At 51.6% G+C, this 115343-nt stretch carries 98 protein-coding genes, 1 tRNA gene and 1 other annotated feature (1 of these 100 running past the window's edge); of the genes, 24 read left to right on the top strand and 75 right to left on the bottom strand.

Annotated elements, in window-relative coordinates; all coding sequences use genetic code 11:
• From DWY25_RS02570 to DWY25_RS02490, 17 genes are all read right to left on the bottom strand, one after another.
• Positions 1-70 carry the beginning of a tyrosine-protein phosphatase gene (locus DWY25_RS02570; RefSeq protein ID WP_117893266.1) on the bottom strand. 677 nt of this gene lie to the left of the window's left edge, so 70 of the gene's 747 nt are visible here — the first part of the coding sequence; its start codon is at positions 68-70; the stop codon falls past the left edge of the window.
• The gene (locus tag DWY25_RS02565) at positions 67-822 is read right to left on the bottom strand and encodes a CpsD/CapB family tyrosine-protein kinase (protein WP_117893262.1); all 756 of its coding nucleotides are present in this window, start codon (positions 820-822) and stop codon (positions 67-69) included. The genes DWY25_RS02570 and DWY25_RS02565 overlap by 4 nt, the downstream gene beginning before the upstream one ends.
• On the bottom strand, positions 822-1529 hold the full coding sequence (locus DWY25_RS02560; RefSeq protein ID WP_117893259.1) for a YveK family protein: 708 nt from the start codon (positions 1527-1529) through the stop codon (positions 822-824). The genes DWY25_RS02565 and DWY25_RS02560 overlap by 1 nt, the downstream gene beginning before the upstream one ends.
• A 50-nt stretch (positions 1530-1579) precedes the next feature.
• Positions 1580-2623: an LCP family protein gene (locus DWY25_RS02555; RefSeq protein ID WP_244925910.1), complete on the bottom strand. Its 1044-nt coding sequence runs from the start codon at positions 2621-2623 to the stop codon at positions 1580-1582.
• A 547-nt stretch (positions 2624-3170) separates the two neighbouring features.
• Positions 3171-4559 (bottom strand): MATE family efflux transporter, encoded by a 1389-nt coding sequence (locus DWY25_RS02550; RefSeq protein ID WP_117893253.1) that lies wholly within the window; start codon positions 4557-4559, stop codon positions 3171-3173.
• A 116-nt stretch (positions 4560-4675) separates the two neighbouring features.
• Complete coding sequence (locus tag DWY25_RS02545; protein ID WP_117893250.1) at positions 4676-6031, bottom strand: dicarboxylate/amino acid:cation symporter; 1356 nt, start codon at positions 6029-6031, stop codon at positions 4676-4678.
• A gap of 232 nt (positions 6032-6263) precedes the next feature.
• Complete coding sequence (locus tag DWY25_RS02540) at positions 6264-6644, bottom strand: DUF6054 family protein (RefSeq protein WP_117893247.1); 381 nt, start codon at positions 6642-6644, stop codon at positions 6264-6266.
• Positions 6645-6734: 90 nt separating this feature from the next.
• On the bottom strand, positions 6735-7475 hold the full coding sequence (locus DWY25_RS02535; protein ID WP_117893245.1) for a tyrosine-protein phosphatase: 741 nt from the start codon (positions 7473-7475) through the stop codon (positions 6735-6737).
• 315 nt (positions 7476-7790) lie between these two features.
• Positions 7791-8759: a 3'-5' exoribonuclease YhaM family protein gene (locus DWY25_RS02530; RefSeq protein WP_117893243.1), complete on the bottom strand. Its 969-nt coding sequence runs from the start codon at positions 8757-8759 to the stop codon at positions 7791-7793.
• Complete coding sequence (locus tag DWY25_RS02525) at positions 8752-10737, bottom strand: glycosyltransferase (RefSeq protein ID WP_006058905.1); 1986 nt, start codon at positions 10735-10737, stop codon at positions 8752-8754. Before DWY25_RS02525 ends, DWY25_RS02530 begins: the two co-directional genes overlap by 8 nt.
• On the bottom strand, positions 10734-11783 hold the full coding sequence (locus DWY25_RS02520) for a lysylphosphatidylglycerol synthase transmembrane domain-containing protein (protein ID WP_006058904.1): 1050 nt from the start codon (positions 11781-11783) through the stop codon (positions 10734-10736). Before DWY25_RS02520 ends, DWY25_RS02525 begins: the two co-directional genes overlap by 4 nt.
• A gap of 156 nt (positions 11784-11939) precedes the next feature.
• The gene (locus tag DWY25_RS02515; RefSeq protein ID WP_117893241.1) at positions 11940-12959 is read right to left on the bottom strand and encodes an LTA glycolipid anchor biosynthesis glycosyltransferase, IagA/BgsA family; all 1020 of its coding nucleotides are present in this window, start codon (positions 12957-12959) and stop codon (positions 11940-11942) included.
• A gap of 254 nt (positions 12960-13213) precedes the next feature.
• Entirely contained in the window at positions 13214-16720 is a 3507-nt protein-coding gene (nifJ, locus tag DWY25_RS02510) for a pyruvate:ferredoxin (flavodoxin) oxidoreductase (RefSeq protein WP_117893239.1), read from the bottom strand.
• Positions 16721-16926: 206 nt separating this feature from the next.
• Positions 16927-18330, bottom strand: coding sequence for an MATE family efflux transporter (locus tag DWY25_RS02505; RefSeq protein ID WP_006058900.1), 1404 nt, complete (start codon positions 18328-18330; stop codon positions 16927-16929).
• Positions 18331-18546: 216 nt separating this feature from the next.
• Entirely contained in the window at positions 18547-19575 is a 1029-nt protein-coding gene (locus DWY25_RS02500) for a M42 family metallopeptidase (RefSeq protein ID WP_117893646.1), read from the bottom strand.
• A 28-nt stretch (positions 19576-19603) separates the two neighbouring features.
• Entirely contained in the window at positions 19604-20113 is a 510-nt protein-coding gene (gene pyrR, locus DWY25_RS02495) for a bifunctional pyr operon transcriptional regulator/uracil phosphoribosyltransferase PyrR (protein WP_006058898.1), read from the bottom strand.
• 18 nt (positions 20114-20131) lie between these two features.
• Positions 20132-21349 carry a class I SAM-dependent rRNA methyltransferase gene (locus DWY25_RS02490; protein ID WP_117893237.1) on the bottom strand — a complete coding sequence of 406 codons (1218 nt, stop codon included), beginning with the start codon at positions 21347-21349 and terminating at the stop codon, positions 20132-20134.
• 207 nt (positions 21350-21556) lie between these two features.
• Between DWY25_RS02490 and DWY25_RS02485 the strand changes: the two genes are divergently transcribed.
• Positions 21557-22003 carry a sporulation initiation factor Spo0A C-terminal domain-containing protein gene (locus tag DWY25_RS02485; RefSeq protein WP_117893235.1) on the top strand — a complete coding sequence of 149 codons (447 nt, stop codon included), beginning with the start codon at positions 21557-21559 and terminating at the stop codon, positions 22001-22003.
• A 242-nt stretch (positions 22004-22245) separates the two neighbouring features.
• Here the strand turns inward: DWY25_RS02485 and murD are convergent, their stop codons facing one another.
• From murD to DWY25_RS02430, 11 genes are all read right to left on the bottom strand, one after another.
• On the bottom strand, positions 22246-23562 hold the full coding sequence (murD, locus tag DWY25_RS02480; protein ID WP_117893233.1) for a UDP-N-acetylmuramoyl-L-alanine--D-glutamate ligase: 1317 nt from the start codon (positions 23560-23562) through the stop codon (positions 22246-22248).
• A 1-nt stretch (position 23563) separates the two neighbouring features.
• Positions 23564-24526 (bottom strand): phospho-N-acetylmuramoyl-pentapeptide-transferase, encoded by a 963-nt coding sequence (mraY, locus tag DWY25_RS02475; protein ID WP_117893230.1) that lies wholly within the window; start codon positions 24524-24526, stop codon positions 23564-23566.
• A 17-nt stretch (positions 24527-24543) separates the two neighbouring features.
• On the bottom strand, positions 24544-25983 hold the full coding sequence (locus DWY25_RS02470; RefSeq protein ID WP_117893227.1) for a UDP-N-acetylmuramoyl-L-alanyl-D-glutamate--2,6-diaminopimelate ligase: 1440 nt from the start codon (positions 25981-25983) through the stop codon (positions 24544-24546).
• The gene (locus tag DWY25_RS02465) at positions 25934-27850 is read right to left on the bottom strand and encodes a penicillin-binding transpeptidase domain-containing protein (RefSeq protein WP_117893224.1); all 1917 of its coding nucleotides are present in this window, start codon (positions 27848-27850) and stop codon (positions 25934-25936) included. Before DWY25_RS02465 ends, DWY25_RS02470 begins: the two co-directional genes overlap by 50 nt.
• A gap of 78 nt (positions 27851-27928) precedes the next feature.
• Positions 27929-30112, bottom strand: coding sequence for a penicillin-binding protein (locus tag DWY25_RS02460; protein WP_117893221.1), 2184 nt, complete (start codon positions 30110-30112; stop codon positions 27929-27931).
• Positions 30113-30117: 5 nt separating this feature from the next.
• Complete coding sequence (locus tag DWY25_RS02455; protein WP_006058889.1) at positions 30118-30420, bottom strand: hypothetical protein; 303 nt, start codon at positions 30418-30420, stop codon at positions 30118-30120.
• A gap of 4 nt (positions 30421-30424) precedes the next feature.
• The gene (rsmH, locus tag DWY25_RS02450) at positions 30425-31363 is read right to left on the bottom strand and encodes a 16S rRNA (cytosine(1402)-N(4))-methyltransferase RsmH (protein WP_117893218.1); all 939 of its coding nucleotides are present in this window, start codon (positions 31361-31363) and stop codon (positions 30425-30427) included.
• The gene (gene mraZ / locus DWY25_RS02445; RefSeq protein ID WP_006058887.1) at positions 31360-31791 is read right to left on the bottom strand and encodes a division/cell wall cluster transcriptional repressor MraZ; all 432 of its coding nucleotides are present in this window, start codon (positions 31789-31791) and stop codon (positions 31360-31362) included. The genes rsmH and mraZ overlap by 4 nt, the downstream gene beginning before the upstream one ends.
• Positions 31792-32062: 271 nt before the next feature.
• Positions 32063-32218, bottom strand: a complete 156-nt coding sequence (gene rpmF, locus DWY25_RS02440; RefSeq protein WP_006058885.1) for a 50S ribosomal protein L32 — start codon at positions 32216-32218, stop codon at positions 32063-32065.
• 13 nt (positions 32219-32231) lie between these two features.
• A complete protein-coding gene (locus DWY25_RS02435; RefSeq protein ID WP_117893215.1) occupies positions 32232-32735 on the bottom strand; it encodes a YceD family protein in 504 nt (167 codons plus the stop codon).
• 177 nt (positions 32736-32912) lie between these two features.
• Positions 32913-33845, bottom strand: a complete 933-nt coding sequence (locus tag DWY25_RS02430; RefSeq protein ID WP_117893212.1) for an alpha/beta hydrolase — start codon at positions 33843-33845, stop codon at positions 32913-32915.
• Between the two features lie 159 nt (positions 33846-34004).
• Between DWY25_RS02430 and DWY25_RS02425 the strand changes: the two genes are divergently transcribed.
• A complete protein-coding gene (locus DWY25_RS02425) occupies positions 34005-35117 on the top strand; it encodes a tRNA(Met) cytidine acetate ligase (RefSeq protein WP_117893208.1) in 1113 nt (370 codons plus the stop codon).
• A gap of 254 nt (positions 35118-35371) precedes the next feature.
• On the opposite strand, the gene DWY25_RS02420 is transcribed toward DWY25_RS02425, so the two are convergent.
• Both DWY25_RS02420 and tagD read right to left on the bottom strand, forming a co-directional pair.
• Positions 35372-35776, bottom strand: coding sequence for a DUF6287 domain-containing protein (locus DWY25_RS02420; protein ID WP_117893205.1), 405 nt, complete (start codon positions 35774-35776; stop codon positions 35372-35374).
• 58 nt (positions 35777-35834) lie between these two features.
• Positions 35835-36227, bottom strand: a complete 393-nt coding sequence (tagD, locus tag DWY25_RS02415) for a glycerol-3-phosphate cytidylyltransferase (protein ID WP_006058879.1) — start codon at positions 36225-36227, stop codon at positions 35835-35837.
• Between the two features lie 185 nt (positions 36228-36412).
• Between tagD and DWY25_RS02410 the strand changes: the two genes are divergently transcribed.
• Positions 36413-37180, top strand: a complete 768-nt coding sequence (locus tag DWY25_RS02410; protein ID WP_117893202.1) for an SDR family NAD(P)-dependent oxidoreductase — start codon at positions 36413-36415, stop codon at positions 37178-37180.
• Positions 37181-37268: 88 nt separating this feature from the next.
• On the opposite strand, the gene DWY25_RS02405 is transcribed toward DWY25_RS02410, so the two are convergent.
• The 9 genes from DWY25_RS02405 to parE all read right to left on the bottom strand — a co-directional run bounded on the left by DWY25_RS02405 (position 37269) and on the right by parE (position 50499).
• Positions 37269-37991, bottom strand: coding sequence for a YebC/PmpR family DNA-binding transcriptional regulator (locus tag DWY25_RS02405; RefSeq protein ID WP_006058878.1), 723 nt, complete (start codon positions 37989-37991; stop codon positions 37269-37271).
• 83 nt (positions 37992-38074) lie between these two features.
• Positions 38075-38944 carry a PHP domain-containing protein gene (locus DWY25_RS02400; protein WP_117893199.1) on the bottom strand — a complete coding sequence of 290 codons (870 nt, stop codon included), beginning with the start codon at positions 38942-38944 and terminating at the stop codon, positions 38075-38077.
• A gap of 112 nt (positions 38945-39056) precedes the next feature.
• A complete protein-coding gene (locus DWY25_RS02395; protein WP_117893196.1) occupies positions 39057-40781 on the bottom strand; it encodes a M56 family metallopeptidase in 1725 nt (574 codons plus the stop codon).
• Positions 40782-40928: 147 nt separating this feature from the next.
• A complete protein-coding gene (locus tag DWY25_RS02390) occupies positions 40929-42656 on the bottom strand; it encodes a M56 family metallopeptidase (protein ID WP_117893193.1) in 1728 nt (575 codons plus the stop codon).
• Positions 42643-43014 (bottom strand): BlaI/MecI/CopY family transcriptional regulator, encoded by a 372-nt coding sequence (locus tag DWY25_RS02385; RefSeq protein ID WP_181981654.1) that lies wholly within the window; start codon positions 43012-43014, stop codon positions 42643-42645. The genes DWY25_RS02390 and DWY25_RS02385 overlap by 14 nt, the downstream gene beginning before the upstream one ends.
• Before the next feature lie 110 nt (positions 43015-43124).
• The gene (locus tag DWY25_RS02380; RefSeq protein ID WP_117893187.1) at positions 43125-44081 is read right to left on the bottom strand and encodes an NAD-dependent epimerase/dehydratase family protein; all 957 of its coding nucleotides are present in this window, start codon (positions 44079-44081) and stop codon (positions 43125-43127) included.
• A 461-nt stretch (positions 44082-44542) separates the two neighbouring features.
• Positions 44543-45190: a hypothetical protein gene (locus DWY25_RS02375; RefSeq protein WP_117893184.1), complete on the bottom strand. Its 648-nt coding sequence runs from the start codon at positions 45188-45190 to the stop codon at positions 44543-44545.
• An 840-nt stretch (positions 45191-46030) separates the two neighbouring features.
• A complete protein-coding gene (parC, locus tag DWY25_RS02370) occupies positions 46031-48580 on the bottom strand; it encodes a DNA topoisomerase IV subunit A (protein ID WP_117893181.1) in 2550 nt (849 codons plus the stop codon).
• 2 nt (positions 48581-48582) lie between these two features.
• Positions 48583-50499: a DNA topoisomerase IV subunit B gene (gene parE, locus DWY25_RS02365; RefSeq protein WP_117893177.1), complete on the bottom strand. Its 1917-nt coding sequence runs from the start codon at positions 50497-50499 to the stop codon at positions 48583-48585.
• A 195-nt stretch (positions 50500-50694) separates the two neighbouring features.
• Here parE and plsY point away from each other — a divergent pair, with 195 nt between their 5' ends.
• A complete protein-coding gene (plsY, locus tag DWY25_RS02360; protein WP_117893174.1) occupies positions 50695-51300 on the top strand; it encodes a glycerol-3-phosphate 1-O-acyltransferase PlsY in 606 nt (201 codons plus the stop codon).
• Positions 51301-51374: 74 nt separating this feature from the next.
• On the opposite strand, the gene DWY25_RS02355 is transcribed toward plsY, so the two are convergent.
• The 6 genes from DWY25_RS02355 to DWY25_RS02335 all read right to left on the bottom strand — a co-directional run bounded on the left by DWY25_RS02355 (position 51375) and on the right by DWY25_RS02335 (position 55300).
• On the bottom strand, positions 51375-51785 hold the full coding sequence (locus tag DWY25_RS02355; protein WP_117893172.1) for a hypothetical protein: 411 nt from the start codon (positions 51783-51785) through the stop codon (positions 51375-51377).
• Between the two features lie 106 nt (positions 51786-51891).
• Positions 51892-52605: a biosynthetic peptidoglycan transglycosylase gene (locus tag DWY25_RS02350; RefSeq protein ID WP_117893169.1), complete on the bottom strand. Its 714-nt coding sequence runs from the start codon at positions 52603-52605 to the stop codon at positions 51892-51894.
• Positions 52606-52761: 156 nt separating this feature from the next.
• The gene (locus tag DWY25_RS02345) at positions 52762-52977 is read right to left on the bottom strand and encodes a YneF family protein (RefSeq protein WP_117893166.1); all 216 of its coding nucleotides are present in this window, start codon (positions 52975-52977) and stop codon (positions 52762-52764) included.
• A 57-nt stretch (positions 52978-53034) separates the two neighbouring features.
• Positions 53035-53379, bottom strand: a complete 345-nt coding sequence (locus DWY25_RS02340; protein WP_117893163.1) for a hypothetical protein — start codon at positions 53377-53379, stop codon at positions 53035-53037.
• A 345-nt stretch (positions 53380-53724) separates the two neighbouring features.
• On the bottom strand, positions 53725-53886 hold the full coding sequence (locus tag DWY25_RS17670; RefSeq protein ID WP_159432770.1) for a hypothetical protein: 162 nt from the start codon (positions 53884-53886) through the stop codon (positions 53725-53727).
• A 103-nt stretch (positions 53887-53989) separates the two neighbouring features.
• On the bottom strand, positions 53990-55300 hold the full coding sequence (locus DWY25_RS02335) for a hypothetical protein (RefSeq protein WP_117893160.1): 1311 nt from the start codon (positions 55298-55300) through the stop codon (positions 53990-53992).
• 557 nt (positions 55301-55857) lie between these two features.
• Here DWY25_RS02335 and DWY25_RS02330 point away from each other — a divergent pair.
• Positions 55858-56391, top strand: coding sequence for a sigma factor (locus DWY25_RS02330; RefSeq protein ID WP_117893157.1), 534 nt, complete (start codon positions 55858-55860; stop codon positions 56389-56391).
• Positions 56392-56597: 206 nt separating this feature from the next.
• Here DWY25_RS02330 and DWY25_RS02325 read toward each other — a convergent pair whose 3' ends face one another.
• A complete protein-coding gene (locus DWY25_RS02325) occupies positions 56598-57827 on the bottom strand; it encodes an ATP-binding protein (RefSeq protein ID WP_117893154.1) in 1230 nt (409 codons plus the stop codon).
• A gap of 744 nt (positions 57828-58571) precedes the next feature.
• Here DWY25_RS02325 and sigK point away from each other — a divergent pair.
• The 3 genes from sigK to nagZ are packed head-to-tail and all read left to right on the top strand — an operon-like array spanning position 58572 to position 61761.
• Positions 58572-59276: an RNA polymerase sporulation sigma factor SigK gene (gene sigK / locus DWY25_RS02320; protein ID WP_006058837.1), complete on the top strand. Its 705-nt coding sequence runs from the start codon at positions 58572-58574 to the stop codon at positions 59274-59276.
• Positions 59277-59329: 53 nt separating this feature from the next.
• Positions 59330-59989 carry an HAD family hydrolase gene (locus DWY25_RS02315; RefSeq protein ID WP_117893151.1) on the top strand — a complete coding sequence of 220 codons (660 nt, stop codon included), beginning with the start codon at positions 59330-59332 and terminating at the stop codon, positions 59987-59989.
• Positions 59986-61761 (top strand): beta-N-acetylhexosaminidase, encoded by a 1776-nt coding sequence (gene nagZ, locus DWY25_RS02310; RefSeq protein WP_117893148.1) that lies wholly within the window; start codon positions 59986-59988, stop codon positions 61759-61761. Before DWY25_RS02315 ends, nagZ begins: the two co-directional genes overlap by 4 nt.
• A gap of 98 nt (positions 61762-61859) precedes the next feature.
• Here nagZ and DWY25_RS02305 read toward each other — a convergent pair whose 3' ends face one another.
• From DWY25_RS02305 to DWY25_RS02235, 14 genes are all read right to left on the bottom strand, one after another.
• Complete coding sequence (locus tag DWY25_RS02305) at positions 61860-62393, bottom strand: GNAT family acetyltransferase (RefSeq protein ID WP_117893145.1); 534 nt, start codon at positions 62391-62393, stop codon at positions 61860-61862.
• A complete protein-coding gene (locus DWY25_RS02300) occupies positions 62386-63507 on the bottom strand; it encodes an AAA family ATPase (protein WP_039864239.1) in 1122 nt (373 codons plus the stop codon). Before DWY25_RS02300 ends, DWY25_RS02305 begins: the two co-directional genes overlap by 8 nt.
• A gap of 372 nt (positions 63508-63879) precedes the next feature.
• On the bottom strand, positions 63880-64230 hold the full coding sequence (locus DWY25_RS02295) for an ATP-binding protein (protein WP_244925909.1): 351 nt from the start codon (positions 64228-64230) through the stop codon (positions 63880-63882).
• 257 nt (positions 64231-64487) lie between these two features.
• The gene (gene pyrE / locus DWY25_RS02290; protein WP_117893142.1) at positions 64488-65126 is read right to left on the bottom strand and encodes an orotate phosphoribosyltransferase; all 639 of its coding nucleotides are present in this window, start codon (positions 65124-65126) and stop codon (positions 64488-64490) included.
• 2 nt (positions 65127-65128) lie between these two features.
• Positions 65129-65836 carry an orotidine-5'-phosphate decarboxylase gene (gene pyrF / locus DWY25_RS02285; protein WP_006058830.1) on the bottom strand — a complete coding sequence of 236 codons (708 nt, stop codon included), beginning with the start codon at positions 65834-65836 and terminating at the stop codon, positions 65129-65131.
• On the bottom strand, positions 65833-66750 hold the full coding sequence (locus DWY25_RS02280) for a dihydroorotate dehydrogenase (protein ID WP_117893139.1): 918 nt from the start codon (positions 66748-66750) through the stop codon (positions 65833-65835). Before DWY25_RS02280 ends, pyrF begins: the two co-directional genes overlap by 4 nt.
• Complete coding sequence (locus DWY25_RS02275) at positions 66735-67490, bottom strand: dihydroorotate dehydrogenase electron transfer subunit (protein ID WP_117893136.1); 756 nt, start codon at positions 67488-67490, stop codon at positions 66735-66737. The genes DWY25_RS02280 and DWY25_RS02275 overlap by 16 nt, the downstream gene beginning before the upstream one ends.
• 9 nt (positions 67491-67499) lie before the next feature.
• Positions 67500-70679: a carbamoyl-phosphate synthase large subunit gene (gene carB / locus DWY25_RS02270; RefSeq protein ID WP_117893133.1), complete on the bottom strand. Its 3180-nt coding sequence runs from the start codon at positions 70677-70679 to the stop codon at positions 67500-67502.
• A 1-nt stretch (position 70680) separates the two neighbouring features.
• Positions 70681-71766, bottom strand: coding sequence for a glutamine-hydrolyzing carbamoyl-phosphate synthase small subunit (gene carA / locus DWY25_RS02265; RefSeq protein WP_117893131.1), 1086 nt, complete (start codon positions 71764-71766; stop codon positions 70681-70683).
• Between the two features lie 3 nt (positions 71767-71769).
• Positions 71770-73056: a dihydroorotase gene (locus DWY25_RS02260; protein WP_117893128.1), complete on the bottom strand. Its 1287-nt coding sequence runs from the start codon at positions 73054-73056 to the stop codon at positions 71770-71772.
• Positions 73057-73932 (bottom strand): aspartate carbamoyltransferase catalytic subunit, encoded by an 876-nt coding sequence (locus DWY25_RS02255; protein WP_117893125.1) that lies wholly within the window; start codon positions 73930-73932, stop codon positions 73057-73059. It lies immediately after the preceding gene.
• Positions 73933-74376: 444 nt separating this feature from the next.
• Positions 74377-74592: a hypothetical protein gene (locus DWY25_RS02245; protein WP_006058817.1), complete on the bottom strand. Its 216-nt coding sequence runs from the start codon at positions 74590-74592 to the stop codon at positions 74377-74379.
• Positions 74593-74673: 81 nt separating this feature from the next.
• Positions 74674-75639, bottom strand: a complete 966-nt coding sequence (locus tag DWY25_RS02240; RefSeq protein WP_117893122.1) for a helix-turn-helix domain-containing protein — start codon at positions 75637-75639, stop codon at positions 74674-74676.
• Positions 75640-75730: 91 nt separating this feature from the next.
• Complete coding sequence (locus DWY25_RS02235) at positions 75731-76678, bottom strand: amidohydrolase family protein (protein WP_117893119.1); 948 nt, start codon at positions 76676-76678, stop codon at positions 75731-75733.
• 295 nt (positions 76679-76973) lie between these two features.
• Here DWY25_RS02235 and DWY25_RS02230 point away from each other — a divergent pair, with 295 nt between their 5' ends.
• From DWY25_RS02230 to DWY25_RS02205, 6 genes are read left to right on the top strand one after another with little or no spacing between them, the layout of a single operon-like run.
• Complete coding sequence (locus DWY25_RS02230) at positions 76974-84245, top strand: non-ribosomal peptide synthetase (RefSeq protein WP_181981653.1); 7272 nt, start codon at positions 76974-76976, stop codon at positions 84243-84245.
• Positions 84242-86119, top strand: a complete 1878-nt coding sequence (locus DWY25_RS02225; RefSeq protein WP_117893112.1) for a histidine kinase N-terminal 7TM domain-containing protein — start codon at positions 84242-84244, stop codon at positions 86117-86119. The genes DWY25_RS02230 and DWY25_RS02225 overlap by 4 nt, the downstream gene beginning before the upstream one ends.
• Positions 86119-87654 carry an HD domain-containing response regulator gene (locus DWY25_RS02220; RefSeq protein ID WP_117893109.1) on the top strand — a complete coding sequence of 512 codons (1536 nt, stop codon included), beginning with the start codon at positions 86119-86121 and terminating at the stop codon, positions 87652-87654. The genes DWY25_RS02225 and DWY25_RS02220 overlap by 1 nt, the downstream gene beginning before the upstream one ends.
• Before the next feature lie 15 nt (positions 87655-87669).
• A complete protein-coding gene (locus tag DWY25_RS02215) occupies positions 87670-89331 on the top strand; it encodes an AMP-binding protein (protein WP_117893106.1) in 1662 nt (553 codons plus the stop codon).
• Positions 89332-89339: 8 nt separating this feature from the next.
• Positions 89340-89567 carry an acyl carrier protein gene (locus tag DWY25_RS02210; RefSeq protein ID WP_117893103.1) on the top strand — a complete coding sequence of 76 codons (228 nt, stop codon included), beginning with the start codon at positions 89340-89342 and terminating at the stop codon, positions 89565-89567.
• Entirely contained in the window at positions 89560-90120 is a 561-nt protein-coding gene (locus tag DWY25_RS02205; RefSeq protein ID WP_117893100.1) for a 4'-phosphopantetheinyl transferase family protein, read from the top strand. The genes DWY25_RS02210 and DWY25_RS02205 overlap by 8 nt, the downstream gene beginning before the upstream one ends.
• On the opposite strand, the gene DWY25_RS02200 is transcribed toward DWY25_RS02205, so the two are convergent.
• The 5 genes from DWY25_RS02200 to DWY25_RS02180 all read right to left on the bottom strand — a co-directional run bounded on the left by DWY25_RS02200 (position 90105) and on the right by DWY25_RS02180 (position 94826).
• Positions 90105-90767: an amino acid ABC transporter ATP-binding protein gene (locus DWY25_RS02200; RefSeq protein ID WP_006058807.1), complete on the bottom strand. Its 663-nt coding sequence runs from the start codon at positions 90765-90767 to the stop codon at positions 90105-90107. The genes DWY25_RS02205 and DWY25_RS02200 overlap by 16 nt on opposite strands.
• A gap of 11 nt (positions 90768-90778) precedes the next feature.
• Positions 90779-91411, bottom strand: a complete 633-nt coding sequence (locus DWY25_RS02195) for an amino acid ABC transporter permease (RefSeq protein WP_117893097.1) — start codon at positions 91409-91411, stop codon at positions 90779-90781.
• Between the two features lie 2 nt (positions 91412-91413).
• Positions 91414-92211: an amino acid ABC transporter substrate-binding protein gene (locus tag DWY25_RS02190; RefSeq protein ID WP_039864225.1), complete on the bottom strand. Its 798-nt coding sequence runs from the start codon at positions 92209-92211 to the stop codon at positions 91414-91416.
• A gap of 107 nt (positions 92212-92318) precedes the next feature.
• Positions 92319-92577: a binding site (T-box leader), on the bottom strand.
• Positions 92578-92666: 89 nt separating this feature from the next.
• Positions 92667-93536 (bottom strand): SDR family NAD(P)-dependent oxidoreductase, encoded by an 870-nt coding sequence (locus tag DWY25_RS02185; RefSeq protein WP_181981652.1) that lies wholly within the window; start codon positions 93534-93536, stop codon positions 92667-92669.
• Positions 93537-93725: 189 nt separating this feature from the next.
• A complete protein-coding gene (locus DWY25_RS02180; RefSeq protein WP_117893092.1) occupies positions 93726-94826 on the bottom strand; it encodes a M20 metallopeptidase family protein in 1101 nt (366 codons plus the stop codon).
• Positions 94827-94945: 119 nt separating this feature from the next.
• Here DWY25_RS02180 and DWY25_RS02175 point away from each other — a divergent pair, with 119 nt between their 5' ends.
• The 5 genes from DWY25_RS02175 to DWY25_RS02155 all read left to right on the top strand — a co-directional run bounded on the left by DWY25_RS02175 (position 94946) and on the right by DWY25_RS02155 (position 100571).
• A complete protein-coding gene (locus tag DWY25_RS02175; RefSeq protein ID WP_117893089.1) occupies positions 94946-96538 on the top strand; it encodes an NAD(P)/FAD-dependent oxidoreductase in 1593 nt (530 codons plus the stop codon).
• Complete coding sequence (locus tag DWY25_RS02170) at positions 96535-97305, top strand: threonine/serine exporter family protein (RefSeq protein WP_117893086.1); 771 nt, start codon at positions 96535-96537, stop codon at positions 97303-97305. The genes DWY25_RS02175 and DWY25_RS02170 overlap by 4 nt, the downstream gene beginning before the upstream one ends.
• Entirely contained in the window at positions 97299-97721 is a 423-nt protein-coding gene (locus DWY25_RS02165; protein ID WP_117893083.1) for a threonine/serine exporter family protein, read from the top strand. The genes DWY25_RS02170 and DWY25_RS02165 overlap by 7 nt, the downstream gene beginning before the upstream one ends.
• 259 nt (positions 97722-97980) lie before the next feature.
• A complete protein-coding gene (locus tag DWY25_RS02160; protein WP_117893080.1) occupies positions 97981-99249 on the top strand; it encodes a glycosyltransferase family 2 protein in 1269 nt (422 codons plus the stop codon).
• Between the two features lie 176 nt (positions 99250-99425).
• Complete coding sequence (locus tag DWY25_RS02155) at positions 99426-100571, top strand: S1C family serine protease (RefSeq protein ID WP_117893077.1); 1146 nt, start codon at positions 99426-99428, stop codon at positions 100569-100571.
• A 180-nt stretch (positions 100572-100751) separates the two neighbouring features.
• Here DWY25_RS02155 and fusA read toward each other — a convergent pair whose 3' ends face one another.
• Positions 100752-102824: an elongation factor G gene (gene fusA / locus DWY25_RS02150; protein ID WP_006058796.1), complete on the bottom strand. Its 2073-nt coding sequence runs from the start codon at positions 102822-102824 to the stop codon at positions 100752-100754.
• A gap of 11 nt (positions 102825-102835) precedes the next feature.
• Positions 102836-103504 carry an ankyrin repeat domain-containing protein gene (locus tag DWY25_RS02145; RefSeq protein WP_006058795.1) on the bottom strand — a complete coding sequence of 223 codons (669 nt, stop codon included), beginning with the start codon at positions 103502-103504 and terminating at the stop codon, positions 102836-102838.
• A gap of 598 nt (positions 103505-104102) precedes the next feature.
• Here DWY25_RS02145 and DWY25_RS02140 point away from each other — a divergent pair.
• A complete protein-coding gene (locus DWY25_RS02140; RefSeq protein WP_039864224.1) occupies positions 104103-104852 on the top strand; it encodes a sugar isomerase domain-containing protein in 750 nt (249 codons plus the stop codon).
• A gap of 98 nt (positions 104853-104950) precedes the next feature.
• On the opposite strand, the gene DWY25_RS02135 is transcribed toward DWY25_RS02140, so the two are convergent.
• Both DWY25_RS02135 and DWY25_RS17825 read right to left on the bottom strand, forming a co-directional pair.
• Positions 104951-106096 (bottom strand): MalY/PatB family protein, encoded by a 1146-nt coding sequence (locus tag DWY25_RS02135; protein WP_117893073.1) that lies wholly within the window; start codon positions 106094-106096, stop codon positions 104951-104953.
• Between the two features lie 109 nt (positions 106097-106205).
• Positions 106206-106886: a peptidoglycan-binding domain-containing protein gene (locus DWY25_RS17825; protein WP_220412908.1), complete on the bottom strand. Its 681-nt coding sequence runs from the start codon at positions 106884-106886 to the stop codon at positions 106206-106208.
• 138 nt (positions 106887-107024) lie between these two features.
• Between DWY25_RS17825 and DWY25_RS02125 the strand changes: the two genes are divergently transcribed.
• Positions 107025-107519 carry a peptidoglycan-binding domain-containing protein gene (locus DWY25_RS02125; protein ID WP_039864222.1) on the top strand — a complete coding sequence of 165 codons (495 nt, stop codon included), beginning with the start codon at positions 107025-107027 and terminating at the stop codon, positions 107517-107519.
• Positions 107520-107588: 69 nt separating this feature from the next.
• Here the strand turns inward: DWY25_RS02125 and DWY25_RS02120 are convergent, their stop codons facing one another.
• From DWY25_RS02120 to DWY25_RS02095, 6 genes are all read right to left on the bottom strand, one after another.
• Positions 107589-108092 carry a hypothetical protein gene (locus DWY25_RS02120; RefSeq protein ID WP_006058787.1) on the bottom strand — a complete coding sequence of 168 codons (504 nt, stop codon included), beginning with the start codon at positions 108090-108092 and terminating at the stop codon, positions 107589-107591.
• 84 nt (positions 108093-108176) lie between these two features.
• Entirely contained in the window at positions 108177-110111 is a 1935-nt protein-coding gene (locus DWY25_RS02115; RefSeq protein ID WP_117893069.1) for a sensor histidine kinase, read from the bottom strand.
• On the bottom strand, positions 110086-110781 hold the full coding sequence (locus tag DWY25_RS02110; protein WP_006058785.1) for a response regulator transcription factor: 696 nt from the start codon (positions 110779-110781) through the stop codon (positions 110086-110088). The genes DWY25_RS02115 and DWY25_RS02110 overlap by 26 nt, the downstream gene beginning before the upstream one ends.
• 82 nt (positions 110782-110863) lie before the next feature.
• On the bottom strand, positions 110864-111553 hold the full coding sequence (locus tag DWY25_RS02105; RefSeq protein ID WP_117893066.1) for a M48 family metallopeptidase: 690 nt from the start codon (positions 111551-111553) through the stop codon (positions 110864-110866).
• Positions 111554-111694: 141 nt separating this feature from the next.
• Positions 111695-112720, bottom strand: a complete 1026-nt coding sequence (locus DWY25_RS02100) for a DUF4097 family beta strand repeat-containing protein (protein WP_117893063.1) — start codon at positions 112718-112720, stop codon at positions 111695-111697.
• On the bottom strand, positions 112717-113034 hold the full coding sequence (locus DWY25_RS02095) for a PadR family transcriptional regulator (RefSeq protein WP_117893060.1): 318 nt from the start codon (positions 113032-113034) through the stop codon (positions 112717-112719). Before DWY25_RS02095 ends, DWY25_RS02100 begins: the two co-directional genes overlap by 4 nt.
• 131 nt (positions 113035-113165) lie before the next feature.
• Between DWY25_RS02095 and cpaB the strand changes: the two genes are divergently transcribed.
• The 3 genes from cpaB to DWY25_RS02080 all read left to right on the top strand — a co-directional run bounded on the left by cpaB (position 113166) and on the right by DWY25_RS02080 (position 115114).
• A complete protein-coding gene (cpaB, locus tag DWY25_RS02090) occupies positions 113166-113882 on the top strand; it encodes a Flp pilus assembly protein CpaB (protein WP_117893057.1) in 717 nt (238 codons plus the stop codon).
• A gap of 131 nt (positions 113883-114013) precedes the next feature.
• A tRNA-His gene (locus DWY25_RS02085) sits at positions 114014-114090 on the top strand.
• Positions 114091-114274: 184 nt separating this feature from the next.
• The gene (locus DWY25_RS02080) at positions 114275-115114 is read left to right on the top strand and encodes a DegV family protein (protein ID WP_117893054.1); all 840 of its coding nucleotides are present in this window, start codon (positions 114275-114277) and stop codon (positions 115112-115114) included.
• Positions 115115-115343: the final 229 nt, after the last annotated feature.

Genomic DNA, 115343 nt, shown 5'->3' with positions numbered 1-115343 from the left:
AGAGTGATTCTTCTAGGCTTTGACTTCCATCATCCACTCCTGGGATTAAATGACCATGAATATCAATCATTTCTTCTTATCACTCTTTTTTGTGATGTTTGAGAGGATTGAACTCTTCTTTTTCTTCTGTGTTGTCTTTTTTTGAGTATCACTATACCGATAGCCATAGCTGTTATAATATTTTCGCTGTACCGGCATCATCGTCATGACGATTCCAATGACATTGACTTGTGTCTGTTCTAATTGATCTTTAACTCGAAGTAATTCTTTCCGATCATTTCGATTTGAGGCACAGACTAAAATCGTACCATCGCAATACGAAGCTGCCACAATGCCATCCGTTACCAATCCAACCGGCGGGCAATCCAAAAGGATTAAGTCGTATTCTTTTTTTCTCTCCTCAATGAATTCTTTCAAGGCATTTGACTGGATAAACTCGGAAGCAAACGGGATTTTCGTTCCTGCGGTGATGACATCCACATTTTCATAAGGCTGCAGAACCACTTCTTCAAATTCTGCTTGATGGCCAATAATATCAGAAATACCCTTTTTATTCTTTAACTTCAATTTTTTATGAATCGTTGGCATTCTTAAGTCTAAATCAATGACTAAGACTTTCTTCTGTAACTGAGCGTAAACCATAGCTAAATTGAGGACACAGGTACTTTTTCCTTCCTGGGCAGTCGTTGAAATAATATTGATGATCTTCATATCCCGATCGAAGTTTCGCATCAGAATGTTAGTTCTCAAAGTTCGGTAAGCTTCAGAAGCGGGTGCATCCGGATCAATTAAAGTAATCAGTTCGTCACCGACTCTTAACATTATTCAGCACCTCCTGTTCCATGAGTCATATCTGGTATTAAACCAATAATCGGATAATCAAAAATCTGTTTCATTTCTTCTTCGGTTCGGATATTTCGGTCATTCAGCAAAATATATAAAACAATACAGCCATCAATGACACACCCCAGTAAGAATCCGATCAGAGTATTTTTAATGTTCGACGGACTGGATTTCTTCTCTGGAATCTTTGCGGAATTTAAAACGGTCACATTTTCAATATTCATAATAGAATAGATCTTATCTCGAAATACATCCACAATCTCATTTGCAATTACTGCGGCTTCTTTGGGATCCTTTGACGTTACCGCAATCGTGATGACTTCCGTATCTTTCACTGAGCTGATTTTAACGATCTTCTGATATCCTTCTGTATCCAGGTCTTCTAATTTCAGATTTCGAATCACTTCATCACTGATTGCTTCACTCTTCAAAATCTCGCTGTAGGTATTCACCAGCTTTTGTGATGTCTGAAGGTCATTGTAACTGATCTGTTGGCTGTCCGGATTGGATTTCTGGACAATGATCAGCTTTGCTTCCGCCGTATATTTTTTTGGTATCAGAAACAGCGTGATCAAAGCTGCCACAATGGAAGCGGCCAGGATGATCAGCGCAAAAGGTTTGAAATGCTTTTTAATGATTTCAAACACCCGCGACAGATCAATTTCAATTTCGTCGTTTTCGTACATTCTCTTCTCTCCCCTTATTTCTTCTTTATTTCCAATTAAAAAGATCCCATTCAGGATCCAAATTCTCTTTGTATATTTTGTTCAAGTTGAACAATCGTTGAACTTGGCTGATAATCTTTATCCTCATAGATATTCCAATGTAATTCTTTTGCCAATTCCTCATAGTTTTCCATCATATAGATTGGACTGAATCCATTGTATTCGATTACCATTTCGATCGAGTCCATTCCTTTTGATGGAATTTGAAACTGATCCAGATGCTTCAAATCAAAACTCAATAAAGAACTGACATAATTCTTAATTTCATTGTTCGTCAGATTCGTTTCTATATAAGGAAGCATTTCATTGACGATATCCATTAATTCAATTAAATTCTTTTTACTGAGTTTCTCAATAATCTTTAAGATAACTTCATTCTGACGATCCATCCGGTGAAAGTCATCGTCTGTACTTCTTACACGACAATAATCTAAAGCCTGCTTTCCTTTCAGATGAAAAACATTTCCATCTCGAGTTGCACCGGCATCAATAACTCGTTGAGCTAACAGTCCGTCAGGTAGTGTGATATCAATCCCGTCCACTAAGTCAACTAACGTTTCTAAAGCTTCGAAACTAAACCCGACATACTGTGTAATATCCAAATCAAAGTTATAATTCAACATCTTGACAGCCAATTCAGGACCTCCACGCCAATGGGCATGGTTAAGTTTGTCATAATCGTTGTAAGGTTCAGGTATCCAGATTAACGTATCGCGCTGTAATGAAGTAATCTTGATCTTTTTAGCATCAAAATCCAATGAAATAATCTTTGTGGCATCGGATCGTTCCATCTCGTAATTATTCCATTGGGCAATTTCTTTATTGTCGGCACCAAATAAAGCGATATTTACAATATGATGATTCTTCACTTGGTCTAAAACTTCCTGATTGATCATCGCGTCTTCATCTGTCAGTTTTCGAGATCGAATTGTTTTATTTAATAATGAATCAATATAGAGATTTCCGCTCAGGATTAATCCTAAAATTAATGCAATGAGAACCCCTGCAATTAATAATAATGTCTTTGTTTTATTCCTTTGTTTCTTTCGTTTCAATTTGTCACATCCTTTGTTAGAAAACAAAAAAAGGTATGCTTCGCCGACCCAGACATTAAAAAATGGGTTCGTGAAAAGCATACCTATGAAACCCTTCCCCAAGGTGCCCCTTGCAGCCATTGAGGAAGAATAACTTTCTTTTTCATTTCAGTTCCGTTTTTTCCAATAAAAAAGCAAAAAACTTGTAGCGCTTTTTTGCGGATGATTGAACTAACGCAAACCTAATTTCACATTTGTAAGAAAACCTACACATTTTGTGACAGTGGTTTTTAAGGTAATTAATGGAAATAATTGCCCTATCCTCTTACATTAGACATTATAAAAGCAGATCAGATGATTGTCAATCAAAGTGTAGGTAAAGTTCCAGTTTTGACACCTAAAATGTAATGAATTACGTATTTTCTGTCCTGAACGTTCGTTAAAAATTATAAAAAATCGAAGAATTTTTACCTTCGATTTTTTAATTTATACAGTTTTATAACTCAAGAAAATCTAACTGGGCTTACATCCTAACGAATCTTATAAACTGTTTAAAAGAATAAACAAATTAATTTTGAAGCCCTTTCCTCTCTTCTTTTTTCAACCTGCGCTTTAGCCATCCGCCCTGCAGATAATACAGCACAAACAGAATTGAAGTCAGACTCCACGTCAACGGATAGCTGAACAAAACATTCTCAATCGTAGGATTCAGCGGTACGGCGATCCAGATCCAGACGACGCGCAATACACATACCCCCATGCAGGTCATGATCATCGGGATCACGGAATCTCCCGTGCCGCGCACCGCCCCGGACAGCACTTCAATACACACATAAGTAAAATAATAAGGAGCCAGATACAACAACATCTGCATCCCCACCTCAATCACCGACGCGTCCTGCGTAAACAGATGATAGATCCAGCGGCTGGTCACCATCAGGATCCCACTCATTCCCAATGCCGTGCCAAATGCCATCGCCAGGCACACCTTGACGCTCTTGTGAATCCGGTCAATTTTACGCGCACCGAAGTTCTGCCCAACAAACGTCGTAATCGCCACGCCGAAAGCGCCCATGATCATCCAGAAGATCCCGTCGATCTTCCCATACGCCGTATACGCCGCAATCGTGTCCGTGCCAAACGTATTCACGCTGGCCTGAATCACAATATTCGATACCGAATACATGACCGACTGCAACCCTGCCGGGATCCCGATCACAACGATTTCCTTCAACAATTCACCATGCAGCCGAATTCGCTTGCGGATCAGCCGGTAACGGTCATCCTCAGCCTGAGACAAGCTCAGATAGACAAGTCCGCCGCTGATAAACTGCGCCAGGCAGGTAGCCGCCGCCGCGCCGAAGACGCCCCATTGGAAGACCAGGACAAAAAGCAGATCCAAAACCACATTAGCCAGGCAGCAGACAATCAGAAAGTACATCGGCCGCTTGGAATCCCCGACGGCCCGCAGAATACCGGACCCGACATTGTACAACAAATTCGGAATCAAGCCGATGAAGTAGACGATCATATAAATCAATGAATAATTCATGATGTTCTCCGGCGTTCCCATCGCCCTTAACGCCACCGGTGCGCCGAAGATCCCGATCACCATCATGATCGCCCCGCCGATCAACGACATCGCCACCGCCGTATGCACGGCATCGCTCGACTGTTCCACCTTCCGCGCGCCGTAATACTGCGAAATGATGACCGTCGCTCCCGAAGACAAGCCGACAAAGAAACCGACCAGCAAATTGATCAAAGTCCCCGTCGCGCCCCCAACTGCCGCCAGCGCCTCCTTACCGACAAACTGGCCGACGATAATCGCGTCGACCGTGTTGTATAACTGCTGGAAGAACGTGCCCAGCATAATCGGAAAGAAAAACAGCAGCAGCTGTTTCCAAATAACCCCTTCCGTAATCTCATTAACCGTTGGATGTTGATGCTTCCTCATCAGTGATGCTCCCCCTTGAACTGAATACTAGAATAGCACTGAAATTCCTGTTTGTCACGGACAAATATGAAAAAACCAGAAGCTATTTTCAGCTTCTGGCAAACTTGGCTTAAACCCTAATTTTGTTCAGCATTGTACTGTTTTTCGTCCAGCATTTTCTCGCTCCGGGCAACGATGACCGACGTTGCGGCATCCCCCACGACATTCAGCGAAGTGACCAGCATTTCAATCGGCCGGTTGATCGCCAGGATCAGCGAATACGCCAGTAACGCCGCGTCATTGGTATAACCCATCCCTGTCAAAATCGTGAACAGGATGACCGCTCCCGCCCCCGGAGCCGCCGGCGTACCGATCGAAGCGATCAGCGCCAGGATCGCAATGATCGCGATGCTGGAAACCGTCACGGAATAGCCGGAGGAAGCCGCGACGAAGATTGCGGCAATGACCTGCATGATCGCCGTTCCATCCATGTTGACCGTCATGCCTAGCGGCAGCGTAAACGATGCGATTTCATCGCTGACGCCCAGTTCCTCGGTTACCGTCTTGCGGTTCAGCGGCAGCGTTGCCGCACTGGAGGACGTGGAGAAGCCAAACACCGCGACCTTCGCAATCTTCTTAACGAACGGAATCGGATTGATCCGGCCCAAGACCGCCACAAAGACCGCGTAGCCGACGATCAGGAAGGCCAGCAGAAGCAGCACCGTCGTCACGACATAGGCCAGCGCCGGCTTCAAATGATCGATACCGTAAATCGCAAACGTCCGGGTCAAAAGAACGAAGATTGCCAGCGGACCAAATTTATTGATGACATAGCTTAAGCAAACCGTGATGATATCACTGATCTCCTGCAGCAGCTTCTTTAAAACGGTTACCTTGGAACCTAAGGCGTTGATGCCCAACCCCGTCGCTACCGCTAAGAACACTACCGCCAGCACCTGCCCGTTGGTTGAGAACGCACTGGTCATGTTGTTCGGAACGATTGACAACAAGATTGACAGCGGATTGCTTCCGCTGGAACCGGTCGAGACATTCAAGCCGTTGACCTCCACCGCGTTGAAAGCTCCGGTCGCGTAAACGGTAAGACCGACCGCTCCGGCGATCACCAGCGCTACCGCCGTCGTCAGTAAGAATGCCCCCAGCGTCTTGCTGGAAATCCGTCCCAGCTTGCGCGTATCGGTGATCTGGCAGATCGCCAAAGCGATCGAACAGAAAATCATCGGTACGATGATGACCTGCAGCGCGTTGACAAACAGCTGACCGACGATGTAGAACAAACCGATTGCGTTCTTGCCGGCCTCCGCCGTAATATCCTGGAATAATAGATTGTTGATGGCCGCCCAGGTCTGGGTCTGGCCCGAGGTCAAGAGATTTTCACGAAGCATCAGCATGGCCAGGCCGCAGATCAGCCCCAGAACCATCGCAATTGCCATTTTGACGGCAAGATGATTACCTTTTTTTTCTGTTTTTTTCATACAGTTCCCCTTTCATAAAAATACTCCTGACCCTTTAAGATCAGGAGTAAATGAACAGGCGAAACGTATTCATCTTCCTTGAGCAGCCTCACGGGACTCTCTTAAAGGATCACTTCAAAAAGTATACTCATAAATGAAGCCTCTGTCAATAATCAAAAACAGCTTATTTCCGGAGCGGCTTTCGCCTTAGCGTATCCTACTTCTTTAGGATGGATCTTTTCTCAGAAATGATTTACGGACGAACGCCGGCCGCATCCGGGATCCGCTTGAAAGCATACGAAAGCAAAAGTTTTTCCACCTTTTCCAAATAGTTTTCATAGTTGCCCCAGCTGACATTGAACGGTCCGTAGCCGCCAGCCATAACCGCGACATAAGCCGTAATCTCCCTTTCTCGAATAAACAAGGTGATTGTCACACCCGTTGCCGAATTTGTCCGCGCGTAATAACGCTCAGCGGTGATGATCTGCACCTCGGCATCGCCTGCCCGCTGCCGATAAACAACAACGTCCCTGCTGAAAGTTTTGACCTGGCTGGCGAAGGTTTCCGCAAACGTAGCCTCCGGTTGTCCTTCAAAACGATAGAGCTGATCGATGATATTTTCATTCATATTCATTTCCCTGTTCCTTTCATTGAGATTCCAGCCTTGGTTGTTCTCCTTCCACGCCGGTTACATTGCCCTATTCCTTTCCTGATGATTTTCACTTCAACGATGGATCAGTGCTTCTCCCGTAATCAGCCGCCGCCCGTTTTCATGACAGAGCCGCAGCGCGGTATCCCGGTCAGTCCGTCGTTCAATCTCGGCCTGAACATCGCTCAGCTTAATCACCCGCTTGCCCCAGCAATGATGCGCGTCAGTGCCGACGGCGTCGCAATAACCTTCCTCTACCATCCGCCAGGCCAGCGCGCATTGTTCCTTATCGTCGTTGAGGATCAGCGAAGTCCGGTTGACCTGAAAATCGCAGCCCATAGCCCGCCAGCGCTTCAGCATGGAGAAATCCTCCTGCACGCTCTTATATCGTTCCGGATGCGCGATGATCACCTCATAACCCGCATCCAATACCTGCTTTAACAGCTCGGTTTCGCTGCTGCCCAGCTGCACCTTCTGATACCAGGGGAATTCGATCAACAGCCGCCGCGAACCGTTCAGCGTCAACGCCCGGCCTTTGCGGATCCATTCCAACGACGCGTCGGTCAAAAAGAATTCGCAGCCCAGCGCCGTTTCAATCGGCCAGTTTTCCTCGGCGATCAACGCCTGCAGCGCCGCAAAGGGCGCCGCCAGTGTTTGCGCATCGTTTTCATATTTATAATAAGGAAGACTGTGCGGTGTACACAAGATCGCCTCAATCCCATCCTCTACCGCAATTTGCAGCATCTTCTTCGCTGTTTCCCGATCCTGCGACGCGTCGTCGACGCCCCACAATACATGGCAATGAATATCAATCATTCCGTTTTTTCCTCCTCTTTCCGCAATCGCTATCCTTATTATAATAGAGCGTGCGAAAAAGAAAAGAGAATCCCGTAGGATTCTCCTCAATCTACATTTTACAAAATGGATTCGTCAAAATAAAGTTCAGACAGATATTGGAGTTCATATTGATTCGCAAATTCATCCACAAACTTGTCCAGGCAATATCGATTTCATAGATTCCATTCGGCGATGAAGGCAAGCCGATCTCAACGTCGTTACCCGGCACCTCATCCAAGGCCAAACACTTACCTTTATCATGTCTCTGACTTTCCAAAAAAACAATCCGGGACCTCAATCCGCTTTATCTTGTCTCTCATTCTTTTTCGATTTTGGCTTGTAAAACGCCCGGTTTTCCATCGGGAACAGACGCGATGTGAAACTGCCTGGTTCCGTCTGCGCATAGGCCTTATCCAGCGTGTTCATGCGTGCGTCCAGATTGTCGATCAGATGCAGCACTTCCGCCTCCGCGACCATCGGCATGACCGGCGAACCAAATTCCAGCTGACCGTGGTGCGACAAAACCATGTGCCGCAGTAAAATCGCTTCCTCGCTCTTTTCGTAGCCCAGCTGAACGGCGACTTCCATAATCTTCGCCTGCATGATCGAGATATGCCCGATCAGCTTGCCTTCCAGCGTATATTCTGTCATGACCGGGCCGGACAGTTCCGTCAGCTTGCCCAGATCATGAACCAGCACGCCGCTGACCAACAGATCCCGGTCCAGCAGCGGATAGAGCTTGACGATCTCATTCGCCAGATCGACCATCCCGGTGACATGCACCGCCAGGCCGCCGACGAAGTTGTGATGGTTCTTCGCCGCCGCCGGATAATCGAAGAACGGCTTATCATATTCCGCGAACAATGCGCTGACAATCCCCTTATAGACCGGATTGGACAGCGAGCTGATCGCGTCCTGGATCTTCTGCTGCAACAGCTCCTTGGGAATATCCGAAGCGATAACATAATCGCTTAATTCAATACTCTGCTGATCCATCGGCGTCAGCCGGTGTACACGCAGCTGCAGCGAATTCCGGTACCGCAGCACCTCACAGCTTACCTCGCCAACCCGTCCCGGCACGCAGGCCGCCGCCTGTTCTTCCTTCACATCCCAGATCTTGCCTTCGATCGTCCCGGATTTATCCTGCAGCGTCAAAGACAGATAGGGCGAACCATTGCTCGTCACGCCCTTGGTGACCTGCACAAGCAAAAGCGGCAGCGTCAGGCTTTCCCCTTCCTTAAACTCACTGATTTTCTTATTCATCGTCCCACTCCATTTCACTTAAAATTAAATAAATATCCTCGACGTCGAAGCCCTGGGCTGAACAGTAGCGGAAAACGTAATTGCGCAGCTTGGTGCCGCTGTACTTCGACTGATACCGCTTCTTCGCTTTCGCCGCCGTCTTGCGCAGGCTCTCCAGCTCTGCCCGTTCTTCCTCGACAAAGCTCAGGTTGTCCATGACCTCGTTGATTACGTCGACCGCAAAGCCCTGAGCGATCAATTTGGATTTCATCATATTCTTCTTCATCCGCACTGATTTTTCCTTGATCGTCGGCTGCAGCTTCTGCGCCCACTTCAACGCGTTGCGGAATTCCGACTGTTCATCCTCATCGGCGAACACGGATTCGATCATTTCATACGGAATGCCCTTCTTCCGCAATGTCCGGCTGATCTTGTTTTTGCCCTGCATCAGAAGCTTCAGATTATAAACCTGATTTTTCGTATAGCGCAGGTCGTTGATCAGATCCCGTTCTTCCAGCTTCTCAACGATCTCGTTGATCTGCTTGATATCCAGCTGCGTGTTCTGCGTCAGCCAGTCGTAGATTTCCTTGCGCGTGCGGTCTTTCGCCGCGATCCGCTTCAAACAGCTCTGATACGCCTTGACCGCTTCTTCTTCGCTGATCAATTCATCCAACTCATCGCTGCTGATCAGCACATCCTTGCGCAGCCCTTTGTTGAAATACGTTTCCAGTGAAACAAGAATCCGGATTTCATCGTTGGGCGAGCAGACCTTCAGCTCAACGCAGTCGTCCTTTGGCCGGATTGATTCCAGCCGGTACATCTCGCGGTATTCCGACGCCGCGCTCTGATAGACTTCCAGCACCTTCTGATAGAAGATCCGGCTGTCGTAAACTTCAACCTGCGACTTCGCGGCGGCCTTCATCGCAGCGCGCTCCTCTGCGCTCATCGCTAAGAAAAGCTGCACTTTCTCGGCAAACTGTTCAGGTTTCTTAAACAGGAACCCGGTCTGGCCTTCCAGCACCAGATCTTCCAGCACTTCATCCGGCCGGGCAAAAACCGGCAGTTCGCTGGCTAACGCTTCGATGTAGGTCATGCCCTGCGTTTCAGTCAGCGAAGCAGAAACAAACGCGTCCGCGCAATGGTAGTAGGAAGGGATCTGATCCGCCGGCTTCTTCCCGGCAAAGGTGATCATTGAATCCAGCCCCAGTTCATGCACATGGCTCTGTAAGACTTCCTGCTCCGGTCCGCCGCCGATCACCGCAAAATGAACCGGCACCCCGGCTTCTTTTAAATAGGTAAACCCGTCGATCACAAAGTCAATGCTTTTTTCCTTCGCGATCCGGCCGACGAAAATGATCAGCGTTTCTTCCGGATTCGCCATCAGTTCTTCACGCCGCTGCCGGATCGTTTCCGCATCCGTGCGGTGGGCGTCAAAGCGCTGCAGATCCAGTCCGGTTGGAATCACGTGAATCCGCTTCTTAATCCCATAGCGCTGCAGCATTTCCTTAGTCTTCTGGGATGGGGCGATCAGTTCCGTACTCGTCTCGCCATACAGCTTGCTTAGGCTGCTGACCGCCTTCTTTGCGACCTTATCGACCGTTTCCAGATTAAACACGTTGACGTAATGCGTATAATCCTCATAGGTTGTATGATACGTCGACACCAACGGAATCTGCAGCATCTTCGCTACGATGCGGGCGAAGATCCCGACGCCGAATTCCGTATGGGCATGGATCACATCCAGCTCCATCTCGCGGATATCCTTGAGCACCGCGAAATGAATCGGACTGGTCAGCACATAGCCGTACAAGCTTTTTAATTCCACCCCCGGCAGCCGCAGCACATTGCCTTCGCGCTGGACCTGAAGCAATCCCGGATGGGTTGTGATCACGAACACATCGTGACCATTCTTTTCTAATTCCTGCTGCAGCGTCACGATAGAAGAAACGACGCCGTTGACATCAGGCAGATAGGTATCTGTAAATAATCCAATTCTCATTTCTTTTCCTCCTGCATCGGTTCGACAACGATCGCCGGCCGGCTCTTAACCCAGATAAAGGTCAGACCGCCCAGGATCAGCATAAAGTAATAAGAGGCAAACCGCCATAAAATCATCGAGCTGGTCGCGCCCAGCTTTCCGAAGATCGTTGAAAACATCAAAACATACGTAGCTTCCGTACCGCCGCTGGCGCCCGGAATCGGAATGAACGCGTTGATCATCGACACGAACGCCGATAGCGCCATGCAGTCGATAATCAGATCAAGGCTGACGTTCAAGCCCAGCGCCTGCGCGCAGAAAAACGGGATCGCGTAATACAGGCCCAGCCGTACAAAGTTGGCCAGCGTCACTCTCACAATCAGCGGCCGGTGGCCTTTCAGCTTCGCGGTTTCACTGCCGAACCGGTCGAGCTGATCCTTTAATAAAGCCAGCGCTTTTTCCGGATTTTTCACCAAATGCAGCTTGCAGCCCAGATTCAGACCCGTCGTGCTGATCCATGTGTAAACCTTCGGAAACCGGACTAGCGCCCACAGCCCAATGATCACCAGGCTGTTGACCAGAAAGCCGAGCAGGACAAGCAAAAAGAACTGCGAATAGTTGGTGTAGAAATGATGAAACCGCAGCAGGATCAAAATGAAAACCGAAGCGATCATCGTCGACTGGTACACGATAAAATCCATCCACAGCACGCTGGCCGAATCGCTTAACGGCACGCCCTGTTTCTTAAACACATACACCTGGGCAAACTGACCGCCCGAGGCGCTCGGGGTCACGCCATGGAAAAAAGAAGCCACCAGGGCGTTGACAATCCCATAATTCAGCTTGTAATGCGGATTGCTGATGCGCGTCAGCTGCGTCAGAATCCAGCCGATCACACACTGATAAAGAATCGCGATCGCAATGATCACGATCAGCCAGCCGGCGTTCACCTGCTGCAGAATCCCCATGACTTCGTTAAAATTATCCTTCAAGGTAAACCACAGCACTCCGGCTGTGAAGCCTACGATGAGCAGAATATTAATCACATAGTTTCGCGCTTTTTTCATACTTCCTCAGCCTCGTCAACTTATTATACAATGAAAAACAAGGTTACACAAGGAATAAGGCTTCCTGCTCCGCGCTCTTAAGACCGCCTTCGGTCATTCTTTTTTCTTTCTTAAGAAATCCCCGGCAAATGAAAGAAAAAGAGAGCCAGGCTCTCCTTACATCGTTGCCGGCCGGTAGTTTTCCAGCACGGTTTCATAAATGGTTTTCAGCTGCTGACCCACGCTGGCAATACTGCGTTCCTGCGCCGTCTTTTTGCCCTCATCGCAGACCGACGGCAGCCGTTTCTCAACGACGCCTTCAATCAGATCAACAAACTCGTCTACAGACTGGCCTTTATAACAGTTCACCTGATCTTTCAGCCACGGATCGAACACCCCGATATCGCGGACGATGACCTGTTGGGAAGCGGCCAGCGCTTCCAGCACGACGATGCCTTCCGTTTCCTCGTAAGATGGAAAGAAAAAAGCATTCGCTCCGGCATACGCGCCCTCGATAATCGCGCCTTTGACATAGCCTGGGAAGATCACATTGACCGGATGATCCTCGACCAGCTCGCGGATATTCTTCGGTACGGAGATCAGCGGCGTATAGCCGAACCAGATAAACTTATACTGCGGCAGACGCTTCGCCACCTCAATGAAATCCGGCAGTCCCTTGCGTTCAAAATATAAGCCGACAGACAATACGACCTTATCGGTTTCATTCAGGCTGAAATATTTGTAATACGCTTTGACCTTTTCCGGATTGTAGCTGAAGCGATCCAGGTCGATGCCGTTGGACACGGCATAAATCGGCAAGTCAATGCCATAACCTTCCAGCAAGCTCTTGGAATAGGGCGTCGGCGTAATGATCGCGTCGGCGCTGGAATAGAGCGAAACCAGGTGCTTCTTAAACAGCGGCGCAATCTGATTGGACAGCACAAACGAATTGCGGAAATCTTCTTCCGTTGAATGCGCGTGATAAATAACCGGTTTTCCTTCCCGGTGCGCTTTGGCAATCACCCCCGCGCTGGCCGGTCCGACCGTATTGATGTGCAAAATATCAAAATCATCGTTCGGATCCAGCGTGTACTCAATCCCCGCCATCGTCAGCGCCTGCTTCTGATGCTTCAGCGCCCGGCCGATCCCGGAAGTTGAGATCACCTTTTCTCCTTCAAAAAACAACAATACTTTCATGTACAATACCTCGAATCCACTATCAAGTATAATGAAAACCCTATCAATTATCAAGCCTTTCCGCGGTTTTCATCCTTAACCCTAGACATCCGGCCGACATTGTCTTATGCGTTTTCCAGCAAGCGGAACCTATTTTATCCGGATTCAGTATTTTGAAATCAAGCACCGATGAATTCACAGCTGAATTTCTCCAGCCGCTGGGACAAAAAAAGCGACCCCCAAAATGAGGGTCAGCTTTCTATGCAGGTTTCAGCTTATTCTTCCGACAGCTTGACTAAGCGTGTATAACGGCGCTGCGCATCTTTCTTTGTTCTTTCGAACATTTCGTATGCTTTTTCGCCCTTCAGCTTCGGCAGCTGGCTGTAACGGGTTTCGTTCAGCAGGAACGCCTGGAACAGATCCCAGTTCGGTTCCTTGGAATCGATCGTTAACGGATGTTCTTCGTTGCGCGGATCGAAACGGTACAGAACGGTATAGCCGCATTCAACAGCCTTAGCCTGAACTTTCTGATGGTTCGCCAGACCGCCCTTAATGCCGTGTTCAGCACATGGAGCGTAAGCGATGATCAGGGATGGTCCATCGTAGCTTTCAGCTTCCTTGAAGGCTTTCAACGTCTGAGCCCGGTTCGCGCCCATCGAAACGGAAGCGACATAGACATGGCCGTAAGCCATCGCGATCTGACCGAGGTCTTTCTTCGCGGTGCTCTTGCCGCCGGCTGCGAACTTCGCGATCGCTGCCGACTGCGAAGACTTGGAAGCCTGTCCGCCGGTGTTGGAGTAAACTTCGGTATCCAGAACCAGGACGTTAACGTTCAGGTTGTTCGCCAGGACATGATCCAATCCGCCGTAGCCGATATCATAAGCCCAGCCGTCGCCGCCGACGATCCAGATCGACTTGCCGACCAGGTCGCGTTCGTAGTCCAGCAGTTCCTTGACCGCTTCGTTAGCGGAAGCCTTGACGCCAGCGATGATTTCGTCTTTGATTTCACGCTGCGCATCGCGGTTGTTGCCCGCCGCCAGATATTTCTCGAAAGCCGCCTTCAGTTCCGGTTCAACGGAATCCAGGTTGTTTTCCATCAGCGACAGGATACGGGATTCCTTGAAGTTCTGCGCTAAAGCCATGCCGTAGCCGTATTCAGCGTTGTCTTCAAACAGAGAGTTCGCCCAGGCGACGCCGTTGCCTTCCGCATCATTGGAGAACGGAGTGGACGGGGTCGAGGAGCAGTAGATCATCGAGCAGCCGGTCGCATTGGCGATCATCATATCCTTGCCGAACAGCTGAGAAGCCAGCTTGTAGTAAGGCGTTTCGCCGCAGCCCGGGCAGGCTCCGGAAATTTCAAAGTAAGGCATTGCGAACTGCGAGCCCTTAACCGTGTCAACCGGGAAGTAGTTCGTCTTGTATTCAGTGTGCTTGAACAGGTAATCCGCCAGCGGTTCCTGACCCAGCTTTTCGTTGATGTCGACCATCTTCAGCGCCTTGTTGCCACCCTTGCCCGGACATTCAACAACGCACAGACCGCAGCCAACGCAGTTCGCCGGAGAAACCTGGATCCGATATTTCAGGTTTTCAACGCCCTTGCCCATTGCCTGGATCGTCTTGAATTCCATCGGCGCATTCGCGATTTCTTCATCAGTCAGTAAGAACGGACGGATCGTCGCATGTGGGCAGACGAACGAGCAGAATCCGCACTGGATACAGTTGTTCGGATCCCAGGTCGGAACCTGAACCGCGATCGTGCGCTTTTCCTTGAAGGAAACGCTGTTGTGGATCGTGCCGTCGAGAATATCGTACTTCATGAAGTTGGATACCGGCAGATCGTAGCCTTCCAGAGAGTTGATCGCCATGACATGGTTGTCAAAGTATTCGTCGCCGGTCAGCTTGCGTCCGGAATCATAGCTCAGTTCAGCCCATTCCGGCTTCACTTCGATTTCAACCAGACCGTTTTTGCCCTGGTCGATTGCCTTGTAGTTCAGCTGGACGATTTCGTCGCCCTTCTTGGAGTAGGACTTCTTCGCCATGTACTTCATCAGCTCAACCGCTTTTTCATACGGCATGATCTGTTCGTTCAGCGCGAAGAACGCCGACTGCAGGATCGTGTTGGTCCGGCGGCCCATGCCGATTTCCTGAGCGATCTTGGTCGCATCGATGATGTAGAACTTCGCGTTCTTCTTCGCCAGCTGCGCCAGCATGCGGTTCGGCAGGTGATCCTGCAGTTCCTCTGCGGAGAACGTCGTGTTCAGTAAGAAGGTTCCGCCGTTCTTCAGGCAGCTGACCATATCATACTTGAAGCAGTAAGCGTCTAAGCTGCAGGAAACGAAATCAGCGTTTTCGATATAATAGGTGGAACGGATCGGGGAATGACCGAAACGCAGGTGGGAGCGGGTAACGCCGCCGGCCTTCTTCGAGTCATACTGGAAATACGCCTGTGCATACTGATCGGTGTTGTCGCCGATGATTTTGATCGAGGACTTGTTCGCCGAAACGGTACCGTCAGAGCCTAAACCGAAGAACAGGCAGGACGTGTAGTCCGCGCCGACATGGAATTCCGGATCGACTTCCAGGCTCAGGTGTGTCACGTCATCGTTGATGCCGATGGTGAATTCAGCCTTCGGAGCGTCCTTCGCCAATTCGTCATAAACAGCCTTGATCTGGTTCGGCTGCGTATCGCGGGAGCTTAAGCCATAGCGGCCGCCGATGATCGTCAGATCCATGCCCTTTAACGCGTCTAAAACGTCGAGGTACAGCGGTTCGCGGGCGCCCATTTCCTTCGTGCGGTCCAGAACCGCGATCTTCTTGACCGAAGCCGGCAGCACCGCTGTCAGATACTTCACGGAGAACGGACGATACAGATGAACTTTGATCAGACCGACTTTTTCGCCGCGCTTGGTCAGCTCGTCGATCGTTTCTTTAATCGTTTCGGTCACGGAGCCCATCGCGATGATGACGCGTTCCGCATCCGGTGCGCCGTAATAAGTGAACGGTGCGTATTCGCGGCCGGTATGCTCGCTGATCTTCTTCATGTAGTCGGCAACGATATCCGGGATCGCTTCATAATGCAGGTTCTGCGCTTCGCGGCCCTGGAAATAAATGTCGTCGTTTTCCGCACCGCCGCGGGTTACCGCGTTGGTATGCGGGTTCAGCGCCTTCGCACGGAACGCTTCAACCGCGTCCATGTCGATCAGGCTCTTTAAGAACTCATAATCCATGACTTCGACTTTCTGAATTTCGTGAGAAGTTCTGAAGCCATCAAAGAAATGAAGGAACGGTACGGAACCCTTGATCGCCGCTAAATGCGCGACGCCGGCCAGATCCATTGCTTCCTGAACGGAATGGGACGCCAGCATGCAGGCGCCGGTCTGACGGCATGCGTAAATGTCGCTGTGATCGCCGAAAATGCTCAGCGCACGGGTTGCCAAAGAACGCGCTGCGACGTGGATAACGCCTGGCAGCAGTTCGCCGGCCATCTTATAGATATTTGGAATCATCAACAGTAAGCCCTGGCTTGCCGTAAATGTGGACGCCAGCGCACCGCCCTGCAGAGCGCCGTGAACCGCGCCCGCGGCACCGCCTTCAGCCTGCAGTTCCGCAACTTTGACAATCGTGTCAAAAATGTTTTTACGGCCCTGAGTAGCCCATGCGTCAACGACTTCAGCCATCGGTGAGGATGGGGTGATAGGATAGATTGCAGCTACTTCAGTGAACGCATACGCGCAATGAGCGGCAGCTGTATTGCCATCCATGGACATAAAAGTTTTTGTCATGGTTAAACCTCCTGTACTCTCTAACCGTTACCATTATAAAACAAAAGGTTTGATTTTTAAACCTCGATTTTCAACTTCTTCCTGCTTCTTTCGGATTTTTACCGGTTTTTTCCAAGCGCTTTCCTACTTGTGATTTAAACTTTACAATTTCTCTGAAAACCGGCCGTCAAAAAAGGATGGAATCCGTGAATTCCACCCGCTAATCTCTACACTTGAATCCGCGTCCACTTCGCTTCGCGGAAGCGCCAGTAGCTGACGATATACCGCGTAAACTGATCCAGGAACACCGACAGCCAGGCTCCCGCCAACCCCAGGTTAAGCGGATAGCACAGCACCCAGGTCAGAACCGGCCGCACGATGGTCACGCTGACAAACATCAGAAGCGCAACAAACTTGACGTCGCCCGCGCCGCGCAGCGAACCGACGATGATGACCTGCACGATCTGAAACAGCACGGTGACCGAAAGAATGATCAACGGCGTTTCCCCGGCCAGGATAACCGCCGCCTCGTTGGTGAACAGCGCCATCAGCTGAGCGCGGAACAGCGTGATCGAACCGGAGACGAGAATTGCCAGGATCAAGCCGATCCGCTGGGCGACCTTGCCGTAAATGATCGCCATGTCTGTGCGATTGGCGCCTAAGCTCTGCCCGACCAGCGATGTATTGGCAATCGACAGCCCGTCGCCGACGGAGAATGATATCGACATGATGTTCATGACGATCTGATGCGCGGCGAATGCGACCGTGCCCAATCCCGCCACCGCCTTGGCGTACATCAGAAAGCCGATCCGCAAAAAGATCTGTTCAACAAACGCCGACCAGCTGATGTTGTAAAGATCGCGGATCGCCGCGAGATCCGGTTTCCACGACTGCCGCTGATGCAGCTTTAAGAAGCCCTCGGTATGCGTGACGGAATACACCGCGATCAGAAACGAAACGATGTTGCCGATCGCCGTCGCGATCGCTGCGCCGGCCACCTCCAGGCGCGGGAAGAAAAACAGACCGTTGATCAAAAGCGCGTTGAACACAAGATTGACAAGATTCGCCGCGATGTTGGTGACCATCGAAATCCGCGTGTTGCCGACGCCGCGCTGAGCGGCGGTAATCGTCAGACCGATGCAGTAGAAGAAATTGCCGAACATGATAATCCTAAAATAAGTCACCGCCAGGCCCAGATAATCCGGCGTCGCCCCGGCAAACGCCAGAATCTGCGGAGCGAACAGCGCGCCGCAGAAGGAAAGCAGAAAAGAAAACCCGACGCTGAGCAGCAGCGCCTGGCGCAGATATGTATTCGCTTCCTCCTGCCGGCCTGCGCCTTTGCGGCGGGAAACGAGCACGGTAACCCCGGTGTTGAGCGCCAGGATCGTCGCCAGCACCAGAAATTTCGGCTGGTTGGTAATGCCGACCGCCGCAATCGACGCCGAGCCCAGATTGCCGACCATCATCAGGTCGACCGCCCCGATCAGCGCGATCAGCACGCTCTCGACGGCACTCGGCCAGGCGATTTGATAAGTTCGCTTATAAATTGCTTTGTTGCTTGGTATTTCGCCGCGGATCTGAGCTGGTTTGATCATCCCCTGCCAGCGGAAAAAGTTCAAGATTGCGTCCACTTATGACTCCCCCTCAATTCTATACCGAATAGTTTACCATACTTCTTTCGAAAATGCGCCTTTAGTTCTGCCCTTGATTAAGGGAAACGGACCGGCCTGTTTTCTTCAGTTCAACAAAAAAGAAACCCGCAGCGCCAAGTTTGGTATCGTCCAAAGCAGGCTGTGAGTTTCATCGTTAAAATTCAGTTTTATACTGGGATTGTTTCCGATCGACGGTTATTTTTCGATCAGGTAGGCCGCCAGCAGCGTGTAAGCTGCGCTGACCCCCTGCATGTGCGTCCGTTCCATGCCGTGGCTGGCATGCACGCCCGGGCCGATCAAAGCCCCGCGGATATCGTTGCCGCCCTTGAGCGCCGCGCCGCAGTCGCTGCCGTAAAACGGATAGATATCGACGGCATACGGCAGCTGGTGAGCCTGAGCCAGTTCGATCAGCCGGCTGGTCATCTGATAATCATACGGCCCGCCGGAGTCCTTGGCGCAGATCGACACGTCGGTCTCAGTACAGCTCAGATCCGTACCGATGCAGCCCATATCCACCGCCAGCAGCTCCGTGACATCGCCCGGAATCCACGAAGCGCCGTGGCCGACTTCCTCATAGGTGGAGAACAGGAAATAGGTTTTCTGCGGCAGCGTCACATTTTCATCCTTGAGCGCTTTCAGCAGCGTCAGAAAGATCGCGGCGGAAATCTTGTCGTCCAGAAACCGGGATTTGATGAAACCGCTCGGGGTGATCGTCGTCTTCGGGTCGATTGCGATGATATCCCCGGCCTGGATTCCCAGTTGGCGCACATCCTCTTCATTGCGGACCAGCTCGTCGATCCGCACTTCCATCGTTTCCTCCGAGCGTTCCTGACTCGAAGCTTCCTTATAAACATGCACCGCCGGGGCCGTCGACAGAATCGTGCCGGTATAGACTTTTCCCTGGCGTGTGATGATGCGGCAATATTCGCCGTCCAGCGTCGGCAGGCATGGACCGCCCAGCCGCGTAAACGCCAGCTTGCCGTCCTTTTTAATCGCGCGGACCATCAGTCCCAGCGTATCGGTATGCGCGCTCACCGCAACAACCGGCTGATCGGCCAGGCCTTCAATCTCCACAATCAAATTGCCCTTGGCATTGCGATAACAGGTATAGCCTAACGCCTGAACCTGTTCCTCGATCCAGGCGATCGCATGCTGGGTAAAGCCGGTCGGGCTGTCGATCCCCAGCAGCTGCTGAGCGTAATCCGCCAGGATTTGTTCGTTCATCTTCTTCATTGCGCTTCCTCTTTTCCTTCTAACTGATATAGACTCCGTCCTGACCATCCGTTTCGCTGACCAGCACTTTCACATCCTCATTGAGCGAGGTCGGCACGTTCTTGCCGACATAATCGGCGCGGATCGGCAGCTCGCGGTGTCCGCGGTCGACCAACACCGCCAGATGAATCGCCCGCGGCCGGCCGAAATGCATGATGCCATCCATCGCCGCACGCACTGTCCGGCCTTTATACAAGACATCGTCGACCAGAATCACGATTCTGTCCTGCACCGGCACGCCCAATACCGGCGGCTGAACCTCGCCGCGTTCAATGTCGTCGCGCCACGAAGAGATATCGAGGCTGTCGCAGGGAATATCGCATTCCTCAAACTGATCGATCATCTGTTTCAAACGCTCCGCCAGAAATTCGCCGCGGGTCTTGATGCCGACCAGCACCAGTCCTTCCACACCCTTATTTTTTTCTACGATTTCATGCGCCATGCGCACTAACGAACGCTTCATGGAACTGGCGTCCATAATTTCCTTCATGTTTGTCTTCTCCTTTCGTCACACAATCTGGAACAAATAAAATTTAAGATACCGGGTTTCCGGTACGGTCATTAAAATGGGATGATCGGGCGCCTGATGACGGACCTCGATCTGCCGCAGCTCAACCTTTGCGTTCCGCGCGGCTTCCTGCAGCATCGCCTCAAACATCGCGTCCTCCATAAAATGCGAACACGACGCCGTTGCGAACAGCCCGCCCCGCGGCAAAAGCTTCATCGCCAGCGTATTGATCTGGCAATAGCCCTGATAGGCGTTGCGGATCGTTTTGCGGGATTTGGTAAACGCCGGCGGATCGAGAATGATGTAATCGATGCCCTGCGCCTTCCACTTCGGATCCGCTAACAGATCGAAAACGTCGGCCTGCACAAACTCCATCACTGCTTCCAAACCGTTGAGCTGCGCGTTGTGTCTGGCGCTGGCTAACGCACTGGCGGAAATATCGGCGGCGATTACCCGCGCTGCCCCGGCCTTCGCCGTGTTGAGCGCGAACGATCCGGTATGCGTGCAGCAGTCCAGCACCGTCCTTCCCTTCGCCAGCCGGGCAGCTGCCTGACGGTTGTATTTCTGATCGAGGAAGAACCCTGTTTTCTGTCCCTCGCCAAAATCAACCTCGTAGCGGATTCCGTTTTCCACGATCTGCGTCGTCGTGCTCTCAGGATGCGGGAAGCCGGCCGCCCAGCCCGTGTTTTCCTTCAGCCCTTCCTTTTTGCGCAGTGCGATATCGTTGCGCTCGTAAATCCCCGCGACCGTTTGACCACGTTTTTCCATTTCTTCCCACAACAGGGCAAACAGCTGATCCTTGATCCGTTCGATGCCCAGCGACATGATCTGGCTGACCAGCACCGGACCGAAACGATCGACCGTCCAGCCCGGGAAGTGATCGGCTTCCCCGAAAATCAACCGGCAGCAGCCGAAATCCTCGCCCATGACGATCCGGCGGTAATCCAGGCTGTACCCGATCCGGCGGCGCCAGAATGCTTCGTCGAACCCGTCGTTGGCATTCTGCGAAACGATCCGCACGCGGATCAGCGACTGGGCATTATAGAACCCTGTCCCCAGATAGGTTCCCTTCTCATTGACGACGTCGCACAGCTGTCCGTCCGCCGTTTCTTTGACTTCGATGACTTCGCCGCCGTAAACCCACGGATGGCCTTCCTGCAGGCTGCGCTGCGCTTTTTTCGTCACGGTCACCGTCGGAAACTGACGTTGTTGTTTCATGTTTCATCCCTCATTTTCACAGTCTTATCTTATCTGAAAGTCTGTGAAATTACAAATATTCTTTTCCCAAATTTCCGGTTAAACCTTTGACAAGCCTACAAAAAGAGTGTAATCTGAAATGGCACCGTTTTTTATCATTTCTGCAAGCCAGACCTCTGTTTTTATTCTGATTCCAAACAAGTCAGGAGAAAAGAGGGTGCCAGGGATATGAGTTATGACTTTTTCAGCATGAATACGATTTGTGAAAACGCTGTGCTTCATCACAGACTTTTTTATTGCGTCAGCGAGTTATTCCGGGTGCCCGGAAATCACAAACGGCCGCAGTTAAGCCGGCCAGCTCAGCTGCTTCACGAATTGGGCATGCCCAGCAGTCTCTCCGGTTACCGGTTCTTGGAATTCGCGATGATCATGCTCGCGGAACAGCCGCACCTGCTCAAGAATCTGGACCGCGGATTATATCCGATGATTGCTGAGAAGTTTAACAGCACCAAAGAACGAGTTGAGAAAAACATCCGCTGCGCGATTGAGCGGGCCTGGCTGCGTGGAAATCCGACATTGATTCGTGAGATTTTCGGTTATTCCGTCAATCCGGATCAGGGCCGGCCTTCCAACGCCGAGTTCCTCTGCGCCGTCTGCGACTATTTGAACCGTTGATTCGGTTCGGATGTGGTTGGTTATGGGCAGCAAAAAAATCCGCCGTTAAAGCAATGCATCGCAAAACCTGGGCTGCGGCCCTGAGCTATTCGCGATCAAGCGCTGGACGGCGGATCTTTTTTATTTTACAGGAAATTCTAAAATCTGAACTTGGAATCGGTTTATTCGTCATTCGTTTCCGGACGCAGCGCGATGCCGCTGTCCGGCTTCGTGATTCTAAGCAGATCGCTGAGAATTTCAGTCTACTCGCCGGCTTGCCGGGCCAGCGCCAGCACCTGTTCCTTGAACTGACGGCCGCGCTGTTCATAATCGGTAAACTGATCCCAGCTGGCGCAGACTGGCGACAACAACACGATATCGCCGTCTTTCGCCAGCTGATAGGCCTGCTCGACGGCCTCCGACAGCGTTTCCACCACGATCGCATCCGGCCGCAGCGCTTTGAGCTGATCGCGCGTTTCGCCATACACGATCATCGTCGCGACCCGGTTCAGAACCGGCTTCAGACCGTCGAAGCCGGTCTTTTTATCATAGCCCCCGGCAAGCAGAATCACCGGTTTCTCAAAGGCTTTCAGGGCGACCGTCGTCGCGTCGACATTGGTCCCCTTGGAATCGTTGTAATACCGCGCCCCGCGGATTTCCGCCACGAATTCGATCCGGTGCTCAACCCCTTTGAATGCGCGGATGCCTTCGCGGATCTGATCCGCGTCTACGCCCAACTTGACCGCCATCGCCGCGGCCACCATTGCGTTCTGCAGGTTATGCCGGCCCGGCAGATGCAGATCGCTCAGCGCAAACAGCGGCTGGCCGAACAGCCAGACCTGATCCTGCTTTACGCAGACGTCGGCCGGCTGATCCAGTGAGAACGTCACCCTGCGGCACGGCAGCTCCGCGCAGCGTTTGACGATTTCCGGATCGTCGAGATTGACTAAAAACCAGTCGTCGCCGGTCTGATTTTTCCAGACGAGCATCTTGGCGTCGTAATAGGCGTCCAGCGAACCGAAATAATCCAGATGATCCGGCGTCAGATTCATGCAGACCGACACCGCCGGATGGAACTTCTCCATTGCGACCAGCTGAAAGGCCGCGACCTCCAGCGCCACATCGGTCTTCTGATCGCCCTGTTCCCGCACGATTTCTGATAACGGCACGCCGATATTGCCCGCTGTCCGGGCATTGGGACGCTTGCGTTTCAGCAGCTCGCCCAGCAGCGTCGTCGTCGTGGTTTTGCCATTGGTGCCGGTCACGGCGCCATAGGTAAACTGATCGGTAAACCACGAAGCGACCTCGATTTCATTAACAATCCTTGCTTTTTTCTCTACGAAATACTGCACGAACGGCGCATGATAAGGAATCCCCGGATTCTTGACGATCAGATCCCAGTTTTCCATCTTCAAAAATTCCGGATGTCCGTGATCCAGGACCTGAACTCCGGCTTCTTCCAGTTCGTGTTTTGCGTCGATCTGCTTCATATCGGTGATCGTGACCGCATGATGATGACTTGCCAGCAAATACGCCGCCTGCGTCCCGCTGCGGGCCGCGCCGATGATTAAAACCTTCATATTACAACACTCCAATCAGAAAGCCGGCCACTGTGCAGACCAGCTGTAAAATCCAGAACATCAGAACGACCTGCGTCTCGCGCATGCCGCCTAAAACAAAGCTGTAATGAATCGGCGTGTAGCGGAACACGCGTTTGCCGCGCAGCTTCACCGACGAGATCTGGATGATGACGCACAGCGTTTCCCAGACGAACACCCCGCCGATCACCACAACGGCGATCTCCTGCTTCAGAATCATCCCGACCGCAGCCAGCGCCCCGCCCAAAGCCAGCGAACCGGTATCGCCCATGAAGATCTTCGCCGGATGCGAATTGTATTTCAAAAAGCCCAGCAGCGATCCCATCACCGCCATGATGAACGTCGCGATCGCCAGCTTGTCCTGCTGCAGAGCGAACATCACAAACGGCGCAAAAGCCAGGAAGCTGCATCCCGCGGCCAGACCGTCCATGCCATCCGTCAGATTAACGGCGTTGGACGCGCCGGTGAACATGAAGAACACCAAAAGCATATACAGCCCGCCTAACGGAATCACCCATTCAAGAAACGGCAGGATTACATCCGTCGACGCATTCTGACGATACATGAAGAAGAACAACACCGCCAGGACCAGCTGCAAAAAGAATTTGTACCGCGGCTTAAGGCCTTCGTTGTTCTGCCGGATCACGATGATATAATCGTCCAGAAAGCCGATCAGACCGTAGCCGACATACGCCAGCATCACGATCATCGCCTGCAGGTCGCGGATCGCCCCCGGCTGCAGGAGCAGCGTTACGGCTAACGGCGTCAGCACGAACACGATGCCGCCCATCGTCGGCGTCTTCTGTTTTTGTTTGTATTCTTCTAATGAATATTCGCTGACGGTCTGGTTGTAGTTGATTTTATGTAGATAGGAGATCAGCAGCGGCATCGTCGCAAGCACGACGATCAGGCTGATTCCAAAAGCGCCGACCAGTGTTAGAAACATGTTTCTGTCCTCCCCGCTTACCCGAAATACCGCTCGATCAACAGGCGGTCGTTAGGGCAAGTCTTTGCCGTGTCCTGGATCAGGGAGGTTTCCCCGCCTTTTCCAGCGACTACTATTATATCATCAGTTTGCGCGCCGTCGAGTACAAATTTTATCGCTTCCGCCCGGTCGCGGATGATTTTCTGAGAGCCGTCGCAGCCTGCCGCAATCTGCGCCAGAATTCGATCCGGATCCTCGGTGCGCGGATTGTCGTCGCACAAGACGACCTGATCAGCGTAGGCGCAGGCAATCCGGCCCATCAGCGGGCGTTTATCCGCCTCCCGGTCCCCGCCGCAGCCAAACACCACGCTTAAGCGGGTATGCCGCCCGTCCGCCACCTTCCGCCAGTGCTTCAGCATCGCTTCCAGCGCGCTGGCAGTGTGCGCGTAATCGACGACCGCCAGCACCGGCTGCCGGCATACGATTTCCATCCGGCCTTCCGGCAACGCTGCATGATGTGCGAATTCGAGCATCGCTGCCCAGGGGATATCCAGCGCAAACCCGCAGGCCAGCGCGGCCGTCAGGTTACGCATATTGAACGCCCCGGCCAGCGGCGCTTCAACACGGTGGCCGTTGAGATCAAACGTGATCGAATCCAGCGTTTCCGCGACCGGATGAATCCGGAAATTGACGCTGTCCCGGCCATAGGTAAACACCGGCCGGTGCAGCTGTCCCAGCCAGCGCTGCGTCACCGGGTCGTCCTGATTCAAAATTGCCGTGCCTTTCTCTTTCAATTTCTCAAACAACATAAATTTCGCCCGCTGATATGCTTTTAACGTCTTGTGATAATCCAGGTGATCCTGTTTCAGATTCGTCAGCACCGCCAGATCGAACAACAGTCCGTCGACCCGGTGCATCGCCAGCGCCTGGGAGCTGACCTCCATGATCACAGTATCAATCCCCCGCCTCACCGCTTCGTCCAGCAAACGCGTTAACGTCAGCGGATCGGGCGTTGTATTCGGACTGAAGCGAATTTCATCGCCGATTACAATCCGGCCGGTGCCGATCAGACAACAACGCCGTCCAGCACCGCTTAACATGTCGTAAAGCAGCTGGGTAACCGTGCTTTTGCCATTGGTGCCGGTCACGCCGATCATCGTCAGCTTCAGCGCCGGATAATCGTAATACGCCTGCAGCAGCAGCGGATAGACCGCGCGCGGATCAGGATGCACGATCGTCCGTTCCCCCGGCTGATCGCTGAGCACGTACCCGCCGCGCGAGCGCACCGCGTCAGCCCATTGCCGTCCGTCCGTGCGGTCGCCCCGCAGCGCGACAAACAATCCGTCCCGGCCGATTTCCTGCGCCCGGTCGCTGAGTGCGGTCAATTCGGTTGTGTCTTCCGTTTCAATGCCAATCACCCGCAGCAGCTCATTCAGCCGACGCCGCCGGGCAGTAGAGCCAGACTGTGCCTTGTTCATCAATTTTCACCCCCGGACTCGGCAGCTGGTCAACGACGACATCGCCCTCGCCGATTTTAACCAGCTTCAGATTTTCGTTTTTCACCTTTTTGTATTCCTTGCCGATATAATCGCCGACCTCGATGGTCACCGGATCGGTCCACAGCTTGATCTTCGCCATCTGATCGTCGGTTCGCTTGACCTCATAGAGCGTCAGCACATCTTCCAGCACATTGCGCACGATTGGGGAAACGACGGTGCCTCCGTACTGAATGTTGGACTTCGGCGCATCCAGCGCGATATACACGACGATCTGCGGATCATTGATCGGAGCCGCGGCGATCGTCGACAGAATGTACTCGCCGCTCAGATACGCGCCGTCCTTCGCCTTCTGGGCGGTTCCGGTCTTGCCGCCGATCTTGTAGCCGTCGATATACGCGCCCTTCGCCCCGCCTAACGCCACGACGCTTTCCAGCGCGTAGCGCATCTTGAAGCTGGTGTCCTCGCTGATGACCTGGCGCACGGCGTTGGGCTTCACCTCGACGATCGGATCCTTGGTTGTCGGATGCAGGATCGCCTTAGTGATATATGGCTGGTACAGCGTCCCGCCGTTGACAATCGCGCAGAAGGCCGTGACCAGCTGGATCGCCGTGACGGAAATGCCCTGCCCGAAACCCGTCGTCGACTGTTCCAGCAACCCCCAGTCGTCGGTATTGAACAGGATGCCCTTGGCCTCGCCCGGCAGATCGACGCCGGTTTTCTGACCGAAGCCGAAGGCATCAAGATATTTACTCAGATTATCGCCGCCCAGCATCTGGGCGATGTGCACAAAGCAGGGATTGGACGAATTCTGCAGGCATTGCATATAGGTCTGCTGACCATGACCGCCGGCTTTCCACGACTTTAAGCGCGCGCCTTCGACGATCTCATAACCGCGGTCGTAATAGCCGTCGTGCTCCATATCGAACAGACCCTCCTCCAGCCCCGCGGAAAACGTCACCGTCTTAAACGTCGAACCCGGCTCGTAGCTCATCCAGACCGGCAGGTTGCGGTTGTAGACGGATTCGTCATAATCCTGGTAATGATTGGGATCAAAGTCCGGCTTCGACACCATCGCCAGAATCTCGCCGGTGTTGGGGTTCATCGCCAGCCCCCAGGCAGAATCGGGGTTGTAGCGTTCCATCGCGTTGTTCAGCTCACGCTCCAGAATACTTTGAATCCGCGTGTCGATTGTCAGCATGACATCCATTCCCTGGCCCGGCGCTTCATAGCGCTCGGAATAGATTTTCACCGGATGACCCTTCGCGTCGAATGGAATTTTCATACTTCCCTTATTCGCCTTTAGAATTTCCTCATATTGCAGCTCCAGTCCGGCCAGCCCCTGATTGTCCACGCCGGTAAAGCCGAGCACCTGCGCCAGGTAGGCGCCGTTGGGATAATAGCGCAGCGAGTCCTGCACCAAATACACGCCGGTCAGATCCAGATGGTCGATCGCCTTGGCCTGTTCGTTGGAAATCAGCCGGCCGTAAGGGACGATCCGCTGGGTCGAAACCTTGCGGGTGATCTGCTTATAGATGTTCTCTTTTTCCGTTTCCAGAATGTCCGCCAGCTGCTGGGCGGTGCTGTCGGGATCAGTGATCTGAGCCGGAACAACCATGACCGACGTCGAAGGAATATCCGTCGCCAGCACTTCGCCGTTGATGTCCAATACATTCCCGCGCAGCCCGGACACCGGGAAATCCCGCTCCCATAAATCCTGCGCTTTGGAAAACAACGTTTCCCGATCCAGAATCTGAACGTAAGCCAGCTTGCCGATGATCAAGGCAAAAATGACCGTGCCGCCGATCACGATTTTATCGATGCGTTTTTTTATCCGCGTACTCAGCATCCGATCACCTCTGTTTCATCCTATGAAAAAAGACCCGCGCTCATGCGGATCTTTCTTTGTTTGTAAAGGATGAAACGTCTATTCCTGCAGCACGACCTCGATTGCCGTCTGCTTGTTGACCAATGTCCCCGGCGGAATATTCTGGGAAACGACCTTGCCGTAGCCTTCGATCTTGACCGGCAGACCGCTGGCTTTCCAGAAACCGCTGACCTCCTTGCGCGTCCAGCCGTTCATGTCGGGCATCGTGATCTGGTAGGTATCCGTCAGCAGGAAAACCTTCTGACGCGTCACCACCATCTCGCCGGCCTGCGGGAACTGGTCGATGATCTCCTCGCCGCCGCCCAAGACGATCACATCGCATTCGCTGTCGGCCAGCTTGTTCTGCGCGTAGGTTAACGTATGATTGATCAGCGACGGCATCGTGGATTCATGAATCGGTACGATTTCCGCCGACGGCGCGCTCGGTTCGCTGACGTCCTGCTGCCCGGCAAAATTGTAGGTCATCGCGACCTTGCGCAGCACCGATTTGATCGCGTCGGATTTGACGTGTGCGTTCTTATCATAATCGGCCTGGAACGCATAATACACCAAGACCTTCGGATCCTCCGCCGGCATCGCCGCCATCAGCGAAACGATCGTCTTGCCTGTGCTGTAGCCGCCCCCGCCGACCGCCGCCAGCTGGGTGGTTCCGGTCTTGGCGATGATCGTCGTTTCCGGAATCTGATAGAACCGGGCAGTGCCGTCCTCGCGGTTGGCCGTGTCGTACATCAGCTGCTGGACCTGCTTCGAGGTTTCAACACTGATCGGAGTGCCGACAACCTGCGTCTGGCCCTGATACAGCACATTCTGATCGTCATAAGAGGAACGCACCTGGTCGATGACGTACGGCTTGACCATCGTGCCGTCGTTGAAAATCGCGGAATAGGCCTGGATCATCTGCAGCATCGTGACGGTCGAGCCCTGCCCGTAGGTCAGCGCCAGCTTGTCCGCCGGCCAGGTAAAATTCTTCACGCCGGTGCTTTCCGCAATGCCGTCGGTATCAACCAGCTTGAAAAAACCGAAACGGTCGAGATACTCCTCATAGACCGACGGTTCAATTAAATTCGTAATGATGCTCGCAGTCACGACGTTGGACGAATAGACTAAGCCCAGATCGTAAGGGATCATGCCCCAGCTTTTGCCCGACGCATTGCCAATGCAGCCGATCTTGCGGGAATCACCCTGGGAAACGCGGTACGGCTTCCGGTTGGTTGCCGCGTAACAAAACCGCGAGCTGTCCACCAGTACGCTGCCGTCATACGCCCCGCTGTCGATCGCCGCGGCATACGTGAAAACCTTCATCGTCGAGCCCGGTTCGTAAGGCATCTGCGATACATAATTGACGTAATCATCAATATTCATCGTGTTCGGATCAAACGACGGCGACTGGCCCCATGCCAGGATTTTGCCCGTTTCGACTTCCATGACCGAACCCCATACCTTTTCCGGGTTAAACTCGGCCTGCGTCTGCATGAACGCCGTTTCCAACGCTTCCTGAATCCCCTGATCCAGCGTTAAAATCACGTCGTTGCCATTCACGGCGCTCTTTTCTTCCATCTTCATGCCCGGCAGAATGTTGCCGTTTTTGTCTGCCTGATAGCGTTTATAGCCATCCTCGCCGCTCAGTGCGGCGTTCATATATTGTTCGATGCCCATCCGGCCGCTGACTTCCCCATCGTCGTCCGCCTGCGCGAAGCCGATCAGATAGGAAGCAAACGTACCTAACGGATAGGACCGCTTCGTCGTCTGCACAAATTCGATCCCGTTGAGATCCAGCGCTTCGATCGCTTCCTTGGTTTCCCGCGGCAGATTGCGGCCTTTGCTGCCAAGCTCCACCTGTTTGGCGTTCTTGGTCAGATAGCCGTAAAGCGTCGATTCCTCCATGCCTAAAATCGGCGCCAGTGCACGCGCCGTGGCCAGCGGATCGTCAACATAAGCGATCTCACCCTTGCGGCTCTGACGGTTTTTATCCAGAATAGCGATGATATTGTAAGTCACGTTGTCCTGCGCGATGATCGTTCCGTTGCGGTCTAAAATATATCCCCTTCGGGCCTGCTGAACCGTCCTGTGCACGTTGCTGGCGGAAACATAATCGGTCAGATCCGTTCCGCTGCGGGCGTGGACCTTCACGACGGCCACTAAAAAAACATTCGCCGTGACCAACCCGCTGATCAATAGAATCGTCGCCAGGATCAGCAGGATCATGCGATTGCTTTGCCGCATGAGAATTACTCTCCAGTTTTGGCGATTGTCACAATATTCCCCTGATTTTGTGTCATGCCGTCCTCGGCCGCAATGCCGGTGACGCGGTCGCGCGTGCTCAAGCTCTGGACTTCAATCTTTAACGCGTCGTTCTCAGTCTGCAGTGCCGCGATGTCGCGGGATACGCTCTGCTGACGCGCGCTCAATGAGTTATTGTAAGTTCTTAAGAATAACGAAGAAGAAACATAACAAACTGAGGCGAAAAAAAGCAGCACTGCAGCCAATCCTTCTAACCTTAGCTTCTTCTTCTTTTTCACTAACTTAGCCATGATTCTAATCCCCTATCCTTTCTAATACACGTAATTTTGCGGAATGTGAACGATTGTTTTCCGCAAGCTCCTCCTCGCCTGGCAAAATCGGCTTGCGGCTGACCAGACGGAAATCCGGCTGCCGGATCTGACTTGGCAGCAAGGGAATCCGCGGGTCGGTTTTTTCAACGCTGGACGCCTGACGGAAGGTTTCCTTCACGATCCTGTCCTCCAGCGAATGAAAGGTGATGACGGCGATCCGGCCGCCCGGTTTGACTAACGACATCGCCGCCCGCAGACCGGTTTCCAGCGATTCCAGTTCGCCGTTAACGGCGATCCGCAAAGCCTGAAACGTCTGCTTGGCCGGATGTCCCTTCTTATTGAGCACTTTCGCCGGCAGCGCCTTTTTGATCACGTCGACCAACTCGAAGGTCGTGTCGATCGGATGCAGGGCGCGGGCCCGCACGATCTGCCGGGCGATCGGACGGGAATAACTTTCCTCGCCGTATTTCCACAGCAGCGCGCTCAGTTCTTTTTCATCAAGCTCGTTGACCAGATTCCAGGCCGAGCGCGGCTGACTCTGATCCATGCGCATATCCAGACGGGCGTCGTAGCGGTAGCTGAATCCCCGTTCGCCGTCGTCAAACTGCGGCGAGGAAACGCCCAGATCCATGACCACACCGTCGACGCTCATCACGCCCCGCGCGTTCAATTCCTCGCGCATCTGCGCGAAATTGGCGCGGATCAGCGTCACGCGGTCGCCGACTTCAGCTAATCGCTGTGCGGATTCCGCCAGCGCCTGTTCGTCAAGGTCGAACGCGTAAAGATGACCGTTCTGCAAGCGGCGGGCAATTTCCAGACTGTGGCCGCCGCGGCCTAATGTGCCGTCAACATAAATGCCGTCAGATTGGCAGTTCAGGGCGTCGATGGACTCCTGAAGCAATACACTGTAATGTCTTGTCATACGAGAAACTCCGTGAGCTGTTCGGCAACATCCTCAAACGAAGCACTGGCTTCGTCATAGTAGTTATCCCAGCGTTCCTTGGCCCAGATTTCCACGTGATCGGCAACCCCGACCACGACACATTCTTTTTCAATTCCGGACTCGGTGATCAAAGCGGCAGGCAGCAGAATTCGTCCCTGGCTGTCCAGTTCGCATTCCGACGCTTTCGACGTCAGCATGTGAATGTACATCCGGGTTTCCCGCTTGGTTGAAGGCAGCCGTTTCAGCTGCTCGAACACGGCGTCCCACTGCGCCATTGTATAGGTGCGCAGACAGCCGTCCAGACCGCGGGTAACAACGAAGCGATTGCCAAGCTCATCGCGAAAGCGGGCAGGAATGATCATTCTGCCCTTGGCGTCAATGTTGTGCCGATATTCGCCCATGAACATGATCAATCACCCACAATCTACCACTTTATGCCACTTCATACCACAATTATAACACCGTCCCCGCAAATGCCAAGAATTTATTTTAATAAAACGTCATTAAGTTGTCATAATTTGTTAACCAATTTTTACCATTTGGCTTAAACACAGGCTTTTTGTCGAAATGTGTCAAAATAAATCAAGTTCTGTTTCTTAATCTAATTGAATTATTTTCAACTTATCTATAAGAATAAAAAAAGACACCGGAAACCTTTTCCGATATCTTCTTTTTGTTTTATTTGCCGTTGTAGGAACCGCAGGAGCAAACGCGATGCGGCAGCTTGTATTCTCCGCAAGCCGGGCATTTAACCAGCGTCGGAGCCGTCAGCTTAAAATGTGTTCTGCGTTTTGCCTTTCTTGTCTTCGAATTTCTTCTCTGTTGTACAGCCATGTGTCAGCACCTCCTAATCATCAAACTTGAATTCTTTCAGTTTCGCTAAACGAGGGTCAATTTCTTGTTTCTTCTGCCGGTTGTAATCTTCTTCCCTGATGACTTCCCAGCCTTCTCCCTTGGGATAGGAAATTCCGCTTTTAACAACCTTGAGCGGGACTTCGGCCAGGATCAGCTGAAAGACAACCGGGTAGAGTTCAAGTACATCCTTCTTCAGAACATGAACCTCTGCTTCCTCGCACGGAAGGAAAGAGAACACTTCGTGAGAAGAAGTCTCAAACGGCACGATGACGTCTTCCAACGACACCGCGCAGGGAACCACCATATCACCCGTGACCTTGAGATCTGCCTCGAAACGCTGCCGCGACGGATCGTAAACTCCGCTACCGGTCACCGTCACGTTCTTCAAATCCCGCAGGCGGTCGCTCGCCAAACTTTCCGGATCAAAAGTCACAGCCTCGTTAATTGTGAGTTCTTGATTCCCTTGATTGATCAGTTCAGTCTTAGACCATTTCACGCGCAGTTCACCCTATTTCGTTAACAGCCTTTATTATATGTAAAAAACCAGCCAAAGTCAATGATAACTTTTAAAGCTTAACACCGGGGTTTTTCAGGGTTGCTTAACGGGGAACCGCGGAAATGGAAACCGGATAAGATCTCTTCCGCCGGGTTCTTTACCGGCTTACCCGGCTCGTTACTGATCCGCTTGTTCCGTTCGCAGATCGGCGCAGCCGCCAATCTTGCGGGCCGTCCAGTCGAGAATCTCCGCCGCGACCTGATCCTTTTCTTTTTCATTGAGCAGTTCATGGCGCAATCCTTTGAATACCCGCATCTCGATGTCGTCATAGCCGGCTTCCCGCAGCGTTGCCGCCGAGCTTTCCAACCCCTTGCGGCCGCCGGTCACCGGATCGTCCCCGCCGGCGATAAACAGAATCGGCAGCTTCGGGTTCTTGAGATTCCAGCGCATCAGATCGTGCATATCCTGAATCCCGTAAAACATATCGTCAAACGCTGAAGCGGTAAACCGGAATCCGCACAGCGGATCGGCGATGTACGCGTCGACATTGTCCGGATTCTTGCTCAGCCAGTCTAACGGCGTGCGCGGATTGGGGATCTGCTTGTTGAACGAGCCCTGCACCAACTGATCGAGCAGCTTGCTGCGGTAATGATCGCCCTTGAGCGCGATGATGGACTTGGCGGCAATCCGGCCGGCCGAGGCGGCCGGGTTGTAGTTCGGCGCACCGCACAGGATCAGTCCGTTCAGCAGCGCGTCGTAACGTTTGACAAAGCTGCGGGCCATGATCGAACCCATGCTGTGACCAAACAGGATTACCGGCACGTCCGGATATTCCTGCTTCACCTGAATCATCAGTTCGTACAGATCGTTGACGCATTTCTGCCAGCCCTTGTGCTTGTTGAAATACCCCAGCTCCTCAGGACTGGCGGCCGATCCTCCATGTCCGCGGTGATCGCTGGTCACAACCACGAAGCCCAGCTGGGCCAGATTCTGTGCAAATTCCGCGTACCGCAGCCGGTGTTCCGCCATCCCGTGCGAAATCTGGAAGATCGCCCGCGGCTGCCCTTTCGGGCGGTATATCGTTGTCGCTATTTTTTGTTTTTCATCCATTGTTTTTGTTTCACCTCGGATTCCTAGTTTATTATAGCATAGCGTTTCTCCGGTTTGTGAGCATTTCACGAATGTTTATGATATCATAAAGGACAGCAGTGAAAAAAACCGCTGTCCGACTTCGTATAAGGAAGGTTTGGAAAGATCTGGAGGTTGTCTATGAAAGCATGTGGAATTATCGTGGAATACAATCCGTTTCATAACGGTCATCTTTATCATCTGGAACAAGCCCGCGCGATCACCGGCTGCGATGTGCTAATCGCGGTGATGTCAGGGAATTTCGTCCAGCGCGGGGAGCCGGCGATTCTGGACAAATGGAAACGGGCATCGACGGCAGTGACGCAGGGCTGCGATTTGATCCTCGAGCTGCCCTATCCCTGGGTCACGCAAAGCGCTTCGCATTTTGCCGAAGGCGCGGTGACGTTATTAAAACTGGCGCAGGTTTCTTCACTGGTCTTCGGCTCGGAAAGCAACAACCTGGAGGAACTGAAGGAAATTGCGTCGATGCCGATCAATCCGGATCATCTGAAGGAGTCGATGGCCGCCGGGCTGGCTTTCCCCAAGGCGTATGGTTTATGGGCCAAGGAGATGCTGCCCAACGATATCCTGGGCGTGGCCTATCTGAAGCAGCTGCAGGACAGTCCGATCACGCCCTATACGATCCAACGCACCGTCGGCTATCATGAAACGACGCTGCAGGGTCCGGTGGCCAGCGCCAAAGCGATCCGGCTGGCTGCTGAACAGGAATGCTTCTCCGATGAACAGACGCCGATGGCTTCCGCGCTGAAAGCCGGGCCGCGGGTCTCTCTGGCGCAGTTCTATCCTTATTTAAGAATGATGCTGACCACGATGCCGGTACGTGTACTGCAAACGTACTTCCTGTTTTCCGAAGGAATTGAAGTTCATCTGGCTCATTGCGCAGAGATTTCACCGGACTGGGACAGCTTCATCGCCGCCGCCGTGAACCGACGCTATACCCGATCGCGGATTCAGCGCACCTGTCTGCAGCTGTTGTGCCAGATTCATTGGGATGAAGTCCGCTGCCTGCCGCCGCTCGATACACTGCGTCCGCTGGCATTCAACGAAACCGGAAGACAGTATCTAAAACAGCTGCGTCAACAGGAAGTTCGCATCGCCTCCCGCTTTGCGGCTGTTCCCGAGCCTTACCGCCGGCTGGAATACCGTTCGACACAGCTGTACGCCTCGATGATGGCGGAACCTGACCGGATCGCATTGTTAAAAAAAGAAATCGGCGGACCGATCATCTTATAAAATTAATGGAACAGAATAATTCTTCCTCAATTTCAATTAAAACAGCTGGCGGCAGTAAGCTTAAAATCAAGTTTACCGCTGCCAGCTTCTTTATATCAGAAATTCGATTGTTCCTAATCTGAGTAAAAACACAAATGAATCTTTATCCTCAGAATCCTCAGTTTCACATTGATCAATCACCCGCGTCAATCTCTGATTTTTTATCCCCATTGACGCGGAATACTATAAAGTCCTATGAAATTGGTATTTCCAAGCTATCCCTGTTTATTGAAAATTTCTTCCACCGACATAGGACCCGCTTGGCCACGATAAACACGTATTTTTGTAATATCGGTTAACCCTTCATATTCCGGCACTTCCACACCGATACCATAAACTTCGATTCCATAACCAAATCCATCATCCGTTTTCACATTCAAATAATAATGTCCGTCATCGATGTCCATGACTTCCATCAGCTTTCTTTCGATGTCGTCTTCATCAAGAACGATAATCATTCCTTCTGAATTGACATATACGCCGGCAAAAGAAGAAAAATCCCCCGCCATGATTTCCTCGTGATCCAATTCCGGCTCAATCTTATTCTCTAAATTTTCTGCCTTCTTTGCGCAGCCTATCAATAACATTAACGCCAATAAACTAATCCCTATTTTTTTCATTTTGCCTCCGCAGACATAATGTAGAGCAAACACCGGTGCAGAAGTGACGATCAGCCGCTTATTTCAGCTTTTCCAGATCTTCCTTGATCTTGGTCGTAGAGATCCCTTCGGTGCGCGGCAGATAAACAACCTCGCAATACGCCTTCAGTTCATCAAATTTGCCTTCCCAGTCGTCGCCCATGACGAACAGATCGGCGTGATATTCCTGAATATCCTTTGGCTTCTGTCCCCAGTCGTTTTCCGGAATCACCAGATCGACATAGCGGATCGCTTCCAGCATCATCTTGCGTTCCTCATAGCTGTGATAGGCTTTTTTTCCTTTGATCGCGTTGAATTCATCGGTCGACAGGCCGACGATCAAATAGTCGCCCAGCTGCTTCGCTCGTTTTAATAAACGGATATGCCCCCAATGTAAAAGGTCATAAGTTCCGTAAGTAAGTATTCGCTTCATGATTCTTCATCCTTTCGTCACTTTTTCATTATACCAAAATTCTTTTATTTCGGATATCATTCTTCTGCCTTAGCCTTGTTTTCAGCTTTTCTTTCAAGCAACTTTGTGAAATTATTTAACTATTTAACTTCTTTATTGTTTCTTTCAGTGAAGAGGAATACGATAAGGGTAAAGGAGGGATTATCTTGAAAGCTTTAGAATCCAAAGTTGCGTTGATCACCGGCTGCAGCGGCGGGATCGGCCGGGAAATGGCGATTCGTTTCGCAGAAGAAGGCGCGAAGCTGGCCATCTGCGCGCGAACTCAGTCCAAATTGGAGGAAACCGCTGAAATCTGCCGCAAGAAAGGAGCTCAGGTTCTGGCGGTCGTCTGTGACATCACCGATCCCACACAGCTGGAAAATCTGGTCCGGCAGACTGCTGATCATTTCGGCCGGATCGACATTCTGATTAACAACGCGGTCAATGCCAAACCCGGCAGTCCGTTCCTCGACCAGACGGAAGCGGATCTGATGACCGTATTTGAGAGCGGCTATCTGGCAACCTGGCGTTTAATGAAGCTGTGTTATCCTTATTTAAAGGAAGCGCATGGCAAAATTATCAATTTTGCTTCACCGGCCGGATTGTTAGGCACGGAAGGCTACGCCGCCTATGCTTCTGTGAAAGAAGCGATCCGCGGGCTGACGAAAGTAACGGCGCGGGAATGGGGGAAAGACGGAATCAACATTAACTGCATCAGTCCGACGGCGATCACCCCGAAGATGCAGGCCATCATCGATTCATTCCCAGAAGCGCAGCGCAAGCCGGAAACACTCGGTTTCAAAGTCCCAGCGATCGGCAGAATCGGCACGGCGTATGCGGATTTAACCCCCATCCTCGTTTTCTTAGCCAGCGACGCCTCCGGGTATATCACCGGTCAGACAATCCGCGCTGATGGCGGCGGCACCATTTTCTAAATCCCCGCGTTCTATTAAGCAAAAACGAGATAAAGAAAGCCCTGAAGCTTGACTCAACTTCAGGGTTTCTTTTTAAACGATCGTTTTTTTATTCCGCTTCGACGTTATGGTAAACCTTCTGCACGTCGTCGCAATCATCCAGCATCGTCAACAGACGATTCCAGGATTCCTTGTCTTCTTCGCTCTCCAGCGTGACGTATTCCTGCGGCAGCATCGTGATTTCGCAAGCGTCGTATTCGACTTCCGGAATCAGAGCATCGATCGCTTCCTTCGCCTTGTGGAAATCCGTCGGATCAACCGTCACCGTCATGTTTCCGTCTTCGCTTTCGATGTCGATAACATTCACATCCGCCATGATCAGCGCATCCAACATGCCTTCTTCATCTTCATACGGGAAGTTGAACAGACCGACGTTGTCATAGCTGTGCGAAACGCAGCCCGCGACGCCCATCTTGCAATGTGCTTTGTTGAAGCAGGTCTTGACCGCGCTGACGCTGCGGTTGGTGTTGTCGGTCAGACAGTCGATAATGATCGTCGCCGCTCCCGGACCGAAACCTTCATAACGGCAGGAATCATAGTTTTCCCCGCTGCCGCCCTTTGCTTTTTCGATCGCTCTTTTGATAACATCCGCCGGAACCTGGTTTGCCTTGGCTTCGGCAATTTTCCGTTTCAGGCCCAGATTCATCTCCGGATCCGGAACGCCCGCTTTCGCTGCGATCAACAGTTCTTTGCCGTAACGAGAGTATAATTTTGACTTTGCTGCGGCTGTTTTGGCCATTGCCGCCGCACGGACCTCATGTGCACGTCCCATAGTTAATAACCACCTTCCAAAATTGACTTTATCATTATATCAAAGCACACTGTAAAAATCACGAAGAAAATTGTAAAACAGGCTTAAAAGCGGTGAATTTCCGCCTCATTTTCAAGAAACGGGATACGCCCGATCTGAATCGCCGGTTTATGATGACCGTGGAAGTCGCTGCCGCAGGTCATCCACAGTCCATGATCCAGCGCTAGCTGCCGGTAATGACGGGTTTGTTCCTCGCTGTGATAGCTGCTGTAGACCTCCATGCCCTGCACGCCGCTGTCTAATAATCGTTCCAGAATTTCATCTTTGCCTTTGAAATTAGCTCCCGGATGGGCGACGACTGCTTCCCCGCCGGTGGCATGAATCAGATCGATGATTTCCGCCGCTGTCTTCTTGCTTCCTGCGGTATAGCCCGGCTTGCCCTGGGAGAAGAAATCCCAGAAAAAGTTCACGTTCGGATTATCGCTGCGGCTGCCGCCCTCACGATAAGGATCCAGCCAATGTAAATCGTCGTATTCTTTATGACTCAGCAAATATGCGCCGATATCCTCAGGCACAAGAATGTTGTCCTTGGCCACGGCTTTCAACAGCTCATCCGGCAGATCCAGTCCCATCGCTTCGCAGAACTGATGCTTCGCTTTCCAGGTATTTTCAACGGACTGGTCATAATAATAATGGAACAATTCGTCATAACGCGGATCGGTAATATCAATCCCGTAAGCCGTCATGTGAAAGCCTACGCCTTCAAAGTCACAGTCGATCTCAATGCCTGGAATGACGCGGATGCCTTCCGCTTCACCCAAGCGCGCCGCTTCCGCGACGCTGGCAACGTTGTTGTGATCAGTAATCGCCAGGGTCTTCACGCCGTTTTCCTTTGCCATACGGATGATTTCCGCCGGTGTATAATCGGCGTCGGTGCTGACGATCGTATGGATATGATAATCCAGGGTACTCATAAAATTCCTCCTCTTACCTCTAGCTGAAGTATACCTTGAAACCGGTTTCTAAGCAACAAAAGAACCCGGAATTTTCCGGGTTTTGATTTCAAGCGTGATCTGTTTCCATCCTTTACTGGAACAAGCTTGACGGGTCCAGCGCCGTTTCATTCTGAATCAGATAGAAATGCACATGAGGCCCGGTTGCCCGCCCGGTCATGCCCATGATGCCGATCGTCTGTCCCTGCGCGACAGCATCGCCTTCCTCAACCTGGATTTCGCCCAAGTGTCCGTAGAAGCTCTGAATCCCGTCGACATGATCAAGAATGATGTAATTACCGTCGATCTGATTAAACCCGGTTGTGTTCACTGTTCCCGCCGCAATTGCCAGAATAGGCGCCTGCTTGTTATCCGGATCGGTGATATCCAGCGCCTGATGACCGGCGTAACAGCCCCAGCGGCAGGTAATTTCAGGGTTTTCAACCGGCGAAATCGCCTGAATCCGGGCTACGGCGTCAGCACCGTCCGCTACCGGATACGGCTGAAGAAGCTGATCTGAAGTCAGTTTTACAAAGATCCGGTCTTCCGGCATGAAGCAGGTCACGGATTCCGGGATTTCCCCGAATTCCAGCTGCGCCAGGGATTCTGCGCCCCTCTGCATATCGGTCAGCGTCATCGCTTCGCCTGATGCTGAAATCCATGACTCGGCCCGCACGGTGACCGGAACCTCCATACCCATTGATTCCAGCGCTTTTTTCGAGCCTTCGCACCAGACTTTGATTTCACCAGTGTTCACCAGTTCCACAGGCGTTGCTTCATTTTGAAGCAGCGTCAGCTTCATCGTCATTTCCCAGCCGGACTGGGCATCCGGTTTCAACATCATGCCGGCGCTGATCCCGGCGCAGATGACGACGATGCCTGCGGCGATGAGCCACGGCGTTCTCTTTTTATTCACAATCCATCCCATCCTTTCTTTCAAACGCTTCCGCGTTCTTTTACTGTTAAGACATTGCAGAGCGCTCTGATCGTGGTCTGCGCTGAAGGAAAGCAACAGATTTGCATAGTCGATTCGTTCTTTCTGCGGCTTGTTCTCCAGCAGCTTTTCATCGATAAAATATTCCAGATCCAGGCGCAGCTGGTTCATCATCAGACGCACCAGCGGATTAAACCAGTAGACGATCTCCAACAGCTGGATGAATCCCAGAAACCACGGATGTCCGTACTTTACATGCAGACATTCATGATCAAGCATCATTCTCCGCTGTGCTTGTGTTCGTTCTTCAAAATCTGCGCCCAAGACCAGCCGCGGCATCAAGTTGCCATAGATCGCACAGCTGTGGACGCTCATACTCTGCCGGACAGGAATCCGCAGACAACGATTGATCTCCATCTGACGCACCGCTTCTTCACGCAGATCGTGAGAACAAGGCTGTAACCCTAACCGTTTTTTCAGTTTCACCCGGGCAATGACATTTACCCCTGTCATGATGACCATTCCCAGTATCCAGAGCATCACCAGCCCCTCTCCCCAGGTCCAGTTTGACGGTGTCGGACTGTCCTGCGGCAGCGGGAGCGCATCTTGAGTTGGAGGAATGATCATCGGCGCGGCTTCAATTTGTTCCACTGTTTCCGCGAATGAATCCGCCAGCGGGATGGCCGTCAGTTTCTGATACGGGCTATGTACCGACGTCCGCTGAATGGGGATTGCCAACTGAAGAAGCAGCGGAACCCACAGCAGCAGCCGGGCCGTTTTCCCCAGCTTTCGGAAAACTTTCCGCCGCAAGGCCAACAGAATCAAAATCAGCGGACTGATCATGATCGAGATTTCAATCAGGCGTATCACGCCATGTTCCAGCATCGCTTTCCCTCCTTCCTGATTTTCTTTTTCTGGTCAAACTTTTTACCTGAATGCAAGCGGGAGCCTTTCCCGCCCCGATCTTTAACACAGATTGGCTTAACAACACAATCTTTAAGAAGCTTAGATCAAGCGGTGGAAGACAAACTGTTAGCGGCGGAACAGAATATCCGAATTGACGCGAAGGCCGTCAACCATCAGAAAGAAATGGACGTGGATATACGGAGATTTTCCAGTGGAACCTATGATTCCCACTTTTTCACCCCGCTTGACGTTCTGACCTTCTTCAACTTGGATATCGCCCAGATGAATATAATAGCTGAGCACCTCGTCGCCATGATCGATGACCAGAAATTTCCCGTTCATCGACGAATAGCTGACTTCCGTCACGACGCCATCCGCGACCGCCAACACAGCCGCCTGATCATTGTCCGGATCCGTCGCATCCGTGGCCTGATGACCTGCGTAACAGCCCCACCGGCACAGCACGATTGGATTTTCAAGCGGCGGCTGAGCGCCTTTTTGCACCGCTTTTTCCGGCAATTGCGGAGAGGGTTGGTCATGTGGCAGACCGCTGACAAGCAACGACAGCCGGGTTTCCTTACCGCTGCAGGCCAGTCCGTTCGTTTCCGGCAGCGTCCACTGAATTTCAGCTTCCGCCTGGCCGAAAGCGAGCGTTTGTAAGCTCACGGTTTTCCCATCCTGAATTAACGTAGCTGTGTCGATTCCTGCATGAATCGTCATTTCATCAAGCTGCTCCAGCGCGGATGGCTTTCCCTGGCATTGATAATGAACTTCCGGCGACTGCGCATAAACGGAGTATTCATACGCCTGCAGCCCGATCACGTCGAGGGCCACGGTGCCTTCCCGCGTCGCTAACGGCTTAGGTTTCAGCAGCATCGCTCCGCACAAACCGCACAAACAGATGACGATCAATCCCGCAATCAGCCCCGATATCCGGTTCTTCCTTAAAATCTGGCTGAGGCGTTCTTTCAGCTGCTGCTTTTCCTCGCTGCCGCTGAGTCCTTGCAGCGCTTTATGCCGCGGTCCTGCCGCCGCGTTTAAAATCATCGCGGCATAATGACAGCGAACCGGCTGCGGCTGATTTTTCAGCAGACGATCGTCGATCTGCAATTCAAGATCCTGCCGGATTTCTCTCATCATCAACCAGACCAGCGGATTAAACCAATAGAGGATCTCAACAAGCCGCAGAATCCCGCACAGCCACGGATGACCATAACGTAGATGCAGACATTCATGCCGGATCATCAGCTCCTGATCTTCCGCCGGCCAGTCTGCCCAGCGCTCGCTGATGATCAGCCGCGGAAATAGATGTCCATAGACAGCGCAGCTGGTGATTTCCGGACTTTCCAACACCGCCACATTCCGGCATCCCGCATGGGCCAGCAATTCACGAATCTGCACTGTTTTTTCATCGGCGCAACCGTGGGCCTGCAGCCGCCGGCGCAGACGAAGCTGCGAAATAAAATTCACTAAGATCAGAACCGCGATCCCGCCCAGCCAGATCTTCACCGCACTATCCATTATCAGATCGGCTTTAACGACAGGAGAGGGATCATGGAATTCCGCGGCCGTTCTCTTTTCCTCTGTCATTTCTTCCAGTGGAATTTCCTGATAGGAAGACTCGTGGGTCAACAGATTCAGCTGGACTTCGTCCGCAACCAGCTGATAAGGACTGCGCCGGGTTTGCCAGGAAACCGGAACGATCAGCTGAATGATTAACGGAAGCCACAACAACAGCCGGGCAGTTGGGCCAAGCCGGCGCAGAATATTTTTTCTCAGCAGGAAGATGAAGATAATCAGCGGACTGATCATCAACGAGATTTCCAAAAGCCGCTGCAGACTATTTTTCAGCATCGCGGATCATTTCCTTCAGTTCTTCCAGCTCGTCTTCATTCAGCTGGACTTCTTCCATAAAGTTCAGCATCATTCGGCTCATCGAACCGTTGAACAGCTTATCGGCCAGACTTTTCTGCGTCTGCCGCGTATAATCCCGGCGGCTGATCGCCGGACTGTATAGAATTTCACGCGAGCTGCGGTCAGCTGTCACGGCCTGCTTTTCCTCGCAGCGGTGGATTAACGTACGGATTGTCTTGGCATTCCAGTCCTTTTGTTTGGAAACCTCCTCGACAATCTGATTCGCGGTCAAGGGTTCCCGCAGCCACAGAACTTTGAGTACTTCTAATTCAGCATCTGTGATTTTTTCGGCGTTCATCAACGTCCCTCCCTTCAGATTACAATTGTAATACATTTATATATTACAATTGTAATCCTGTCCTGTCAAGCGAATTCATAAAAACGTCCGGCTTGTGCCGGACGCTCTGTTTATTCCTGGATTCCCATTTCTCTTAGAATTTGTTTTTCATTGGCTGCCAGCTTGGGCTTAAACACAATCTCACCGCGATGCTCGCAAAACCATTGATAGGCTCGCGTCAGGCCGGTTTCAAACGAAGTGTCTTCCGGCACAATCTGATGAATCTTCGTCACATCCAGCACGTTATCGTAATCGCGGAACGGGAAGTAATCTTTGGCCTTCCAGTTTGCGTCATGAACCGGGATGATCTTCGCCTGCGTTCCGCAGACGTCAGCGCACTGTTGAATCCACTCGCTGAAGCTCACTCCCTGCTGATCGCCGACATTGTAGACCTCAATTCCTTGTTTCAGGCACGCTAACAAAGTCGTGACGATCTTGGCTAAATCACCGGTGTAACAGAATTGAATGCGATTATCCGCGGCCGGGATCAAAATCGGCTGATTCCGCATCAGGTGATCAAAAATGAAGCTTTCCCGCTGCACATAATTATATTCCCCATACATATAGGGCGGCCGCAGAATCGACAGCGCGATGTTATGCTTTTGGCAAAATGCCGTCAGCGCGCTTTCCGCCGCGATTTTATCGGTACCATATTGTCCCCAGTATGGATTTTCTCCTAACGGCTCCGTTTCTAAAATCGGCAGCGCGCACCGGTCTACGTCATAAACTGCGCTGGAACTGATGAATATCCAGTGTTTAACCGAGCAATCCAGACTTTCGCAGCAGATCTCAATCTGCTTCTGGTTTAATCCCGATACGTCGATCACCGCGTCGAAAGTTCTGCCTTTTAACGTTTGTTTCATCGCTGCCGCGTCTTCCCGATCGCAGGTCAGCTGCGTTACCGGTCTCCCTGTCCACGGCTTACTGCCGCGGTTTAATAACGAAACCTCCCAGCCGTCTTCCAAACACTGTTCTGTAATCCGTCTGCCGATAAAATAACTGCCGCCTAAAATCAATACTTTTCGCATGAATGATCTCCTTTTTCAGGTTTATTATATCATCAGCCTGAACAATTTCCAGTTTTCCAATTGGTTCTTCCTGCATAATTATCCTATATGCAGAATAACAGAATCCCCATCGCAGCTTATTCCCGAAAAAGAGCCTTCGGCATTTTTTTCTTTATGAACAATACCCCCATCGTTATAATCATAGCCAGTCATACCCATTCTTTCAAAATGAATACTTTCACCTGTAGAACTTAAATTAAGTTTTACAAAAGGTCTATATTAGATTTTGACTAACCGCTAATATCTCTTTGAATAAGTACAGCGCTTTCTAATCCATTTTCTGTCCAATCAATTCTGTTATTCTAATTTCTGGCTCTGCCTCGTTCAAATGAGTCGCTGCTAATACGTTAATTGAATACATTCCACACACTAAAAACACGGAAAGCAGTGATAACATTAATTTTTCCTTTACAATTCATTTATTAAAAAGGATCTGAATCAATTAAACCTTTTAAAACATTTACTCTTTCATGGGTCATTGGGAAAGAAACACTAAACTCCAAAACTAATACTCTATTCTGTTTTAGAAGAAACACATAATTTCTATAATATTTCTTATTTGGATAACTGTCATAATCATAGAGTGCGTATGCTTTTTCTACATTCCATTCATCACCATCAAGTCTAATAAAGTCTTTATCCATTTCTATGTTTTTTATTTCATTAAAAGAAACACAATTCCCCTTACACTCTGATAACCATTCCTGCTCAATCTTTTTTATAGATAGCATTTCTTCTAGTAAAATTTTCTCTGCGCGGTTAACATCATTAGTATCATACAATTTTACGGTAATGAATTGATAACTATCTCCCCCTACATCCTTTGTATTAGCTACTCTTAATTCATACAGATTGATATCTTTTCTATAAATTATACGATTAACTTTTTCCGTAATCGAATTTTCATAGCCTAAACTATCCATCGTCAATATCACAGGAAAAGAGTTATTATTGACAGCGAACTTCTGTATAAACAAGCTAATTACAATGATAAGAAAGAAAATTTCACAAACCCATCCGCGACCACTAGACATCAATTTGTTTATACAACTCAAAATTTTACGGATCATTATCACTGATCCTCAATTATAAGAAATTCCCATGGCTTTAAGATTTTATACTTTTTCATAAATTTATTTCCTCCTAATATACGATTGGAACCGGAAATCATGGCAATCCGTCATGATTTGATCCGCTTGTTGTTCAAGCTGAAACTGATCTCATTTCCCATTCACTTTTCAAAAGGTGTCTCTATGCGCTGTCTTATTGGTATCAACGTCGCCAAAGCGTGTTTTGTCATGCCTTTTTCGCTGATTTCTCTTTTTGAATAAATTGCTTTAAAAATACTCTGACATTTTGTTGGCAGGCTTCTTCTAACTTCTGATACTACGATGAGATACTAAGCTTAACTAAACATCACCGGCATGATTTCTTCTCAATCTCAATATTTTATACTCATCTAATTCTATATTGAGTAGGATACTTTATTCCTACTACCTATAATACAAAAAGCGCTGCAGCATCTACCAAAAGCATCAGCGCTCATCTGTCCGCCGCCACCGTAAAAGGTAGCTCATGACGGGTGCCGCCTTTCAGCAACACCTTACACCTTTAGTATAGGCATTCCTGATGGAATTTCAACCTTTTTCTTTCCTTTCTGAGTTAATCCGTTATTATTCACTGGGAACAAGGCTGAAAAATAAACAAGAATTTATAATAAAAAGGCTCAAATCAAAACACGGCACTGCAAGCCGAAAAGAGTAAACGATATATATTGGCAAAAATGAAACGAAAGAAATTGATTTCGTCCATCCTTTGACGACGAACGTTTGTTCAAGTCTGCCGGAATTTACTGCCAGCCACAAACTTCTGCACCGCAAAAGAAAAGCCCGGCTTACGCCGGACCTTCCTTATTCTTCTTCAAACAAACTCATCATTTCAATATCGGAATGAACTTTTTCATCCGCTTCTGATTCTTCATCATAGTCTTCAAACGGAATCTCGTCTTCGCCGACCGGATGATCGACGATCCGCACTTCCTCAATCCCCTTGATCAGACCCCAGTCCTTTTTCAGTTCCAGCGGCGTGGAGAAGGTTGCTTCCCGGCTCATCATCGGCACGTCTTTCGCCTGAAGAATCTGCAGCTGCGGATCCATCAGCATCAGACTGTCATACGGCTGCACGCATTGACAGTAGGCGATATGGTAAGGGTTGGTCTTCAAGCGTTTCACAACGATTTCACCTTTGACCGGACGCCCGGTGACGTTGATGTCGCTCATCTTGATCCGTTTCATATTGCCCTTATCCGACAATACCCACAGGCTCTGACGTTCGTCGCTGTAGCTGCAGGCCGCCGCCAGCGTGTCGTCCTTCGCCAGATTCAGTGCCTTGACGCCCTGTGACTTGGTGCCGTTGGCCGGTACCAGATCCGAGGAATACCGGCTGATCCAGCCGCTGCGGCTGATCATGATCAGATCCTCGTGCGCATACACAACAAACGCCCGCATCATCTCGTCGTCTTTCTTGAGATTCATCGCGGTCATCATCTTGTTGTTGCGCTGCACCTGCCACTGACTGATCGGTGTTTTCTTGACCTGTCCGCGCCGGCTGACGGTCACAATCCAGGCGTAGCTGGAGAAGTTTTTGACAACAATCGCATTGATGATTTTATCGTCGCCGTCGATGCTGACATATTTATTCAGATGCGAGCCGACGTCCTTCCACTTCGCTTCGTCGATCTGATACACCGGCAGATGCGCGTAATTCCCTTTGCTTGTGAATAACAACAGCGTATCGAGCGTATCGACTTCCAGCTGTCCGACAAGCACGTCGCCTTCCTTCAAGCCGGTCATCGCGTTGTCGCTGGCTCCGTAGGAACGCAGCGATACCCGTTTGACATACCCATCGCGGGACGCGGTGATCATGACGCGTTCATTAGGAATCATCGCGGTCTTATCAATGACGATTTCCTCAACCTCCGCCTGAATCTCGCTGCGGCGCGGGTCGGCATATTCCTTTTTGATCTCGCGCAGTTCCTTGATCAGAACGCTCTTTAAGACGGTTTCGCTTTCCAAAATCGTTTTCAGCATTTCCATTTCGTTGACTAACTGCGCAAATTCCTCACGCAGCGCCACGATATCGGTCGACGTCAAACGATACAGCCGCAGGGTGACAATCGCTTCGGCCTGGGTTTCGCTGAAACCAAACGATTCCGTCAGATTGCGCTTGGCGTCGCCCTTATCCTTCGACTGCCGGATGACGGCGATCACCTCATCCATGATCGACACGGCTTTCATCAAACCCTCTAAGATGTGGCAGCGTTCCTCCATCTTATTATAAAGGTAGCGGCTGCGGCGCAGCACAACCTCCTCACGGTGCGCGATGAAGGCGTCCAACATCCCGATCAAGCCCATCTGAACCGGCCGTTTGTTGACGATCGACACCATATTGTAGCTGTAATAGATCTGTAAATCTGTATTCTTATAGAAATAATTCAGGATCACATTGGGATCGGCATCCTTTTTCACATCGATGACAATCCGCAGACCGGTCCGGTCCGTTTCATCACGGATATCCATGATTCCTTCAATTTCGCGGGAAAGCCGGATATCGTCCATTTTGCGGACCATCGACGATTTGATGACCTCATACGGAATTTCACGGATAATAATCTGATTGCACGTCTTGCCCGTGACAATCTCCGTGCGGGCGCGGATGACGACCCGGCCCTTGCCGGTGGTGAAGGCGTCGACAATCCCTTTTTTGCCCATGACGATGCCGCCGGTCGGAAAGTCCGGTCCCGGCAGGATTTCCATCAGTTCCTCCAGCGAACACTTGGGCCGCTGCATCCGGTAGATCGCCGCGTCGATCACTTCGCTCAGATTGTGCGGCGGGATGTTGGTCGCATAACCCGCTGCAATCCCCGTCGCCCCGTTGACCAGCAGAACCGGAAAGCGGGCCGGCAGGACGGTCGGTTCATTCTCCGTATCGTCGAAGTTCGGCGCGAACAGGACCGTGTCCTTGTCGATATCCTCCAGCAGCGTTCCGGCGATTTTCGCCAGCCGTGCTTCGGTATATCGCATCGCCGCCGCCGGGTCATCGTCGATCGAACCGTTGTTGCCATGCATATCGATCAAAGGCATGCGGATCTTCCAATCCTGCGACATCCGCACCATTGCGTCGTAGACCGAACTGTCGCCGTGGGGATGGTAATTACCAATGACCAGGCCGACGGTTTTCGCCGATTTGCGATGCTGATGATCAAACGTGTTGCCATCATGATACATCGCGTACAGAATCCTCCGCTGAACCGGCTTCAATCCGTCGCGGGCATCCGGCAGCGCACGTTCCTGAATAATGTATTTGGAGTAACGGCCAAACCGCTCGCCCATGATCTCCTCTAACGGGGAAATCACCAGGCTGGGTTCTTTTTCGGGTGCTTTATTTTCTTTCTTCTTCATCCTTATTCCACCTTAAACGTATCTTCCAGCGTAAACGCAACGTTCTGCTCGATCCAGGTGCGGCGCAGATTCGCTTTGTCGCCCATCAAAATGGAAACGTTGCGCTCCGCCTGAACCGCGTCTTCAATCGAAACCTGAATCAGCGTCCGGGATTCAGGGTCCATCGTCGTTTCCCACAGCTGGGAAGCGTTCATTTCGCCCAAACCTTTGTAGCGCTGAATCTCAACCTTGCCCCACTGCTGCTTCACCTCGTCCAGTTCCTCGTCAGTGTAGGCATAGCGCAGCTGCTTGCCCTTGGTAACCTTATATAACGGCGGCAGGGCGATGTACACCATGCCATGCTCGATCAACGGCCGCATGTAGCGGTAAAAGAACGTCAAGAGCAGCACCTGGATATGCGCGCCGTCGGTATCGGCATCGGTCATGATAATGATTTTGTTGTAATTGCTGTCGGAGTAATCGAAGCCGGAACCGATCCCCGCGCCCAGGGCATGAACGATCGTATTCAATTCTTCGTTCTTTTCAATTTCGGACAGTCCCGCCTTTTCCGTATTCAGCACCTTACCGCGCAGCGGCAGGATCGCCTGATACTTGGAATCGCGGCCCTGCTTGGCAGAACCGCCGGCGGAATCGCCTTCCACTAAAAACAATTCTTTGCGGGACGCATCCTTGGACTGCGCCGGCGCCAGCTTGCCGGAAAGCACCTTTTCACTTTTGCCGGCCTTCTTGCCCTTCCGCGCTTCTTCACGCGCTTTTCGCGCCGCCTCCCGGGCCTGGGACGCTTTCTGCATCTTCTTGATCAGCATCGTCGAAAGCTCTTTGTTTTCTTCCAGATAAAAGCTCAGTTTATCGCCGACAAGACTTTCGACCGCGCTTTTCGCTTCCGCGGTGCCCAGCTTACCTTTGGTCTGCCCTTCAAACTGAAGCAGATTTTCCGGAATCGACACCGACACGATCGACGTCAAACCTTCGCGCACGTCGCTGCCTTCAAAGTTTTTATCTTTTTCTTTTAACAAGCCGAGCTTCCGCGCATAATCGTTAAACGCCTTAGTGAACGCCGTTCTGAAGCCCATTTCATGCGTGCCCCCGTCCTTGGTGCGGACGAGGTTGACAAAGGAAACCATGCTTTCCTGGTAATCATCCGTGTACTGAAACGCGCACTGCACCTCAATGTCATTCGCCATTCCGGTAAACACCACCGGATCATGCAGCACCGTCCGATCCTCATGCAGATACTCCAAAAAAGCCTTTAAGCCATCTTCATAATGGAACGTTTCCGTCTTGCCGGAACGTTCGTCCTTCACAACCATCGTAATATTCTTCAATAGGAACGCGTTTTCCCGCGCCCGCTCGCAGATCAAGCCGGCATTGAATTCGATCGTCGAGAAGATCCGCTTGTCCGGCATAAACCGAATCTTACTGCCGGTCTTGGTGCTTTTGCCAAGTTTTTCGAGCTTGCCGACCTTCTTGCCGCCATCCTCAAAGCGCATGGAAACCATCTGACCTTCCTGGCAGACTGTCACCTCAACCCATTCGCTTAAAGCGTTGACCACTGACGCGCCGACGCCGTGCAGACCGCCGGAGGTCTTATATCCCCCTTCGGATGAAAACTTGCCGCCCGCATGCAGGACGGTAAAAATAACCTGAATCGTCGGAACGCCGCTGGCATGCATGCCGATCGGCATCCCGCGGCCCTCATCCTCAACGCAGACCGCGCCGCTTTTTTCCAGCGTGATCGTTATTTTCTTGCCGAAGCCGTTGAGCGCTTCGTCAATCGCGTTATCGACGGTTTCCCAGACCAGATGGTGCAGTCCGCGCGAATCCGTCGACCCGATATACATCCCCGGACGTTTTCTGACCGCTTCCAATCCTTCCAGGATCTGAATTGAATTCTCATCGTATTTCTGTGTTTTAGCCATGTTCTATCACGATTAGAGAAGAAAAAATCCTACTCTTTCTCCTTTCCGTTTCAGCCCGATTTTCCTGAACTTAGCCTTTCCCCGCCGCCTTCATTCCAATCTGCCATAAATTAGATTATACACAAAAACGGCTTAAAATAAAAGTTTACGCGCCCGGTTTTTATGATAAAATAGGAGCGAAGGAGTGAAGAGGAAATGATAAAAATTCTTTTTGCGGTGGTCCTGGGTTATCTTTTTGGATCGATTCCCTGGGCGTTAGTCATCGGCAAAGTCTTCTATAAAACCGACGTTCGTAATTTTGGCTCCGGCAATCTGGGCGGCACCAACGCCGGCCGCGTGCTGGGAAAGAAAGCGGGCGTCACCGTGATCATCCTGGATGGCTTGAAAGCCTTCTTCGTTGTTGGCCTGTGCGTCTTGTTTGTTCCGGAAGCCGCGGTCTATGCGGGGCTGGCCTGCTGCGCGGGACATTGCTTCCCGATCTTCGCCAATTTCAAGGGCGGCAAAGCGGTCGCGACGACGTTCGGTTATCTGCTGGCTGCCGGCCTGTTCGTGACCCATGAACCGATCCAGATGTTTGTGATTCCGTTTGTGATCTTCATGATCACCTTAAAGATCTGGAAGATGGTATCGCTGTCGTCCATCATCGGCATCGCCAGCGCGGCGCTCATCACGACGCTGACCCAGTCCGATCTCATGATCACCGTCTCGATCTGGATTCTCTGGGCGTTTGTCACTTACCGCCACAAAGCCAATATCGAACGGATTCGCAACCACGAGGAAAAGAAAATCTCCTGGATGTAACTGACGATCAATCAGAAAAAAGCTCGTTTTCATCTGAAAGCGAGTTTTTATTTTATCGTCGATTCAAATGCCTGTCATTCGCCGTTGAGCTGTTCATTCAACGCCTGGAGAATCACATCGTTCGCACCATTATAAATGATCATCAGCTGATCGTAATAATAGATATGATAATGGGTGTCCAGCACTTTTTCTTCACGGGCTTCTGCGGATCCTTCAACAATATATAAAGTCGCATCTGACGCCGCGAGCGAACCGATCTGTTCGGCGCTGATCGTTTCCAGATTCAACGTTTCATAAAAATCATAGCTCTTAAACCGATCCAGCAGATTGCTGATCGAGATTGGAAATCCATCGTTGCTGACGCTGATCTCGGCCTGGGATTTAACGGAATAATCCGTAGCTACCGCGTTTTTAGGCTGGCTGCCGCATCCTGCGCTGATCAGAAACACGCAGAAAAACAAGAAAGGCAAAACTGACCTTTTCATAGACAGAACCTCCTACCTCTTAGATTATACCGATCCCGGCTTTAAATAGATAGAGGATTAAGGAATGCTTCATGTCAATTTAAGAAAGGTGTAATAAATTATTCAGTTACATGCCTAAATAGTTGGATGACCACTCCAAAGCGGCCTGACTTTGCGCCGCGTCGATCAAGCCGACAGCCTGCATTGCTTCTAAAACCTGCTGCTGACGATGCAGCGCCAGATCTTTGCCGGAGCTGAGCTGATAACGGCTCGGCGACTGCGGCAAGCCGGCCAGTAAAGTCGCTTCAGCCAGCGTCAGCTCGGAAGGTTCTTTATCAAAATATCCGTGACTGGCCTGGGCAATGCCGTAGTGTCCGTCCCCGTAATAGATGACATTGACATAAAAGGCGAGAATCTCATCTTTGGAATAAGCCGCCTCCAGATCGTAGAGGAAGAACACCTCCGCGATTTTCCGTGTCAATGACGGTTTATGCGTAAAATACAAGTTTTTCGCCAGCTGCTGGGGAATCGTGCTGCCACCTTCCTTTACTTCACCGGAGATCAGGTTTGTCAGCAAGGCCCGCCCCAGAGAGATCACATCAATCCCCTTTCGGGTATAAAAGCGGCGGTCCTCCACTGCGACGACGGCGTTGACAAAATCCGGACTGATCTGGTCCAGCGGCGTATAATCTTCACGTTGTTTCACTGCCTCGATTTTCTCCGCTAGCGGAACTTCGGCGATCGCTTCTTTATATCGCTGATAGCCTGAAGCTGTCAGCCATCCCGCGCCGATCAAAAGCAGGACTAACAGAACAAGCACGAAACGTTTTATCACTTTCATCTTTATCACCTGACCGCATTATAACACGCAAATCCTGCCTACACCCTTACACTTTAGTCATGTTCCCGTCACCAAAATCCAATAAAAAAACTGACAGGCCCGGCGATCATATCGCCTTGCTTATCAGCTTTTTATTTCCTTCTTTCCAAGGTTCAGTTACTGTCCCATGGACTTCATAATAGCCCGGATCTGAGCTTCCGACGGCTTCCGTCCCATCTGCAGGAACATGGCGCGAATCATCTTCTCATTGACTGGAGGATGTTCCTTCAACTGCTTTTCAAAATAACGGCGCGTGAAGAAGAAACCCAGACCGCCTCCAATAAGTAATCCTAAAAGCAGAAACATGATTGAACTCAAGAATTCATTTCCCATTATTACACCACCTATCTTTGTGATTATCGTACTTATTGTATCGTTTTTCAGTCTATTTTACAAGTCTATTTCCGACAGAACCAACGTCCCCCGCAGTTGCTTCAATTCATACAGAAACGGGTATTCCGCCTTATCTGAAAGAACCAGATGCCATTGCTTTTTTTCCAGCGTGCTTGTCCGCTGCGTCAACGAGTTATAATAAGTTATTTTATCCGGCACCAGAAACATATCGTCCCGATATTGAAAGCGTGTCTTCAGCTGTTGGAAAATGACATCCGGCGCGATCAGTATCGCAGCCAGCTGAGCTTGATATTCAGAACGCCCTTCCATCCAGCCAAGAACCGACGTACTGTTTTTCATGACGGAAATAAACTCGTCGCGGATTATATATCCTTTAATCATCTTCTCACCCTGTTTAATATAACAGCTGGCCTTTAAATAAATTGTCGAACAAGAAAAACGGTGAATCCGACTCCCTATCCGATTCACCGTCGCTACTTGTGATCAGTTTTGCACCTATATAATAGACTGATCACTCACCAATTTTTATCATTTTTCTACAAGCAAGACATCAAATAAATATCGATTATGTTTTTATTCTCACTGTAGCGGTCCGGTTTATTATGTTTCTGCAACTTAGTTCATCCAACTTGTTCCGTTCTCTCGTTTTCCCGTAGAATGAAGCCCCCATTACTTCGCCATAATAAACATTGTTGTTGATTTTATGCAATTCAGTTAATTTATAGATTAACCAAACATGCAATCTGGTGCTGTGCAACCCGCTGGTTCAATGCACAATTCTGGATGTTCAACAGAGCAACCTTCTGGGTCTGTTTCTTCAGCACTCACTGGTGTACACAATACGCATAACGCTACTAAAGCTAATGCGCTTAACAATACTTTCTTCATATTTCCTCCTTTCAACGGATTTATTATATAATAAAAATTGCATTTTATATGTTTTTGTTACATTTCAAAAAGCAGAATATTTGAATCACTAAATCTTTACATATCAAGCAATTTTATGCGAAGTAAAATCGTTGAAACTATCAATATCTTTATATTTTTTCGTTATTTTTACTAATTTTGATAATTCAGACTTAAAATAGCTTAAAATACTTTCTGATCGATATTGATTTATCAATAATCTATGAATATCTGTCATGATATAATTTTGTAAGTCTTTAGCAGGAGCATTATTTATTTTCATTGAAAAATACTCATAGAAAATTTTACAAGTACTATTATCATTCGGATCTTCTAAATGGATCTGTCTGAATAATGCCGTATCTATTGGTAAATTTAGTTCTTCAAAACACTCTAAAATATGTAAGATATGAGCTGTAAACTTAGGCTTATAACTTAAGAACTTTTCAAAGTATTCCTTAGCCAACAGATAGTCTTTATCAAAATAATAATGATAACCTACATTAAAATAATTTTCTTTAAGTTTTTTTTCAGCTAATCGACCACCACACTTGGATAAGTATTCTATAGATTTATCAAAGTAATTTTTCACATTATCTTTGTTGCCGGTATGCAAAGCTAACGCTTTAGTATAATATAAAATACCTAAATAATATATGCTATTTAATTTAGTAAAATAAACGATTCCCTGCTCAGTATAGCGTAAGGCGTCTAATAATCTTTCTTTATAGATTAGCCAGAAAACTATATAAACGGTTGAAATTTGCGATCCATTTTTATAATCAATTAATTGTTCTGATATTTTCTCAGAGTAAGACATATTCATTTCTCGGAAGAAAAAATAATCAAATAATATATTTTTAAGTATTTCATCTATTTTTGAACTTAATAAAAAGCTCGTATAAAACATTCTTTCTGCAGTCGCACTATTAGGGTATTCTGCAAACAAATAATATTGTATTATGATTTTAAAAATTTCATAAATATCACCATAATAGAAATAATGTTTAGCTCTAGTAAATAAAATCTCTATTTTATGATCAATTTCCTTTATTTTTTTGATATCATATAATTCTACAGCTTCAAATAATTCATCGCTGATTAAATCAACTTGAGACATCACCCCCGGAAAGTCATCGACCTTAAAACCCAGCTTCTCAATAAAGAAAACATATAACTCGTCATCCTTGATAATCTGTCCTCGCTCTAAACGGTTTAATGTAGCTCTGGAACAAACTGGTTCACCCTCAACGATTTCATAAAAAGGATGATCCTTGGTTGCCAAGATAAATTCGTTACAGCTGAAACGTTTATCTTTAGATCCCTGATGCATTCGTTCACGATAGATCTTGATAAGACGTCCACTGTTTTCCCGCATTTTGTTATTCGCAAACATGTTCGTTCCCCCTCCAAAAATTCCGGTTATATTCTATCACAGATTATATTGAAAAATGGTAATATTTGGGAATTCTATTTATAAAATCATATCACAAATTTATCAATACAAAGCAAAATGTAAGAATTATTGAATTTATAGGACACAAAATCTCTACGATATCAAGTCCTTGGTTTTAATCGCCTGCTTTCTGTTACCTCCATCAAGAGCTTTGTAGCTACTAAATCAACTTGAGTTTCTACAGCTTTACCAGTATAAAAATCATGACGCAATAATTCCAAGATTACATATCAGAAATTACATTTTCCTTGTTGTGAATTCATTTAATAACAGTATTTTTATCAAAACCTGGTTCTAGCCCTGGCTATTTCTTGATTGCTAAAATACATACATTATCAATCCACTGTTTTTCTTTAGATTTTCATCAAATTTCGACTAAAATCGCCGGATTGAACATACGTTAATGATAACAAGTGGACACAACTATTTTAAATACTTCAGATCTTCTTCAGCTGCTTTATCGTTCCATCCGAACAACCTCCTTCCCGCAGCCTTTGATGGCGGAAGAAGAACAAAACGCCTTACAATGCATGGCGAAAGGCGACATCGAAGCGCGGGCTGATTTAATCGAACACAATCTTCGTTTAGTCGCGCACATCGTAAAGCAATTCGATATCCGTCGTAAACAAACCGAAGACCTCATCAGCATTGGCACGCTTGGTTTGATCAAAGGGATCGACACGTTCAAAGTCGATAAAGGGCATAAGCTGGCAACTTATGTTACCCTCTGTATTGTATGTTATCCTCTCACGGATGCGTTTATGGTTCCAAACCAATATCCCCAGAGCAGAAAAGAACTGAAATGGCGTATTTTGGCACAGGTATCTGAGAAGATATACATCCTTTGTTCCGCTTTTGACGGTTGTGTAAGGTATGCTCCTAGGTATATCTTGAAGATATTCCCAATGTACCGGACAGGCTCCGTTGGGCCGTTACTACATGAGACTGATACAAAAGAAAGTTGCAGCACTGATTGGTATCCGCCGTGGATGATTACAATCGTTTCTTATATAAAAGGCAGGGTAAAATAATACGAGAGTATCGGGATAATCTTGGCATGAAAAAGAAACCGTTCGCACGGATGATACATCTTGCCCCTGGAACACTTCGCATCTGGGAAAAGGATGAAAAGGTCATGTTCAAAAAATCTTGGGAGAAATATTTCAAAGCTATTATGGTATAAGAAAAGCAGGTGTTCAAGCCTTAAATGGTTTACTCACCTGCTTTTGACTGGCTGCTATGATAGCAGCCAGTCAATCAAATTTAAAGATTTGATACCTTCGTAGGATGTGATGAAGTCTCTGTCCATGGAGAGAACAATTTTTTCATAGTTATCCTTTATCATGCGAAGGGGGCGAAGTTCTCGCTCACGGGTTTCCGGAGATTGCATACTTTCTGTTACCTGAATATAAAGCTTGTCATTTGGTTTTTCAGCTACAAAATCGACTTCGATTTCTCCGACTTTTCCGATATAAACACGATAATCACGACGAAGCAATTCCAAGAATACAATGTTTTCAATAATATGTCCACGATCAGCATCCCGATAGCCGAGAAGCATATTTCGAAAACCCATATCAATGATATAGTGCTTTCCAAGAGTTTTTAAGAGCTGCTTGCCCTTTATGTCATAGCGTCCGACAGAATAGAAGATAAATGCACTACGGAGCATAGAGATATACTTGTCAACGGTTTTTCCTGCAACATTTTTACCTTTGGTCTGCTGAATATCACCTTCATTGGAAAGTACATTTCCGATGTTGTTTGGAGATGTGATGCTTCCGATATTTGAACAAAGGAAAAGCATGATTTTATGGAGCATATTTTGATCAACCTGATTATTACGCTGTAAAATATCTCTTAGGACTACCGTAGAATAAATTCCTTCCAAGGCTTGATTGCTTCTTGGCTCATTGAAATGGTACTCCTTTAGAATTGGCATACCTCCAAACTGCAAATATTTCTGGAATTTTTCCTCCATTGTGATTGCCGTTTCAAATTCATAAAAGGTCAGAAACTCTTTAAAGGACAACGGCAACATACGAATCTCTACATATCTCCCAGACAGCAAGGTAGAGAACTCTGTGGAGAGCAAATAAGCATTAGAACCGGTAATATAAATATCCACATCGAAATCAAGACGGAAAGATTCAACTGCTTTTTCCCAATGTTCGACAACTTGCAGCTCATCAAAGATGAGATATGTTTTTCCTGTTGCAGGAATAAGTGCGCTGACATAATCATAGAAGGAAAGATAGTTCGTTAGATTACGGTAACGCAAGGATTCCAAATTCATGTGAATAATGTGGGTATCGGGTACATTATTTGTGCTTAGATACTGATGGAACAAATCAAGCAGTGAGGATTTTCCGCATCTGCGGATACCTGTAACGATTTTGACAAGATCAATATCTTTATTTTGAATAAGCTGAGTTAAATATTCCGGTCGATTAATTAGGTGAGACATAACGCACCTCCTCTTTTGATTCTATTATACCTCAAAGTTAGATAAAATCTATATTTTCTGAATCGAAAGTCGAAAACTTTATAAAATATGACATTTTTTGACTTATAACATGAAAAATATCAGGAAAACAATTCTTGTTAGGCTTGCTTACCTGCTTCCTTTTTTTGCGAATGCAATGACCGCATCCAGCAATTCCACCTTTTGATCTGATGGACAATTTAGTTTTTCAATATACTGATTAACCCTGTCTGCGTGGATATCAGCTACTCGTTCTGTCAATTCACGCTTTCCCTGTTCTGTTTTAGGAGAATAGATAATTACATTGATTGGAGCACTCTTTCTTGCGATAACACGCACTCCCTCGGTATTTCAGTCTATGAGAGAGAAGTTGTCCGCTATGATCTTTTTATGGATACAAAATCTCTACGATATCAAGTCCTCGGTTTTAATCGCCTGCTTTCTGTCACCTCCATCTAAAGCTGAAAATCAACTTGAGTTTCAACAGCTTTACCAGAATAAAAACGCTAATCATGACGCAGTAATTCCAAGATTACATATCAGAAATTGCATTTTCCTTGTTGTGAATTCATTCAATAACTGTATTTTTATCAAACCTGATTCTATTTCCGGTTATCCCTTAATCGCTAAAATAAATACGTTATCGATTCACTGTTTTTCTTTATATTTTCATCAAATTTCGACTAAAATCGCCGGATTGAACATACATTGAAGAAGGTGATAACAATGTGGACACAACTATTTCAAATGCTTCAGATCTTCTTCAGCTGCTTTATCGGGTCCATCCGAACAACCTCCTTCCCGCAGCCTTTGACGGCGGAAGAAGAACAAGACGCCTTACAACGCATGGCGAAAGGCGATGTCGAAGCGCGGGCCGATTTAATCGAACACAATCTTCGTTTAGTCGCGCACATCGTAAAAAAATTCGATATCCGCCGTGAACAAACCGAAGACCTCATCAGCATCGGCACGATTGGTTTGATCAAAGGGATCGACACGTTCAAAGTCGATAAAGGGCATAAGCTGGCAACTTATGTTTCCCGCTGTATTGAAAACGAAATCCTGATGCACCTGCGCAACAACAAGCACGCTTTCCAGACACGCTCTCTGGACGATGCGATCGGCCAGGATAAAGATGGCAGCGAACTGACGTTGATCGACGTGATTCCCGCCCCGGACCAGCCCGATCCCATCGACAAATTGATGCTGGAGGAAAACAAACGCAAGCTGACTCAATTCATGGGCTTGCTCGATGAGCGCGAACACAGCATCATCGTCCGCCGTTACGGCTTGGAAGGTCATCAGGAAATGACGCAGCGGGATATCGCAAGACAGGAACACATTTCCCGCTCCTATGTATCACGAATCGAAAAACGGGCTTTCATGAAGCTCCTGCGGGCATTTATGAAAGAGAATCAGGAAAAGAAGTAGCCATTTGTTTTGAAAACCATTATAATCATCTTGAGAGATTCGAGGTGGATTAAGTGAGTATAGAATGTGTAATTTTTGACTGTGACGGCCTGATGTTCGACACTGAAAAGGTCGCCAATGAAAACTGGCGCGAAATCGCCGGTCAATATGGGATTACGCTGGACGATGAGTTTTTCTATCAGATCATCGGCTGCGGACACAAATTATTCTTAAAAGCCATGGAGAACCATCAGGATCTGGAGCCGCATCTTCCGGAAATCAGCGAAGGCCGGTTAAAAAAGATCTTTGGGATGTGTGAAAACAAGGGCAGCCTGAATAAAAAAGGATTGACGGAACTGCTGGATTATCTGGAAGAAGCCGGAATTAAGAAATGCGTCGCTTCCTCCAGTCACCGCGAGTATGTCGATACGCTCTTAGGCAGTATCGGCAAGCCGTATCGCTTCGACAGCGTCGTGTGCGGCGATGAAGTAACTCGCGGCAAGCCGGATCCGGAAATCTTTTTAACCGCCGCGCGGAAAGCGGGCGTCGCTCCGGAGAACTGTGTTGTGCTGGAAGATTCCAAGTTCGGCATCATCGCTGCGAAGCGGGCAGGCATGAAAAGCGTCTGGATCTATGACTTTGTAAAACCGGATGAAGAGATGAAGGAAGCGATCCAGGAAAGCCGCAATGATTTGCTTGAGGTGATTGATTATTTAAAGGAGCAGGCACGATGAATCGTTCCCCTGCTTTACCTTCTTCTTCATCTGTTAACGGCCGGCGGTGGACCGCAATGATCCTGTCGTTGTTGATGCTCGCAGGCTGCAGCCGTCCGGAGCCGGTGCCCAATCCGGAAATTTCGCCCAGCCCAACGCCTTCTGACAGCACGGTTTCAGAAAAACTGAATGATCAACAGCTAAAAGAACTTGTCGCAAAGATGGACGTGCAGGAGAAAGTGGGGCAGCTGGTGATCGTTTCTTTTGAAACGACAGAAGTCGATACCAAAACCGAAGCCTGGCTCAGAACCAATAAGATCGGCAACGTCATCGTGTACGCGAAAAACATCGAAAACGCTGAACAGGCGACGATGCTGACCGGTCAGCTCCAGAGCACAATCCGCGGCGCCACCCAGATTCCGGCGTTCATTGGAATTGATCAGGAAGGCGGGATGGTCAACCGGGTGCGCGAAGGCGTCACGATTTTCCCGTCCCCGATGGCCATCGCAGCCGGCCGGCAGGAGAATCTGTATTCGCTGGCCTGGTCGATGGCGGACGAGCTTTCCGGCATGGGCTTCAATATGAACTTTGCGCCGGTGCTCGACGTCAACTCCAATCCGGACAATCCGGTGATCCATCTGCGCTCGTATGGCGATGACCCGAAAGCTGTCGCCAGTTTTGCTTCGACCTGGATCAAAGGCTTGCAGGAAGGCGGCGTGGTCAGCGTAGCAAAGCATTTCCCAGGGCATGGAGATACAGGCGAAGATTCGCATTTCGCCCTGCCCACCGTCAATAAGACGTTGGATCAACTGAAAGAAACGGAATTGATTCCGTTTGAAACGGCGATCCGCAGCGGCGTCAGCGCGATTATGACTTCGCATATCCTGTTCCCGAAAATTGAAAAAGAAAAGATTCCTGCGACCTTATCCAAAACGATCATTACAGATCTGTTAAAGGATGAGTTGGGTTACAATGGAATCGTCATTAGCGACAGCCTGCAGATGGATGCGATTCAATCGCATTACGGAATGGCAGAAGCCGCGGTTCAGGCGATTCAGGCCGGCGTGGACATGTTGATTCTGGGCGATGGCAAAGTCCTGCAGCCAGACAGCGAAGACGTTCAGACGCCGGTGATCGAAGCTTTAATTGAAGCTGTCAATCAGGGAACCATCAGCGCTGAGCGGTTAGACGACGCAGTTCTTTCCATCCTGCGGATTAAAAATGATTATGGCTTGTTCGAGGATAACGGCGAATTCAATCATGCGCCGTATGAAATCGATCTGGAATCCCACCAGGTGCTCGTTCAGGAAACGACAGATCAAAGCATGACGTTGATCCGCGATGAAATTTCAGCGCTGCCGCTGCCGACAGACAGCACCTTGTTCATTTCCTTTCCTTGCGTCTATCCGCTGGAATTCGATAAAAAGAGTTTCGGCGAAGTGGCCGCGGATTCCTTATTCGGCAAGGCCGTAAATGTTCATCAGGATCCGACTCAGTCGGAAATCGACGATATTCTGCAGCGGGCCTCCGGTTACGATACACTTGTTTTGTTGGTCTACAACATGACGGATTCTCCAAATCAGAAGAATTTGCTGGATCAGCTGCTTGAAACTGAAAAACCGGTTGTCGTCATCTGTGCGGGCAGTCCCTACGATCTGCAATATCTAAACGACGCGCCGACCGTTCTTTGCACGTATGGCTATACCCCTGCCGCGGTGCAGTCAATTATCTCGGTACTCAACGGAACCTTACTTCCGGAAGGCAAACTGCCTGTGGAAATCCCTGAAAACTAAAATAAGAAAAGCTGATGATTCACAACAGGAACGAAGTTATTTTCCTGGAATGAACCGATCAGCTTTTTTCTTGTTTATTGAATCTAAACAAGTCCTATTTATTTCATTTCACGAATAAAATCAGCAAGAAATAACTCATCCCGATCATGTCGCTTCGTGCGTTTGTACTCTTTTAAATTCTCGATCAGTAAATCTATCCGACGACCATAATACTCCTCATAAAATTGTGATGAATTATCATAGCGGCGGCGCTGGAACTGAATTTCTTTTTTCGCGAAATCTTTAGGTCTTTTCCCTGATCGTTGCCATACATGGATCAAGTTCTCATTGATAATCAATAAAATTTCGAGTTCCGGTTTCGTACAAATTTTAGATATCGACCCGATCCGTGATTTCAGATGACCCGGAATTCTTAATTTATCCGTCTGCGTATCTCCGATTCTGTAAATATCAAAAGGTCCCGAATACATATTCAAGGCACTTTGAACAACTGGAGAATCTAATTGACGGGCATGATAGGGTACTAAACCGATTAAATCTTCAGTATTAAATAGTAGCCGGTTATCTCTGAGCAGTAGCTCTACAATTTTCTTTTCGTTAGGACCTTCGCAAAGCACCAAAAGTTTACTCATTCATAAGCGCTCTTTTCAGATTCATTAGCATTTCATAACTGACAGCGGTCCCAAAGTTGTCATCATAAAATTTCCGGCTTTTTAACAAATCATTTCTGACTGAATAGTCACGATACATATTCGTTAATATGATCTGTTTTTCTGACTTTGAAATCCAGATATTATCGTTGCGGCCAAACAGATCCAATAGTTCGCAATAATGTGTTGAAAAGATCAAAACTGCCCCTTTCTTATTAACAGCCTTATCTTTGAACATACTGATCAAATTCTCGACCAGTGTTTTGTGAAAATGATTTTCAATTTCATCTATGATAAAACCGCTGCCTTCCTGCAGCGCCTGAATAGCCGCTGTATACAGCGCGATTCCCTTGATCGTGCCGCTCGAAAGCATTGTCAGTAATTCCTTTGCGCTGAGGTCCATCGACCGGTCTAAATACGTCAGCCGGAAAAGTTCGCTGTTGATTTCCTCCAAATCCATGATATTATCATCAAACAAATGCAGGATATGTTTCCAATATTTTTTATTAATACCATGATTTTTATAGAAATCATAAGCAGCATGAAGCATATCATCCTGATCTTTCAAATCATCGTAGTAATATGCATAGTTCTTCCGCTCCTTTAAAATATAAAACAGAATAGAAATATTGTCCGGCAGTTCACGTTTAAGTTTGAGTTCCGTGTAAATCTCCGGTGAAAATATCAATTTTGATTTTGACTTAAAATAATCTGAAACAAAGATCCTTTCCTGGGTGAAGGACAAGTTTTTACCCAGATTGTTCTGCCTGACCAGTTCTGTTTCATAGCGAAACAGCCGATTTTCGTGATAAAACGTGATTTCCAGCTGCGTACCGCTGATTGACATCAGCTCATCCTCTAATTGGAATGAACCCAATATCCGATAAACATTCTCAATCAGTTTCAGCAGGCTTGTTTTACCAGAAGCATTTTTTCCTACGATCGCTGTCGTTGAAAAAACAAACAGTGAATCGTTGATCTGATTTAATTCGTAGGTTTTATCTTCCTCTGTTTTTCTGGCTGTGGGTACAAAATCAATATGCAACCCGTTGCTGCAGTTTTTATAGTGATTTGCTTTTATTCTTAAAATTTGCATATTAGTCATTCCCTTCCTTTAAATTATACCACACAAATAGATTTCAAACGTTTTTTTCTTTGAATCAGACAGAATGACTCTGTTTCCTGTTCAAGGCTATCTGCGAGCTGAATCAAACTTAGAATCAGACTGAATGAAATCCTGTAAATCTTATTTAGGAAAAAGCTTTTATGATCAAATTTATTATACGTTAGAATCAAAAGCAGGATCACTTCCCCGCTAATCAAAATCTTACTTCCGTAAGGCAAACTGGCCGTGGAAATTCCTGAAAACTAAAATAAGAAAAGCTGATGATTCATAACAGGAATGAAGTTATTTTCCTGGAATGAACCGATCAGCTTTTTATGTCCGTTCTTGCAAACTGTAATTTTCTTAAAATTCCTGACTTAACAGAAAATCCGCAATGGGCATTGTCTTAATTCCCTCCACATTGCCGCCTGCGAAAATATCGGTTCGTAATACATATTTCGGATAATTGTCCCGAATATCCAATAATTTTCCAAATTCACGTTTCTCTGTCTCCGCGGATCCAATCTCCTGGGCAACCTGAATATACAGCTTATTCTCCTGCTTCATGGCGACAAAATCGATTTCAGCAGTATCCAGCTTTCCAACAGTGACCTCATATCCGCGACGCAGTAATTCCAGATAAACTACATTTTCCAACATGGCTGCCGTATTGTCGGAAGAATAGCCTAATACACTGTAACGGAGTCTTTTCACAGCGGCAGATGCCTATCAGGATTTTGATAAACACATATTGATGAAAGGTATAATTCTATCAACGGACAAAGTTCTATTTATCATAAGTTCGCTTCATTCTCTTTTTATTATACTTTTAGCAATTTACGCTAGTTTTTATGGTTATAATCGCATAATATTATAAAAAATATACAAATATACGGTTATGATATTATTTTATTCAACAAAAAAAGAGCCGAATTTTACAACTCAGCCCTTTCTTTGTTTAAATATTCAATTTACAGACTCATCCAGCTGGAATCCGACGGATTCGCCCGGAACGCCTGGAGCTTCTTGACATCATCGGCGCTGATGTAGCCGGTTTCTACGGCGACTTCGATCAGCGCATCATAGTTGGACGCCGATACGTTCTTTACGTCTGCGGCCGCCAGCCGGTCAAGGCCCTTCTGCAGGCCATAGGTGAAAATCGACGCGATACCCAGGACTTCCGCGCCCGCTTCGCGCAGCACATTGACGACGTCGATGCAGCTGCCGCCGGTGGAGATCAAATCTTCGACGACGACGACCTTCGTCCCCGGCTCGCAGCGTCCCTCAATCTGATTGGTGCGGCCGTGATCCTTGGCGCTGGAACGGACGTAGCCCATCGGCAGGTTCAGAATCTGAGCGACCAGCGCGGCATGCGCGATACCGGCAGTGCTGGTGCCCATGACCGCTTCACATTCCGGATAGTGCGTTTTGATGATCTCGGCGATCGCGTGCTCCACGTCGTCGCGGACCTCCGGATAAGATAAGGTCAGGCGGTTATCGCAGTAGATCGGCGATTTGATCCCGCTGGCCCAGGTGAACGGATCATTCGGCTTTAAGAAAACCGCTTTGATGTCCAGTAAATGCTTGGCAATGTTTTTCTCTGTGCTCATGGTTATTCTCCCTCCACAAATTCTCTGACGCAGCGGCGGTAGCTGGCTACCGGATCCTTGCTGGCGGTAATCGAACGACCGACGACGATGTAGTCGGCGCCGATCTCGCGGGCCTTGGCCGGCGTCGTGACACGGACCTGATCGCCCTTGGCGTCATCCGCAAAACGGATGCCCGGCGTGACGGTAAGGAAGTTTTCACCGCAGACCTGATGCACCAGATCCGCTTCCAGCGGGCTGCATACAACCCCGGCCAGGCCGGCGATTTCCGCATTGTGTGCGTAATGCTGGACGGTTTCGGTCAGCGGATGATCGATCCACAGTTCATTCCGCATCCGGTCCTCGCTGGTGCTGGTCAGCTGCGTAACGGCGATCAGCTTCGTATGCGCGCCGACCTCGTCGATCGCTTCCTGCGCGGCTTTCATCATTTCGATCGTACCGGCGGCATGGACGTTGGTCATATCGACGTCCAGCAGCGCGATGTTGCGCATCGCTTTCTTCACGGTGTTGGGAATATCATGCAGCTTCAGATCGAGGAAAATCTTATGGCCGCGCGCCTTGATCTCACGAACCATGTCCGGACCTTCCGCATAAAACAGCTCCATGCCGATTTTCACATACGGCTTTTCCTCGGTAAACTTGTCCAGAAACGCCATCGTTTCCGCTTTGGTTGAAAAGTCGCAGGCGATCATTACATCTCGTTCTTTCATCATTGGTGAGCCCTCCCTATTATGTCACTCAATTTTTCAATGTTCAGTTCATCCATTAAGGATGGCAGCCGTTCGATAATTTCCTTGCAGACATACGGATTGCGCAGGTTCTCCGCGCCGATCTCCACCGCCGTGGCCCCGGCGTACATCATTTCGATGACGTCCTCGGCGCTGGCGATGCCGCCGATCCCGATGATCGGCAGTTTGACCGCTTCATATACCTGATACACCATCCGTAAGGCGACCGGCTTGATCGCCGGGCCGGAGAAGCCGCCCATAACGTTGGCGATGATCGGCCTGCCCGTGCGCAGATCGAAGCGCGCGCCCAATAACGTGTTGATCATCGAGATTCCGTCCGCCCCGGCCTCTTCACAAGCTTTGGCAATCGCGACGATATCGGTGACGTTCGGCGACAGCTTGATGTAGACCGGCTTGGTGGTGACCGCCTTGACCGCACGGGTGATCTCGGCCGCGGTGTCCGGACTGACGCCGAAGCTCATGCCCCCGCCATGCACATTCGGACAGCTGATGTTGACCTCCAGGATGCCGACGATGTCCTGCGCGTCCATCTTTTTCGCACATTCGACGTATTCCTCTTTGGAGAAGCCGGAAACGTTAGCGACGACTTTTTTCTGGTAGACCTGTTTCAGCTTCGGAAATTCCTCGCTGATGACCTTGTCGATGCCCGGGTTCTGTAAGCCAACGGCATTGATCATACCCCGTTCGCACTCTGCGATCCGCGGCGTCGGGTTGCCGAAGCGCGCCTCGCGGGTCGTGCCCTTGGTCGCGATCGAGCCGAGGATGTTGATGTCGTAGAAATCCGCAAACTCATAGCCGAACCCGAAAGTTCCGCTGGCCGGGATGACCGGGTTGTCCAGCTCCCAGCCGGACAGCGTGACCTTTAATCTTTCGTCCATAAGACCTCCTGACTGGAAAGCACCGGGCCTTCCTTACAGATGCGTTTCGGGCCGGAAATCGTCTCGCAGCTGCAGCCCATGCATGCGCCGAAGCCGCAGCCCATGCGTTCCTCAAAGGACAGCTGACCCGGAGCGTTTGAGGTTCTCCAGACTGCCTTCAGCATCGGCATCGGGCCGCAGGCGAAGTACGGCAGATTGGTCAGACCTTCCTGAACCATGACGTCGCTGACAAAGCCCTTGACGCCTTGGCTGCCGTCGTTGGTGCTGAGCTTGACGTCGCAGCCCAGATCCGCAAACTTCTTGATATAGAAAATATCTTTTTCCGAAGTAAAGCCGAGAATCACAACCGGCTGCTTGCCCTGCTTCAAACACGTTTTTGCCAGCCCGTAGAGCGGCGGCACGCCGACGCCCCCGCCGACCAGCAGCACCTTTTTTTCATCGAAGACTTCCGGCGTGAAGCCGTTGCCCAGACCAACCAGACATTCCAGCCGTTCGCCAGGCTGTTTTTGAGACATCTGCTTCGTACCGAAGCCGACGACCTTGTAGATGATCGTCAGGCCGTTCTCGTTCCAGTCGCAGATGCTGATCGGCCGCTTGAGATAGGCGTTGTCGATCGTGACGTTGAGAAACTGACCGGGATGGGTGATCCAGGAGGAATCCCCTTCCAGCTCCATTTCATAGACCTGGTCGGCAAGATTCCAGTTGGAGATGATCCGGTATTGTTTTATGCGCTCTCCCATAACTCCTCCTTAATTCTGATCAATCGTCGAAACGCCCATTGTGATTTCTTCCAGCACATCCAATAAGACGTTGACGGTATCCAGCGAGGTAAAGACGGTCACGTTGTTTTCCACGGCGCACCGGCGGATCTGATAGCCGTCCTTGGAGGTGCGGGAATCGTTGGAGGACAAGGTGTTGAGGATATAAGTGACGTGGCCCTTGCGGATTGAATCGAGGATTTCCTCGGAGCCTTCGGAGATTTTTTTCTTTTCGCGCGTCTTGATGCCGTGCGCTTTCAAGAGCTTGGCCGTGCCGGAGGTCGCTTCGATGTTGAAGCCCAGATCGTAGAACCGGCGAACCAGTGGAATCGCCCGGTCCTTGTCCTGATCGGCCAAGGTGACCAGCACTGTGCCGTAGTTGACGACGCGCATGTTGGAGGCCTGCAGCGACTTGTACAGCGCGCGGTTGAGGGAATCGTCGTAGCCGATCGCCTCGCCGGTCGATTTCATTTCCGGGGACAGATAGGCGTCCAGTCCGTGCAGCTTGGAGAAGCTGAATGTCGGGCTCTTGACGTAGAACCGTTTCTTTTCCGCCATGACCTCGGTCGCATAGCCCTGATCCTTTAAGCTTCTCCCCAGCATGACCTTGGTCGCGATATTGGCCATCGGCACGCCGGTCGCCTTGGATAAGAACGGCACCGAGCGCGAGGAACGCGGATTGACCTCAATGACCGACACCTCGTCGTTTTCATCGACGATGAACTGAATGTTAAACAGCCCTTCAATGCCGATCGCCAGTCCCAGCTTCACCGTGTATTCCTGAATCGTCGCCTTGACCTTATCGCTCAGGGAGTATGGCGGATAGACGCTCATCGAGTCGCCGGAGTGCACGCCGGTCGCTTCAACCAGCTGCATGATGCCCGGGATGAACACGTCTTTGCCGTCGCAGATCGCATCGACTTCAACCTCGCAGCCATGGATGTACTTATCGACTAAGACCGGCTGATCCTGATCAATCTTAACCGCACTGGTCAGGTATTCGATCAGCTCCTCATCCTGATGCACGATCTGCATCGCCCGGCCGCCCAGAACATAGCTTGGCCGCACTAAGACCGGATAGCCGATCCGGTTGGCAACCTTCAGACCGTCCTCAATGTTGGTGACAGCCTGGCCCAGCGGCTGCGGGATGCCGCATTCCGTAACGACCTTCTCAAACAGATCGCGGTTTTCCGCCTTGTCAATCGCTTCGGTACCGGTGCCGATGATCGGCACGTTCAGCTTGTTCAGCCGGTCTGCCAAATTGATCGCCGTCTGGCCGCCCAGCGACACGATGACGCCCTGCGGCTTTTCCAGGTCGATAACGTTCATGACGTCCTCGATGCACAATGGTTCAAAGTACAGCTTATCGCTGATCGAGTAGTCGGTCGAAACGGTTTCCGGGTTGTTGTTGATGACGATCGCTTCGTAGCCGGCCTGCTGGATCGCCCAGATCGCATGCACCGTGGAGTAATCAAATTCCACGCCCTGGCCGATGCGGATCGGGCCGGAGCCCAGCACCAGAATCGACGGCTTGTCGGTGACGAGGCTTTCGTTTTCCTCCTCGTAGGTGGAATAGAAGTACGGGACGTAGGCGCTGAACTCCCCGGCGCAGGTGTCGATCATCTTGTAGACCGGCCGCAGATTGTGCTCGCGGCGCCACGACACCATTTCCAGCTCGCTCTTGCCCAGAATTTTGCCCAGGTATTTATCGGAGAAGCCTAAGCGCTTGGCTTTGCGGATGTTTTCCTCGCTCGGATCGGCCTTCACCCGTTCCTCCACGGAAATGATGTGGTGGATCTTATCGAGGAAGAATGCGTCGATCTTGGTCGCGTCGTAGATCAGCATCATGTCGACCTTGCGGCGGAACAGCTCGGCAATCGCGTACAGCCGTTCGTCGGTCGGGGTCTTGATGTTTTCCAGCAGCTCCTCGGTCGTCAAAGAATCGAACTTTTCAAGGTAGATGTGATCGACGCCGATTTCCAGTGAACGCACCGCTTTCAGCAGGCTTTCCTCCATCGTCCGGCCGATGCTCATGACCTCGCCGGTCGCCTTCATCTGCGTGCTCAGCGTGTGATCGGCCTTGGCGAACTTATCGAACGGGAAGCGCGCGATCTTGGTCACGACGTAGTCGATCGTCGGCTCAAAGGAAGCCGGAGTGTTGGCAATCGGAATTTCGTCCAGCGTCAGGCCGACGGCGATCTTGCTGGAAACGCGGGCAATCGGGAATCCGGCCGCCTTGGACGCCAGCGCCGAGGACCGGGATACACGCGGGTTGACCTCGATGACGTAGTAATCAAAGGAGAACGGATCGAGCGCGAACTGCACGTTGCAGCCGCCTTCGATCTTTAATTCGCGGATCAGCGTCAGCGCGGCGTTGCGCAGCAGCTGATATTCCTTGTTGGACAGCGTCTGGCAGGGAGCGACGACCATCGAGTCGCCGGTGTGCACGCCGACCGGATCAATATTTTCCATGCTGCAGATTACGATCGCGGTATCATTGTGATCGCGCATGACTTCAAATTCAATTTCTTTATAGCCCTTGATCGACTTTTCAACTAAAACCTCGCTGACCGGGGACAGCTTGAGGGCGTTTTTGCCCAGCGCGATGACTTCATCGTCGTCGTAGGCAAAGCCGCCGCCGGTGCCGCCCAGCGTAAACGCCGGACGCAGCACGACCGGATAGCCGATCTTGTTGGCATACTCCACGACTTCCTCAATCGTGCGGGCGACATAGGATTCCAGGCATGGCTGACCGATCCGCAGGCACAGGTCCTTGAAGCGCTGGCGGTCCTCCGCCTGATCGATCGATTCAAAGTCGGTACCGAGAATCTCGCAACGGCATTCTTCCAGCACGCCTTTTTTCGCCAGCTGCATCGCCATGTTTAAGCCGGTCTGGCCGCCCAGCGTCGGCAGAATCGCGTCCGGGCGTTCCTTGCGGATGATGCGGGACACATATTCCAGCGTCAGCGGTTCCATGTAGACCTTGTCGGCAATGTTGGTATCGGTCATGATCGTCGCCGGATTGGAGTTGATCAGGATGACCTCATAGCCCTCCTCGCGCAAGGCCAGGCAGGCCTGGGTGCCGGCGTAGTCAAATTCCGCGGCCTGACCGATGACGATCGGTCCTGAGCCAATGACTAAGATTTTATGAATATCCGTTCTTTTCGGCATCTTAACGGCCCTCCTTCATAGCTTCCATGTTGTGAATGAACAACCCGAACAGGTACTTGGAATCCTCCGGTCCGGAAGCGGATTCCGGATGGTACTGGGTTGAGAAGATGCGGTCCTCGTCAATCCGCAGGCCCTCGACAGTCTGATCCAGCAGGTTGATATGCGTAATCTCGACGCGGGTCTTTTCAATTCCGTCCGTGCTGACCGCGTAGCTGTGGTTCTGGGAAGTGATCTCGACCTTGCCGGTCAACAGATTTTTCACCGGATGATTGCCGCCCCGGTGGCCGAATTTCAGCTTGTAGGTACGCAAGCCATTGGCCAGCGCGATCATCTGGTGACCCAGACAGATGCCGAAGATCGGCTTCTTGCCCTGGAGCTGACGGATCAGTTCAACGACTTCCGGCACGTTTTCCGGATCGCCCGGCCCGTTGGACAGGAAGATGCCGTCCGGATTGAGCGCCATGATCGTTTCATATGAAGTGTTGTACGGCACGATTGTGACGTTGCAGCCATAGCGGTTCAGCTCGCGGATGATGTTGTATTTGATGCCGCAGTCGATCGCGACGACATTGAAGCGCGGATTGGCGCAGCGGGAATACCATTTTTTCCTGCACGAGACGCGCGCGACCAGATCCTTTGGAGCGCTGTAGGCCGCCAGCTTTGCCATCGCTTCCTCGTGGGATACGTCTGAGTCGCAGATCAGACCGAGCATCGCGCCTTCATCGCGCAGAATCCGCGTCAATTTCCGGGTGTCCAGATGCGTCAGGCCCGGCACCTCGTTTTCTTCCAGCAGCTCGTTGAGCGTCTTGGTGTAGCGGAAGTTGCTTGGCTTGTCGTTGTATTCGCGGACGATGAAGCCCTTCGGTCCGATCTGCTTGGATTCATAGTCTTCGTCGATGATGCCGTAGTTGCCGATCAGCGGATAGGTCATAACGACGATCTGTTCGGTATAGGAGGGATCGCTGAGAATCTCCTGATAGCCGACCATCGACGTGTTGAACACCAGCTCGGCAATCACTTCTTTCTGGCTGCCGAAGCCCTTGGCTTCCAGCTCCATGCCGTTTTGTAATACGAGTTTACGATCCATTGTTTATAGCCCCTCTCTATACACGATCTGTCCGTCCGCCACCGTCATCACGCAGCGGCCCATCGCCCACCAGCCTTCAAACGGCGTGCTTTTGCCCTGGGAGACAAAGGTTTTCGGATTGATTTTTTCGCGTTGATTTAAGTTGAAGACGGCCAGATTGGCCTTTTCAAAGTTGACGATCTCGCCGCCCTCGATGCCGAAGATGTCGGCGCAGTTGTAGCTCATCAGTTCAAAGCACTTTTCCAGCGTGATCTTGCCGGTGCGGACAAGATAGGTGTAGATCAGCTCAAACGCGGTTTCAAGACCGACGATGCCCATCGCACTGCCCTGCAGACCCTTCGCTTTTTCTTCCGCGCTGTGCGGTGCGTGGTCGGTTGCGATCATGTCGATCGTGCCGTCCTGAATGCCCGCGATCAGGGCTTCCTGATCGGCCTTAGTGCGCAGCGGCGGATTCATCTTGAAGCGGCCGTCGTCGGCGCTGATGTCGTCCTCGCACAATAACAGGTGATGCGGCGTGACCTCGCAGCTGACCTGGACGCCGCGCTGTTTCGCCTGGCGGACCAGTTCGACGGATTCCTTACAGGAAATGTGGCAGATATGATATTGACAGCCGGTTTCCTCCGCCAGTCTGAGATCGCGTTCGATCTGTTGGTACTCGCTGGCGCTGCTGATGCCAATCAAGCCGAGTTCCTCCGCCTTGCGGCCCGCATGGATGCAGGCCCCCTTGGCGATCAAACTTTCATCCTCGCAATGCGCGACGATCAGGCAGTTGTTGCGCTTGGCCGCCAGCATCGCCTGGCGCATCATCGCTTCTTCCTGCACGCCCTTGCCGTCGTCGGAGAAGGCGATCACCTCCGAGGCCAGCGCGTCGAAATCGACCAGCTCGCCGACGCCCTTCTGCCCCCGGGTGATGGCGGCATAGGGAATGACCTGGATTTTTGCGTTGTAGCGGATCCGGTCCTGCTGCACCTTTAAGTGTTCGAGTGTGTCCGGCACCGGATTGAGGTTGGGCATTGCCATGATCGTCGTGTAGCCGCCCTTGGCCGCAGCTGCGGTTCCGGAAGCGATCGTTTCCTTGTATTCAAAGCCCGGCTCGCGCAGATGCACATGCGGATCGATCAGTCCCGGTGCGATCAGCAGGCTTGACGCGTCGATCACCTCGTCCACGTCCTCCGCCGTCAGATCGATCTGATCCGCAGCCGTGACCCGGCCCAGATCGTCGACCAGGACGTCCATTTTGCGGACCTTGCCGCGGTAGAGCACCTCGCCGTTCTGCATTAAAAAGCTCATTTATCGTCCCTCCATTGCGCGTTTCAGCACCGCCATGCGCACGAACACGCCGTTGTTGATCTGTTTGAAGATGCGGGATTTTCTGCATTCCACGACCTCATCGGCAATTTCTACGCCGCGGTTAAACGGCGCCGGGTGCATGATGATCGCGGTGTCCTTCATCGCTTTTACCCGCTCCAAAGTCAAACCGTAGCGCGCATGGTATTCTTCCTGGGTCAGGGACATCGCCTGTTCATGCCGTTCGTGCTGCACCCGCAGCAGCATGATCACGTCCATGTCCTTCACCGCCTGATCGAAATCGATGTAATCGTACTGCGGATCGCGGTATTCCTCCGGTCCGCTGATGAAGCATTGCATGCCTAAGCGCTGCATGACCTCGATGTTGGTATGGGCGACGCGGGAGTATTTTACGTCGCCGACAATCGCGATTTTCAGGCCGTCAAAGTGACCGAACTCCTGGCGGATCGTCATCAAATCGAGCAGCGACTGGGTTGGGTGGTCTTTCTTGCCGTCGCCGGCGTTGAGGATTGGAATGTTGATTCGGCCCTGCAGCTGCTTGTAGTATTCATCCTGCCGGTTGCGGATCACCACCGCGTCGATGCCGAAGCTCTCAAACGTTTTGACCGTATCGTAGAAGGTTTCGCCCTTCTGCATCGAAGAAGCCTGAGCGTTGAAGTTGATCACCTTCATGCCCAGTTTTTCCTCAGCGGTATTGAAGCTGTACTGGGTCCGGGTGGATGGTTCAAAAAACAGGTTGGCAACGATTTTTCCTTTCTCGCTGTCGATGAACCGGCCTTGCCGGCATTGTTCGGCAACATCGAGAAGATGCTGGATCTCGTCGACGGAAAGGGAGCTGAGTTGGAATAAGCTGTTCATCAGGAATCCTCCGTTTCTGCATAAAAAAGCCTTCAAAAACAGGCTTTTGAAGGTTACACGAAAAGTACGCAGATTCATCTTAATTTTTGTGTATGCCTTCTTAGTGTCTCTGCACTAAATTAAAGCCATGAATATTATAACCTAGTTTGTTTTTCAGCACAAGCCTTCGTTCAAGAAAGAAAAAGTAAAATGGTTTCCCTCGGATATTCTGTCAGGGTTTAATGTGTTTGTTCTTTGAGTCTTTGTTATAAACGCTTTTTTAATCCACGATATTCTTGCATCGTCGATTAAGGTCTGTAAAATTCTTACAGGCAACAACTAGTTCATTATTCTTTATTCCTAACAGCGTTTGCTGAACTTCATAGCCAAGAATTCCATAAATATAACTTTCGATATATTCGAATATCGGGACAGTCGCACCGAACTCCTCTGTCCCTGGACCTCCTAACTATATTTTTGAATCAACAGTTCTCTTTGTTCTTCTGTCAGCACTCTTTCATAAACATAATCTTTTGTCGCATTCTCCAACCACTCACTGCGGTCAAAGTAAAAATAAACATCTTCTTCCTTATCGTATTTTTCCAATTCGCTGATGATCTGGCGAATTGAAGAAGGAACCGGAAAGTCAATGACAATCTGATCATCGATCCATTTTGACATTTTCAACACCTCCGTTCAGATTCTTTATTCTTATTATACACGATTCTGGAATTTCCAGAAAGCTGAAACCCTTTCACTCGGCTAAGCCCAGCTGATCAACAGGATCAATCCCAGCAGAATTCCATCCGCCACCGCCACGCCCAGCGTATTTTTGCCGAAGCGATAGACTTCCCCACGCTCGATCAGCCGGTGCAGTTTATCCTGCTCGATCATCATCCAGACGACATTCAACAGGATATAGGGCAGAAAAAGAAGGACCTGAAATGCAGCTTTGGGGGAATTATGACCCACCCAGCCCAACATGCCGGAAAGAATCAGAATCATCGCTCCCGCCATCACCGCCGCGGCGAAGAAAATTGAAATGCGATTCCCGCTGCGGATCTTGTCGGGATAATCCGGATCCCGGTAAATCCGGTCCTTATATTTCACATTAACGAGGAGAATGGACAGGACAAAGCCTGCCAGGTACATCACAAACAAAACCATCGACAGAGATTCAGAAAGCTGCCCTTCCAACAAACAGCTCAGAATTGAAAAGCTCAGCGTATCGGTCAGAATCATCGTTGCCATCGCCGCCGTCATGTCCGCCATCACGTCCAGATCATACGGCGCATGCGGATCATAACCAGACAACAGCGAGAAATCACGGCTGCGAATGCAATAGGTAAACACCGCATAGATCGACAGCGCGATCAGCACAAAGACAAACCGAAAGCCATACCGGCTCAGCGCTTCCTTCATCGTGGACGTCGTTGCGCACAACCAAAGCAACGATCCCAAATGAGTCGCCAGAATCGCCAAAAAGAGTCGGGTTAACGGCCGTGTATCGATCGCCTGGCGTTCCAGGTGGATATCGGTCAACAGTTCGTTCATATCGATGCCGAACACCTGTCCGATCTTCTTCAGCGCGGCGACATCCGGTTCCGTCTTATTCCGCTCCCAGTTCGATATCGCCTGGCGGGTCACGCCCATGACATCCGCGAACGCCTGCTGCGTCATGTTTCTCTCCTGCCGCAGTCCAGCGATTTTTTCACCCAAAGTTTTCATTGCTCTTCACCTCATCCCGATTGTAAAGGAAACCCCGTTGATTTGTCACGCAACGTTTTCTTGCCCGACGCTTAAACCGCCGTAAAGCGAGTTATTTTAAGCCTTCCTGTCGGATTTCATTCAGTTCCTCAGCCGTTAACGTTCCCGCTTTGTACAGCCGCAGATATTCTTTCGATACGTCGCTGTCAAAGATCAGAACGTCGTCGGAGTTGATCGTAACCGGGATGCCCGCCCGCTTTAACCGTGCAATCGGATGATCCGCCAGAGAAGCGACGCGGCCCAGCAGGCGGTTGCTCGTCGGCGTAATGTTCAGTCGGACTTGTTTCTGCCTCAGAAGCTCCATGACGGCAGGATCCTGGGCGGCGGCGATCCCATGCTGGACCTCGTCGAGATCCAGGCATTCGACAGCCTGACGGACATCTTGCGCGCTTCCCCATTCGCCGACATGGGCTTTTAAGACCCAGCCGCTTTGGCGGGCGCGGCGGTAGAGGGGAATGAAATTCTCAATCGGCTGCGCTTGCTCATCACCATATAAATCCAGCGAATAAAACTCCGGCCGGTCCCAGAACGGCGCCAGTTTTTCCATCAGATAAGGAACGCCGCAATGGCGCGAGATTCCAATCTGAAAACGCAGTTCTATCTGCGGCGCGGCCGCTTCCCGGACCGCCTTCCAGCTGGCAAGCAGGTCTTCAACATCGCCATGATAAAAAGGCTTCAGCGCCCACACGTCCTCGCCGATTTCCAGCACGCTCACGCCATCTTTGACTGCCTGACGCAGCGTCGCTTCCAGCAGACGCAGACGCCCTGTCCGATCCGGAAACGGCGTATTGATCGAAACCTGGCTCCATTGATCCATCTCCGCCATGGATTTTAACGGCGCTTGAATCGCTTCGATCCGGACGCCCCAGCGCTCCGCAATCCATTCCCGGTCTCCGCCGAGCATAAAATGATTGTGCAGATCCGCCTTGGGAATCTGACGCAGCGCCGCCAGATCCCCGGCGCACAGGGCAGCCTTAAATAATGCTGATGCTTCGTTCATTGAATTTTCCTCATTTCTGATTTCAAGTGTACATGAGAATTCTGCGGCCGTCAAAAATTTCTGAGAAATCCCCAATTGTGCAGGAAAGTTGGGTTTTAGAACGGAAAAAGCAGAGATTCTGCGAAAACGAAACCATCTGAAAAAGCAAGACGGAAATTGAATCAAAAAGTCATGAACCGTGTCTTGTTTTTTGATTATTGAGCCGATATAATTCTCATAGTAAATGTTTACTTTGACATTCAAATCTAAACCTTCACCGCTTCCTGACACACTTTTAATTTTAAGGAGAACCCGGATGAAAACAACTACGCCAACGCACACCGAGGATCTGTCCTTCAGTCAACAGAACATCTGGAATCTGGAACAGGCGCTGCCGCACACGCCGATCAATCATATCTGCACGACCTTGTTTATCGACGAATACTTCGACGCTGAAGCTTTACAGCGAACGCTGAATGCCGTCCTCGAACACGACGAAACGCTGCGGACGCAGCTGACGTTAACGGAAGGCCGGCCGCGTCAGTATTTCGTTCCGTTTGTCCCCCAGTCTTTTCCCGTGCTGGATTTTTCAGCGGTAACCCAGGCAGAATTTGAAGCCTGGCAAAAGGCGGTGACCCAGACGCCGATGCCCTTATTGGATCAGCCTTTGATCCATTTTTATGGTTTTCAAACCGGAGAAACATGTGGCGGTGTGCTGATTTTAGCGCATCATCTGATTTCCGACGGCTGGGCGCAGGTGCTGCTGCACAACCGCATCGCCGCGCTGTATTGCCGCGCGCAGGCTGGCGAAAGCCTGGAAGAAGCCGAGCTGACGCCTTATTGTGAACATCTGTCTCAGGAACAGGCCTATCAGCACAGTTCCCGTTATACCCGCGATCAACAATTCTGGCAGCGGGAAACCGCGGCATGGGAAGCGCCGGAATCGCTACGAACCACGCCGCTCTATCCTCTCAGTCCGGTGGGAAAGCGGTACAGCCGCATACTTTCAGAAAGCCTGAGCCGGCGGCTTCAGGTCTTCTGCAACGAACGCCAGATCTCCCCGTTTATCACGATCCTGTTGGGACTGGCCGTTTATCTCGGCCGGATTCACGCCCAAAAAGCACCGGTGATCGGCGTGCCGGTGATCAATCGTTCCCAATCCAAAGAAAAATACGCCGGCGGAATGTTTGTCAGTACGCTGCCTTTTCGCTGCGAGCTCGATCCCGCGCAGACGGCCGATCAGTTCTGCCAGACGCTCAACGATCAATGGTACCGCCTGTTAAAGCATCAGAAATATCCGTTTTCTGAAATCATGAAACTGGCCCGTGCGCAGCGGCCGGAACTGGAGACCTTGTTTTCGATTGCGCTTTCCTATGAAGACACGCGCCTGATTCCGCCCTCGGACACCCCTGTCCGCTTCCGCGGCGCCTGGCATTACAGCGGTGAACAGAGAGAAGAATTGTGCCTGCACGTCAGCCATCGGGAAAGCGACGCCTTCCAGATCGACTACGATTATCAGGTTCAGAGCTTCAGCGAAGCCCGGATCGCGCAGCTGCATCAAAGTCTGACAACGATCCTTCAGGACGTGCTGAAGCATCCGGATACTCCGATAAGCCGGCTGCGCATTCTGGAAGAAGCGGAAGAAGACCGTATTGTATATGCCTTGAATCCGCTGGCCGCGGCCGTCCCCTCGGCGACTCTGATAGCCCGCTGGCATCAGATTGTGCAGAATCAGGGACCGAGGATGGCGGTCGTCGATCAGGACCGCCGGCTGACCTTCGATCAGCTGAACGCTCAGGCTGAAGCTTTAGCCACGCAGTTTTTAACGTTACCGCAGGCAGAACCGCTGCGGATCGCGCTGCTTCTGCCGCGGGGTGAAGCGCTGATCACCGGCATGATAGCGGCGATGCTCAGCCGCGCCGTGTGGATCAATCTGGATCCGGCCCAGCCCGCAAACCGCTTAAAAACGCTGCTTGCGCAAACGGGCGCGGATCTGATCATCAGTTCCTGCGCGCTGCGCGATCAGCTGGATCCGCAGCAGTGCTGGGCCTGGAAAACAATTGAAGACCATCAGTTCCACCTGGCGGCGCGGGCAGACGCCCCGCGTCCCTTCACCCCCCGGGAAGCGGCGTATATCGTCTACACCTCGGGCACAACCGGAACACCCAAAGGCGTCGTTGTCAGTTCCGCCAGCTTATTCAACTTTATCGAAGCGATGGCCGGCGTCTATCCGCAAAATCCGGTGCTTTCGTTATGCAGCCCGGCGTTCGACGCATTTCTGATCGAATCGATTGGTGCGTTATTCAACGGACGATGCGTGGTATTTGCGGATGCGGAAGCGGCGGAGAACCCGGCCCGGCTGGCCGATTTAATCCTCCGGCATCACGTCGGCATGCTTTCCCTGACGCCTTCGCGCTTGCAGGCTTATCTCAGACATCCGGCGTTTTGCCGGGCGGCGTCCCAACTGGAATACTTGGTCTGCGGCGGGGAGGCTTATCCCTCCGCCCTGCTGCGTCAGCTGAAGCGCTGGACTGCGGCGCGGCTTTATAATCAATATGGTCCCAGCGAGGCCACGATCGGCGTCTGCATGAAAGAGCTGGCGCACGCCCGCCGGATTACCGCCGGCCAGCCCCTGCCCGGCTGCCGCCTGCTCGTGCTCGATTCTGAAGGTCAGCCGCTGCCCTGCGAGTGTATCGGCGAGCTGTGGATCAGCGGTTCCTGCCTGGCGCTGGGCTATGACCAGGACGAGGATAAGACGCAGGAATGCTTTCAGCCGCTGGCTTGTTTGCAGGGAGAACGAGCCTACCGCACGGGCGATCTGGCCTATTGGACCCAGGATGGGGAAATCGTCATCGCCGGCCGCCGGGATCAACAGCTCAAGGTGCGCGGATACCGGATCGAAGCGCAGGAAATCGCCGCGCAGCTAAGCCGGCTGCCGCACATTCAAAACGCCGCGGTCGTGCTTCAAAATGACCGCACGGTGGCGGCCTACATCGTCAGCGATCAGCCGGTCGATCCGGCTGGACTGCGGCGGGCGTTGATGGAGCAGCTGCCCGCACCGGTGGTTCCCTCTGTTTATATCGCGGTCGACGCCCTGCCGCTCACGGCTAACGGCAAGCTGGATCCCGACCGGCTGCCGCCGCTGACGCCATCCCCGCAAGCGGAGAACACCGCCGATGCGTCCTTCGCTCAGCGTTGGCTGCTCGATCAGCTGCGAACGCTCTTAAAGCGGCCGGATATGCAGCTGGACAGCGATTATTTCGCTTCCGGCGGAGATTCCCTGATCGCGATGGAATTGTTAAGCTTAATTGAAGAAAAATTTCAGATCCGTTTAAAAACGGCGGATCTTTATCATCTGCGCACCGCCGCGGCGATCGGTGAAGTGCTCGACGGCGGTCAGTCTGCCGTGGAGCCACAGCTGCAGCCAGCCCCCAGGCAGGCATTCTATCCGCTGAGCTTTCAACAGAAAGCGATTCTGGCGGATCTGCTTGCCGATCCGGAAAACGACGCGTATCACATGCCGGGCTTGTTCACGCTGCCCGCGGACCTCGATCTCGACCGCTTACATCAGGCGTTAGGCCAACTGGTTCAGGAAGAAGAACTGCTGCGCACCGGCTTTGTCCTGGACGGCGGGGAAATTAAAATGCAGATTCATCAAACCGTCAGCTTCCATGTCGAAAGCATCGAAGCGGGACCCGACTGGGATCCTGCAGCGCTGATCCGACCGATGGATCTGGCCAGTCCGCCGCTGTTTACCGCCGCTTTCATTCATCGCAAAGAGGGCTGGGCGCTGGGATTAGACATGCATCATCTGATCAGCGACGGACTGACAACGCCGTTATTGCTTGATCATCTTGACCGGCTGTACCGCGGAGAATCCCGGAAAACACCGCTCACTTATAAAGATGCGGCGTGGGCGATGCAGGACGGGCCGGCTGAAGCAGACCTTGAATTCTGGCAAAAGACGCTGACGCCGCTGCCGAAACCGCAGCTTCTGCCGCAGGACCGGCGGGAACAGACGCATCCCGGCGGCAGCCAGCTCGTCTATGATCTGAGTCTGGAGGATTCAGAAAGAATCCGGACGTTCTGCGCCGCCAATCAGCTGACCCCGGCCGCTGTCTTTGCCAGCGCCGTGCTGCTCCAGCTGGCCCGCTGGAATCAAACCGACCGGGTCACTCTTGGAATGCCGGTCAGCGGCCGGACGCAGGCCGCGACACAGGCGATGCCGGGATTATTCATGCATACGCTGCCGTTATCATTTCAATTTGAGCCTCAGATGCGGATCCGCGAACTGCTGACGCGGGTACAGAACCAGCTTGCGGCGATCCAGGATCATCAGGCCGTCGGTCTGGAAGATCTGATCCGGATGCTCAATCTGCCCCGGCAGGCCGGCGGCAACGCCGTGTTCGACATGATGTTTTCGCTGCGGCCGATCGCGGCTGACCAGCTGCGCTTAGCGGGGCAGACCTTGGGTTATCAGCCCGTCCCGACCGGATTAAGCAAGCTGCCGTTAACCGCGGAGGTTTATTGGGAAGCGGAGCGCTGGCATTTCTGCTTTGAGTTTGAGAACCAGCGCTACCGCGAGGAAACGATCCGCTTCTACCAACGCAGTCTGGAACACATCGTCATGACTTTAACGAAAGAAGATCCGGTCTGGACGGAACTGGATGTGCTCGCGCCGCTGGACCGCTGCCGCTGCCTGGACGTTCCCAACGCGCTGCGCGTGCCGTATTGCGGACTGCCGCTGGACGTCCAGATCCGTCAGCGCGCGCTGCTGCACCCGGATCAGCCGGCCCTGCGCTTTCATCAGAAAACGACGACCTTTGCCGAACTGATCGAACAGGCTGACCGGCTGGCCGGTGCGCTGATGCAGAACGCTTCGAACAAACCGGCCGGAATTCTGTGCGAGCGGGGCGAACCTCTGTTTATCGCGATGCTGGCGCTGATGCACTGCGGCCGGGCGTATGTTCCGCTGGATCCTGACTTTCCTCCAGCCCGGATCGCAACGATGCTGAATCAGGCGGGGGCCGATCTGATCGTCGGCTCGCCCGCTTTATTGGAAAAACTAAACCTGCCGCTTCCTTCGTGTTCCGTTTTCGCTCAGGCGCCGTTGGCCAAGACGCCGGACCGCCCGCTGGACGCTGTGCACTATTGCCTGTTTACCTCCGGCTCCACCGGGATGCCCAAAGGCACGCAGATTACTTACCGCAACACCGCGGCGTTTCTGGAATCGATGCGGCCGCTGATCGGCGGATGCCGGCAAGCTCTCTGCGCGACCAATCCGGTCTTCGACGTCTTCCTGACCGAAACTCTGGTTGCCCTGGCTTTGGACATGACCGTCGTGATCGCCGATGAATCCCAGCTGCGTCTGCCGTGGGAGCTGGCAGCGCTGATCGAGAATGAACGCTGTGATTTCGTCCAGTTCACGCCGACGCGAATGCAGATGAACATGGCCGACGCCGCGTTCCGGAAAGCGCTGACCTCCGTCAAGACGATCATTCATGTCGGGGAAGCCTTGCCCGCGCCGTTAGTGCGCCGGACCGCGGCCTGCACTTCCGCGCGGATTCTGAACTGCTACGGTCCGACGGAAACCACGGTGTACGCCACATGCGATGAAGTTTCTCATTCCCCGGTTACTCTCGGCGTACCGCTGGCCAATTATGAAACTTATATTCTAGATGAAGCGCACCGGCGCTGTCTGCCGATGCAGGCCGGCGAGCTGGTAATCGGCGGGATTGGGGTCGGACTGGGCTATATCAACGCTCCCGATAAAAACACGGCGTTCGTCCAGGCTCCGCAAGAACCTCAGCGGCGGTTTTACTTCACCGGCGATCTGGCGCGCGTCAATACGACAGGCAAGCTGGAATATCTTGGCCGGCGCGACGATCAGATCAAGCTGAACGGCCACCGCATCGAGCTGCAGGAAATTGAGCAGCAGCTTTTACAGCTGGCAGGCATCCGCGAATGTGCCGTTATCCCGCGCATTCAGAATCACGAGGTGCTCTCGCTGCACGCGTTTGCTTCGGGCAGCGGGGAAACAAACTGGCGGCAGGCGTTGAAAATCGTCCTGCCGGAGTTCATGATCCCGGCCTCGCTGACGTGGCTGGATCATCTGCCGCTGACCGCCTCCGGCAAAACCGACCGGCGGGCGTTGGCAGCGCTGATCGCCCCTTCTGAAGAACCTGATCGTCCGCAGGTTTCTGAAAAAAGCGAATCTGCGGCTGCCGCGCCGGTTCAGGAAAAGACCGCTCTTCCCGATCTGGCGGTTCTGTGGCGGGAGGTACTAAAACGCGGCGATGTGGATGAAAACCAATCGTTTTTCGAACAGGGCGGCACGTCGCTGGGCGCCCTGACGTTATTGACGGAATATTACAATCTTGGCCTGCATCTGACATTGGAGGAGTTCTACGCGCATCCGACGCTGGCTGAACAGCGCCGGCGAATTCAGCCGGAAAAACAAGCAAAGACATTCACCGCCGAGTCCCCTGTCCGCTTTCCTTTGAAATCCCAGGCCGCCATCGACTGGCGCTGCCCGCTGATCAGCGGCGGCTCCGGCTTCTTCGGTCTGCATCTCATCGACGTGCTGCTTAAACAGAAGTTATCTGAGACGATCGTCGTCCTGTCGCGTTCTGATCCAGCCGCGTTGTTGGAAAAAGCGCAGGCCTTGTTCGGTCCGGAATGGGTCAGCCGTTACAAAGACCAGCTTGTCTGCCTGCACTGCGATCTGACCCGCCCTGATCTGGGACTGTCCGCAGCCGAACAGGCGTCGCTGCCGACTTCGCTGACCTGCATCGTGCACAGCGCCGCCGAGGTCAGTCACTATGGCCGCCGCGATGCCTTCCTGGCCGCCAACGTCGAAAGTACCCGGCATCTGTTAGCGTTCGCCGGAGAACTCCGCGTCCCGCTGATCCATGTTTCGACGCTGAGCGTCAGCGGATCCTACCTGCCCGCCGATCCGCAGAAATGGGCAAGCTTTTGCGAAACCGATCTTGATATCGGCCAGAACTGGAATGAAAACCTCTATATCGAAAGCAAATTTCTGGCTGAACAAGCTGTCTGCCAGGCGATCGAAGCAGGACAGCCGGCACGGATCCTGCGCTTAGGCCGCTTATGCGGACGGCATCGGGATGGTCAGTTCCAGCTCCACCCGCAAACCAACGCCTTCTGGCGGTTGTGTCAGGCTTTGCGGCAGGTCAGCTGTCTGAATCCGGCGCTGGCGCAGAGGACGCTGGAGGTGACGGCGGTCGATGAATGCGCGCTGGCGGCAGTCGCCGGCCTGCACAGCGATCTCACCGTTTTGCATCTGATGAATCCGCATCCGCTGACATTGCAGGCGATTTTTCCGCAGCTGCCCGTCGTCGACGACGAACACTTCGCCCTGGCGCTGCGGCGGGAAGCGGAATCCGGCAGCGCTGTGATCGGCAGCCTGATCGAACAGCTCAACCAGCTGGAAAAACAACCCGTCCGGATCCAGCCTGACGCTGCAATGACGCTGCAGGCACTGGAAGCGGAGGGCTACCGCTGGCCGTTTCCGCGGATTGACCGCGAGCTGGCCTGCTTCTGTCAGAAACGAGGTGAAACCCAATGATAACCAACGGCGCTCTGATTACCTTTTATATCTCGATTATCGGTCTGGTGCTGATCGTTTCGCGCAACCTGCGCACAAACCGCAGCCACCTGATCAATAAGATCTACGTCGCGTTCTCGATGATTCTGATCGAATGGATGATCGCCCTGATCGGCATGCGCTTTACCGCGCCCGGCGATGAAATCATGCTTTACGTCTGGGACGCGCTGTCCAACTTCGGCACGAGTCTGGCGCCGGTGCTGCTTTTGTTGATCGCGCTGGTCTTCACGCATCATTATGACCAGCTGCCCAAACGTGTCCGCGGACTGTTTCTCGTTCCGCTGCTGACGAACGTGATGATCTGGACCAATCCGCTGCATCATCTGCATTACAAGCATTTCAGCGTCATCGCCAGCGAAGTGGTCTTCGGCCCTTATATGTATATCAGCGGCGGCTACAGCTACCTGTGCATGATCGCCGCGATCGTCATCATTCTGCATTTCGCGTTCAAAAGCAATAACCGCCTGTATATGCAGCAGGCCGTCATGTTCTCCTTGGGCACGCTGATTCCGTTGGCCGTCAGTATGCTTGCGACATTCAAGGTTCTCGACCTCTCGATCGCCGCGACGCCGATCAGTTTTGTGTTTACGGTCATCTTTCATGGCATCGCGATTGAAAAGCTGAACTTCTTGAACATCACGCCGATTGCGACGCAGCACATCCTCGACTGGATTTCCGACTGTTATCTGATCCTCAGCGAAACCGGGCTGGTGCTCAACTACAATCAGCCCTTCGCCCAGATCATCGGCAGCCGCTGCGGCATTGAGATCAACAAACCGCTGATCAACATTCAGCGCGATCATGATCCCAGCGCAATGACGGCCGTCTACAATCTGATCAGCTCCGTCGAATCCGCACGGGAAAGCCGCAGCTCAATCGCTTATGAACAGATGATCGTCGCCGACGGCCGCCTGCATTACTACATGGTCGAGGTCACGCCGTTAATCATAAACAAGGCGATCGTCGGGTTCAGCGTCATCTACAAGGACGTCACCAAGCTGAAGGAAAGCATGCAGAACTTGCAGAACTCGCAGAAACGGATGATGGAACGGGAACGGCTGGCGTCGTTAGGCCAGATGGTCGGCGGCATCGCGCACAACTTGAAAACGCCGATCATGTCGATTGCCGGGGCGCTCAATGCCATGAACGATTTAGTCGACGAATGTCAGCGCAGCTTCGGCGATCCGGAGGTGACCCCGGCGGATTACAGGGAAATCGCCCAGGAGATGACGGACTGGATTCATCGCTGCAAAGATTCGTGTTCCTACATGTCCGACATCATCACAGCCGTGAAAGGCCAGGCTGCCAATATGAACGCCTCCGATAAAGTCACCTTCACGCCCGAGGAGCTGCTTCGGCGGACGACGCTGCTCATGCGTCACGAGCTGACCGTTCACAACTGCCAGCTCGTCAGCGAAAACAACGTGCCGCCTTCAGTAATGCTGCACGGGGATATCAACAACCTCGTCCAGATTGTCAACAACTTCATCGCCAACGCGATCGACGCCCAGCTGCCTCAGTCCGACCACACCATCCATTTGAAAATCTGGCAGGAAGACGGCCAGCTCTCGCTCTCCGTCAGCGATCACGGCAGCGGCATCTCCGATTCCGTGCGCCGTCATCTATTAAAGGAAATGATCACCTCCAAGGGCACAGCCGGGGCCGGATTGGGCCTGTATATGTCCAAGGCATTGATCCAGGGGAAATTTGACGGCGAATTGTGGTTTAACGATAACCCGGGCGGCGGCGCGGTCTTTGGCTTCACGATTCCGCTTAACAGCGAAGTCCTCCAGGAAGAAACACCCCTGAAATCTGAAGAAAGGAGTCCCTTTTGATGCGTAAAAATCGAAAAGGTCAGATCCATAACGAGTTCCGTCTGCTGGTGCTGGACGACGACGAAATGATCACACTGGCGCTGCGCGCATATTTTGAAGGCTGCGGCTACACCGTCGATATCGAAAGCAACCCGCTGCGGGCGATTGAGAAGATCCGTCTGGATCACTATGACATCCTGCTGCTGGACTTTCTGATGAATCCGATCTGCGGCGACAAGGTCGTCGAGGAGATCCGCAAGTTCAACACCGATCTGTTTATCATTCTGTTAACCGGCCACAAGGATCTGGCGCCGCCGGTCAAGACGATCCGCGAGCTGGATATCCAGGGTTATTATGAAAAAAGCGATAAATTCGATCAGCTGGAGCTGCTGGTCGAGTCCTGCGTGAAGTCGATCCGCCAGATGCAGACAATCCGCCGCTACCGCGACGGACTCAATGAAATTCTAAACGACGTCACGACGTTGTATCAGGATCAGAATCCGCAGCAGCTGGTCGCAGCGATTGTCGGCCAGGTGCGTTCCTTATGTCAGGAAGACGACGTCTTCGTGATGCTCAATCCGCAGAATATTCCCGCCTTCAGCGAAAAGGTGTCGCTGGTTTCCTCGCTGTTATTAAGCGGCAGCGGCGACTATGAGCTGGATGCCGCGCAGTTTATGCGGCTGTATTACCCGCATTTTCTTGATGCGATCCAGCGGATTAAATCTTCCCGTCAGCCGGATCTGTGCGAACAGCGTCTGGCTTTGCCGCTGCATGATGAAAGCGGGCATTTCCTCGGCATGATCGGGATTCATTTCAGACAGGCTCCGGCCGACACATTGATCCAACTGCTGACGCTTTACAGCCGCCAGGCCGGCTCGGCGATCGCGCGGATGATTCTGCATACCGTCTTACAAAGCCGCAACGATCAGCTGAAGGAAACGAACAAACAGCTTAAAGCCAGCTACATGGAAACGATCACGGCCGTCCGGCTGATGGTCGAGGCCAAAGATATTTACACCCGCGGCCATTCCGACCGCGTCAGCTACTATACGACCTTACTGGCCAAAAAGCGGATTCCGGATCCGCAGCGGCTGGAGCGGATCCGGCTGGCCGGCCTGTTCCATGACGTCGGCAAGATCGGCGTCCCGGATTCCATTTTGACCAAGCTGGGACCGTTAAGCGAGGAGGAATATGCGCAAATCCGCCGCCACAGCGAGCTGGGCTGTCAGATTCTTTCCGCGATGAGTTTCTTTCAGGAAATCGCCGGCATCATCCGCAGCCATCACGAGCGCTGGGACGGAAAAGGCTATCCAGACGGATTAGCCGGCCCGCAGATTCCGCTGGAATCCCGGATGATCGCCGTCGCGGATGCCTTCGACGCGATGACCTCGTTCCGCGCCTACCGTCAGTCGCTTTCGCTCGATCAGGCCCGCGCCGAGCTGATCCGCAACAAGGGGACGCAGTTTGATCCCGAGCTGGTTGACGATTTTATCGAAATCTTAAACGACTATGATCAGATCCACGCGCAGCTGGAATGGACATTCCACGAACTTTAGGAAAGGGAACTCACGATGAAAAATTATGCCTATTACCCCGCCGACAGCTATGCCACCTTCCGCCAGTTTCTCGAAGGCACAAGCCGCCGTTTTGGTGAAAAAGAAGCGTTGGTCAGCTACTCCCCCAAGGGCGAACGCCGCTGTCTGACCTTCAGCCAGCTGAAGCAAAACGTCCAGGCGTTAAGCGAAGCCTTCCGGCTGTCGCTGCCGGAAGGCAACATCGCGATCCTCAGCGAAAACAGTATCGAATGGCTGCTTGTTTACTTCGCTTTGATCGTCAGCGGCCGCACCGCCGTGTGCATCGATATCGAGCAATCCGACGACGTGCTGCGCAGTATGATCCTTCAGGCGGACTGCACGGCGTGCTTCCTCTCCCCGGCCTTTGAACCGGTCGGCAGCCTGTTATGTCAGGAGAATCCCCGGCTGAAGCAGCTGCTCCTAATGGAAAAAGAAGGCAAAGGTGCGCTGGCGGAGCTGCTGGCCCAAGGACAGGCGATAACAGCGCGCCATCAGGGCGGCTGGTCGTTTCCCGATCACGCAGAAACCTTTACCGCTTCAATCGTCTACACCTCCGGCACAACCAGCACCTCCAAGCCGGTGATGTTGTCCGAGGTTGGCATCCTTACCAATGCCGCCGACTCGATGCGGTTGGTTGCCGTGGGGGCAACGGTGTTTACCTCGCTGCCCTTCTACCACACCTACGGCCTGACCTGTTCCGTCATCAACATGCTTCTGCACGGCAGCACGGTCGGCGTCAACGGCTCGTTAAAAACGATGATGCGCGATTTAAAAACCTTCGCGCCGGAAACGATGATGGCCGTGCCGCTGATCGTCGAAACGCTTCATCAGAATATCTGGCGGACGCTGCGCAAGCAAGGCAAGGAAGAAGCCGTGCGCAAGTATATCAAACTGTTCCAGCTCGGCCGCAAGTTCAACATCACGCTGCATCCCGCGTTCTTACAGCCGATTCGCGAGGCCTTCGGCGGACATTTGTCCTTGATCATCTGCGGCGGCGCGCACCTGTCAGCCTCCATCGGCGCAGAGATGGAGGCGTTCGGCTTCCAGATCATCCAGGGCTATGGGATTACGGAATGCTCGCCGTTATTGGCCGTTAACCGCAATAAGGACCGGCGTGTCGATACCGTCGGCCATGTTCTGCCCAGCTACAAGCTGAAGCTCAAGGACGGTGAAATTCTCGTTCAGGGCGTTTCGCTGATGCAGGGATATTATAAAAATGAGGAACTGACTGCCGCCGCCTTTGACGACGGCTGGTTTATGACCGGCGATCTGGGCAGTCTGGACAAAAACGGACACCTGACGATCACCGGCCGCAAGAAAAATCTGATCGTGTTTAAAAACGGAAAAAAGGTCTCTCCGGAAGAAATTGAAAGTTATGTGAGTTCGCTGCCCTTGATCAAGGAAGTCATGGCCTTCGGGCTGAGCTCCTCATCCCACGCCGACGACGTGCGGCTGGCATTGATGGTGTATCCGGATCCTGAGCTGACCGCCGGGATGTCGTCCTATGAGATTTTGGAACAGCTGCAGACACAGATCGATCAGATCAACGAAACGCTGCCGGTCTATAAACAAATTCAGATGATCAAGCTGCGTGATTCGGAATTTGAAAAAACGGCGACTAAAAAAATCAAACGCAGCACCATCCTAGAAAAGAGGTAATTCCGTCCATGCTTGAGAAAATCATCGCGATCATCATCGCGGAAACCGGCCAGCCGGGCGTCAGCGCCCAGACCGATCTGGTCCGCGATTTACAGCTGAATTCCTTCGATATCGTCAATATCATCGCTGCGCTGGAGGAAACCTTCGACGTCGAGATCAATGTCCGCGAAATCCGCAAGATCCGCAACGTCAAGGATATCCTGACGACGCTGACCCGCCTGGGCGCGCATGACTGAAGGGTTTCCCGGACTGTGGCGCTTCAGCGCTGACTTAAGCGGAAGCAACAGCGCGCAGCGCTTAAACCAGGCGTTGGCCTGGCTGACGGAGCAGCAGCTTCTGCCGTTTGTCCCGGTTCAGAAAAGCGTCAATATTCATGGCAAACCGTTCTTCGCCGATCTGCCGGCGCTGCATTTCAGCCTTTCTCACTGCCAGTCGGAATGGGTGTGTCTGATCGCCAGCGCTCCGGTCGGCATCGACATCGAACAGATTCGCGGCTGCCGTCAGGAAGCCATCGCAAGACGTTTCTTCCACCCGCTGGAACAAGCCTGGCTGATGCAGCATCCACAAGCCTTCTTCCAGATCTGGACGGCAAAGGAAAGCGTCGTCAAATGGTCGGGAACCGGTATCGGGGAAGACTTTTCCCGCTTCAGCGTGGTCGACGAAACCGGCCGGCTGTCCGAGACGCCGGACTACCGGCTGATTCCGTTTGCCACAAAAAAAGGAACGCCCGGCACGATGTGCCTGAGCGCTTCCCTGATGGATGCGATTCACGATCATGAATTGGATTGAAGCTCGCTGAGCCGGACTAAACGTGTCCCGGTGCGGCGCGCGAATTGTTCGTCATGCGTCACGACCAGAATCCCCAGGCCGTCCTGGTTAGCCAGCGACTGGATGATGCGGGTTACTTCCAGTGCCGATTGTTCGTCCAGCGCGCTGGTCGGTTCATCGAAGCACAGGATTTCCGGCGCCAGCATACAGGCCCGCGCAATCGCGGCCCGCTGCTTCTGTCCGCCGGAAAGCGCGTTGGGATAGGCGTCGGCCTTCTCCGCTAAATTCAGCTGTTCCAAAAGCCTGCGGGCTTTTTTTTCAGCTTCCGCCGCACTCATCCGTTTCTGATGAACCGGCGCTTTGATCAAGTTCTGTAAGACGGTCCAGTGCGGAAACAGGTTCCAGTTCTGAAACACCAGTCCGATCTTCTGCCGGTATTGGACCGGCGACTGCCAGCGGCCATCCTGACACAGCACCGTGCCGGAAAGGGAAATCGTGCCTTTCTCCGGCAGCTCCAGTCCGCACAGACAGCGCAGCAGCGTGGTTTTCCCAGCCCCGGAAGGGCCCATCAGGCACACGATTTCGCCCGGATCCACGCGCAGCGACACCTTTTCAAAGACCGGCGCCGCGCCGAAGGTCTTAGCGCAATTTTCTGCAATGCAGCTCATGAGTTGCCCTCCTAATAATAACTGATGCGTTTCTCAATGCGGCCCAGAATCCAGCTGAATCCGCCGCACATCGCCAAATAGAGAATCCCGACGAAAACAAACGGCAGCGCCGTCGCGTAGGTGTTGACCGCGGAACGGCCGGCTTTCAGCAGCTCGGAGGCCCCCAGCACATAGATCAGCGACGTGTCCTTGACCAAATTCAGAACTTCGTTGCCAATCGAAGGCATCGCCGTGCGCAGCGCCTGCGGCAGCTGAATCCGGAAGTAGATATACCGGCGGGAGAAACCGAGCATCTTGCCGGCTTCCGCCTGGCCGGGATCAACCGCGCTTAACGCTCCGCGCAGGATCTCGATAAAATAAGCGGTATAATTCAGGGTAAACGCGATATAGATCGACATTTCCCGGCTCAGCGTCAGACCGAGATACGGCATGCCGAAGAAAATGAACATCAGCTGCAATAACAGCGGCGTTCCCCGCATCAGCGTGATGTAGCCGCGAAACAAGGGTTTTAAGGCGCGGCCGGAAAACTGTTGAAGCGCCTGAAGCAGACAGGCCAGCGGCAACGACAGCATCAGCGTCAGGAAGAACACCTGCAGCGTGACCCCGGCCCCGGCCAATAAGGACGGCAGGATCTGTCTCAGCATGCCTATTCCCCGAACCACTTAGCGTTCAGCGCCGCCGTCGTGCCGTCTTCATTGCACGCTTTCATCGCTTCGTTGATTTTTTCCAGCAGCGTCGTATCCTGCTTGCGCATGCCGACCGCGTATTGTTCCGTTCCAAAGTTCTCATCCAGCACCTTATATTTCTCCTGACCGCGCTGTTTCATCACATACCGCGCCAACACCTCGTCGACGACGATTGCCTGCGAACGGCCGGCTTCCAGATCCATAAAGCAGTCGATATTCGTATCGAATTCCTCCGGCGCGCCGTTTTTTAAAGTGGAAGTCAACGCGGTATCGGCGCTGACCGCTTCCAAGGCGCTCGATTCTTTCTGAACCGCAATCGTTTTCCCTGCCAGATCCGCTTTTGTGCTGACTGCCGAATCGGCCAGTGTGATGATCAGCTGGCGGTTTTCCAGATACGGCTCGGAGAACGCCACCTGCTGTCTGCGCGTATCCGTAATTGAATATCCGTTCCAGATCAGGTCGATGTTACCGGCGTTCAGCTCGGATTCCTTCATCGACCAGTCGATCGTCTGGAATTCAAATTCCAGTCCCAGCTTTTCGGAAACAGCCTTTGCCATTTCGATATCATAGCCGGTAAGCTCGTTGTTTTCATCACGGAAGCCCATCGGCGCAAACGTATCGTCTATCCCGACGACCAGCTTACCCTTCGCTTCCAGTGCGCTCCAGCTGTCTTCCTGCGGCTTGGCGGCGCTCTGACAGCCCGTCATGGCCACCAGGGCCAAACCGATCAAACCCATGCCTAATTTTCCGATTTTCATTTTCATTTCTCCTTTTTTCTTTTTTGATATAGCATGAAATGAAATTGAATCCCGAAAAGGATGCGTTTCAGCCCGCGCCGCTAAAACAAAAACCCTCTCGTCCTATAGCTAAGGACGAGAGGGTCGTTTTTCCCTTCGTGGTTCCACCTTAATTCACTGAATTCCTCACGAAATTCAGCCTCTTCGAGTACAAAACTTCTATACTCTAGTACGATAACGGGTACAGGTTCCGATCCAGCCTACTTGATTCCTCGTTCGGTGAATTGCTCCAAGATGTGTTCAACCTGTTTCTCATATTCCCTTGCACCAACCGGGAACTCTCTGAACGAGCGGTTCAGGTTTACTTTTTCTTTTCATCGCTGTTATATCAATGACTGTATGATAAATCCGAAGCGGGATCTTGTCAAGCAGGAATTGAAATTTTTCTGAAACTCTTTCTGCTTCTTTCAGGAATTTCAATCCGCTGCTTTGTCGTCCAACGTTAAGGCAGGCAGCCGGCTGGCCTGTTCCCCATCGGCATGATTTTGAGATTTGCGCCCGGGAAAAGCCGGGATTCCGCTTAACCCCTGCTGGATCAGCCAGACCGCCATCACAATTCCGACTGGAAGCAGCTTCGCTCCCAGAATACTCAAGCGGGTCAGTGTTCCATAAACCGACCGGGTCCGGCCTTTTTTACTGTCAGCGAGCGCCAGATAGGCGACCGGAGAGGGATCCGTGATCGGAAACAGCCGCGTAACGTCAGGTTTCGCAGAGGTCTGTGCCTTTGTGATAAACGGCGTTCTCATCCAGCAGGGACAGACGGAAGTGACCGCAATGCCCCGCGGCTTCAGCTCAACCGCTAACGCCAGAGAAAACCGGTCGATAAACGCCTTGCTTGCCGCGTACACGTTAAAATACGGCAGCGGCTGAAAGGCGGCTTGCGAAGCCGTGTTGACGATCCGGCTGCCCGCCAACATGTACGGCAGGCAGTTCCACGTCATTTCCACGACCGCGCGGCAGTTGAGATCGACGATCCACGCCGCTTCCAAAGCTTCCAGCTTTTCAAACGGGCCGAACTTGCCGATCCCCGCGTTGTTGATCAGCCAGCGGATCTCCGGTTTTTCCAGACTCAAACGGCGGTGAAAATCCGCCAAAGCATCCAGCTGCGTCAGGTCGATTTCAACCGGAACGATTCGGTCACCGAAATCCTGAACCAGCCGCTGCAGCCGGGCCGGCGTTTTGGCCAGCGCCCAGATTTCATCGACGTCCGATTCTTTCACGATCAGACGCGTATATTCCCGGCCCAGCCCGCTGTCCGCACCGGTGATCACCGCAATTTTTTTCATGACACCCCTCTTTTCCGATTTATTTTTCATTATTCTTCCTCTTTAGTATGGCTGCTTCTTACTGTTTAACCGGAAAGTCCGCTGCCTTTTTTAACCTTTACGCTGATCTTTTGAAAAAGTAGAAAATATTTCAATTCTTGCCAAATAAAAAAGGCGGAGTCGCAACTCAGCCTTCCTGCGTTCTTATGTCTACAGATCGATGTTCATCAGCGCCAGGTCGGTTTTAATCCCTTCCTGCAGCACCTGTTCGTCAAAATCAAAATGGCAGTTATGCAGCGCGATGCCCGTGCCTGTGCCTAAGAAGAAGAACACGCCCGGGATTTTCCGCTGGTAAAACGCGAAATCCTCCGCGATCATTTCCGGCTTGTCCAGCACCTGCAGCTGCGGCAGAAGCGCCTGCGCCTTCGCAAACAGCGGGGCGTCGTTGATCACGGCCGGATAACCTTCCGTATAATCAAACACGATCTGACAGCCGGTTTCCTGTTCCAGCTGGCGCATGATCGCCTTCGTCTGATCGATCATCCAGTCGAACGTGGCGTCCTGAAACGACCGGTAGGAGCCTTCCAGCACAGCGGTTTCCGGCAGAATGTTGCGCACGGTGCCAGCGTGGAAATTACCGAACTTTAAGATCCGGTATTGATTCGGGGCGATTTTCTTTTCCATCGCGTACAGGCGGCATAACAGCTCCGCGCCGATCGCCAGCGCGTCGATGCCCTCGTCCGGCTTGGCGCAGTGAGTGCTCTTGCCCTTGACCGTTACCGTGACCTCGCTGGCATGCGCCATCATCTCGTCCGGCCGGCTGGCGATGGAACCGGCCGGAATAAACGGCCACAGATGCGTGCCGAAGATCGCCTTGACGTTGTACTTTTCAAAAATTCCGGTATCGCAGATCGGCTTGGCGCCGCCGACGGTTTCCTCCGACGGCTGAAAGATTAACAGGATGTTGTTTTTCCAACCGCTGCGGTCAAGCTGATCCAGCTCCTGGGCGAACCCCAGCAGCATCGCCATGTGGCCGTCGTGACCGCAGGCGTGCATCTTTCCCGGATGACGCGAAGCGAAATCCAGCCCTGTTTCTTCCTGGATTGGCAGCGCGTCCATATCCGCGCGATAGGCCAGCGTCACAGGCCGGCCGGCGTCAAAGTAGGCGGCCGCGCCGGTTTCCAACAGCTCGATGACCTCGCAATGCAATGTTTTTAAAACGGAAACAACATACTCCTTGGTTTTAAATTCAGTGAAGCTGGTTTCCGGAATCTGATGCAGATCCCGGCGAAATTGTGTCGCTTGATTCATACGGAAGACTCCTTTCGTGATTCTCTCTCTTTCATTGTAACGAACTTGAAAAATTCGTCAAGCAAAGAGCGCACACCGTCATAAGATTTGTTATAATGAAGAACAGGAGTTGATCAACCATGCTGCAAATATCCAATCTACAGCTTTCGCTGGATGAAAATCCGCAGAGCCTGGAACCTTTGATTATGAAAAAACTGCGGCTGCGCCCGGGTCGTCTGACATCCTGGAAAATCGTGAAGGAATCGCTGGACGCGCGCAAGAAACCGCTGCGGTTTGTCTATACCGTCCTGGCCGAAACGCCGGATGAAGCGCAGATTCTCAAAAAGAAGCTGCCTCACGTCAGCGCGGCTGAGCCATATATCTACCAGCCGCCCCGTCCTCTGACTCATGGCAAAGAGCGGCCGGTCGTCGTCGGCTTCGGCCCGTGCGGCATGTTTGCGGCGCTGTTGTTAGCCGAGGCGGGACTGCGTCCGATCGTGCTGGAACGCGGCGCGGACGTCGATCAGCGCGTCAAGGACGTCGAAGCCTATTGGCAAGGCGGGCCGCTGAATCCGCAAAGCAACGTGCAGTTCGGCGAAGGCGGCGCGGGTACTTTTTCCGACGGCAAGCTGACGACGCGCGTCAAGGACGTGCGGATTGTCAAGGTCACCGACGAGCTGATTGAAGCCGGGGCGGATCCGGAGATCGGCTATCAGGCGCACCCTCACATCGGTACCGACCGGCTGCGGCAGATCGTCAAAAATATCCGGCTGAAAATCCAGCGGCTGGGCGGCGAAGTCCGCTTCAACACGCCGATGACCGGGATTTTTACCGACGCCGACGGAATCTGTGCGATCCAGGCCGGAGATCAGCGGATCGCCTGCCGCCAGCTGGTGCTGGCGCTCGGCCACAGCGCGCGCGATACGTTCACGATGCTGCACGAAGCCAACGTCGCGATGGAAGCCAAGGATTTTGCGGTCGGCGTGCGCGTCGAGCATCCGCAGAAACTGATCGATCAGAATCAATATAAGGAAGCCGCCGGCCACCCGCGGTTAAAAAGCGCGGAATACCGGCTGACCTGCCAGACGCAGGAAGGCCGCGGCGTCTACTCGTTCTGCATGTGTCCGGGCGGCACCGTCGTCGCCAGCGCCAGCGAGGACGAAGCGATCGTCACCAACGGGATGAGTGAATACGCCCGCGATCAGGCCAACGCCAACAGCGCCCTGTTAGTGCAGGTGCGCCGCAGCGACTTCGGCGAAGGGGTGTTGGATGGGATGCGGTATCAGCAGGAGCTTGAACACCAGGCCTGGATCCTGGGCGACCGCTGCGGCAAAGCACCATGCCAGCGGATCGCGGACTATCTGGCGGCCCGCCCTTCCTGCGATTACGGAACCGTGATTCCCAGCTACAGCCGCGGGGTGACGATGACGGATCTGCATTCGTTGTTTTCCCCGTCGATCAACCGCGCGTTAGCGGAAGCACTGCTTTATTTTGATCAGAAAATCCCCGGATTTATCGAAACCGACGCACTCATGACGGGTGTGGAAACCCGCTCTTCCTCGCCGGTGCGGATTTTGCGGGATGAATCCTTTCAGAGCTTAACCACGCCTGGCCTGTATCCGGCGGGTGAAGGTGCGGGGTATGCCGGCGGGATCGTGTCGGCGGCGATCGACGGCCTGCGTGTCGGCGAACAGATTCTCCGTGATCAGGAAAGCACGGGTACCGGGCGATGACCCACGATTTTGATCAGCTGCTGCAAAGCGCGGCCTACGCCGGTCAGCTGTTGTTGGAAAGCGGCGCGGAGATTTACCGCGTCGAGGACACCATCTGCCGGATCTGTCTGAATTACGGCGCTCAGGAAGCCAGCAGCATCGTACTGCCGACCGGGATCTTCGTTACGATCGTCGCCGGCGGGCGTTCTGTCAGTAAGATTGTCCGGATCAAATCCCGCGGTCTGGATATCGACCGCATCGACCGGATCAATACGCTCTCCCGCCAAAGCAAAACGCTGTCGCTGGACGAATTTCTAGCGCAGCTGCGCGCGATCGCCCGGCTTCGTCCCTACTCGCTTTCACGCCGGATCGCAGCTGGGGCACTGGGCGCAGGGGGATTCACCTTGTTCTTCGGCGGCCGGTTTTCCGACTTGTGCTGCGCGCTGGTCATCGGCGGCCTGATTGAAGGATGCAGTTCGGTTTTAGAACAACGTCAGTTCCCGTCCTTCTTTGCGATCAGCCTGTGCTCCGCCCTCACCGCACTGTTGGCGATCGGCTTGAACCAGACCGGTCTGGCGCCGTCCTTAGACGCACTGATCATCGGCTGTCTGATGCTGCTGGTCCCCGGTCTGGCGATCACCAACGCGATCCGCGACAGTCTGTCCGGCGATCTGATCTCCGGCATGACGCGCGGGGTTGAAGCAGTTTTGATCGCAATCGCCGTAGCGCTCGGTCCCGGCTTAGTCATGAGTCTGTGGATGATGCTGGGAGGTAATCCGTTATGGTAATCAAACTGATCGGCGCCTTCCTGGCGGAAATCGGATTCGGCATCTTGTTTAATATTCATGGTCAAAAGCTCTGGGCCGCGGCGTTCACCGGAACATTGGGCAGCCTGATTTATGAGCTGGTGATGCAGATCCGCGGCGGCGAAGTGCTGGCGATGTTTCTGGCTGCCTGCGGGCTGTGCCTGGTCAGCGAGCTGCTTGCCCGGCGTATGAAAACTCCGGTCACAACGTTTCTGATCTGTGCTCTGATTCCCTTAGTTCCCGGCGGCGGCATGTACTATACGATGCTGGCGATCATCCAGGGTAATACGATGAGCGCCTTGGAAACGGGAATTCACACGTTGGGCTGTGCCGGCGCGCTGGCCCTGGGCATTGCGCTGACCAGTGCTTTTTTCACCTTTTCGATGAAAAAATCATGAAATCTCATGCAAAACCTGAATTTTTTCAGGTTTTTTATGTATAATTGAGGACATTCTGTAGCTATACTAAGGTCTGAGCTTATCTCTTAAGAAGTCTGAAAGTTTCTTACATTTTTCTTAAAACAAACAAAAACTTTCATGACGAATGTGAATTTTTCTTCACAGAGATTGCATTTCTTCTTCAGCCGTTTAAAATAGAATCCAGCATCCGCGTCAGGCGGTGCTGCTTTTTACAGGGTGAGAATCCGAAGAAAGGACCATGAATATGCTAGAAAGTTTAAACGCATTCAATTTTACAATATTTATTTTATTCCTGCTTCTCTATTTATATCAGATCATCTATGCCGGGGTCGTCTTGTGCGGCAGAAAGAAACCTACCCCGGAAGCGAAGCAGATGCACCGCTACGGCGTGATCATCGCCGCGCGCAATGAGGCGACGGTCATCCGCGAACTGCTTCAGAGCATTAAGGCGCAGAATTATCCGGACGGCTTAGTCACGGCCTTTGTCGTGGCGGATAACTGCACGGACAACACAGCCGAGCTGGCCCAGGCGGAAGGCGCGGTGGTGTATGAACGCTTCAATCAGCTCAAAGTCGGCAAGGGCTATGCGCTGGATTACGCCTTCAAACACATCATGAAAGAATATCCGGAAGACTGGTTTGAAGCTTATTTCGTCTTTGATGCCGATAACCTGCTTGATCCGAACTATATTCGGGAAATGAACAAAGTTTTTGATTCCGGTTATGAGATCATCACCAGTTACCGCAACTCCAAGAATTACGATTCCAACTGGATTTCCGCGGGTTATTCCTTGTGGTTTTTGCGGGAATCGAAATATCTGAACCAGGCGCGGATGATGTGCGGCTCCAGCTGCGCGATCTCCGGTACCGGCTTTATGATCTCCAATCAGATCGTTAAAGCCAACAACGGCTGGAAGCACCATTTATTAACAGAAGATATCGAATTCTCTGTGGACAGCGTCCTGCACGGTTTAAAGATCGGCTATTGCGGCGATGCGGTGCTGTATGACGAACAACCATGTACGTTTGAACAATCCTGGAAGCAGCGGCTGCGCTGGTCCAAGGGGTTCTATCAGGTTTTCGGCAAGTATGGCCAGGCGCTGGTCAAACGGATTTTCAAGGAACATGATTTCAGCAGCTACGACATGACGATGACGATTGCCCCGGCTCTGTTCGTTTCCCTGTTCAGCGTGCTGATCAACTCGCTGGCCTTGTTGTGGACATTATTCGTCCAGCGTGATCCGGAAGTCTTATCCGTAACGCTGGGTGCGATCATCGCTTCCGTCACGAATTACTATCTGATCCTGTATGCTTTCGGCATCCTGACAACCGTCACGGAATGGGATAACATCCATTGCAGCGCCGGGAAGAAAATCCTGTATACCTTCACCTTCCCGATCTTCATCTTCACTTATGTTCCCATCGCGATTGAAGCATTATTCAAGAAAATCGAATGGAGTCCGATCACGCATACGATCGCCAAATCCATTCAGGAAATACGCGACTAACCGCGTATTTTTTTATCCCGCAGCGCCGGTGTTCCAAACACGAATACCGCCGCCGCTTACTTTTTTAGACATTTCGCCCGAAAAGTCGGCTTACGTCAAGGAAAGTTTACGATTTCTTCACACAAACTTCACGGATTCTTCCTATAATAAAGACGATAAGAAAGAAGGAAATAAAAATGTTCGATCACGAATTCTCAGATTCCGAAACCGCAGCGGTCAAAAAAGAACTGCGGTCGATGAAAAGAACCTTCCGCATCGGGTTGGCTGCCTGTGCATTCTTGTCCGGCGTGATCGGCTTTTCTGCCGGAACGCTGGCCGCCAAGAGCCAGAAAGGCAGCGTTGTCGTACAAAGCGTGGAACGCCGGCCTCAGAATCTTGAAAACATCCCTGTCACCTCGATCAATATCCCTTCCGTCGCGGCGCTGACGCAAAACAGCGTCGTGGAGATCCGCACCGAATCGGTCACCAACAGCCTGTTTCTGCGGCAGTTTGTCACCGAGGGCGCCGGCAGCGGCGTCATCATTTCCGAAGACGGCTACATCGTCACTAACAATCACGTGATTCAGGATGCCCGGGCGATCACGGTTGCGCTGCACGACGGCACAACCTACGAAGCCCAGCTGATCGCCACCGATTCCAAAATGGATATCGGCGTGATCAAGATTGAAGCTTCCGGGCTGACCCCGGCGATTCTGGGAGATTCCGATTCCCTGTCGGTCGGCGAGCCGGTCGTGGCTGTCGGCAATCCGCTAGGTCAGCTGGGCGGCACCGTTACCGACGGCATCGTCAGCGCCCTCGATCGGGAAATCATTCTGAACAACGAACGCCGGAATCTGCTTCAGACCAACGCTGCCATCAACCCGGGCAACTCCGGCGGCGGCCTGTTCAACGCTGACGGCGAGCTGGTCGGCATCGTCGTCGCCAAATCCTCGGGTGAAGACGTCGAGGGCTTGGGCTTTGCGATTCCGATCAACGATGCGAAGCCGATCATTGAAGATCTGATCGCCCAGGGGTATGTCGGCGGACGGGTTTCGTTAGGCGTCACCGCTCTGGATCTGACAAGCCCGCAGCTGGCCGCTCAGTACGGATATAAAACGCCGGGCGTCTACGTTCAATCGGTGGTTGAAAACTCCAGTGCCGCCGCCGGCGGGCTGCAGCCGGGCGATTGCTTCGTTTCGATAAACGGAACGGCGATTGAAGCGATTTCCGACGTCACAACGATTCTTAACGACAGTTCGGTCGGCGATCAGCTTGAAGTCACCGTCAAACGGGACGGCAAGATCGTTGAGCTGACCATCACCCTGCAGGAGAAAAAAGGATAACGCTAAGAAAGCTGGCCGCTGACCAGCTTTTTTGATGCGCAAAGAAAGCAGAGGAAAGCCTGTCATCCCACAAGAAGTCCTGCGAAGAAACCGGTTTTCGTTAATCCCGTTCATGTTAACAAAGCTGCGGACACAAAAAAGGACCGGAGCTTGTCCGATCCCTTGTCATTCTCTACGGATTCAGTCTTCTTCGTTCGCAACGCTCGCGGCTTTGATTACCTTATCGGCAATCGGCTGTGGCGCCGGTTCGTACCGGTCGAATTCAATGACGAACGATCCGCGGCCCTGCGTCATCGAACGCAGTTCTGTCGAATATTTCATCATTTCCGCCATCGGGACTTCCGCAGTGATCTTCTGTTCTTTCTCATCGACCAGATCCATGCCCAGGATAATTCCGCGGCGCTTGTTGAAGTCACCGATGATCGTGCCGGTGTATTCCTCCGGAATCAGAACTTCAACCTTGCCGATCGGTTCCAGCAGAATCGGCTTGGCTTTCGGCATGCCCGCTTTATAAGCCAGCCGCGCCGCCGCTTTAAACGCAATTTCCTTGGAATCCACTTCATGGTAGGATCCGTCGGTCAACGTCGCTTTCACGCCGACCACCTTGTATCCGGCCAGCACGCCTTTTTCCATACATTCACGCAGCCCCGCTTCGACCGCCGGGAAATACTGCTTCGGTACCGCGCCGCCGAAGACAGACTCCGCAAAGACCATCTCATCGCCGTCGCACGGTTCAAATTTAACGAAGACATGGCCGTACTGTCCCGCACCGCCGGACTGCTTTTTATGCTTGCCTTCTGCGGTAACCGTTCCGCGTATCGTTTCACGGTACTGGACTTTCGGTTCTGTCGTATCGACTTCCACCTTGTATTTCGATTTCAGCTTGCTTAAAATGACGTCGATGTGCTGCACACCCATGCCGTACAGCACTGTTTCCTTGGTTTCTTTGTTCTTGTCCAGCCGAATCGACGGATCTTCCTCGCACATCCGCTGCAAGCCCATGCTCATCTTGTCTTCGTCCGCTTTGGTCTTCGGCCAGATCGCGACGCCCAGCATCGGCTTCGGGAATTCAATCGGGGCATACGTCACTGGTTTGGAGCGCGTTGCCAGCGTATCGTTGGTATCCGTGAACTGCAGCTTGACCACTGCGCCGATATCGCCGGTAAACAGCTTGCCGACCGCAATCTGATGCTTGCCCTTCACGATGTAGATCTGATTCAGTTTTTCAATCTTGTCTTTCTGAACATTCAAGACCTGAGCGTCTGTGCTCATAACGCCGGTCATAACCTTTAACAACGAAATCTTGCCGACAAACGGATCAATGATCGTTTTGAAGACCTGCGCCGTAAAGGCTTCCTGTTCGTTGGTTTCCATCAGAATTGGAATGCCGTCCGGATCCAGCGCTTCGATCATGCCCTTTTCCGCATAGCTTGGGAAATATTCGCGGATCAGATCGAGCAGTCGTTCAATGCCCGTGACCTGCGTGGCGCTGCCGCAATAAACCGGCCGGATATCGCCGTTGCGCACACCGATTCGCAGCCCCTTGGCGACTTCATGCTCGTCAAAGCTTTCGCCGCTGAAGAATTTTTCCATCAGCTCGTCGTCCGCCATTGCGATTGCTTCCGCAATCTGGCTGTAATATTCCTCGACGATATCTTTCAGCTCATCCGGTACGTCTTTCGGCGTTGTCCGGTCGTCGTAATACCATGCTTTCTTACGCAGGATGTTTACAGATCCCACAACCTTGCCGTCGCGCTGAATCGGAACCTCAAACGGAATGACCGTCTTACCGAAATGTTCGCGCAGCTGGTTGTAGGTCTGATCGAACGAAGCATTTTCCTCGTCGATCTTATTGATGAAGAAAATCGTCGGCAATTTCTTGCGGGTTACAATTTTCCATGCTTTTTCCGTGCCCGATTCCACGCCGTCCTTGGCGCCGACAACGATCAGCGCATTATCGCCGACCGCGATGCCGCACTGCGCTTCGCCCTCATAATCCAGATAACCCGGCGTATCGATAAAGTTGATCTTGCATTCTTTCCATTCCACCGGTGCGATCGAGGTATAGACGGACAATCCCCGTTTAATTTCTTCGGCGTCGTTATCCATAACGCTGGTGCCGTCGATTGTTTTGCCCAGCCGATCAGTCGCCTTGGTAAAATATAATGCAGCTTCCACGACGCTGGACTTGCCCGCGCCGCTGTGTCCCATCAGAACGATGTTGCGGACTTCATTCGCTAAATAATCTCTCATACCGCTTCCCCCTACTTCAGATGCTCTTTCAGCTCAGCGAAGCAGTGCTCGCGGACATAATGAATCGCGAGATTGCCCTGGAAATCCTTGATGCTCTTATCCGCGCCCTGATCCAGCAGATACAGAACCAGATCGACATAACCGCCGTAGCTCGCTCTCATCAACGCGGTGCAGCCCGCATTATCCTGCATGTTGATGTCTGCGCCATGTTCGATCAAATACTTAATCACGTCGACTTTGCACGCCAGAACCGCTTCCATCAGCGCCGTACGGCCCTTACTGTCGCGGGCATTGACATTGGCCCCGTTGTCCACCAGATATTCGACGACCTCGCTCTGACCTAAGAACGAAGCCCGCATCAGGGAAGTCCGGCCGTTATCATCATGTGAATTCACGTCGGATCCAGCTTCCACCAACATCTTTACGATGCCCAGATGCCCTTTTTTCGCCGCCCCCATCAACGCCGTCTTATTGTTGACGTCGCGGGCCCGGACGTTCGCCCCATTATCCAGCAGGAATCGAACGATATCTTCATAACCGCGCTTGGCGCTGCGCATCAAAGCGGTCCGGCCGTCGCCGTTGGAAACGTTAACGTTTGCCCCTTTGGAAACACAGGCACAGACTTTCGCGAAATCGCCGGCTGCCGCCGCATCCCAGAACTCTTTGTTTGTTTGATCCATAATGAATTCCTCCTTTTATTTATTCATCAAACATTGAACTTCCTGCGCACCATTCCGAAACCCGGAACCCCCCGCTGATTCTCATCAGGAGAGTATTCCTGAACTCCGGTCCCTGCCGCCGTATTGTATGCTTTCCGCCGCCGGCTTTTTCAGGTTCCTTCATTCAGGCGTAGCGGATCCGACGCCTCTCTTCTTTGCCTGACCACATCGTTTTGGCGCTGAATTTCTCCGCAACCGACCGTTTTGTAGACAAAAAAGATGGACAGTCTAAATCCATCTTAAAAACAACTGATTTTTTCCAAAAGAACCCCGCCGAAAACACCTTCAGCTCTAACATCTCCATTTTGAGGGGCAACAAAAACTAAGCCTTTCTTCTGGTCCATGATGTTTCACTCCATTCCGGTCTTGGTTCTTTATAGCTTTATTGTAACCGATTTCATTTTTTGTTCAAGACCTTTCTTCGTGATTTTCCATGAAAACTAAGTTTCAATTTGTTACATTTTGTAAATTCTTTCATTTTGTTTTTTTATTCCGTTTTAGACTTCTTTTTTACAATCGAAGTTGTTACAATGAAATCAATGAGGAAAAGGAGATTCTTATGGAAGCCTGGAAAAATTACTTCAACGTCATGAACGAAATCATTGCCAAGGTCATGGACAGCCAGGGCGAAAACATCATGAAAGCCGCCGCGCTGTGCGCCGACGTCTCTCAACGGGGCGGCCTGATCTACGGATTGGGCGCGGGCCATTCCCATCTGGTTATCGAGGACGCTTTCTGGCGCGCGGCAACCGTCGCCAACTATGCTGCACTGCTGGAGCCGAGCGTCACCGGTACCTTTGATATCACCAAGAGTTATCTGATGGAAAACACCTATGACGTCGGCCGCCACATTGTCGACTATCACCGCGTCACGCCCAACGACTGCATGATCATTATTTCCAATTCCGGCAACAATATCGTGCCGGTCGACGCCGCTTTGCGGGCGAAAGAAAAAGGCATTCCAACGATCGCGATTACGGCGGTCGAATACAGCGATTACCTGACGACCAAGCATAAGAGCGGCAAAAAGTTAAAAGACGTCTGCGATATAGTCTTGGACAACTGCTCGCTGATCGGCGACGCGGCAGTTCCGATTGAAGGCTTCCCGATGAAGATCGGCTCAACCTCGACCATCCCGGCAGTCTATCTTCAAAACGCTGTGCTGACCCAGACCGTGGAGCTGCTTGTTCAGCGCGGTCTCGATCCGGATGTTTACTTCAACGGCCACATCGCCTTCATGGACGCTTCGGCCGCCGACCATAACGACAAGCTCGTCGATAAATACTTCTACCGCATCCGCAACCTTTAATCGCAAGGCTGCAGGTTGTCTCTTAAACACTAAACCGCCGGCTGCACGCGCAGACCGGCGGTTTTTCTCTATTTGATAAAGCGAATATCCAGTTTCATTCAGCGGACGGAAAGCGCACGGATCAGCCTTTCCGCAGCTTCCTCAATCACGCTGCGGGGCACCGCGATGTTTAAACGGATAAACGGGAAGTCTGTTTGATAATGCGAACCTGTGCTGCCGTAGAGATGACAGCGATTTTCAAACAGATCGACGACGTCCGCGTCGTTTTTACAGCAGCCGCGGCAATCCACCCACAACAGGAAAGTAGATTCCAGCCGCATCGGCTTTAACGGCACGCCCGCAGCGCTTAACAGCCTGCTGAAAACCCGCGCGTTTTCCTGTACATACGCCTTCGCTTCCGCCAGCCATGCCGCCCCTGCCTCACTGTAAGCCGCCAGCGCCGCCGCATGAGAGAAGGTTTGATTGTTCATATAGGCCAGCGCGTCGCATTCCCGTTTCATCGCCTGCGCCTGCGCAGGATCGGGAATAAACAGAAACGAGCATTGCATCCCCTGCAGATTAAACGTCTTGCTTGGCGATAAAATGGTCATGACTCCCGGATCCAGAGCACTGGCCGCCGTCATCGTTCCATAGACCCAGTCGGCGTGAATCTCGTCGGCGATCACAAGAACCTGATGTTTCCGGCACAGCGACAACATCGCTTCCAGCTCCTGCGGGCTGAATACCTTGGATGTCGGATTGTGCGGCGAACACAGAATAAACATCCGGACTTCGCTGAGCTTCGCTTCAAAGTCAGCCAGGTCCAGTTCATAATGATCCCCCTTCTGAATCAGCTCGTTGATCACACAGCGCCGCTGATTCAACGCGGCCACCTTGCGAAACGGGCTGTAAGACGGATTCTGGATCAGAATTCCATCTCCCGGCTGCGTCAGCGCCCGCAGGCACAGCGCGATCGCGGTATTGACGCTCGGTGTAATCTGAATCGTCCGCGGATCCAGATTCGCCATACTGCGGGCCTTCGCCCAGGCGCATACCCGCTCCGGCAGCACCTCGTCAAATTGTTGATAACCATAAAACGGATGCGCCGCCCGCTCCACGATCGCCTGTTGGATTGCCGGGCAGCATGGCAGATCCATGTCCGCCAGCGTCATCACCAGCGCGTCCTCCGGCCGCTGTGCAGTTTTAGCCTGGCTGTACTTAACGCAGTGCGTATTTCTGCGCTCGATGCGTTCATCAAAATTCATTTCTGATCTTCCCCTCTGTTTTTTCCATTATATCACCTTTCAGAGGGGATTCCACAGCAAGAAAATGACCCTGAATCAGGTCATTCCCTTATTTATCCCGGCTTCATCCTCAAGCCGCAGTTTCTTCGTCAATCCCCGGAATCGGACGCAGCTGAGACATCAGCGACTCCCAGGTCAGCTTTCCAAGGATGCCGTCGGCCACCAGTCCGTGATCCCGCTGAAAAGCCCGCACCGCCTGATCCAGTTCTGCATCAAACACGCCGCTGATCTTCGTGATCGGATATCCCAGCGCCCACAGGGCGTCCTGCGCTACGCAGACCTCAGTGTTCTTATTTCCTTTCTGAATTTGCGTAAACGGCACGAAATCGCTCGCCGCTTCATTCTGATGATGCAGATGGGCTTCAATCCGGGTATGTTCCAGATCGGTAATCACATCGAACAGCTCCTGATCTTCAGCCAGCGTTACCAGCTGCTGCAAGCCTGGCAGCGACAGATTTCTTCCCATATCGACAGCGGTCCCCAGCATGTGCGTTAAAATCATCGGCTCCTCCGCGTCCCACGCCCGCCGAAACGCCCGGCTGACGCGTGGTTTCTGGCCGTACCGGCGGATCAGCTCATCCGTCGACTTTAAAAACCGGCGTGTCGACCAGCCGATCGTGCGGCTGTGAGAATTACGCATAAATTCACCAACCGTGAAGCGGCAGCAGGCCGTATACGGCATGTTATCCGAGCAGCGCAGCGAATAGGTTTCCATTTTGTCGGTTTGATCGTTGTAAATCAAGATTCTCATGGTTTTCACCTCCAGTATACCGTATGCACCACGTCCGGTCAGGAAAAGGCCAATAACCAAATGAACTCCCGTTAGGCACGTTCCCTTGCGGTCTTCCGGGCATGTCATACCCTGTTAATGAAAGGAGGATTTACTCATATGGCTTATGTTATTCGCAGAGGGTATACTGGCTTAGCGGTCAAGAAGATGCAGCATTATCTTAACGTGCTCCGCACGTCCTACCCTGACCTTCCTGTTTTAAAAGAAGACGGCTCCTTCGGATCCGCCACGGAAAACGCCGTCATGATTTTCCAGAAACACACCGGTTTAACCGCCGACGGCATCATCGGGACTTTAACCTGGGATAAAATTATCGCAAAATACAAGGCGGCCCCCGGCCCCGGACCGGATCCCGATCCGGATCCCGGCACGGAACAGCCGCCGCTGGAATACGGCGACACCGGACTGGAAGTCCAGAAAATGCAGAACTACCTGAACAAGCTCACACTGCCGTCAACGCCGATTACAGCCGACGGAGTTTTCGGCGCCAAAACCGAAGCCAAGGTCATCGCGTTTCAAAACGCGCACAGTCTGACCCCGGACGGCAAGATTGGCGAAAAGACCTGGGATAAGATCATTGCGCTGATCGACTAATAGAAGCAAAAACCGGAATTTTCCTGATGGGAAAGTCCCGGTTTTTCCTGTTTCTAACTGTGTTCCGCGTTATTTCTGCGGATTTTCCGGATGTTCAGCCTGACCGACAGCTTTTTTTACCGTCTGTAAATAGTTCTGAATCGTGATCGTGCACTGTGTCCGCAGATCTTCATTGGCCGCTTTGCCTTCTTCGTCAACTTCCACCGCGTCTAAGCCGTGCGCGACGATGTAATCTTCCAGCGCCTTGATCTGCTCGCTCCAGCCGGCAATCGCCTGTTCGCCCAGCTTATACTGATCGCCCAGCGTCTTCTTCGTCGTCTCTTCCGTAATCTCGTCGATCGAAACCCAGCTGATCCGGCCGTCTTTCATTTGCACAGACACAATCGGCGTTCCGAATGTCGTGGTTTCTCCAACGATATCGCTGGCTTCCGTGATCGCCGGATCAATGGTCGGCGAAGCGGATGGCGACGTACTTGGCGAAGTGGTCGGCGTGGGCTGCGGATTTTTCTTATTCCAGGAACAGCCGGCCAGCACCGCCAGGCAGATTCCGGCACACAGAATGATTTTCTTCATGAAACAGCCTCCTTTTCATTCTGTCCTTAGTCTGCCCCGTCTCGGGGTTTTCTATCAGATCAGAATCCAGGAAAACGATCGCACTTACATTTCCGCCGGCTCCTGCGGCAGCTCCGCAAAGCGGATTTCAATTTTAAACAGATCGCCGTCGGCGCTGACCTCAATCTGGCCTTTCATCAAAGTCACGAATGTTTCCGCAATGGCCAGCCCCAGTCCGGAGCCTTCGGTCGAACGGGAGACATCGCCGCGGACAAACCGCTCGGTCAGGGAACCGGGATCAAATTTCAGTTCATAGTTCGCGATGTTTTTAAAGCTGATGCAGATCTGGTCGTCCAGCCGTTCAATCTGGATGTAGACGCGGGTATTCTCCATTGAATACTTGATCGCGTTGGTAATCAGATTATCAAAAACGTTATACAGACGGCCGCCGTCGGCCAGAATATAGCCCGGTGTTTCAAGATATTGAATCTTGAATTCCAATGAACTGGCTTCGATCTTTTCATCCAGCTCCGCCAGCGTCTGCATCAAGAGTCCGTTGATTTCCAGCTTGCGCAGATCCATCTGCAGATTGCCGCTGGCCGCTTTGGAAATCTCAAATAAATCCTGAATCAAATTCTTCAGCCGGACGCTTTTCTGGGTGATGATCCGCACGTAATCCCGCGCGTATTCCGGCTGGATTTCCGCTTTCGTCAAGAGATCGGAGTAGTTGATCAGCGAGGTGATCGGCGTCTTTAAATCATGCGATACATTCGTGATCAGTTCAATTTTCAGCTTCTCGCTCTTGAGCTGCTCCTCCACCTGATGACTGACGCCTTCGCGGATCTTTTCAAGATTGTCGCTGACCGGCTGCAGCGGACTGCCTTCACTCAATTCAAAGCTTTCGTTAAGCCGGCCGCGGCGGATATTCTCGACCTGCTGCGCCAGCGTCGCCGAATCCTGCATGAACATCATCATGCGGCGGATGTACAGAAACAATACGAGAAAGGCCGCCGCAAAGATCAGCACAAACACCAGAATCCCCAGAAAGCCTAAAAAGGAAGAAAACATCATCGTCCATAAAACAAACGCGCAGACGACCTCAAAAACCACTAAAAGCAAAAACTCCGTCAGCCACTTTTTCTGATACCCATACGAGCCGCTGATCAGCCGGACAGTTTTCATCGCGGAATTGAAAATATTATGATGGAAGGGTTTCAAGCCGTAGAAATGCAGCTCGTTCACCAGAACGTACAGCTCCCAGAACGTCACAGTCATCGATAAAGGCAGCGGCAGCCACAGCGACAGCAGCATCATCGTTAACACCAGGCCTAAACCGAGCTTCACCTCAATCCAGAAATTCGCGGTAAACTGCGCCAGACCTTCATTAAAGGCTGTGATCGGCCCCCGCTTGAACACGCCGTAGGCCAGCGTGATGAAAAACAGACATAAAGAAGAATAGAAACAAATTTTAAGGTTATTCATCGATTCCTGAAAATAGGTGTAGCTGTAATACATCGGCGTGTTGTAGGCCAGCTGATCCGGGATCACTAACGCCAGCCGCTCCACTTTCTCCTGCGAATACAGCTTGAGCAGGCTGACCGCCATCTCCGCAGTTTCCCGGGTGATCGTCTTCTGATCGATCAGGAAATAACCGCCGCGGTAGGTAATCTGCGGCGTTTCGCCCTGCTGCCAGGTCAGCGTCAGCATCCCTTTGCCGCCGTATTGCTGCATAAACTGATCATAAGTCAGCTTTAAATCATCGTCGCTGTTAAAATAAATATCCTGCTGCTCGACGACATAGTGCAGATTGTAATACAGATCCTCCTGCACCTCCATTGCCAGCGGCGGGTCGTCGTAAAGCAGCTGCGCCAGATCCTGCAAGCTCTGCTGAATCATCGTCTTCGGATACAGCGCCTGCTTGCCCTGCGGGGAATACAGCGTCTCCACCGTCAGCGACGAGGTGAACAACAGCCCGGTCATCAGCACGAAAAAAAGCAGGAACGCCAGAAACCCGCTAGTTTTTTTCGATCTTGTATCCAATCCCCCACACCACCTTTATATACCGTGGATTCTTCGGATCAATCTCAATTTTTTCCCGAATCCGCCGGATGTGCACCGCGACTGTGTTTTCACTCTGGAAACTGGTTTCATTCCATACCCGCTCATAGATCTCGTCGATCGAGAACACCCGGTTCAAATTCGTGAGAAACAGCTCCAGAATACGGTATTCGATCGGCGTCACCTTGACCGGCTCGCCTTCCAGCGTCACCGTCTTGGCTTCCAGATCAATGCTCAGACCGCCGACCTCGATCACCGTCCCGGTTTCCGCCGTCGCGCCCAGCTGCATGTAGCGGCGCAGCTGCGATTTGACCCGGGCGATCATTTCCAGCGGATTAAACGGCTTGGTGATATAATCGTCCGCTCCGATATTCAAACCCAGCACTTTATCCATGTCCTCGGATTTAGCGGATAAGATGATGATCGGAATGTTCGAGGTTTCGCGGATATGCATGATTGCCTGAATCCCATCCATCTTCGGCATCATCACGTCCATCAGAATGCAGTGGATCTTCTGTTGATTCAGGATTTCCAACGCTTCCAGTCCGTTATAGGCTTTAAATATTTCATACCCTTCGCTTTTCAGATAAATTTCGATCGCGTCGGCGATTTCATGATCGTCGTCCACGACTAAGATCTTATAGTTTTCCATAAGCCCAATCCTCCCCGCTTCTTTATTTTATAACCTTATCAAATAAATCTTAAGCGTTTCCATTCTTTTCCTTACAGTTTTCTTACAAATCCCCATTTAACAGGGCTTTCCGCACTTCGTAGTCCGGCATGTGATGCAGGATGACGGAATAAAAGCGCTGCGAATGGTTCGGTACGATCAGATGCGCATATTCATGCCACAGCACTGAATCGACGCAGGCCAGCGGATAATGGACCAGCTTCAGGTTCAGCGTAATCTTTGATTTTGCCGGAATACAGCTGCCCCAGCGGCTGGTCATCCGCCGGTAGTGAATTGAAGGCAAAGCGAGATGATAATCCGTGACTACCTGATCCCAGCGCGGACGCAGACGTTCCACCTCGGCTTCCAGGCTGTTCTTGGCGAACTGATCGAATGCGCGCTGCTTCGTTTCCGGCTGCGTATCCGGGCCATAGAGAACTAGCCGGTCAGGCAGCAGCCGTGCTTTGCCCCTGCCGATCACCCACTGCAGTTGTACCGGCTTGCCGTAAACCATAATTTTACCGACGGCCGCCGCTTCCGCCTGCCGTGTTTGCTGGCGGGCCAGCTTTTCAGCGTGCGCGGCAATCCAGCTGCGCTTGGTTTCAATAAACCGCAGAACTTCCGCATTCGAACAGGCATACGGCGCACTGACAAGCAGTTCATCCGGACTTTTCAGCCGCAGGATTAAATTTCGGATCGGTTTGCGCTGAATCGTCAGCCGCAGCGTTTTTCCATTGATATTCAAGCTTTCCATCGCCGCACTCCTTTTGAGTTTTTATTATAGCATAAAACCGGAAACAGCGAAACGGTGCCCTGAGGGACACCGTTTTCCTGGAATTTGATTTCTATTTTTCCATTCGCTCTGCCATCTGAATTATGTTTGATGATAACGTTGTTAATCGCTGATTTTAAAATCACCGCTGATCGTCTTGGCCGCAATCTGTGCGTGTTCGTCGCCGGCTCTCAGCTGCCGTCCCTGGCGCTGCAGCGGCAGACTGATATGTTGACGCAGATCGCCGGATATCGTTGAGAAGCTGCAGACAAAGCCGGTTGTGTGCGGTAATTTGAGATGGATATCGCCGCTGATGGTATCCAGTTTCAGACTTTCCGCCATTTCAACAGACAGATCCAGATCCCCGCTTTTGCTTTCCGCCAGCACTGCCTGGAAACGTCCCTGGACCTCCAGATCACCGGAGGTGGTCCGGAACTTGCCAAGCTTGCCTTCCGCCCCGGATACATCGAGATCGCCGCTGACCGTCGAAGCTTGAATCAATTCGCCGCGCACCGCCGCGCGCACATCGCCGGAGGTTGATGTGATCTGGACAGCTTCCGCGTTCAATGCGCGGATTTCAAGATCTCCGCTTTGCGTTAGAGCCGCAAATTTGCCGCAGTTCACGGCTTCCGGCAGTCGGATATCGCCGCTCATTCCGGCGATTTTAACGTCCAGACTGGCTGACGGCAGCGTGACGTCCAGCCGCAGATGTTCGCCGGCACCGGCTCTCAGCCAGCTGTTCTGCAAGCGCTGCACGCGGATTCTGTATACCTCGCCGTCCTGAAAGGTTTCCAGACGATAATTATGGACCCGCAAAGGATTGCGGCTGTCATAGAAATCCACCAGCACCTCGCTGCCGGTTCCCTGTCTGACCGTGATATCCGCGCTGTCCGCTTCAATCGCAACTGCGGATAACAGTTCGCTGTCTGTCTCAGTTTCCGCCTGTGCCTGACGATGCGGCCGCGTATTCAATTCGCTGATCAGTTCAGCCGGATCGCCCAGCTCCTCGCTAATTTCCTCCTCACTGCGGCCCTCGCTTAAACCTTGATCAAAATGATCGGTAAAATCCTGAAGAATTTCCTTCGCCGTGATTTCGTCAACGGCCTCCAAATCCATCTGCAGCCGTTCCATGTATTCTTTTCTGTTCATGCTTCTCCTTTCCGGATGAGTTCATCCACTAACCGTACAAATTCCTGCCATTCGCCTGTCAGCTGATCTTCGTGGGACCGGCCTTTTTCCGTCAGCCGGTAATACTTGCGGGCCGGACCTTCCGCGGATTCGACCAGATAGGTTTCTACGTCACCGTCATCCTTGAGCCGTTTCAAGATCAAATACAACGTTCCCGCCGCCACGGTCATTTTCTGTGAGATGGCCTCGGTCAGCTCATAGCCATATTTATCACCCTGCGCTAACAACGACAGCACGCACATTTCCAGCACGCCTTTCTTAAACTGAGCGTTCATCCAATCCCTCCTTCTAGCAAGATAATAACACTAGCTATTCTACATTGCAATATACTATTTATTAAAAGTTTAAAAACTTTAGGGGGTTATTTGCGATTTTCCGCAATAGTTATAGTAGGAGGATTTTATTTATGAAGAAAAAAATCGTTTTCACCCTCACAGCCCTCACCGCAGTCCTTGTCCTCATTTTCAGCGGCATTTTCTTATTCCGCCGGGAACTGACCCGACGCCTGTCCCTGGTTTCCGTTCCGATCAGCGTTTCCACACTGCCGCCCCGCCATCTCATCACCGTTGACGACCTGACATGGATTGATGTTCCATCCGCCTATCTTCAAGCTGATATCCTGCGGGAGGAAGCGGAATTGGTTGGTTTGTGGACACGGCTGGAAGGCACGATTCCCGCCGGTTCCTTTTTCTATCAGGAAATGCTTGATGCGCCGGAAGCCATGGCAGATTTCAGCGTCACGTTGTTGAACAAAGATCAGGCTGTCTTCCCGCTGACCGTAACCATCAGCGAGATCAGCGGTCAGCTGATGCAGCCCGGGCAGCAGGTCGACCTCTATGTTTACGGAAAATGGCCGGAGGGACAGGAAATGATGGACTGCCTGCTGCGGGGCGTCCGTGTTTTGGAGCTGCAGAACCGCAACGGCGAACGAATCGGACAGGCGGACGATACGCTGCCTTCAACAGTACTGTTAGCCGTTGATCAGATCTATCTTACCTATTTGTCCATTGCGGAGAAAAAAGGCAGAATCGAGTTATATTTAACCGCAAGCAGTTATGCCGAGCCTGAATGTCAGCTCATGGAGAACAGTGAAGTACTCCGCTGGTTAAAGGATGAGCGCTAAACTTTCTTTCACAATCTTTTCTTTTTTCACTTTCTGAAGTGGAACTTAACTTTTCAGTTGAGAAACTTTCCTTTTTTCAAATTTATGCTTTACAAATTCCGCCATCTAGGGTAAAATAGTATTCGCTGATGGCGGTCGTGGTGAAGTTGGTTAACACTCTGGATTGTGGCTCCAGCATTCGCGAGTTCGAGTCTCGTCGATCGCCCCATTAATAGTTCGCACAGGACATCTGGTTTCAGGTGTCCTTTTTCTTAAAATGACAGATAAAGCCGGAAATTAAGCAATTTTAAAGATTTGTCTAATAAATCCCCAAGAACCGGGAAAACTTAGAAAAGTCTTTCCCAGTCTGAGAATGTCTTATGGTATAATTGTAAAGCACGAGGTGAAAACAAATGCCAAAAATAGCAGTGATGACGGATTCGTCCGCCGATATTAATACACAACAAGCAGAACAAATGAATTTGGCCGTCATGCGTTTCCCACTCATGATCGACGGTCAGGAATACATTGAAGAAACTGAAATTAAAACGCCGGAGTTTATAAGCCGAATGGAACAAGGAGCTGTTGTTAAGACCTCTCAAGCCCATTTAGGGAAGTTGATCCAGCAGTGGAAAGATCTATTAGAAGAATATGATGAAATTCTCTACATTCCCCTTTCGTCCGGATTAAGCGGCTCTTATCAGTCGGCTTTAACGGCATCCGCCGCTTTTGACGGCCGGATAACCGTCGTTGACGCACGCTTTGCCTGTTATCCGCTGGCTTGGCTGTGTCAATGGGCACAGGCCCAGATTCAGGCTGGACACAGCTGTGAAGAAATCAAAAATAAAATCGAAGAAGAAGCTGATCTTTGGGCAGCGCTGATTCCGGAAAAACTGGAATACTTAAAGCGCGGAGGACGGATTTCCGCAGCGGCTGCCGCATTAGGTAATCTTTTAAAGATTGTACCGATCCTCAAGGTAGAACATGGCGGCATCGACGTACTGGGCAAAGTCCGCACAGTCAAAAAAGCTTATCAGGTAGGACTGGACGCGATTGCCCAGGTTAACGATCCGTCTGACTATGAATGGATGATCGTCGAAGCTGATATGAAAGAAGAAGCCGAAGATCTGAAACGTCAAATGGAAGAACGAATCGGTCAACCTGTCACCATTCACGCGATGGGACCGATCATCATGGCCCATACTGGACCACGAACCTTAGGGTATGGACGGGTTAAAAAACTGAAATTCTAAATCGGAGCAATCCGATTTTTTATTTTCAATAATAAAAAGCTTCATTACTAAGACTATTCATTCCCAAAATCCGCCTATTCGCTCCCAAACACTTGACAAGACATAAATGTCCGAGATGGGGATATCATTAGGCGTATAACCCTATTCATTTCTTCGCAATCCGTTTTCCTAATAGAAAATCGGGTAGGAAGCTAAGGAAGCCAATTCTTCCTTAGCTTAGCTCCTCCCA

It is taken from the genome of Holdemania filiformis (assembly GCF_003459085.1).
Lineage (GTDB): Bacteria > Bacillota_I > Bacilli_A > Erysipelotrichales > Erysipelotrichaceae > Holdemania > Holdemania filiformis.
Note: the sequence above shows the minus strand (reverse complement) of the source record. Positions and strands in the feature narration are given on the sequence as shown.

Excerpts from the sequence above, each read along its gene's own strand:
- DWY25_RS02385 (WP_181981654.1), bottom strand. The coding sequence starts at position 43,014 with ATGAACGCCGAAAAAATCACAGATGCTGAATTAGAAGTACTCAAAGTT.
- DWY25_RS02330 (WP_117893157.1), top strand. The coding sequence starts at position 55,858 with ATGGCGGAAGAAGAACAAAACGCCTTACAATGCATGGCGAAAGGCGAC.
- DWY25_RS02525 (WP_006058905.1), bottom strand. The coding sequence starts at position 10,737 with ATGAGAATTGGATTATTTACAGATACCTATCTGCCTGATGTCAACGGC.
- DWY25_RS02180 (WP_117893092.1), bottom strand. The coding sequence starts at position 94,826 with ATGAATCAAGCGACACAATTTCGCCGGGATCTGCATCAGATTCCGGAA.
- DWY25_RS17825 (WP_220412908.1), bottom strand. The coding sequence starts at position 106,886 with ATGAGAATCTTGATTTACAACGATCAAACCGACAAAATGGAAACCTAT.
- DWY25_RS02240 (WP_117893122.1), bottom strand. The coding sequence starts at position 75,639 with ATGAAAACTTTGGGTGAAAAAATCGCTGGACTGCGGCAGGAGAGAAAC.
- pyrE (WP_117893142.1), bottom strand. The coding sequence starts at position 65,126 with ATGAGCACAGAGAAAAACATTGCCAAGCATTTACTGGACATCAAAGCG.
- rpmF (WP_006058885.1), bottom strand. The coding sequence starts at position 32,218 with ATGGCTGTACAACAGAGAAGAAATTCGAAGACAAGAAAGGCAAAACGC.
- DWY25_RS02300 (WP_039864239.1), bottom strand. The coding sequence starts at position 63,507 with ATGCAAATTTTAAGAATAAAAGCAAATCACTATAAAAACTGCAGCAAC.
- DWY25_RS02110 (WP_006058785.1), bottom strand. The coding sequence starts at position 110,781 with ATGGAAAACTATAAGATCTTAGTCGTGGACGACGATCATGAAATCGCC.
- DWY25_RS02455 (WP_006058889.1), bottom strand. The coding sequence starts at position 30,420 with ATGGCTAAGTTAGTGAAAAAGAAGAAGAAGCTAAGGTTAGAAGGATTG.
- DWY25_RS02095 (WP_117893060.1), bottom strand. The coding sequence starts at position 113,034 with ATGAACGCTCAGTTTAAGAAAGGCGTGCTGGAAATGTGCGTGCTGTCG.
- DWY25_RS02235 (WP_117893119.1), bottom strand. The coding sequence starts at position 76,678 with ATGAACGAAGCATCAGCATTATTTAAGGCTGCCCTGTGCGCCGGGGAT.
- DWY25_RS02260 (WP_117893128.1), bottom strand. The coding sequence starts at position 73,056 with ATGAGCTTTTTAATGCAGAACGGCGAGGTGCTCTACCGCGGCAAGGTC.
- DWY25_RS02485 (WP_117893235.1), top strand. The coding sequence starts at position 21,557 with ATGAGTTATGACTTTTTCAGCATGAATACGATTTGTGAAAACGCTGTG.
- DWY25_RS02405 (WP_006058878.1), bottom strand. The coding sequence starts at position 37,991 with ATGGGACGTGCACATGAGGTCCGTGCGGCGGCAATGGCCAAAACAGCC.
- DWY25_RS02395 (WP_117893196.1), bottom strand. The coding sequence starts at position 40,781 with ATGCTGGAACATGGCGTGATACGCCTGATTGAAATCTCGATCATGATC.
- murD (WP_117893233.1), bottom strand. The coding sequence starts at position 23,562 with ATGAAGGTTTTAATCATCGGCGCGGCCCGCAGCGGGACGCAGGCGGCG.
- DWY25_RS02275 (WP_117893136.1), bottom strand. The coding sequence starts at position 67,490 with ATGGGAGAGCGCATAAAACAATACCGGATCATCTCCAACTGGAATCTT.
- DWY25_RS02245 (WP_006058817.1), bottom strand. The coding sequence starts at position 74,592 with ATGTCAAAATGGATCGATGATCAGATTGTCATTGACTTTCCGGTTCCT.
- DWY25_RS02345 (WP_117893166.1), bottom strand. The coding sequence starts at position 52,977 with ATGGGAAATGAATTCTTGAGTTCAATCATGTTTCTGCTTTTAGGATTA.
- parE (WP_117893177.1), bottom strand. The coding sequence starts at position 50,499 with ATGGCTAAAACACAGAAATACGATGAGAATTCAATTCAGATCCTGGAA.
- DWY25_RS02465 (WP_117893224.1), bottom strand. The coding sequence starts at position 27,850 with ATGCTGAGTACGCGGATAAAAAAACGCATCGATAAAATCGTGATCGGC.
- DWY25_RS02120 (WP_006058787.1), bottom strand. The coding sequence starts at position 108,092 with ATGAAGAAAATCATTCTGTGTGCCGGAATCTGCCTGGCGGTGCTGGCC.
- cpaB (WP_117893057.1), top strand. The coding sequence starts at position 113,166 with ATGAAGAAAAAAATCGTTTTCACCCTCACAGCCCTCACCGCAGTCCTT.
- tagD (WP_006058879.1), bottom strand. The coding sequence starts at position 36,227 with ATGAAGCGAATACTTACTTACGGAACTTATGACCTTTTACATTGGGGG.
- DWY25_RS02220 (WP_117893109.1), top strand. The coding sequence starts at position 86,119 with ATGCGTAAAAATCGAAAAGGTCAGATCCATAACGAGTTCCGTCTGCTG.
- DWY25_RS02175 (WP_117893089.1), top strand. The coding sequence starts at position 94,946 with ATGCTGCAAATATCCAATCTACAGCTTTCGCTGGATGAAAATCCGCAG.
- mraY (WP_117893230.1), bottom strand. The coding sequence starts at position 24,526 with ATGTTTCTAACACTGGTCGGCGCTTTTGGAATCAGCCTGATCGTCGTG.
- DWY25_RS02325 (WP_117893154.1), bottom strand. The coding sequence starts at position 57,827 with ATGTCTCACCTAATTAATCGACCGGAATATTTAACTCAGCTTATTCAA.
- DWY25_RS02565 (WP_117893262.1), bottom strand. The coding sequence starts at position 822 with ATGTTAAGAGTCGGTGACGAACTGATTACTTTAATTGATCCGGATGCA.
- DWY25_RS02340 (WP_117893163.1), bottom strand. The coding sequence starts at position 53,379 with ATGATTAAAGGATATATAATCCGCGACGAGTTTATTTCCGTCATGAAA.
- DWY25_RS02160 (WP_117893080.1), top strand. The coding sequence starts at position 97,981 with ATGAATATGCTAGAAAGTTTAAACGCATTCAATTTTACAATATTTATT.
- DWY25_RS17670 (WP_159432770.1), bottom strand. The coding sequence starts at position 53,886 with ATGAAGAAAGTATTGTTAAGCGCATTAGCTTTAGTAGCGTTATGCGTA.
- DWY25_RS02170 (WP_117893086.1), top strand. The coding sequence starts at position 96,535 with ATGACCCACGATTTTGATCAGCTGCTGCAAAGCGCGGCCTACGCCGGT.
- DWY25_RS02225 (WP_117893112.1), top strand. The coding sequence starts at position 84,242 with ATGATAACCAACGGCGCTCTGATTACCTTTTATATCTCGATTATCGGT.
- DWY25_RS02100 (WP_117893063.1), bottom strand. The coding sequence starts at position 112,720 with ATGAACAGAAAAGAATACATGGAACGGCTGCAGATGGATTTGGAGGCC.
- parC (WP_117893181.1), bottom strand. The coding sequence starts at position 48,580 with ATGAAGAAGAAAGAAAATAAAGCACCCGAAAAAGAACCCAGCCTGGTG.
- nagZ (WP_117893148.1), top strand. The coding sequence starts at position 59,986 with ATGAATCGTTCCCCTGCTTTACCTTCTTCTTCATCTGTTAACGGCCGG.
- DWY25_RS02140 (WP_039864224.1), top strand. The coding sequence starts at position 104,103 with ATGGAAGCCTGGAAAAATTACTTCAACGTCATGAACGAAATCATTGCC.
- DWY25_RS02390 (WP_117893193.1), bottom strand. The coding sequence starts at position 42,656 with ATGCTGAAAAATAGTCTGCAGCGGCTTTTGGAAATCTCGTTGATGATC.
- DWY25_RS02380 (WP_117893187.1), bottom strand. The coding sequence starts at position 44,081 with ATGCGAAAAGTATTGATTTTAGGCGGCAGTTATTTTATCGGCAGACGG.
- DWY25_RS02080 (WP_117893054.1), top strand. The coding sequence starts at position 114,275 with ATGCCAAAAATAGCAGTGATGACGGATTCGTCCGCCGATATTAATACA.
- DWY25_RS02215 (WP_117893106.1), top strand. The coding sequence starts at position 87,670 with ATGAAAAATTATGCCTATTACCCCGCCGACAGCTATGCCACCTTCCGC.
- pyrF (WP_006058830.1), bottom strand. The coding sequence starts at position 65,836 with ATGATGAAAGAACGAGATGTAATGATCGCCTGCGACTTTTCAACCAAA.
- DWY25_RS02470 (WP_117893227.1), bottom strand. The coding sequence starts at position 25,983 with ATGAACAAGGCACAGTCTGGCTCTACTGCCCGGCGGCGTCGGCTGAAT.
- DWY25_RS02560 (WP_117893259.1), bottom strand. The coding sequence starts at position 1,529 with ATGTACGAAAACGACGAAATTGAAATTGATCTGTCGCGGGTGTTTGAA.
- DWY25_RS02350 (WP_117893169.1), bottom strand. The coding sequence starts at position 52,605 with ATGAAAGTGATAAAACGTTTCGTGCTTGTTCTGTTAGTCCTGCTTTTG.
- DWY25_RS02125 (WP_039864222.1), top strand. The coding sequence starts at position 107,025 with ATGGCTTATGTTATTCGCAGAGGGTATACTGGCTTAGCGGTCAAGAAG.
- DWY25_RS02425 (WP_117893208.1), top strand. The coding sequence starts at position 34,005 with ATGAAAGCATGTGGAATTATCGTGGAATACAATCCGTTTCATAACGGT.
- DWY25_RS02520 (WP_006058904.1), bottom strand. The coding sequence starts at position 11,783 with ATGAAAAAAGCGCGAAACTATGTGATTAATATTCTGCTCATCGTAGGC.
- DWY25_RS02200 (WP_006058807.1), bottom strand. The coding sequence starts at position 90,767 with ATGAGCTGCATTGCAGAAAATTGCGCTAAGACCTTCGGCGCGGCGCCG.
- DWY25_RS02135 (WP_117893073.1), bottom strand. The coding sequence starts at position 106,096 with ATGAATTTTGATGAACGCATCGAGCGCAGAAATACGCACTGCGTTAAG.
- DWY25_RS02490 (WP_117893237.1), bottom strand. The coding sequence starts at position 21,349 with ATGAAACAACAACGTCAGTTTCCGACGGTGACCGTGACGAAAAAAGCG.
- DWY25_RS02195 (WP_117893097.1), bottom strand. The coding sequence starts at position 91,411 with ATGCTGAGACAGATCCTGCCGTCCTTATTGGCCGGGGCCGGGGTCACG.
- DWY25_RS02400 (WP_117893199.1), bottom strand. The coding sequence starts at position 38,944 with ATGAGTACCCTGGATTATCATATCCATACGATCGTCAGCACCGACGCC.
- pyrR (WP_006058898.1), bottom strand. The coding sequence starts at position 20,113 with ATGAAGGAAATTATGGACGCCAGTTCCATGAAGCGTTCGTTAGTGCGC.
- DWY25_RS02420 (WP_117893205.1), bottom strand. The coding sequence starts at position 35,776 with ATGAAAAAAATAGGGATTAGTTTATTGGCGTTAATGTTATTGATAGGC.
- DWY25_RS02530 (WP_117893243.1), bottom strand. The coding sequence starts at position 8,759 with ATGAATAAGAAAATCAGTGAGTTTAAGGAAGGGGAAAGCCTGACGCTG.
- carA (WP_117893131.1), bottom strand. The coding sequence starts at position 71,766 with ATGGATCGTAAACTCGTATTACAAAACGGCATGGAGCTGGAAGCCAAG.
- DWY25_RS02145 (WP_006058795.1), bottom strand. The coding sequence starts at position 103,504 with ATGGATCAAACAAACAAAGAGTTCTGGGATGCGGCGGCAGCCGGCGAT.
- DWY25_RS02155 (WP_117893077.1), top strand. The coding sequence starts at position 99,426 with ATGTTCGATCACGAATTCTCAGATTCCGAAACCGCAGCGGTCAAAAAA.
- fusA (WP_006058796.1), bottom strand. The coding sequence starts at position 102,824 with ATGAGAGATTATTTAGCGAATGAAGTCCGCAACATCGTTCTGATGGGA.
- DWY25_RS02535 (WP_117893245.1), bottom strand. The coding sequence starts at position 7,475 with ATGATTGATATTCATTGCCATGTATTGTGGGGCGTCGACGACGCGTCG.
- DWY25_RS02545 (WP_117893250.1), bottom strand. The coding sequence starts at position 6,031 with ATGAAAAAAACAGAAAAAAAAGGTAATCATCTTGCCGTCAAAATGGCA.
- mraZ (WP_006058887.1), bottom strand. The coding sequence starts at position 31,791 with ATGTTCATGGGCGAATATCGGCACAACATTGACGCCAAGGGCAGAATG.
- DWY25_RS02375 (WP_117893184.1), bottom strand. The coding sequence starts at position 45,190 with ATGATCCGTAAAATTTTGAGTTGTATAAACAAATTGATGTCTAGTGGT.
- DWY25_RS02210 (WP_117893103.1), top strand. The coding sequence starts at position 89,340 with ATGCTTGAGAAAATCATCGCGATCATCATCGCGGAAACCGGCCAGCCG.
- DWY25_RS02205 (WP_117893100.1), top strand. The coding sequence starts at position 89,560 with ATGACTGAAGGGTTTCCCGGACTGTGGCGCTTCAGCGCTGACTTAAGC.
- DWY25_RS02190 (WP_039864225.1), bottom strand. The coding sequence starts at position 92,211 with ATGAAAATCGGAAAATTAGGCATGGGTTTGATCGGTTTGGCCCTGGTG.
- DWY25_RS02105 (WP_117893066.1), bottom strand. The coding sequence starts at position 111,553 with ATGGAAAGCTTGAATATCAATGGAAAAACGCTGCGGCTGACGATTCAG.
- DWY25_RS02550 (WP_117893253.1), bottom strand. The coding sequence starts at position 4,559 with ATGAGGAAGCATCAACATCCAACGGTTAATGAGATTACGGAAGGGGTT.
- DWY25_RS02460 (WP_117893221.1), bottom strand. The coding sequence starts at position 30,112 with ATGCGGCAAAGCAATCGCATGATCCTGCTGATCCTGGCGACGATTCTA.
- carB (WP_117893133.1), bottom strand. The coding sequence starts at position 70,679 with ATGCCGAAAAGAACGGATATTCATAAAATCTTAGTCATTGGCTCAGGA.
- DWY25_RS02515 (WP_117893241.1), bottom strand. The coding sequence starts at position 12,959 with ATGAAAGTATTGTTGTTTTTTGAAGGAGAAAAGGTGATCTCAACTTCC.
- plsY (WP_117893174.1), top strand. The coding sequence starts at position 50,695 with ATGATAAAAATTCTTTTTGCGGTGGTCCTGGGTTATCTTTTTGGATCG.
- DWY25_RS02255 (WP_117893125.1), bottom strand. The coding sequence starts at position 73,932 with ATGAACAGCTTATTCCAACTCAGCTCCCTTTCCGTCGACGAGATCCAG.
- DWY25_RS02430 (WP_117893212.1), bottom strand. The coding sequence starts at position 33,845 with ATGGATGAAAAACAAAAAATAGCGACAACGATATACCGCCCGAAAGGG.
- DWY25_RS02540 (WP_117893247.1), bottom strand. The coding sequence starts at position 6,644 with ATGAATATGAATGAAAATATCATCGATCAGCTCTATCGTTTTGAAGGA.
- DWY25_RS02280 (WP_117893139.1), bottom strand. The coding sequence starts at position 66,750 with ATGGACGAAAGATTAAAGGTCACGCTGTCCGGCTGGGAGCTGGACAAC.
- nifJ (WP_117893239.1), bottom strand. The coding sequence starts at position 16,720 with ATGACAAAAACTTTTATGTCCATGGATGGCAATACAGCTGCCGCTCAT.
- DWY25_RS02230 (WP_181981653.1), top strand. The coding sequence starts at position 76,974 with ATGAAAACAACTACGCCAACGCACACCGAGGATCTGTCCTTCAGTCAA.
- rsmH (WP_117893218.1), bottom strand. The coding sequence starts at position 31,363 with ATGACAAGACATTACAGTGTATTGCTTCAGGAGTCCATCGACGCCCTG.
- DWY25_RS02355 (WP_117893172.1), bottom strand. The coding sequence starts at position 51,785 with ATGAAAAGGTCAGTTTTGCCTTTCTTGTTTTTCTGCGTGTTTCTGATC.
- DWY25_RS02165 (WP_117893083.1), top strand. The coding sequence starts at position 97,299 with ATGGTAATCAAACTGATCGGCGCCTTCCTGGCGGAAATCGGATTCGGC.
- DWY25_RS02305 (WP_117893145.1), bottom strand. The coding sequence starts at position 62,393 with ATGAGTAAACTTTTGGTGCTTTGCGAAGGTCCTAACGAAAAGAAAATT.
- DWY25_RS02185 (WP_181981652.1), bottom strand. The coding sequence starts at position 93,536 with ATGAAAAAAATTGCGGTGATCACCGGTGCGGACAGCGGGCTGGGCCGG.
- sigK (WP_006058837.1), top strand. The coding sequence starts at position 58,572 with ATGTGGACACAACTATTTCAAATGCTTCAGATCTTCTTCAGCTGCTTT.
- DWY25_RS02500 (WP_117893646.1), bottom strand. The coding sequence starts at position 19,575 with ATGAACGAACAAATCCTGGCGGATTACGCTCAGCAGCTGCTGGGGATC.
- DWY25_RS02335 (WP_117893160.1), bottom strand. The coding sequence starts at position 55,300 with ATGTTTGCGAATAACAAAATGCGGGAAAACAGTGGACGTCTTATCAAG.